This window comes from Cupriavidus sp. (genome assembly GCF_057315035.1).
Window position 1 is genome coordinate 11,186 of sequence record NZ_DBHKYV010000026.1, and the last position, 99,521, is coordinate 110,706.

Annotated in this window: 88 protein-coding genes and 3 pseudogenes; 37 read left to right on the top strand and 54 right to left on the bottom strand. The window is 62.3% G+C overall.

All coding sequences use genetic code 11. The features are described 5' to 3' along the window. The 5 genes from ACO550_RS25680 to ACO550_RS25700 form a co-directional block, all read left to right on the top strand. The coding region (locus ACO550_RS25680) for a 2Fe-2S iron-sulfur cluster-binding protein (RefSeq protein ID WP_485995003.1) at nucleotides 1-949 on the top strand (949 nt) is incomplete at its 5' end. 96 nt (nucleotides 950-1,045) lie between these two features. Next, on the top strand, nucleotides 1,046-2,716 hold the full coding sequence (paaN, locus tag ACO550_RS25685; protein ID WP_315597183.1) for a phenylacetic acid degradation protein PaaN: 1,671 nt from the start codon (nucleotides 1,046-1,048) through the stop codon (nucleotides 2,714-2,716). Between the two features lie 101 nt (nucleotides 2,717-2,817). Beyond that, entirely contained in the window at nucleotides 2,818-4,176 is a 1,359-nt protein-coding gene (gene paaK / locus ACO550_RS25690; protein ID WP_315597182.1) for a phenylacetate--CoA ligase PaaK, read from the top strand. A 24-nt stretch (nucleotides 4,177-4,200) separates the two neighbouring features. Next, a complete protein-coding gene (locus ACO550_RS25695; protein ID WP_315597181.1) occupies nucleotides 4,201-4,509 on the top strand; it encodes a DUF485 domain-containing protein in 309 nt (102 codons plus the stop codon). Beyond that, on the top strand, nucleotides 4,506-6,158 hold the full coding sequence (locus ACO550_RS25700) for a cation acetate symporter (RefSeq protein ID WP_485995004.1): 1,653 nt from the start codon (nucleotides 4,506-4,508) through the stop codon (nucleotides 6,156-6,158). The genes ACO550_RS25695 and ACO550_RS25700 overlap by 4 nt, the downstream gene beginning before the upstream one ends. Before the next feature lie 58 nt (nucleotides 6,159-6,216). Here the strand turns inward: ACO550_RS25700 and ACO550_RS25705 are convergent, their stop codons facing one another. From ACO550_RS25705 to ACO550_RS25715, 3 genes are all read right to left on the bottom strand, one after another. Further along, a complete protein-coding gene (locus ACO550_RS25705) occupies nucleotides 6,217-7,518 on the bottom strand; it encodes an MFS transporter (protein ID WP_315597179.1) in 1,302 nt (433 codons plus the stop codon). A 112-nt stretch (nucleotides 7,519-7,630) separates the two neighbouring features. Beyond that, complete coding sequence (gene kce / locus ACO550_RS25710) at nucleotides 7,631-8,563, bottom strand: 3,5-dioxohexanoate:acetyl-CoA acetone transferase (protein WP_315597178.1); 933 nt, start codon at nucleotides 8,561-8,563, stop codon at nucleotides 7,631-7,633. Between the two features lie 88 nt (nucleotides 8,564-8,651). After that, nucleotides 8,652-9,434: a 3-oxoacyl-ACP reductase FabG gene (locus tag ACO550_RS25715; protein ID WP_315597177.1), complete on the bottom strand. Its 783-nt coding sequence runs from the start codon at nucleotides 9,432-9,434 to the stop codon at nucleotides 8,652-8,654. A gap of 108 nt (nucleotides 9,435-9,542) precedes the next feature. Here ACO550_RS25715 and ACO550_RS25720 point away from each other — a divergent pair, with 108 nt between their 5' ends. After that, nucleotides 9,543-10,322 carry an FCD domain-containing protein gene (locus ACO550_RS25720; RefSeq protein WP_315597176.1) on the top strand — a complete coding sequence of 260 codons (780 nt, stop codon included), beginning with the start codon at nucleotides 9,543-9,545 and terminating at the stop codon, nucleotides 10,320-10,322. A gap of 423 nt (nucleotides 10,323-10,745) precedes the next feature. Here the strand turns inward: ACO550_RS25720 and ACO550_RS25725 are convergent, their stop codons facing one another. The 5 genes from ACO550_RS25725 to ACO550_RS25745 all read right to left on the bottom strand — a co-directional run bounded on the left by ACO550_RS25725 (nucleotide 10,746) and on the right by ACO550_RS25745 (nucleotide 16,722). Next, nucleotides 10,746-12,218, bottom strand: a complete 1,473-nt coding sequence (locus ACO550_RS25725) for an aldehyde dehydrogenase family protein (RefSeq protein WP_315597175.1) — start codon at nucleotides 12,216-12,218, stop codon at nucleotides 10,746-10,748. A 37-nt stretch (nucleotides 12,219-12,255) separates the two neighbouring features. Continuing rightward, a complete protein-coding gene (locus tag ACO550_RS25730; protein ID WP_485995005.1) occupies nucleotides 12,256-13,221 on the bottom strand; it encodes a Bug family tripartite tricarboxylate transporter substrate binding protein in 966 nt (321 codons plus the stop codon). Between the two features lie 79 nt (nucleotides 13,222-13,300). Then, complete coding sequence (locus ACO550_RS25735; RefSeq protein ID WP_315597173.1) at nucleotides 13,301-14,770, bottom strand: FAD-linked oxidase C-terminal domain-containing protein; 1,470 nt, start codon at nucleotides 14,768-14,770, stop codon at nucleotides 13,301-13,303. A gap of 17 nt (nucleotides 14,771-14,787) precedes the next feature. Beyond that, nucleotides 14,788-15,786 (bottom strand): tripartite tricarboxylate transporter substrate binding protein, encoded by a 999-nt coding sequence (locus ACO550_RS25740; protein ID WP_315597172.1) that lies wholly within the window; start codon nucleotides 15,784-15,786, stop codon nucleotides 14,788-14,790. A gap of 135 nt (nucleotides 15,787-15,921) precedes the next feature. Beyond that, nucleotides 15,922-16,722: an HpcH/HpaI aldolase family protein gene (locus ACO550_RS25745; RefSeq protein WP_315597171.1), complete on the bottom strand. Its 801-nt coding sequence runs from the start codon at nucleotides 16,720-16,722 to the stop codon at nucleotides 15,922-15,924. A 102-nt stretch (nucleotides 16,723-16,824) separates the two neighbouring features. On the opposite strand from ACO550_RS25745, the gene ACO550_RS25750 reads away from it, so the two are divergent. The 4 genes from ACO550_RS25750 to ACO550_RS25765 all read left to right on the top strand — a co-directional run bounded on the left by ACO550_RS25750 (nucleotide 16,825) and on the right by ACO550_RS25765 (nucleotide 20,550). After that, nucleotides 16,825-17,769 carry an NAD(P)-binding domain-containing protein gene (locus ACO550_RS25750; protein WP_315597170.1) on the top strand — a complete coding sequence of 315 codons (945 nt, stop codon included), beginning with the start codon at nucleotides 16,825-16,827 and terminating at the stop codon, nucleotides 17,767-17,769. After that, complete coding sequence (locus ACO550_RS25755) at nucleotides 17,766-18,488, top strand: FCD domain-containing protein (protein ID WP_315597169.1); 723 nt, start codon at nucleotides 17,766-17,768, stop codon at nucleotides 18,486-18,488. The genes ACO550_RS25750 and ACO550_RS25755 overlap by 4 nt, the downstream gene beginning before the upstream one ends. 48 nt (nucleotides 18,489-18,536) lie before the next feature. Beyond that, nucleotides 18,537-20,045, top strand: coding sequence for a DHA2 family efflux MFS transporter permease subunit (locus ACO550_RS25760; protein WP_315597168.1), 1,509 nt, complete (start codon nucleotides 18,537-18,539; stop codon nucleotides 20,043-20,045). 241 nt (nucleotides 20,046-20,286) lie between these two features. Then, the gene (locus ACO550_RS25765; RefSeq protein WP_315597167.1) at nucleotides 20,287-20,550 is read left to right on the top strand and encodes a hypothetical protein; all 264 of its coding nucleotides are present in this window, start codon (nucleotides 20,287-20,289) and stop codon (nucleotides 20,548-20,550) included. 42 nt (nucleotides 20,551-20,592) lie between these two features. Here ACO550_RS25765 and ACO550_RS25770 read toward each other — a convergent pair whose 3' ends face one another. Then, complete coding sequence (locus tag ACO550_RS25770; RefSeq protein WP_315597166.1) at nucleotides 20,593-21,387, bottom strand: SDR family oxidoreductase; 795 nt, start codon at nucleotides 21,385-21,387, stop codon at nucleotides 20,593-20,595. A gap of 164 nt (nucleotides 21,388-21,551) precedes the next feature. Here ACO550_RS25770 and fusA point away from each other — a divergent pair, with 164 nt between their 5' ends. After that, nucleotides 21,552-23,600 (top strand): elongation factor G, encoded by a 2,049-nt coding sequence (fusA, locus tag ACO550_RS25775; RefSeq protein WP_315597165.1) that lies wholly within the window; start codon nucleotides 21,552-21,554, stop codon nucleotides 23,598-23,600. A gap of 127 nt (nucleotides 23,601-23,727) precedes the next feature. On the opposite strand, the gene ACO550_RS25780 is transcribed toward fusA, so the two are convergent. Beyond that, entirely contained in the window at nucleotides 23,728-24,291 is a 564-nt protein-coding gene (locus tag ACO550_RS25780) for a hypothetical protein (protein WP_315597164.1), read from the bottom strand. Nucleotides 24,292-24,542: 251 nt separating this feature from the next. Here ACO550_RS25780 and ACO550_RS25785 point away from each other — a divergent pair, with 251 nt between their 5' ends. Further along, nucleotides 24,543-25,217, top strand: a complete 675-nt coding sequence (locus ACO550_RS25785) for a hypothetical protein (RefSeq protein WP_315597163.1) — start codon at nucleotides 24,543-24,545, stop codon at nucleotides 25,215-25,217. A gap of 131 nt (nucleotides 25,218-25,348) precedes the next feature. Here ACO550_RS25785 and ACO550_RS25790 read toward each other — a convergent pair whose 3' ends face one another. Further along, nucleotides 25,349-26,431 carry an oxidoreductase gene (locus tag ACO550_RS25790; protein WP_315597162.1) on the bottom strand — a complete coding sequence of 361 codons (1,083 nt, stop codon included), beginning with the start codon at nucleotides 26,429-26,431 and terminating at the stop codon, nucleotides 25,349-25,351. A gap of 226 nt (nucleotides 26,432-26,657) precedes the next feature. After that, entirely contained in the window at nucleotides 26,658-27,521 is an 864-nt protein-coding gene (locus tag ACO550_RS25795; RefSeq protein ID WP_315597161.1) for an alpha/beta fold hydrolase, read from the bottom strand. Nucleotides 27,522-27,633: 112 nt separating this feature from the next. Here ACO550_RS25795 and ACO550_RS25800 point away from each other — a divergent pair, with 112 nt between their 5' ends. Continuing rightward, nucleotides 27,634-28,497, top strand: coding sequence for a LysR substrate-binding domain-containing protein (locus ACO550_RS25800; RefSeq protein ID WP_315597160.1), 864 nt, complete (start codon nucleotides 27,634-27,636; stop codon nucleotides 28,495-28,497). A gap of 84 nt (nucleotides 28,498-28,581) precedes the next feature. On the opposite strand, the gene ACO550_RS25805 is transcribed toward ACO550_RS25800, so the two are convergent. The 8 genes from ACO550_RS25805 to ACO550_RS25840 all read right to left on the bottom strand — a co-directional run bounded on the left by ACO550_RS25805 (nucleotide 28,582) and on the right by ACO550_RS25840 (nucleotide 37,394). Further along, a complete protein-coding gene (locus tag ACO550_RS25805; protein ID WP_315597159.1) occupies nucleotides 28,582-29,769 on the bottom strand; it encodes a xanthine dehydrogenase family Fe-S subunit in 1,188 nt (395 codons plus the stop codon). A 10-nt stretch (nucleotides 29,770-29,779) separates the two neighbouring features. Further along, entirely contained in the window at nucleotides 29,780-30,607 is an 828-nt protein-coding gene (locus ACO550_RS25810; protein WP_315597158.1) for an FAD binding domain-containing protein, read from the bottom strand. Nucleotides 30,608-30,610: 3 nt separating this feature from the next. Then, nucleotides 30,611-32,992 carry a molybdopterin cofactor-binding domain-containing protein gene (locus ACO550_RS25815; RefSeq protein ID WP_315597157.1) on the bottom strand — a complete coding sequence of 794 codons (2,382 nt, stop codon included), beginning with the start codon at nucleotides 32,990-32,992 and terminating at the stop codon, nucleotides 30,611-30,613. A 124-nt stretch (nucleotides 32,993-33,116) separates the two neighbouring features. Beyond that, a complete protein-coding gene (locus tag ACO550_RS25820; protein ID WP_315597156.1) occupies nucleotides 33,117-33,743 on the bottom strand; it encodes an isochorismatase family protein in 627 nt (208 codons plus the stop codon). Then, nucleotides 33,736-34,803: a 2,5-dihydroxypyridine 5,6-dioxygenase NicX family protein gene (locus tag ACO550_RS25825; RefSeq protein WP_315597155.1), complete on the bottom strand. Its 1,068-nt coding sequence runs from the start codon at nucleotides 34,801-34,803 to the stop codon at nucleotides 33,736-33,738. The genes ACO550_RS25820 and ACO550_RS25825 overlap by 8 nt, the downstream gene beginning before the upstream one ends. Before the next feature lie 2 nt (nucleotides 34,804-34,805). After that, nucleotides 34,806-35,642, bottom strand: coding sequence for an alpha/beta fold hydrolase (locus tag ACO550_RS25830; protein WP_315597154.1), 837 nt, complete (start codon nucleotides 35,640-35,642; stop codon nucleotides 34,806-34,808). Between the two features lie 10 nt (nucleotides 35,643-35,652). Then, nucleotides 35,653-36,405: an aspartate racemase/maleate isomerase family protein gene (locus ACO550_RS25835; protein WP_315597153.1), complete on the bottom strand. Its 753-nt coding sequence runs from the start codon at nucleotides 36,403-36,405 to the stop codon at nucleotides 35,653-35,655. A 26-nt stretch (nucleotides 36,406-36,431) separates the two neighbouring features. Next, entirely contained in the window at nucleotides 36,432-37,394 is a 963-nt protein-coding gene (locus ACO550_RS25840) for an amidohydrolase family protein (RefSeq protein ID WP_315597152.1), read from the bottom strand. Between the two features lie 274 nt (nucleotides 37,395-37,668). Between ACO550_RS25840 and ACO550_RS25845 the strand changes: the two genes are divergently transcribed. The 4 genes from ACO550_RS25845 (at nucleotide 37,669) to ACO550_RS25860 (ending at nucleotide 42,206) form a co-directional block, all read left to right on the top strand. Continuing rightward, complete coding sequence (locus tag ACO550_RS25845; RefSeq protein ID WP_315597151.1) at nucleotides 37,669-38,886, top strand: ABC transporter substrate-binding protein; 1,218 nt, start codon at nucleotides 37,669-37,671, stop codon at nucleotides 38,884-38,886. A gap of 188 nt (nucleotides 38,887-39,074) precedes the next feature. Then, nucleotides 39,075-40,367: an NAD(P)/FAD-dependent oxidoreductase gene (locus ACO550_RS25850; RefSeq protein ID WP_315597150.1), complete on the top strand. Its 1,293-nt coding sequence runs from the start codon at nucleotides 39,075-39,077 to the stop codon at nucleotides 40,365-40,367. Between the two features lie 22 nt (nucleotides 40,368-40,389). Then, entirely contained in the window at nucleotides 40,390-41,679 is a 1,290-nt protein-coding gene (locus ACO550_RS25855) for a Rieske 2Fe-2S domain-containing protein (protein WP_485995006.1), read from the top strand. A gap of 11 nt (nucleotides 41,680-41,690) precedes the next feature. Beyond that, nucleotides 41,691-42,206 carry an aromatic-ring-hydroxylating dioxygenase subunit beta gene (locus ACO550_RS25860; RefSeq protein WP_485995011.1) on the top strand — a complete coding sequence of 172 codons (516 nt, stop codon included), beginning with the start codon at nucleotides 41,691-41,693 and terminating at the stop codon, nucleotides 42,204-42,206. A 46-nt stretch (nucleotides 42,207-42,252) separates the two neighbouring features. Here ACO550_RS25860 and ACO550_RS25865 read toward each other — a convergent pair whose 3' ends face one another. Next, on the bottom strand, nucleotides 42,253-42,777 hold the full coding sequence (locus ACO550_RS25865) for a MarR family winged helix-turn-helix transcriptional regulator (RefSeq protein ID WP_485995007.1): 525 nt from the start codon (nucleotides 42,775-42,777) through the stop codon (nucleotides 42,253-42,255). Nucleotides 42,778-42,983: 206 nt separating this feature from the next. Next, entirely contained in the window at nucleotides 42,984-44,333 is a 1,350-nt protein-coding gene (locus ACO550_RS25870) for an MFS transporter (protein ID WP_315598897.1), read from the bottom strand. A 537-nt stretch (nucleotides 44,334-44,870) separates the two neighbouring features. On the opposite strand from ACO550_RS25870, the gene ACO550_RS25875 reads away from it, so the two are divergent. The 4 genes from ACO550_RS25875 (at nucleotide 44,871) to ACO550_RS25890 (ending at nucleotide 48,882) form a co-directional block, all read left to right on the top strand. Further along, entirely contained in the window at nucleotides 44,871-46,475 is a 1,605-nt protein-coding gene (locus ACO550_RS25875; RefSeq protein WP_315598896.1) for an MFS transporter, read from the top strand. Between the two features lie 237 nt (nucleotides 46,476-46,712). Continuing rightward, nucleotides 46,713-47,018: a Rieske 2Fe-2S domain-containing protein gene (locus tag ACO550_RS25880; protein ID WP_315598895.1), complete on the top strand. Its 306-nt coding sequence runs from the start codon at nucleotides 46,713-46,715 to the stop codon at nucleotides 47,016-47,018. Nucleotides 47,019-47,065: 47 nt separating this feature from the next. Next, nucleotides 47,066-48,355 carry a Rieske 2Fe-2S domain-containing protein gene (locus ACO550_RS25885; protein ID WP_485995006.1) on the top strand — a complete coding sequence of 430 codons (1,290 nt, stop codon included), beginning with the start codon at nucleotides 47,066-47,068 and terminating at the stop codon, nucleotides 48,353-48,355. A gap of 11 nt (nucleotides 48,356-48,366) precedes the next feature. After that, complete coding sequence (locus tag ACO550_RS25890; protein ID WP_485995011.1) at nucleotides 48,367-48,882, top strand: aromatic-ring-hydroxylating dioxygenase subunit beta; 516 nt, start codon at nucleotides 48,367-48,369, stop codon at nucleotides 48,880-48,882. Nucleotides 48,883-48,928: 46 nt separating this feature from the next. On the opposite strand, the gene ACO550_RS25895 is transcribed toward ACO550_RS25890, so the two are convergent. Further along, nucleotides 48,929-49,414, bottom strand: coding sequence for a MarR family winged helix-turn-helix transcriptional regulator (locus ACO550_RS25895; protein WP_485995008.1), 486 nt, complete (start codon nucleotides 49,412-49,414; stop codon nucleotides 48,929-48,931). Nucleotides 49,415-49,789: 375 nt separating this feature from the next. Between ACO550_RS25895 and ACO550_RS25900 the strand changes: the two genes are divergently transcribed. Further along, nucleotides 49,790-51,142 (top strand): dicarboxylate/amino acid:cation symporter, encoded by a 1,353-nt coding sequence (locus ACO550_RS25900; protein WP_315597238.1) that lies wholly within the window; start codon nucleotides 49,790-49,792, stop codon nucleotides 51,140-51,142. 108 nt (nucleotides 51,143-51,250) lie between these two features. Then, nucleotides 51,251-52,297, top strand: coding sequence for a hypothetical protein (locus ACO550_RS25905; RefSeq protein WP_315597241.1), 1,047 nt, complete (start codon nucleotides 51,251-51,253; stop codon nucleotides 52,295-52,297). 65 nt (nucleotides 52,298-52,362) lie between these two features. On the opposite strand, the gene ACO550_RS25910 is transcribed toward ACO550_RS25905, so the two are convergent. Then, nucleotides 52,363-53,571, bottom strand: coding sequence for an LssY C-terminal domain-containing protein (locus ACO550_RS25910; protein WP_315597237.1), 1,209 nt, complete (start codon nucleotides 53,569-53,571; stop codon nucleotides 52,363-52,365). After that, a complete protein-coding gene (locus tag ACO550_RS25915; protein ID WP_315597236.1) occupies nucleotides 53,568-54,791 on the bottom strand; it encodes an LssY C-terminal domain-containing protein in 1,224 nt (407 codons plus the stop codon). Before ACO550_RS25915 ends, ACO550_RS25910 begins: the two co-directional genes overlap by 4 nt. A 327-nt stretch (nucleotides 54,792-55,118) precedes the next feature. On the opposite strand from ACO550_RS25915, the pseudogene ACO550_RS25920 reads away from it, so the two are divergent. Continuing rightward, nucleotides 55,119-55,226 (top strand): annotated as a pseudogene (locus ACO550_RS25920) (hypothetical protein); the annotation flags it as partial. 106 nt (nucleotides 55,227-55,332) lie between these two features. On the opposite strand, the gene ACO550_RS25925 reads toward ACO550_RS25920, so the two are convergent. The 5 genes from ACO550_RS25925 to ACO550_RS25945 form a co-directional block, all read right to left on the bottom strand. Beyond that, nucleotides 55,333-56,496, bottom strand: coding sequence for a porin (locus ACO550_RS25925; RefSeq protein ID WP_315597235.1), 1,164 nt, complete (start codon nucleotides 56,494-56,496; stop codon nucleotides 55,333-55,335). Between the two features lie 95 nt (nucleotides 56,497-56,591). Next, nucleotides 56,592-57,899, bottom strand: a complete 1,308-nt coding sequence (locus ACO550_RS25930; protein WP_315597234.1) for an MFS transporter — start codon at nucleotides 57,897-57,899, stop codon at nucleotides 56,592-56,594. A gap of 96 nt (nucleotides 57,900-57,995) precedes the next feature. Continuing rightward, complete coding sequence (locus ACO550_RS25935; protein WP_315597233.1) at nucleotides 57,996-59,627, bottom strand: GMC family oxidoreductase; 1,632 nt, start codon at nucleotides 59,625-59,627, stop codon at nucleotides 57,996-57,998. 12 nt (nucleotides 59,628-59,639) lie between these two features. Next, nucleotides 59,640-60,236, bottom strand: a complete 597-nt coding sequence (locus tag ACO550_RS25940) for a thiamine pyrophosphate-dependent enzyme (protein WP_315597232.1) — start codon at nucleotides 60,234-60,236, stop codon at nucleotides 59,640-59,642. An 11-nt stretch (nucleotides 60,237-60,247) separates the two neighbouring features. Then, nucleotides 60,248-60,775 (bottom strand): thiamine pyrophosphate-binding protein, encoded by a 528-nt coding sequence (locus ACO550_RS25945; RefSeq protein WP_315597231.1) that lies wholly within the window; start codon nucleotides 60,773-60,775, stop codon nucleotides 60,248-60,250. Between the two features lie 69 nt (nucleotides 60,776-60,844). Here ACO550_RS25945 and ACO550_RS25950 point away from each other — a divergent pair, with 69 nt between their 5' ends. The 5 genes from ACO550_RS25950 (at nucleotide 60,845) to ACO550_RS25970 (ending at nucleotide 65,992) form a co-directional block, all read left to right on the top strand. Then, nucleotides 60,845-61,561, top strand: a complete 717-nt coding sequence (locus tag ACO550_RS25950) for a Crp/Fnr family transcriptional regulator (protein WP_315597230.1) — start codon at nucleotides 60,845-60,847, stop codon at nucleotides 61,559-61,561. Nucleotides 61,562-61,984: 423 nt separating this feature from the next. After that, nucleotides 61,985-62,926 carry a ferritin-like domain-containing protein gene (locus tag ACO550_RS25955; RefSeq protein WP_485995012.1) on the top strand — a complete coding sequence of 314 codons (942 nt, stop codon included), beginning with the start codon at nucleotides 61,985-61,987 and terminating at the stop codon, nucleotides 62,924-62,926. 190 nt (nucleotides 62,927-63,116) lie between these two features. Next, nucleotides 63,117-64,421, top strand: coding sequence for an Nramp family divalent metal transporter (locus ACO550_RS25960; RefSeq protein ID WP_485995009.1), 1,305 nt, complete (start codon nucleotides 63,117-63,119; stop codon nucleotides 64,419-64,421). A gap of 303 nt (nucleotides 64,422-64,724) precedes the next feature. After that, entirely contained in the window at nucleotides 64,725-65,240 is a 516-nt protein-coding gene (locus ACO550_RS25965) for a sigma-70 family RNA polymerase sigma factor (RefSeq protein ID WP_315597239.1), read from the top strand. Continuing rightward, nucleotides 65,237-65,992, top strand: a complete 756-nt coding sequence (locus ACO550_RS25970; RefSeq protein ID WP_315597228.1) for an anti-sigma factor — start codon at nucleotides 65,237-65,239, stop codon at nucleotides 65,990-65,992. The genes ACO550_RS25965 and ACO550_RS25970 overlap by 4 nt, the downstream gene beginning before the upstream one ends. Before the next feature lie 287 nt (nucleotides 65,993-66,279). Here ACO550_RS25970 and guaA read toward each other — a convergent pair whose 3' ends face one another. The 3 genes from guaA to guaB form a co-directional block, all read right to left on the bottom strand. Beyond that, nucleotides 66,280-67,899 (bottom strand): glutamine-hydrolyzing GMP synthase, encoded by a 1,620-nt coding sequence (guaA, locus tag ACO550_RS25975; RefSeq protein WP_315597227.1) that lies wholly within the window; start codon nucleotides 67,897-67,899, stop codon nucleotides 66,280-66,282. Further along, nucleotides 67,874-68,602 (bottom strand): hypothetical protein, encoded by a 729-nt coding sequence (locus ACO550_RS25980; protein ID WP_315597226.1) that lies wholly within the window; start codon nucleotides 68,600-68,602, stop codon nucleotides 67,874-67,876. The genes guaA and ACO550_RS25980 overlap by 26 nt, the downstream gene beginning before the upstream one ends. Nucleotides 68,603-68,695: 93 nt before the next feature. After that, nucleotides 68,696-70,159 carry an IMP dehydrogenase gene (gene guaB, locus ACO550_RS25985; protein WP_315597225.1) on the bottom strand — a complete coding sequence of 488 codons (1,464 nt, stop codon included), beginning with the start codon at nucleotides 70,157-70,159 and terminating at the stop codon, nucleotides 68,696-68,698. Between the two features lie 114 nt (nucleotides 70,160-70,273). Here guaB and ACO550_RS25990 point away from each other — a divergent pair, with 114 nt between their 5' ends. Continuing rightward, nucleotides 70,274-71,242, top strand: coding sequence for an EamA family transporter (locus ACO550_RS25990; protein WP_315597224.1), 969 nt, complete (start codon nucleotides 70,274-70,276; stop codon nucleotides 71,240-71,242). A 91-nt stretch (nucleotides 71,243-71,333) separates the two neighbouring features. After that, nucleotides 71,334-71,861, top strand: coding sequence for a DUF4124 domain-containing protein (locus ACO550_RS25995; RefSeq protein ID WP_315597223.1), 528 nt, complete (start codon nucleotides 71,334-71,336; stop codon nucleotides 71,859-71,861). 66 nt (nucleotides 71,862-71,927) lie between these two features. Here the strand turns inward: ACO550_RS25995 and ACO550_RS26000 are convergent, their stop codons facing one another. Next, nucleotides 71,928-72,290, bottom strand: coding sequence for an RnfH family protein (locus tag ACO550_RS26000; protein WP_315597222.1), 363 nt, complete (start codon nucleotides 72,288-72,290; stop codon nucleotides 71,928-71,930). Then, complete coding sequence (locus tag ACO550_RS26005) at nucleotides 72,274-72,714, bottom strand: type II toxin-antitoxin system RatA family toxin (RefSeq protein WP_315597221.1); 441 nt, start codon at nucleotides 72,712-72,714, stop codon at nucleotides 72,274-72,276. Before ACO550_RS26005 ends, ACO550_RS26000 begins: the two co-directional genes overlap by 17 nt. Before the next feature lie 216 nt (nucleotides 72,715-72,930). Here ACO550_RS26005 and smpB point away from each other — a divergent pair, with 216 nt between their 5' ends. Continuing rightward, on the top strand, nucleotides 72,931-73,383 hold the full coding sequence (gene smpB / locus ACO550_RS26010; RefSeq protein WP_315597220.1) for an SsrA-binding protein SmpB: 453 nt from the start codon (nucleotides 72,931-72,933) through the stop codon (nucleotides 73,381-73,383). Between the two features lie 100 nt (nucleotides 73,384-73,483). On the opposite strand, the gene ACO550_RS26015 is transcribed toward smpB, so the two are convergent. The 3 genes from ACO550_RS26015 to ppsA form a co-directional block, all read right to left on the bottom strand. Beyond that, the gene (locus tag ACO550_RS26015; protein WP_315597219.1) at nucleotides 73,484-74,422 is read right to left on the bottom strand and encodes an SPFH domain-containing protein; all 939 of its coding nucleotides are present in this window, start codon (nucleotides 74,420-74,422) and stop codon (nucleotides 73,484-73,486) included. A 53-nt stretch (nucleotides 74,423-74,475) separates the two neighbouring features. Then, on the bottom strand, nucleotides 74,476-74,901 hold the full coding sequence (locus ACO550_RS26020) for an NfeD family protein (protein ID WP_315597218.1): 426 nt from the start codon (nucleotides 74,899-74,901) through the stop codon (nucleotides 74,476-74,478). A 175-nt stretch (nucleotides 74,902-75,076) separates the two neighbouring features. Then, the gene (ppsA, locus tag ACO550_RS26025; RefSeq protein ID WP_315597217.1) at nucleotides 75,077-77,461 is read right to left on the bottom strand and encodes a phosphoenolpyruvate synthase; all 2,385 of its coding nucleotides are present in this window, start codon (nucleotides 77,459-77,461) and stop codon (nucleotides 75,077-75,079) included. A gap of 387 nt (nucleotides 77,462-77,848) precedes the next feature. Here ppsA and ppsR point away from each other — a divergent pair, with 387 nt between their 5' ends. Together ppsR and ACO550_RS26035 are read left to right on the top strand one after the other, a co-directional pair. After that, the gene (gene ppsR, locus ACO550_RS26030; RefSeq protein WP_485995013.1) at nucleotides 77,849-78,661 is read left to right on the top strand and encodes a posphoenolpyruvate synthetase regulatory kinase/phosphorylase PpsR; all 813 of its coding nucleotides are present in this window, start codon (nucleotides 77,849-77,851) and stop codon (nucleotides 78,659-78,661) included. A gap of 103 nt (nucleotides 78,662-78,764) precedes the next feature. Then, nucleotides 78,765-79,412 (top strand): hypothetical protein, encoded by a 648-nt coding sequence (locus ACO550_RS26035; protein ID WP_315597215.1) that lies wholly within the window; start codon nucleotides 78,765-78,767, stop codon nucleotides 79,410-79,412. A gap of 6 nt (nucleotides 79,413-79,418) precedes the next feature. Here the strand turns inward: ACO550_RS26035 and ACO550_RS26040 are convergent, their stop codons facing one another. The 16 genes and pseudogenes from ACO550_RS26040 to rpsB all read right to left on the bottom strand — a co-directional run bounded on the left by ACO550_RS26040 (nucleotide 79,419) and on the right by rpsB (nucleotide 95,425). Beyond that, the gene (locus tag ACO550_RS26040; protein WP_315597214.1) at nucleotides 79,419-80,204 is read right to left on the bottom strand and encodes a TrmH family RNA methyltransferase; all 786 of its coding nucleotides are present in this window, start codon (nucleotides 80,202-80,204) and stop codon (nucleotides 79,419-79,421) included. Between the two features lie 126 nt (nucleotides 80,205-80,330). Then, nucleotides 80,331-80,906, bottom strand: a pseudogene (locus ACO550_RS26045) (ribonuclease HII); the annotation flags it as partial. Continuing rightward, nucleotides 80,906-82,039, bottom strand: a complete 1,134-nt coding sequence (gene lpxB / locus ACO550_RS26050; protein WP_485995014.1) for a lipid-A-disaccharide synthase — start codon at nucleotides 82,037-82,039, stop codon at nucleotides 80,906-80,908. The gene lpxB and the pseudogene ACO550_RS26045, both read right to left, overlap by 1 nt. Before the next feature lie 87 nt (nucleotides 82,040-82,126). After that, nucleotides 82,127-82,930, bottom strand: a complete 804-nt coding sequence (gene lpxA, locus ACO550_RS26055; RefSeq protein WP_315597211.1) for an acyl-ACP--UDP-N-acetylglucosamine O-acyltransferase — start codon at nucleotides 82,928-82,930, stop codon at nucleotides 82,127-82,129. Nucleotides 82,931-82,973: 43 nt separating this feature from the next. Further along, nucleotides 82,974-83,426 carry a 3-hydroxyacyl-ACP dehydratase FabZ gene (fabZ, locus tag ACO550_RS26060; RefSeq protein ID WP_061958372.1) on the bottom strand — a complete coding sequence of 151 codons (453 nt, stop codon included), beginning with the start codon at nucleotides 83,424-83,426 and terminating at the stop codon, nucleotides 82,974-82,976. Continuing rightward, nucleotides 83,423-84,529 (bottom strand): UDP-3-O-(3-hydroxymyristoyl)glucosamine N-acyltransferase, encoded by a 1,107-nt coding sequence (lpxD, locus tag ACO550_RS26065; RefSeq protein ID WP_315597210.1) that lies wholly within the window; start codon nucleotides 84,527-84,529, stop codon nucleotides 83,423-83,425. The genes fabZ and lpxD overlap by 4 nt, the downstream gene beginning before the upstream one ends. Before the next feature lie 47 nt (nucleotides 84,530-84,576). Then, entirely contained in the window at nucleotides 84,577-85,107 is a 531-nt protein-coding gene (locus tag ACO550_RS26070) for an OmpH family outer membrane protein (protein ID WP_315597209.1), read from the bottom strand. Between the two features lie 20 nt (nucleotides 85,108-85,127). Next, on the bottom strand, nucleotides 85,128-87,437 hold the full coding sequence (gene bamA / locus ACO550_RS26075) for an outer membrane protein assembly factor BamA (protein ID WP_485995010.1): 2,310 nt from the start codon (nucleotides 87,435-87,437) through the stop codon (nucleotides 85,128-85,130). Nucleotides 87,438-87,605: 168 nt separating this feature from the next. Continuing rightward, on the bottom strand, nucleotides 87,606-89,003 hold the full coding sequence (gene rseP / locus ACO550_RS26080; protein ID WP_315597207.1) for an RIP metalloprotease RseP: 1,398 nt from the start codon (nucleotides 89,001-89,003) through the stop codon (nucleotides 87,606-87,608). A gap of 41 nt (nucleotides 89,004-89,044) precedes the next feature. Then, nucleotides 89,045-90,223, bottom strand: coding sequence for a 1-deoxy-D-xylulose-5-phosphate reductoisomerase (gene ispC, locus ACO550_RS26085; RefSeq protein ID WP_315597206.1), 1,179 nt, complete (start codon nucleotides 90,221-90,223; stop codon nucleotides 89,045-89,047). Nucleotides 90,224-90,247: 24 nt separating this feature from the next. Beyond that, entirely contained in the window at nucleotides 90,248-91,069 is an 822-nt protein-coding gene (locus tag ACO550_RS26090; protein ID WP_315597205.1) for a phosphatidate cytidylyltransferase, read from the bottom strand. 49 nt (nucleotides 91,070-91,118) lie between these two features. Then, nucleotides 91,119-91,889: an undecaprenyl pyrophosphate synthase gene (uppS, locus tag ACO550_RS26095; RefSeq protein WP_315597204.1), complete on the bottom strand. Its 771-nt coding sequence runs from the start codon at nucleotides 91,887-91,889 to the stop codon at nucleotides 91,119-91,121. A gap of 52 nt (nucleotides 91,890-91,941) precedes the next feature. After that, nucleotides 91,942-92,502 carry a ribosome recycling factor gene (gene frr, locus ACO550_RS26100; RefSeq protein WP_315597203.1) on the bottom strand — a complete coding sequence of 187 codons (561 nt, stop codon included), beginning with the start codon at nucleotides 92,500-92,502 and terminating at the stop codon, nucleotides 91,942-91,944. A 108-nt stretch (nucleotides 92,503-92,610) separates the two neighbouring features. After that, nucleotides 92,611-93,321, bottom strand: a complete 711-nt coding sequence (gene pyrH, locus ACO550_RS26105) for a UMP kinase (protein WP_315597202.1) — start codon at nucleotides 93,319-93,321, stop codon at nucleotides 92,611-92,613. 315 nt (nucleotides 93,322-93,636) lie between these two features. Next, the gene (gene tsf / locus ACO550_RS26110) at nucleotides 93,637-94,515 is read right to left on the bottom strand and encodes a translation elongation factor Ts (RefSeq protein ID WP_315597201.1); all 879 of its coding nucleotides are present in this window, start codon (nucleotides 94,513-94,515) and stop codon (nucleotides 93,637-93,639) included. 166 nt (nucleotides 94,516-94,681) lie between these two features. Beyond that, nucleotides 94,682-95,425 (bottom strand): 30S ribosomal protein S2, encoded by a 744-nt coding sequence (gene rpsB, locus ACO550_RS26115; protein ID WP_315597200.1) that lies wholly within the window; start codon nucleotides 95,423-95,425, stop codon nucleotides 94,682-94,684. A 347-nt stretch (nucleotides 95,426-95,772) separates the two neighbouring features. Between rpsB and map the strand changes: the two genes are divergently transcribed. The 3 genes and pseudogenes from map to ACO550_RS26130 all read left to right on the top strand — a co-directional run. Next, nucleotides 95,773-96,591: a type I methionyl aminopeptidase gene (map, locus tag ACO550_RS26120; RefSeq protein ID WP_315597199.1), complete on the top strand. Its 819-nt coding sequence runs from the start codon at nucleotides 95,773-95,775 to the stop codon at nucleotides 96,589-96,591. A gap of 77 nt (nucleotides 96,592-96,668) precedes the next feature. Next, a complete protein-coding gene (locus tag ACO550_RS26125; protein ID WP_315597198.1) occupies nucleotides 96,669-99,242 on the top strand; it encodes a [protein-PII] uridylyltransferase in 2,574 nt (857 codons plus the stop codon). 37 nt (nucleotides 99,243-99,279) lie between these two features. Continuing rightward, nucleotides 99,280-99,521: pseudogene (locus ACO550_RS26130) on the top strand (pseudouridine synthase); the annotation flags it as partial.

Below are 99,521 nucleotides of genomic sequence, written 5' to 3' on the forward strand. Positions count from 1 at the left end.
GCTGCGCACGACCATCGACGGCAACGAAGTGCGCCGCTCGTACTCGATCTGCGCTGCCGCCCAGGACCAGCGTCTGCGTATTGCCATCAAGCGGGTGGATGGCGGTGTGTTCTCGTCATGGGCCAATCAAAACCTGGGCGCAGGACACACGCTCGACGTGATGCCGCCATCGGGCCATTTCAACGTGCCGCTCGATGCCAGCCATCGCAAGCACTACGTGGGCTTTGCCGCCGGCAGTGGCATCACCCCGCTGCTGTCGATCATCGAGACCACGCTGCGCGCCGAGCCGGAAAGCCGCTTTACGCTGTTCTATGGCAACCGCGCCTCGTCGACAGTCATTTTCAAGGAAGCGCTCGAAGACCTGAAGGACACGTATCTGCACCGGCTGAACCTCGTGTTCATCCTGAGCCGCGAAACGCTCGACATCGACTTGTTCAATGGCCGGCTCGACGGCGCCAAGGCCGATGCACTGCTCAAGCGCTGGGTGGATCCGTCGAGCATCGACGTGGCATTTATCTGCGGGCCGCAATCGATGATGGAGGAAGTGTCGGACGCGCTGCGCCAGAACGGCGTGGATGCCTCACGCATCAAGCGCGAGCTGTTCGGCACCAGTGTGCCGGCAAACGCTGCGCCGCGTCCGCAGCATCGCGTGGTCGGCAAGCAGGATTGCGAAGTGACCGTGATTCAGGACGGCCGCTCGCGCAGCTTTACCGTCGCCAAGAACCAGCAGACCGTGCTCGACGCAGCGCTGGAACAGGGTATCGAGTTGCCCTACGCGTGCAAGGGCGGCGTGTGCTCGACCTGCCGCTGCAAGCGCGTATCGGGCGACGTCGACATGGATGTGAATTTCGCGCTCGAAGACTATGAAGTCGCACGCGGCTTCATCCTGAGCTGCCAGAGCTATGCGGTCAGCGACACGCTGTTGCTCGATTTCGACCAGGAAACCTGAGCGGCCATCCCTCCTTTCCGCACCTTCCGCACCTTCCGCACCTTCCACATAACTACGCCCCCCCAACGCCTCGGCGTCAAAGATATGGAGACACCTGTGACCCACGCATTGTTTACCCGCCATCAGGCCCTGCTCGACCAGGCGCTCGACGCCATCGACCAACGCGGCTACTGGAGCCCCTTCTCCGAGATGCCGAGCCCGAAGGTCTATGGCGAAACGGCCGCGGACGAAGGCAAGGCAGCGTTCGATGCACGCCTTGGCAAACCGTTTCCGATCCAGCAGCCCGGTACGACCGGCCAGGCCGGACAGGAAGTGTCACCGTATGGCCAGACGATTGGCGTCACGTACCCGCGTCCTGACCTCGACGCGCTGTTTGGCGCCATCGAAGCCGCGGCACCGGCGTGGCGTGCGGCCGGCCCTACGGCATGGGTTGGCGTGGCACTGGAGATCCTGACGCGCCTGAACCGCAGCAGTTTCGAAATGGCCCATGCGGTCATGCATACCACCGGGCAGCCGTTCATGATGGCGTTCCAGGCCGGTGGCCCGCATGCCCAGGATCGCGGCCTGGAAGCCGTAGCCTATGCATGGCAAGCCATGCGCGGCGTTCCCGCACAAGCCGTATGGGAAAAGCCGCAGGGCAAGAATCCTCCGCTGCGGATGGAAAAAACCTTTACGGTGGTGCCGCGCGGCATCGGGCTGGTGATTGGCTGCTGCACCTTCCCTACCTGGAACGGCTATCCCGGTCTGTTCGCGAGTCTGGCAACCGGCAATCCGGTGGTAGTCAAGCCGCATCCGGGCGCCATCCTGCCGCTGGCCATCACCGTGCAAATCGCACGTGAAGTACTGGCCGAAGCTGGATTCAGCCCAGACATCGTGACGCTGGTCGCCAACAACCCCGATGAGCGCATGGCCTCCACGCTGGCGTTGCGCCCCGAAGTCAAGCTGATCGACTTCACCGGCAGCACGGCCAATGGCGACTGGCTGGAGCGCAACGCCCACCAGGCGCTGGTCTATACCGAGAAGGCCGGCGTCAATCAGGTGGTGATCGACTCGACCGACGACTTCAAGGGCATGGTCCGCAATCTGGCGCTCTCGCTCGCGCTGTATTCCGGGCAAATGTGCACGGCCCCGCAGAACCTCTATATTCCGCGCGATGGCATCGATACACCCGAAGGCCATGTCACGTTCGATGGCGTGATCACCGCGCTGGCCGAGGCCATCGGCAAGCTGACAGCCGACCCTGCCAAAGCCGCGGAAATCCTTGGTGCGATTCAGAACGAAGGCGTTGCGCAGCGTATCGACGCCTCGCGCAACCTCGGCAAGATCGTGCTCGACAGCCAGACCATCAGTCATCCCCAGTTCCCCGAGGCGCGGGTCCGCACGCCGCTGTTGCTCAAGGTGGATGTGCGTGACGAAGACAAGTTCACGCAGGAACTGTTCGGCCCAATCGCCTTTGTCATCGCCACCGATGGCACCGAACAGGCGATTGCCGTCGCGCGGCGCATCGCAAGGCAACACGGCGCGCTCACGCTTTCCGGTTATACGACCGAGGTAAAGATTGAAGGCCTGCTCGAAGACGCCGCACTGGATGCCGGCGTAGCGCTGTCCCTGAACCTGACCGGACCGGTTCTGGTGAACCAGTCCGCGGCATTCAGCGACTTCCACGGCACCGGCGCCAATCCGGCGGCCAACGCCGCATTGACCGACGCGGCTTTCGTCGCCAACCGCTTCCGGGTGGTGCAGTCGCGCCGCCACATCAAGGACTGAGTTCCGCGTTTTGCAATACCGCCCGACACCCGGCACATCGATGTGCCGGGGTGGGCAACCCATACCTATAGCTTCGAACTTCCTACCCTGGAGGAGACACCATGGTCCAGCGCGCCCCCCAAACTGACCAGCTCGATCCCATCGAGCATGCCAGCCGCGACGAACTGCAGGCGTTGCAGCTACAGCGACTGAAATGGACACTGCGACACGCTTACGACAACGTGCCGCATTACCGCCAGGCATTCGATGCGGCGGGCGTCCACCCCGACGATCTGCGCCAGCTTTCCGACCTGTCGAAGTTTCCGTTCACGACCAAGAAGGAACTGCGCGACAACTATCCGTTCGGCATGTTTGCGGTACCGCGCGAGGAAGTGGTGCGCGTGCATGCCTCCAGCGGTACGACCGGCCAGCCTACCGTGGTCGGCTACACCGCCAACGATATCGATACCTGGGCCACGCTGGTAGCGCGTTCGATCCGCGCCGCGGGCGGGCGCCGCGGCGACCTGGTGCAGGTCTGCTATGGGTACGGGCTGTTCACCGGGGGTCTGGGCGCCCACTATGGCGCGGAAAAGCTCGGCTGCACGGTGATCCCGATGTCGGGCGGCCAGACCGAGAAGCAGGTGCAGATGATCCGCGACTTCAAGCCGCGCATCATCATGGTCACGCCCTCCTACATGCTGAACGTGATCGACGAGATGGCGCGCCAGGGCATGACGCCTGCCGACAGCTCGCTGGAAATCGGCATCTTCGGTGCCGAGCCATGGACCGATGCGATGCGCGGGGAAATCGAAACCCGCGCCGGCATCGATGCGGTGGACATCTACGGCCTGTCCGAAGTCATGGGCCCCGGCGTGGCCTGCGAATGCATCGAAAGCAAGGACGGTCCCGTGATCTGGGAAGACCACTTCCTGGCCGAGATCATCGATCCGGTGACCGGCGAAGTCCTGCCCGATGGTTCGGAAGGCGAGCTTGTCTTTACGTCGCTGACCAAGGAGGCGCTGCCTGTGATCCGGTATCGCACGCGCGACCTGACGCGCCTGCTGGCCCCGACCTCGCGATCGATGCGGCGGATTGGCAAGATCACCGGCCGATCGGACGATATGCTGATCATCCGCGGCGTCAATGTGTTCCCGTCGCAGATCGAGGAGCTGATCCTGCGCCAGCCGGAACTGGCCCCGCACTACCAGCTCACCGTCACGCGCGATGGGCATCTGGACAAGCTCGCCGTTGCCGTCGAAGTCCGTCCCGAGGTATCGCACCGCTTGTCCGAAACCGAACGCGAAGCGTTGGGCGCCAGGCTGCGCGACGCCATCAAGACCAACGTCGGCATTACCACGCGCGTGGATGCCGTGCCGGCTGACCGGCTGGAGCGCACGTCCACCGGCAAGGCCAGGCGCGTGCTGGACCTGCGCGCGGCAGGAGTAACCGCAGCAGCCGAGCCCGTCCGCGCCGCGGCCTGACACGCTTCGTCCCTGGAGACAACCATGACCGAACGGCAATTCGCCTCCATCGCCCAACATCCCGATTTCCATGCGCTGACGCGGCGCCGCGCGCGCCTGGGATGGACGCTGACAGCAGCCATGCTCGTCGTCTACTTTGGCTTTATCGTCCTGCTGGCGTTCTTTCCGGCGTTGCTGGTGGCACCAGTCAGCGGCGGCACGCTGACCACGGGCATCGTGGCCGGGGTTGGCGTCATCGTCGTGGCGTTCACGCTGACGGCGGTGTACGTCAGCAAAGCCAATCGCGAGTTCGACAGCCTGAACGCCCGCATCCTGCAGGAGTGCGCAGCATGAAACGCCATCTGTTCCTGAGCGCCGTGCTGTGCGCTGCAAATGCCCATGCCGGCCCTGCCATGGACGGCAATGTGTCCGCCCAGCCGATGAACTGGCATGCCATCGGGATGTTCGTGCTGTTCGTATTGTTCACGCTCGGCATTACGCGCTGGGCGGCGCGGCGCACCCGCACGGCATCTGACTTCTATGCGGCCGGCGGTGGCCTGACCGGCTTCCAGAACGGCTTGGCAATCGCCGGCGATATGGTATCCGCTGCGTCATTCCTCGGCATCTCGGCGATGATGTTCGACAAGGGCTTTGATGGGCTGATCTACGCGCTGGGCGTGGTGGCAGGCTGGCCCATCATCCTGTTCATCGTGGCGGAACGGTTGCGCAACCTCGGCAAATATACGTTTGCCGATGTCGTGGCCTATCGGCTGCAACAGCGGCCAGTACGCATCACCGCCGCGTTTGGCACGCTCACCGTTTCGATCATGTATCTGGTGGCCCAGATGGTTGGCGCCGGCAAACTGATCCAGTTGCTGTTTGGCACAAGCTATCTGTCCGCGGTATTGGTGGTGGGCGTACTGATGGTGCTATACGTGATGTTCGGCGGCATGCTGGCCACCACGTGGGTGCAGATCATCAAGGCCATCCTGCTGCTGGGCGGCACGACATTCATGGCCTACGAGGTGCTGGCGCATTTCGGCTTCAGCCTCGATGCCCTGTTCGCCGAAGCCGTGCGCGCGCATCCGAAAGGCCAGTCGATCATGGCGCCGGGCGGGCTGGTTGCGAATCCAATCGAGGCGATATCGTTGGGCGTCGGCATGATCTTCGGCACTGCCGGCCTGCCCCATATCCTGATGCGTTTCTTCACGGTCGCGGATGCGCGTGAAGCCCGCAAGTCCGTGTGCTATGCCACCGGTTTTATCGGCTACTTCTACCTGCTGATCCTGATCGTCGGCTTTGGCGCCATCGTGCTGGTTGGCGGCAATGCGGCGTTCCGTGACGGTTCGGGCCAACTGATCGGCGGCAGCAATATGGTGGCCGTGCATCTGGCGCAGGCGGTAGGCGGCAGCATGTTCCTGGGCTTTATCTCCGCCGTGGCCTTTGCCACCATCCTGGCGGTGGTGGCTGGGCTCGCGCTGTCCGGCGCATCGGCCGTGTCACACGATCTCTATGCAACGGTGCTGCGCAAGGGCCGCGCAACCGAAGCCGAGGAGATCCGCGTGTCGCGCTATGCCACGCTGGGCATTGGCGTGGTGGCCATCCTGCTGGGGCTGCTGTTCGAGAAGCAGAACATTGCCTTTCTCTCCGGGTTGGTGCTGGCCATCGCCGCGTCAGTCAACTTCCCGGTGCTGTTCCTGTCGATGTTCTGGAAGGGCCTGACCACCCGTGGTGCGGTCGGTGGCAGCGTGATGGGACTGGTATCAGCCATCGTACTGCTGGTGTTGGGGCCGACTGTGTGGGTCGGCATCCTCAAGCACGAGCAAGCGATCTTCCCCTACGCCAACCCTGCCCTGTTCTCGATGTCGTTGGCATTTGCCGCGGCGTGGCTGCTCTCTGTGCTCGATCGTTCAGAGGCAGGCAACAAGGAGCGCCAGGCCTACCTGCCCCAGTTCGTTCGATCGATGACGGGCCTCGGTGCCGCCTCGGCAAGCCGTCACTGACGCAACGGCTGCACTCTGCTCCTCGGGGCTCCGGCCCCGGGAGCAGCCGGAAACACCATCAGTGTTCTTGCCCCTGGCGCAGGAATGGCGCGACAGCACAAGCCACCAGCAGCAGTCCGGCCATGATGATGAGCCCGTTGCGGGTGCTCCCGGTCGCCTGCTCGATGATGCCCATGACCGACGGCCCGATAAAGCCGCCGACCAGTCCACAAGTATTGATAAGCGCCAGCCCGCCTGCCAGTGCAACACCAGTGAGTCGCGACGACGGGAACAGGAAGACGATCGACTGGACCACAAAGAACATCAACGCGGTCAGAGAGAAGCCGGCCAGCGCCACCACCGGGCCTGCGAAGGCGGCGATCAGCAGGCCAACGGCCATCACGACCAGTCCCAGGCAGAGCAGGCGACGGCCGCGCTGCGGGGTGTTGGCGTGACGGGGCAGCCAGGCAGCGCCGATGGCGGCAGCGATCCACGGCAGCGAGTTGAGCATGCCGATCTCAAGCGGCGAAAGTTTGCCGTACGTGCCGATAATGCTCGGCAAGAAGAAGATCACCGTGTAGATCGAGATCTGGTGGCAGAAGTAGATAAAGATCGCCAGCCAGACCTGCGGATCGCGCATTGCGCCCAGGAATGAATGACCGCCCTTGCCTGGCATGGCGCCTTCGGCGGCTAGCTTGCGCTGGATTTCCTGTGCCTGGGCTGGCGTCAACCACGACGCGCTCTGCGGCCCGTCGGGGAGCTTTTTCCAGACCACCGCGGCAAGTGCCACGGCCGGCAGGCCCTCCAGTACGAACATCCATTGCCAGCCCTTGAAGCCCCATACGCCATCCATGCCCAATAGCAGGCCGCCCAGCGGGCCGCTTGCGATATTGGCGATGCAGACGCCAAGCAGGAAGTAACCCACTGCCCGGGCACGCTCCTCGCGGCCGAACCAGTACGTCAGGTACAACATCACGCCTGGGAACAGGCCTGCCTCGGCGGCGCCGAGCAGCACACGCATGATGTAGAACGATGTCTCGCCCTGCACAAAGGCCATGGCCGCCGAGAGCAGCCCCCATGTCACCATGATTCGCGTGATCCAGAAGCGCGCGCCCACACGGTGCATGATCAGGTTGCTTGGCACTTCCAGCAGCGCATAGCTCAGGAAGAACAGGCCCGCTCCAAGTCCGTAAGCGGCCGCCGAGATGTGCAGGTCGACGGCGATATGGGACTTGGCGAGCGCGATGTTTGTGCGATCGAGGAAGCTGATGACGTATGACAGCACCAGCAAGGGCATCAGCTTCCGGAAAAGCAGTCCGGTCAACGAACTGTCGGTCGCCGCGGCGATCGATGGCGCATCGGTGGCATGTACGGTCTGCATGCGAGGTCTCCATTGGGCGGATACGGCGCCGCGCCACTGGTGGGCGCTCGGCAGCCGTTCCGCTTGAATCGTATGTGTTTGGCAGTGGACGGGGCTGCGGTGGCCCCATCGATTAGAAAGCCGTGCCTGCCGCGCCCTTCAGGTCGAGGATGTCGCGCGCTTCGTCAGGCGTAGCCACTTCGATATTCAGCGCTTCGAGGATGGTCCGGATGCGCGTGACCTGCTCGGCGCTCGATGCCGCCAGTTGGCCCGGACCAATCCAGAGCGAGTCCTCCAGGCCCACGCGCACATTGGCACCCATGGCAGCGCCGATGGTTGCCAGCGGAAGCTGATTCTTGCCAGCGCCGAGGATCGACCAGCGGAACTGATCGCCAAAGAGGCGCTGTGCGGTACGGTGCATATGCATCAGGTCCTCGGGGTCGCCGCCGATGCCACCCAGGATACCGAACACGGACTGGATGAATACCGGCCCCTTCACCAGCCCGCGGTCAAGGAAGTGCCGCAGATTATAGAGATGGCTGATGTCATAGCACTCGAACTCGAATCGCGTGCCGTTGGCGTTACCGATGCGCAGGATATTCTCGATGTCCTGGTAGGTGTTCTTGAAGATCAGGTTGCGGCTGTTCTCCAGATGCTCGCGCTCCCACTCGTGCTGGAACTCCTTGAAGCGGTCAAGCATCGGGAACAGGCCGAAGTTCATCGAGCCCATATTGAGCGACGCCAGCTCCGGCTTGAACGTTGTCGCCGGCAGCATGCGTTCATCCACCGTCATGTGCGGGCTGCCACCTGTGGTGATGTTGATGACCGCATTGGTCTCGGCGGCGATTTGCGACAGGAACGGCCGGAACAGCTGTGGATCCTGCGATGGCCGGCCGTCCTTCGGGTCACGCGCGTGCAGGTGCAGGATGGCCGCGCCCGCGCGGGCGGCGTCGATGGCAGCCCGGGCAATTTCGTCGGCGGTCACCGGCAGGTGTGGCGACATGCTGGGCGTGTGGATGGCGCCGGTCGGGGCGCAGGTGATGATGGCTTTGGCTCGCTTGGCCATGGTGAATCCTTGATTGGTGTCTTGATCGGTGTCTTGAGATGGCGGCGGGTAGCCGCCAGCTTTGGCGAGTGGGAAGCGCCCTGGCTGACTAGCTCAGCGCCTGGGTCAGGCCGTCCACCACCATCTCCTGGCCGTGAACGTTGGCCGCCTGGTCACTGCACAGGAAGCGGACCATATTGGCAATGTCACGCATCGTCACCATGCGGCCCAGTGCCGCCTGCGACGTGTAGTTGAGCGTGACTTCCTCCAGCGGCTTGCCCAATGACTCGGCCTTGGCGGCGATCACGGCGCGAATGCGCGGCCCGTCCACTGCGCCCGGCAGCACCGTGTTGACGCGGATGCCATCCCGCCCGAGTTCCAGTGCCAGCGACTTGGTAAAGCCGACCACGGCCCATTTCGACGCCGAGTAAGCTGACCGGCCCGGCATGCCGAGGTGACCGGCTGCCGAGGACAGATTGACGATGGCTGGCGAGTGGCCCTGGCGCAGGCGCGGCACCGCGGCGCGGGCGCACAGGAACTGCCCGGTGATGTTCACGCCAAGCGTGCGCTCCCAGTCGGCCAGTGACAGCGTTTCGACGCCGCCCGTCGGGCCCGCCACGCCGGCATTGTTGACCAGCACATCGAGCCCGCCCAACGCCGTGTCGATCGCTTCGAACATGGCTGCGACGTCGTCTTCCTTTGATACGTCGGCACGCAGCGCCACCACGCCGGGCAGCTCGGTCGTGACGCGCTCGAGGCTCGTGCCCGATACGTCGCACACCGCCACGCGTGCGCCCGCCTCAACAAAAGCCCGCGAAATCTCCAGGCCAATGCCATCCGCTCCGGCGGTCACCAGCACGCGCTTACCAATGAGCGATTCGTCCTTCCACATGATTGATGTCTCCAAGGCACAGGCCGATCGCCTGTCTTCGGGACGAAGTTTAAACTGTGATCACAGATCTCATATAGCGGATAACCCTATGTGCTATGCTTCCCCGACATGACCCTGAATGAACTTGTGACGCCTCTGACGCGGCAGACCCTGAGCCGCGACGTCTACTCGCAACTGCGGGAGCTTCTGATTACCGGTCAGATGGTGCCGGGCGAGCAGATATCGCTGCGCAATATCGCCGCCGCGCTGGGGGTGAGCGTGATGCCCGTGCGGGAAGCGGTTCACCGCCTGGTTGCCGAGCAGGCGCTGGAACTCACGCCTAACCGCGCGCTGCGTGTCCCGCGCATGAGCGTTGGGCAGTTCGAGGAAATCACGAAGATCCGCATCCAGCTGGAGGGGCTGGCCACCGCCACTGCCGCCGAGCGCATCACTGATGAAGAGCTGCGACAGGTGCGGGCACTGCACGCCAGGTTCGCCAAGGAGATGGCCAAGACGAAGCCGGACGGCGCCGATGTCATCGCCGCGAACCAGGCCTTTCACTTTACGGTCTATGCGGCCGCGCGGATGCCAATCCTGCTGCAGCTGATTGAATCGCAATGGCTGCGCATCGGTCCGATTCTGAACCACGACCTGCGCTCGGGCTCCCGACGCGTGGAAGAGCGCGTGGCGGTCAGTCACCACGAACGCCTGGTCGAAGCCCTTGCCAGCCATGACAGCCAGGCGGCATGCGCCGCATTGCGCGGCGATATCGAAAGCGCGGCGGCATACATCGTCTCCGCGGGAGTCCTGGTGAAAGCGGAGAAGACCGACAGTGCAATGGATGCACCGATCCCCGTGAAGCAGGCCAACCTTGGCGGCAAGCGCCTGCCGGGCGGCACGGAGCGATAGGCACTCAGAGGCCGCCCCGCAGCAACAACTACAGTTGCAAGCTGCGGGCGCGGTCTCCTGCTTTGGAACGGCGATACCTTATCGCCCAGACAATGCCACAAAGCGCTGGTTGATTCGACTTCATCACCACAGCCGAACACTGCTCCAACACCGGTGTTGGAGGAAAGCAGGACATCTCCGCAGCGCAGCCCAGTATCACGGCGACATCCACGGAGGAGCCTGCTGACAGGGCGAATTTCAACCGATCGCTCAGAGCCCGGGAGACTATTTCGCGCCGATCATTACCGATGACGGACTCGCATACACGAAACTCCCTGGCGAGGGCTCGTATGGAGTGCAAAAGGTCGGTAGTGGTCACGGGACGATGGCTCCCTTCTCTATCCTTGCACGATCGATCATCCGTCCGGAACGCGTTCACCAAAACTATTCCAGGCCGCCCTGGCAGACGTACTTGATCGTCAGGAAATCATCAAGTCCATACTTGGAACCCTCGCGGCCATAGCCCGATTCCTTGACGCCGCCGAATGGAGCCGCCTCGCTTGCCAGGGCCCCTTCATTGACGCCAACAATCCCGACTTCCAGGCGACGCGTCACGCGGTCGATCCGGCGCACATCCTGGCTGTAGAAATAGGCTGCCAGCCCGTAGGGCGTGTCGTTTGCGGCCTTGATGGCCTCGGCCTCGTCGTCGAATCGGAACAGTGGCACTACCGGACCGAACGTCTCCTCGCAATTGAGTTCCATCGCGCTGCTGGCATTGCCAAGGACGGTCGGCGCATAGTAGTTCGGCCCCAGTTCCTCGAGGCGCTTGCCTCCCGTGAGGATGTTTGCCCCGTGGGACACCGCATCGTCGACGTGCCGCGCAATCTTGTCGATGGCACGCGCATTGATCATTGGGCCGATTTGCGCGGACGCGTCGGTAGCGGGAGCCACCTTGAGGGCAGCCACGCGCCTGGCGAGCAGGTCCCCGAACTTTTCGTAGACACCGCCCTGGACATAGACGCGATTCGGACATACGCAGGTCTGGCCACCGTTACGGAACTTGGAAACCATCATCCCTTCGACCGCGGCCTCCAGATCGGCGTCGTCAAACACGATGAACGGTGCATTGCCGCCCAGTTCGAGGGACAACTTCTTGAGCGTGTCCGAGGATTCGCGCGCCAGGTACTTCCCCACTGCTGTCGACCCCGTGAACGTGAGCTTGCGCACGCGCCCATCGTGCAGCCAATCCGCGACGGCGGGCACCGCATGCTCACGCGAAGCGACGATGATGTTGAGGACGCCAGCAGGAATACCGGCGTCATGCGCCAGCTTGACCATGGCGAGCGCGGTGAGTGGCGTATCTTCGGCCGGCTTTGCCACCACGGTGCACCCAGCCGCCAGTGCAGCCGCACATTTGCGGGCAATCATGGCCAGCGGGAAGTTCCACGGTGTGATGGCAGCCACCACTCCCACCGGCTCCTTGATTGCCGTCATGCGCTTGCCACGCTGGAACTGCGGGATGATGTCGCCATAGACGCGCGTGGCTTCGTCCGCGAACCAGGTCACATACGACGCGCCATACAACACTTCACCGCGACCTTCGGCGAACGGCTTGCCCTGCTCCAGCGAGATAAGCCGGCCGAGACGATCCGCATTCTGGACAATCAGTGCGTGCCATCGATGGAGCAGTTCGGCACGTTCCTTGGGCAGCGCATCGCGCCATGCCGGAAAGGCTTTGGCCGCCGCATCCGTGGCAAGCCTGGCGTCGGCGGCATGGCTATCCGCGACATTCGCGATGACTTCACCGGTAGCGGGATTTGTCACGGCAAATCGCTTGCCATTCACCGCTGGCGCCCATTCCCCATTGATGCAGTTGTTGGTTTGAAGCAGGTCCCCGATTTCGGTCAGGTATGACATGAATATGGACTCCGTATGGAAGCAATGTAGAAGAGAGTCAGTCCGGAGTGATGCCGGCCTGCTTGATGACCTTGGCCCACTTGGCGGACTCTTTCGTCAGGAAGTCGGCGAATACCTGCGGCGTTCCACCGTTGGGCGCGACGTTCTGCGCGGCAAACACAGTCTTGACGTCGGGTTGCGCAAGGATCTTGCCAATCTCGGCATTGAGTTTCTGCACAATGGCGTCTGGGGTTCCGGACGGCGCCACCACGCCGTACCACGCCGTCATCTCGTAGCCGGGAACACCGGACTCCGCGATCGTTGGCACGTTATGCGCGAGCTCGGTGCGTTGTGCGCTGGTGACGCCTAGCGCGCGCATCTTGCCGGATTTCACATAGGGCATGAGGTTCGGCGTGTTGTCGAACATGATGTCGACCTGGCCGCCCATCAGGTCAGTGGCCATCGGTGCGCCGCCCTTGTAAGGCACATGCGTCAGGTCCACCCCTGCCATCGACTTGAACAGTTCCATCGACAGATGTGGCGACGAACCCGGCCCGGACGATGCATAGGTCAGCTTCCCGGGACTTGCCTTGGCAGCGCGAATGACGTCCGGCACGCTCTTGTACGGTGACGCGGGATTGACGACCAGCAGGTTCGGCGTCTGACCCAGCAGGATCACGGGGCGGAATGCTTTCGCCGTATCGTAGGGAAGGCTCTTGCGCAGGCTCGGATTCGTGCAGAACGCGAACGACACCACCAGCAGCGTATAGCCATCCGTCGGCGCGCGAGCGGCGGCAGCGGTGCCGACTTGCGAGCCCGCGCCCGGTAAGTTCTCGACCACGATGGGTTGGCCCCATGCTTCGCCGAGCTTGCGCGAAAGCACGCGCGCCACGGTATCGTTAAAACCTCCGGCCGGCTGAGGAACGATCAGGCGAATGGGCTTTTCCGGGTAGGCGGCAAGCGCGCTACCCATCGCGGCGAAAGAAAGCAGGCTGGCGACCGCGGTCGCTTTTGCGAGTTGCATGAGTTTCATGGGTTTCATGAGTTTCATGAAGGCAATCCGATAAGAATTGATACAGGCGGCGTGGTTCGCGGCCGGACAGTCAGACGACCTTTCCGGGATTCATCAGCCCTTGCGTATCCCAGGCCGATCGCACCTTCTGCATCAGTTCCACTTCCAGTGGAGAGCGCAGGCGCTTGAGTTCATCGGTCAATACATAGCCCACGCCATGCTCGGCACTGAAGGTGCCATCGAGTTCGGCGGCCACGTCATGCACAATCGCGCGCACTTCGTCTGCCACCTGTTCCTGCTCGGTGAATTGCGACCAGTCCGCGAATGAGAAGCGCGGAATGAAGTGCACATTGCCGTCACCCAAATGCGACACCAGCACGATCTCAAGCTGCGGATAGCGGGCCTGCACCGCTTGCGACGCGCGTTCGATAAACACGCCCACGGATTTGACTGGCACGGCCACATCGGTAGACAAACCCATGCCAGCCTTGCGGTTCGCTTCCGAGATGCCATGCCGAATCGCCCAGAACGCCTCGTGCTGCGCGCCTGACGCGGCAATGGCGACATCGCGCAGGCAACCCGCTTCCAGCAACTGGCCCATCGCGCCTTCCAGCAGTGCGTTCAGATCGGCATGGGCGTAGGTGTCGCTCATTTCCAGCAGTACGGCGTACGGTGCCTCGGGGTCGGTGGGCAGGCGCATCTCCGGGAAGTGCGCCATGACCGTTTGCAGTTGCTCGCGGTTCAGCAACTCAAACGCGCAGATACGATCGCCAGCTATCGCTTGCAGCGTACTCAGGCATCGCAACGCGTCGTCGACCGCGTCCACCGTCAGCCATGCTGCGGCCCAGACCGAAGGACGCGGATGCAGACGCAAGGCCACGGCGGTCACAATGCCGAGCGTGCCTTCCCCACCCACGAACAGGTGCTTGAGCGCGTAGCCCGCATTGTCCTTGCGCAGCGTGCGCAGGCCGTTCCAGATGCGGCCATCCGGCAGCACGACTTCCAGACCCAGCACCTGGTCGCGCGTGGAACCGTACTTCAGCACGCCCGTGCCGCCGGCATTGGTGGAGACATTGCCGCCGATCTGGCAAGAGCCCTGCGCGCCAAAGGTGACGCCATAGAGTCGTCCATGCTCTTCCGCAGCGGCCTGGATATTGGCCAGGATGCAGCCCGCTTCGGCAACCATGGTGTTGCCGACCGTATCGACATCGCGGATCCTGTTCATGCGGCGCAGGCTCACGATCACGGGCGCGGTACCCGCTTCGCGCTTCGCCTTGACCGGTGTTGCGCCGCCAACCAGGCCCGTGTTTCCGCCTTGCGGCAGCACCTTGACGCCAGCGGCCGCACAGGCCTTGACCACCTCGCTCACCTGCTGCGTCGTGAGCGGGCTGACCACACAGACCGACTCGCCGCGATAGCGGCCACGCCAGTCTTCCACATACGCTGCCACGTCCTCAGCCGCGGTCAGCACGTGATCGTCGCCCACGATCGCGCGCAGGGTGTGCACCAGGGCCTGGTGCTGGGGGTCTTGTTGGGGGTCTTGTTGGGGGTCTTGTTGCATGTCTCGCTCAACCATGGTCACTTCAGGAGTTCACGCAGATTCAGCCGGGCAATCAGCGCGGTTTCCTCACGATACGACTGTTCAATGAATGCGCGGTAGTCCTTGGCATCCTGGTACATGACGATCATGTCGTACTTGTCGAGCGCGGCCTGGAACGCGGGGTTGAGCGCCGCCTTGCGGAACGCTTCGCGCAGCCGCGTCTCGACAGCGACGGGCAGGCCAGCCGGCGCGCCGATGCCGCCCGGTGCGTTCATGACCAGGTTGAACCCCTGCTCTTTCAGGGTCGGAACATTGGGGAAGCGTTTCAGTCGCTGTTCGCCCCATGTGGAAAGCAGGCGCAACTGGCCGCTCTCGACAAACGGCGCCCAGGTGCTGGAATCGGCCACCAGATCGACGTGCCCGCCCAGCAGTGCCTGAGTCGCTTCATTGCCACCCTTGAAGGGGACATGGGTCATGCTGACGCCGCTGCTCTTCAGCAGCGACTCCATGCCGATATGCGTCTGGTTGCCGACGCCAGGCGATCCATAGGTGAGCTTCCCCGGATTGGCCTTGGCGTAGGCCATCAACGACTTCATGTCCTTGAATGGCGAGTCCGCGCGCACCACGATCCCGAAAGCGAGACCCGCGACTCTGGCGATATAGGTGATGTCCTTGAGCGCATCGATCTTCACCGTGCCAAGTTGCGAGAATCGCGTCACCGACAGTGGTATCTGCCCAATGGTGTAGCCGTCCGGTTTCGCATTGGTCATCGACTTGACGCCCAGCATGCCCGAGGCGCCAGCGCGATTCTCCACGACGATCGGTTGGCCCAGTTCATCGGAAGCAAGCTTCGTCAACACGCGCATGGTCGTGTCCGAAATGCTTCCCGCCGGCCAGGGGCAAATGAAGTTGATGGGACGATTCGGATAAGCCGCCTCAGCGCGCGCCAGACCGCTCAACGGCAGCGCAGGCGCCACAAGCGCGCCGGCCAGGCCTTTGAGCACGGTACGGCGTGCGGGCTTCTCGAGTCCTTTCATTGTGTGTCTCCATATTGGATGGCGGCGTGCGTGTGCGATGCACATCGTCGCGCCGCTCTTGTTCTGGTGCTGGAATTGCCGTGGTGCATCCACGGCGTGAAGGCTGGTGAACCGCGTGGCGGCCCCCGCCAAGGCTCAGTAGGAACCGGAAGACTTCGCCGAAGCGTTCGCTGGCTCTGGTTCCTTGAACATGCCGAACAGTTGCTGCTGGGCATGGGCCAGCAAGCGCGCGTCGTTCGACACGGTCAACATTGAAAAGCCTTGTCCATGCATATGGCGCGCATAGTCGAACGCCGAGCAATGCATGATCGTGAATTTGCCCGCCCGCTGTGCGCCGCTGCGGATGCGTTCAATCACCGAGAGCACTTCCGGGTGAGCCTGGTCGTCCACCGGGTCATAACCCAGTGACAGGCTCAGGTCCGCCGGGCCGATGTAGACGCCATTCAGGCCGGGAACTGACAGGATGGCATCGAGGTTTTCCACCGCCTGGCGCGTCTCGATCATGGCGAAGGTAAGCACGTTCTCGTTAGCCCCCTTCCAGTAATCACTGCCTCCGTATAGCGGGGCTCGCGTCGGGCCGAAACTGCGTCCACCTTGCGGCGCGTAGCGGCATGCAGAAACAAACGCTTCGCAGTCCGCCTGGGTATTGATCATCGGGCAAATGATGCCGTAGGCGCCTGCATCAAGGATGCGCATGATGATGCCGGACTCCAGCCAAGGCACCCGCACCATTGGCGTGACAGCCGTCGTGGAGATGGCCCGCAGCATGTGGACGGTCGTCTCGAAATCACTCAGGCCGTGCTGCATGTCGATGGTCAGCGCGTCCCAAGGCTGGTGCGCCATGTTCTCGGCAATCGACGGACTTCCGAGTACCAACCAGCCATTCAAGGCCGGCGTTCCGGATTGCAGGCGGTCGATGAGCGGATTCTTTCGCATTGGGCGTCTCCTCATAGTTGTTGTTGAACGGGTGCTTCGGAACGACTCCACAGCCCGTTGCCAAAGTCTTATGATAACCATATCATGTGCAAACAACAATAGATGAAGACTTTGATGAAAGAGACTACCAAGCGACACGTAGGCTTCATTGGTCTGGGCGCCATGGGCCATGGAATTGCGAAGAATGTCCTTGCGCATGGGTATGAAACGACCGTGCTGCTGCGTCGGCCCGAGGATCGTGCGCGGCATGCCGACTTGCTTGCGCAAGGCGCGAATGCGGTGTCATCGGTATCCGACGTGGCGCGGGTGTCCGACGTCGTCATCATCTGCGTGACCGATTCAGCCCAAGTCGAGCAAGTTATCCTGTCACCGGACGGCCTGGCCGCCTCGCTTCGGTGGGGAACTGTTGTGATCGATTGTTCGACGGCGTTGCCGGAGTCCACCCGGCGCGTAGCAGCGGCTATCGAGGCGAATGGCGGACTGTTCCTTGACGCAGCACTGACGGGCACGCCAAAGGAAGCGGAGGCCGGCAGGTTGAATCTGCTTGTGGGTGGCAGGCCGGAAGTGATTTCCGAGGTCGAGCCATTGCTTTCAACGTTTTCCCTGGCGCGGTACCACTGCGGGCCGGTAAGCGCGGGACATGCAATGAAGCTGCTGCATCAGTTCGTGGTGCTCAGCAACACCGCAGTGCTGGCGGAAGCCTTCGCATGCGCACAGAAAGCCGGTGTCGATCAGGCAGTGCTATGTGACGTGATTGCTTCTGGCGGCGCGAACAGCACCGCCTTTCAGCGAATTCGTCCTTTCGTGGAAGCAGGCAACGACGAGTCGTTCCGGTTCTCGCTCGCCAATGCGGCCAAGGACATGCGTTACCACGAGCAAATGGCGGCCAATTCCGGAAGTGCGTCGTTCATCGGCGCCTCGGTACTGGGCATGTATACTGTCGCCACCAACCAGGGCTTGGTGCGCCAATCCGTGCCGCACCTCATCCATTGCTATAACAAGATCAACGGCATCAGCCCGGGTGCGCAAGAAACGTCTACCGAATGAACTCGACCACGCAAAACTCTTTCGGCGATGAGCTGGCCAAAAGCTCTCTCTCGGACCGGCTCACCAAGGTGCTCGTCGACGAGATCCTCGCTGGCGAAATGCAGCCTGGTCAGAAACTGCCAACAGGACAGGAGCTGGCGCGCCGTTTCGGCGTCAGCCTCACTGTCGTCAGGGAATCGATTTCGTCATTGAAGGCCGATGGGCTGATCGAGACGCGGCAAGGCGCCGGGGCTTTCGTAAGCAAGTCCGCGCACCAGCGCCCGTTCAGGATTGCGTCGGCGCCCACTGCACCTGGACATGTCACACCTGAGCAGATCTTCGAACTGCGCACCGGTGTGGAAATGCAAGGGGCAGCGCTGGCAGCGGAACGCGGCACCGACGCACAGTTGCAGGCCATCCGCGATGCATACGACGAGATGGCGAAAGACGTTGCTGCGGGTGGCGACGGGGTCAATGCCGACATCGAATTCCACAGCCGCATTGCCGATGCAACCGGCAACCCGCTGTTCGGTAGCTTCCTCGAGTTCCTGGGCGAGCATATTCGCGACAGTATCAAGGAATCCCGCTCGGAGGATGCCTGGGCAACGCATCAGGCCGAGGTCATGGCGGAGCATGCGGCAATCGTTGATGCCATCACCCGCCGGGATCCCGCTTCCGCGGAGCGGGCGGCATATCAGCACATGCTGAATTGTCGCTCACGCTGTATACCGCGACGCTAGCATTGTTCACTGCACGCTCGGCAGATTTCGATCTGCACGGGAGTAAGCTTGGCCAACCCGGATCTGCTCGATAGAGACCTCAAATCCGCCAGTACCGCGCACGTCGTAGCTGCGCAAGCAAGCCCATGCGATGAGCTTGTCATCCGCACGCAGCCCACTGCGATTGACCGCCCTTGCCAGCGCAAGCGCCTGGCGCTTGCCGCCACCATCCTCGGCTCGAGCATGGCATTTATCGACGGCTCCGTGGTCAATGTCGCCTTGCCCACCATTCAGGGCGAACTCGGAGCCAGCGTCGCCGAAATGCAGTGGATCGTTAACGCCTATCTGCTCTTTCTCGGGTCCCTGGTGCTGGTGGGTGGATCGATGGGCGACAAACTCGGGCGCCGCACGGTCTTCATCGCGGGCATTACAGTCTTCACTCTCGCGTCGGTCGCTTGCGGGCTCGCGCCGAACGCGAGTTTGCTGATCGCAGCACGTGTGTGGCAAGGAATCGGCGCGGCGTTCTTCGTACCCAGTAGTCTCGCAATCATTGGCGCCATCTACGAAGGCGAAGCGCGCGGACGGGCAATCGGCATCTGGTCAGCCGTCGGGGCGATCACCTCGGCGGTGGGCCCGGTGGCGGGCGGCTGGCTAGTCGATGCGTTATCGTGGCGCGCGATATTTTTCCTCAACGTTCCCCTTGCAGCGGCGACGATAGCGCTGGCGATTTCGTCCGTGCCGAACAGCCACAAGTTTGACGCACCGCCACGACTGGACTGGCCCGGGGCACTGAGCGCGACGGCTGGGCTTGGCGCCCTGGCCTATGGCCTGACAGAGGCGTCAACGCGCGGCTTCACGGATCCGCTGGTACTGTGCATGATCGGCGCCGGCGTGCTCGTGCTGGCCGTATTCGTGAAGATCGAGGCGACCAGCCCTCACCCCATGATGCCGCTCGAGGTCTTTCGCTCGCGCGATTTCACCGGCGCAAACCTCGTCACCCTGCTGCTCTACTTCGGTCTGACCGGTGCACTGTTCTTCCTGCCGTTCACCCTGATACGCGCGCATGCCTATACCGCAACCGAAGCGGGCGCGGCGCTGCTGCCGGTGCCCATCATCATCGGCTTGTTCTCGCGCTTCACCGGAGGCCTGACAAGCCGTTTCGGTGCGCGGGCCCTGTTGAGCGCTGGCCCGTGCGTGGCCGGCATCGGGTTCGCGATGCTCGCGTATCCGCTTGTGCGCGAAAGCTACTGGATCGGATTCTTCCCGGCACTCACCGTGCTCGGCGTCGGCATGACAATCACCGTCGCGCCACTCACCACCACCGTGATGGGATCGGTGCCAAGCGAGCACGTAGGCGTCGCATCCGGCATCAACAACGCTGTAGCACGCGTGGCAGGCCTGCTGGCAATTGCGGTACTCGGCATCGTATTCGTGTGGTCGCATCAGGCGGCCCTGTCAGCGCGACTGGCGGAAACTGCAGCCATCGATGACGCACTGCGCGCCGTTGCACTGGCTTGCGCCGTGTGCGCGTTCGTTGGAGGGGGTCTTGCGTTAGCGACAATCCAGCCGCGCAAGTGATGTGCTTCCCACCCCCTTCCCTGTATCGCGCCACCCCGGACAAGACCTGTTTAGTGTCCAGGCATTAAATTGACGGACAATGGACAGTATGAGTCACTTTTAACCCAGACGCAGACCTGATCGCGCCACTTTTGTGGCGCAGTTTGAAAAATCGCGCCACAATCGCGCCACAATCGCGCCACCTCATACGCAAACTGCGCCACTGCCGTCATGCCAATTTCCCTCGCCCTTCTGGAAAGCGATGGCGGACAAGCTACGCCTTGCCTGGCGCGATGTGATCAGGCAAACGATCCGGGAAGTCGTGTTGCAACCCAATCTGGATGCGCTCTCAGCAATTCGGCAGGTCGTCACGGCAAAAGTGCCCGAGGCCGATCGAGACAGCGTGCAAGCACTGATTGTTGAAGAACTCCGGCGACTGCACGAGGGCGTCCTGGCCAGATACGGCTTGCGCCCCTCGGAACTCGCAGCATGGAAGGCATCCCAGGTGACGGGGCTGCCAGATTGATGGCATTGCCACAGCGATAGCAAGCAATGTGGCAACGTTCTATCAGACCACCATCGGTGTCGTAGCCCCATCGATGGAGAGGATCGCACCGGAGATGTAGGCGGCACGCGCCGACGCGAGAAACAGCACCGCATCTGCGATTTCTTCGGGCTTCGCAAGCCGCCCAAGCCCGGTCCGGTCATTGGCCTTGTGCAAGGCCTCTTCGATCGTCGTGCCGGCAAGCTTCGCTTCTGCCTCCAGCCCCTGATTCAGCCTTTCCGTACTCGTGGCCGAAGGGTTGACCGCGTTGACTCGCACCCCCAACCGTCCATAGGCATTTGCCAAACCCGCGGTCGCCAGCATCAAGGCGGCATTGGCGGCCCCGCCCGGCAAATGGGTCGGGCTGGCCACCTTGCCGCCCATGCCGACGATATTGACGATAGCGCCGCCGCCTGCTTGCCCCATCTGCTTGATGACTGGATCGATGACGTTGATGTAGCTGAAGTACTTCGCATCCATCGCATCGCGCCACGCTTGCGGCGTCAGATCCGCGGGCGGGGTGCGGCGTGCGCCGCCTGCCGAGGTGACCAGGATGTCAATGCCCCCGAGCGAGGCCAGAACCGTATCCACCGCGCGCGTAGCGCTGTTCGCGTCCGTCAGGTCGGCTGCGGCACTGATGGCAACCGCAGCAGGGAATTCACCAGCAAGTGCGGTCAGCGCCGCGGCGAGGTTGGCCTCGCTGCGCCCGACAATAGCCACCTTGGCGCCCTCGCGCAGGAAGGCTCTGGCGCAAGCCAGTCCGATGCCACGGCTTCCGCCCGTAATCAACACACGCTTACCGCCGAGTTCCAGGTCCATCTTCGCCACCCCGTTCAGAAGTTGTCTAACCCCAGCATGGTAACGAAAGGTTCACTAAAGCTGCTGAGCCGTCTTCGGCCAGACGGCCGGGTGTCGCCACATATGGTGTTTGCGGCCTATATCGCCAATAATGATCAGACTGCCATGGCCGGACGAGGACGATCATGCTCTATAGTCCCGACGCAATTCGTACGATTGCCCTATTGGGGCACTCGGGGTGCGGCAAGACCTCATTGGTCGAAGCGCTGCTGCATAAGGGAGGCGCGCTGCACAGTCCCGGCAGCGTCGAGCGCGGCACCACGGTCTGCGATTTCGATCCGCTCGAGCGCAAGTACCGCCATTCGCTTACCAGCGCGCTCGCCCACCTCCACTATCGCGACACCCGCATCTACCTGCTCGACACGCCGGGCTATCCTGACTTCTCCGGCCTGTCGATGAGCGGCATGGCGGCGGTCGAGACCGCCGCCATCGTCATCAATGCCCAGACGGGTATCGATATGACGACTCGTCGCATGATGGCTTGGGCGCAGGCGCGCAAGTTGTGCCGGATGATCATTGTCAACGGCATCGACAAGGAAAAGGTGGATCTGCCCGCGCTGCTGGCCGACATTCAGGAGGCGTTCGGCAAGGAGTGCCTGCCGATCAATCTCCCGGCGGGGCGCGGCACCAAGGTCGTCGATTGCTTCTTCAACCCGGCGGGCGAGGCCGATTTCCTGTCAGTGGCGTCGGCTCACGAGGCGCTTGTCGATCAAGTCGTCGAGATGGATCCCGAACTGATGGAGCTGTATCTCGAACAAGGTCAGCAAGTCGCCCCCGAACAGTTGCACGCGCCGTTCGAGCGGGCGCTCCGCGAAGGCCACCTGGTGCCGATCTGCTTTACCTCGGCAGCCAATGGCACCGGCATCGAGGAACTGCTCGAGGTGTTTGTGCGGATGCTGCCCAACCCGACCGAGGGTAATCCACCCCTGTTCTACCGCGACGCAGGCGAGCGCCAGGAAGCCGTCCGTGCCGAGCCAGTACCCGACAAACATGTGCTTGCGCATGTCTTCAAAATCACGATAGACCCGTACCTCGGCAAAATGGCGGTGTTTCGCATCCACCAGGGCACGGTCACGCGTGACAGCCAGCTCTATATCGGCGACGGGCGCCAGCCGTTCAAGGTTTCGCATCTGTTGATGCTGCAGGGCAAGGAGCGCGTCGAAGTACCGCAGGCGGGACCCGGCGACATCTGCGCCGTGGCGAAGATCGACGAGATCGCCTTCGATGCCGTGCTGCATGATGCGAGTGAGGACGGCAACATCCACCTGGCCCCTCTCGACTTTTCCAAGCCGATCTATGGCCTGGCGATCGAGCCGGCGCGCCGCGGCAACGAGCAGCGCCTGTCGGAGCTCCTGCAGAAACTCACAGCAGGAGACCCATGCTTGCGGGTCGAGCATCCGGCCGGCACCAATGAGACCGTCCTGCTTGGCTTGGGCGAGTTCCAACTGCGCTGCGCGCTGGAGCGCCTGACCGATCATTACAAGCTCGAGGTCGTGACGCGCCCCCCAAGGATCGCCTATCGCGAAACCATCGACGGCAAGGCCGAGGGGCATCACCGCCACAAAAAGCAGACTGGAGGCGCCGGTCAGTTCGGCGAGGTGTTCCTCCGCGTCGAACCGCTGCCGCGTGGCACGGGCTTCGAATTCGTCGACGCGGTCAAGGGAGGCGCGATTCCGGGCCAGTTCATTCCCGCCGTCGAAAAGGGCATCCGCCAGGTCCTTGACAGCGGTCCGCTGGCCGGCTTTCCAATGCTGGACGTGCGCGTGATCGTGTTCGATGGCAAGAGCCATTCGGTCGATTCAAAGGAAGTCGCGTTCGCGGTGGCCGGGCGCAAGGCCTTTGTCGACGCCGTGCTCAAGGCACGGCCGAGCGTGCTCGAGCCGATCGTGGATATCGAGGTGACCATGCCCGAAGCGTCGATGGGCGACATCATCAGCGACCTCTCTGTCAAGCGCGGCCAGATCCGGGGCACACGAACCGCGGCCGGCAACAACGTCATCGTCGTGGGACAGGTACCGCTGTCCGAACTCAACGAGTACCAGTCGCGCCTGAACAGCATCACGGGCGGGCACGGCAACTACGCGATCCAGTTCAGTCACTACGAGCCCGTGCCGCCCGCCCGGCAGGAGCAGATGGCATCGCAGCACAAGTCGGCCGCGGCCGATCACGACTAGGGCGGATCCTCCCGGGGCAGATGCTTTAGCACCCGGCATCTTGACGGCATCGTCTCGGGCACGGTCTCCATGCCCGAGACCAACGTGCTACGCGGCAGTCGTATTCGCTTGCTTCAATGCCCGTTGACTACCGCACCTTGGCCCAGCCAACCACCTGCCATCGGAACATGGCGGCGTCGCCAACCTCGGCGTCGTACGTCATTTGCATCTTGCCGTCGGCCGCATAGATATCCAGCCGAGGCACCGTTGGCAGGTCCAGCCACAATGAATCATCGTGGAATGACCAGTTCCCGCACCACGCGCAAGCGTCGCCCGGCTTCTCGCCTGGCTGATGGAAGTTGAAACGGCCATCAGCACGAATTTCCAGGTAGTCGAAGGCGCGATAGAAGGTCAGCAGTGTCCGCTGCCTTGCAGTAGCTTCGGCGGTCTGGGCGGGCGTGGCCGGAGCCGGCAAGTCTGCCGGCGCACGAACGGCAGCGCCGTAGAGCTTCCACTTGCCGATGAAGTCGGCCGCGACGGGCAAATAAGCAGCAGGCGCGTTTGCGGCAGGCACTGGCTCTCTGGTCGACGCAGTCGATGTAGTGGACGTGTGCGCGTGGACGGGCGCAGTGGCGGCCAGCGCGAGCAGCACGGCAAGGGTTGAGGTGGTTGTGGCGGATTTGGCGAAGTGAATCGCCTTGAAGCGGAACATCGGTAGAAACATCCAGTGTGAAAGCGGAGAGAGCCTAGCAGCCATCGGCCCGAACCAAAGCCAGAATAGGCACGACAAATGTAGCATATTAGGCATTTTAAGGCATATACATCACATATAAAGCGCCTTAAAATCCATATTCGGTTGTCGCAAAACCCTTTCCGCGCATGGCCTGGAGCAAGGTTGAAGCGATAGCCGATCCGTAGCTACACGCCCCTACCGGGGTGACAAACACCGAAGGAAAGCAGTAAATGAAAGCGATCACCCTCCGAATCCTGACGGTTGCCGCACTGGCCGCAACGGGCACCGCCACCGCCGCCACGCAATCGCCGGAAGCCGTCACGGACTTGTTCCTGCGCACGCTGGTGCACGCAGACCCGGCTGCCATGAAGTCGCTGAACGACTACACGCGCCCGGCGCGAGTCGCCAACAAGGCCCCAGGTGATTTCATCAATATTCCGGAGACGCTGGAGGCAGACAAGGATTACGCCAAGGAACTGGCGCCTGTCTTCCTGGAGCAACTGAAGCTGTCCGACGCGGACAAGACCGCGCTGACGCCAACCGTCGTCAAGTTCATGCAGAGCATCCACGATGCCCAGAAACGCACGGTCTGCACGACTGGCAAGGCCGAGCCGATCACCGAGGGCGTGCCCAGGAAGATGCTGGCCGTCAGCGTGCCGTTCGAATGCAAGGTGGCGAACCCTCCGGAAAAGCTGAAAGCCTTCCTGCAACGCGCATCGGGCAGCAACTGGAAGACCGTGGCGCAGTATCGCGAGGCCATCGACAAGCTGCGCGAGGGATATGAAACCGCCCCGCTGACCCAGGACTGGCGCGGCGCCTTGCCGCTGACCGCCGAGAAGAAGCAGGTTCTTTGGCAGAACATCTTTCCGCGTGAGAGCGTCGATATCACCGAAGCACTGTTCTGATTGGCGCCGCAGCCAGACCTGGCGGTTCGCTGCGTTCTGAAGCGACGACGGCGCGCATGCGAATGCGCGCCGTCTGCTTACCACTGCTCTACCGCCATCCAGCCTGACGACGCCGCTGACGCAACGCCCGCTTAGCCGCGCTCCAGTTGGGTGTAGCCCTCGGCACCGCCGCCGAAAAACGTGGCCACCGGTGCGTCGAACAACGGCGCATTCGACTGCAGGCGCTCGACAAGATCCGGATTCCCAATAAAGGCCTTGCCGAAAGCGATCATGTCCGCGTGACCCGAAGCCGTGGCGCCTAGTGCGCGGTGACGGTCGTAGCCATTGTTGGCGATATAGGCACCCCCAAACGCCGCGCGAAGGCCCTGGACGTCGAAGGCTGCGGCGCCGTTGCCGCCGTGGAGCTGTCCTTCGACGACATGCAGGTAGGCCAACCCGATCTCGCCGAGACGGCGAACCAGGTAGCTGTGCGTTTCCATCGGCGTGCTGTCCAGCGGTGTATCCCCGACTGCGGTCGATAGCGGCGACAGGCGCAGGCCAACGCGATCGGCACCCCAAACCTCGGCGACGGCCTCCACCACCTCCAGCGTGAGGCGCGCACGATTCTCGATCGAGCCGCCGTAGCGGTCGTCGCGGCGATTCGTGCTATCGCGCAGGAATTGCTCGAGGAGGTAGCCGTTGGCCGCGTGTACTTCCACGCCATCGAACCCGGCCTCCTTTGCCCGACGCGCGGCATTTCGGTAGTCATCCACGATGCCTGCAATCTCCTCGGTAGCTAGCTCACGCGGCATCGACGGTGGCAGGTGCCCTGCTTCCGTGAAGACGTTGCCGCCCGCCTGGATAGCGGTCGGCGCCACCGGTGCAGCACCGTCCTCCTGAAGACTGACGTGCGACATGCGTCCCACATGCCACAACTGCATCACGATGCGGCCGCCCGCTGCGTGAACGGCATCCGTCACGCGTGCCCAGGCGGCCACATGCGCATCGGTGTAGATGCCGGGCGTGTAAGCGTAGCCACGGCCCTGGCGCGAGATGTTCGTGGCTTCGGTGATGATCAGGCCGGCCGAGGTTCTCTGTGCGTAGTAGTCGACGGCTAGCGGTGTCTGCACGCCGTCCATGCCGGCACGCGACCTGGTCAGCGGCGCCATGGCAACACGGTTGCGGACGTCGATGGCGCCCAGGCGGAAAGCGGAAAAAAGAGATTCGGAAGACATGATGGCGACTCCATTTACTGTGTGCTGTGCAATAAGGAAGCGGTGCTCGCTTCCTTTCCTGGGAGGGATATCAACCCCTTGGTGCATTGCAGTATGTGAGTCGCGCTCTCATTCATCCAATTTACTTGCTGGATTGCAGATATATCGTTACCAATATATTTTGATGCGCTATGACCTTTGCCATCGGCGTCGCCCGCGGGCTTGCCTGGCAGGGAGATCGGCGCGCCTAGTTGACGAACTCGGCAATCGCGCGATTAAAGGCATCTGGATCGGCGATATTCATGCCATGCGAGGCGCCGACAATTGTGTGACGCTCCGCGCAGCCGATCCATTCTTTCAGCTTCTCGACTGTGCTACGAAACATCCGAGGACTCTTTTGTCCATCGATCAGCAACGTTCGACACTGGATTTCGCTGGCGGCTTCGAATGTGTACGCGGGCAACGGGTCTCGCATTTGCTTCGGCAGCGTGAGCGCATTATCCAGCGCCATGCCGCGAAAGCCTCGCGAGCTCTTGCTCCAGAAGCCAGGCCTCGTGACCGAATCCACGAACAGGTTCAGACCGGCATCGAAGTCGCCCTGCTCGATCAGTTCCGCGGCTGCCGACCGCAACGCCTGGGTGGCAGGCGGCAGTTTGCCGGCCTCTGGCTGTCCGTTTGTCTGCAGTGGGCCGCCGGGGTCAGCAAGCGTGAGGGTCTTTACCAACCGAGGCGATCGACGCGCCAGTTGAAAGGCAATGCAGCCGCCACGCGAGTGACCGACAAGATGGACCGGCCCCAGATCCAGCGCCTCAATGAACTCCGCCATCTCGTCGACATGCGTCTCCCAACTGAAATCGCCGCGCCCGAACGCGCCGGTCTCTGGCCAATAGTGGCTCAGGCTCGGAGCGAAGCAGTGAAAGGTCTGCGACAGTGAAGAAATCTGCGGGGCCCAATAGCGGTAGTCGCATAGCGAGCCGTGTACGAAGACCATTGGCTCACCGCTTCCCGTTTCGACGTACGGAACCGAAGTGCCGGAAGCGATAGACAAGAATGATGGCTGTGGCGAAGTGCCGGCAAGAGCCAGCGTAGTCAGGGGCGCTCGTGCATTCATCGTTGTAACTCCTTTCACCGAACTTTGCTGCAGCGCATCCAAAAAGAAAATCGCATAATATTGATGGAATGCTTCAGTTTTTCTGATACATCAAGACAGCGGCGCCAAGCAAATGAACACTGAAAGAAAAGCCCTCGATGTCGACGTCCTCAACATGATCATCGCCGTGGCGGACAGCGGCACAATCAGCAGGGCGGCTGATCTCGTCCATCGGTCGCAGTCGGCGGTGAGCATGCAGATCAAAGCGCTGGAATCGGCCCTGGGCAAGGCGCTTTTCGTGCGCAAGCCGCGCAGTGTGATTCCGACACAGGACGGTGAGGTCCTCCTCGCTTATGCGCGTCGCATCATTGCACTGCGGGACGAGGCATGGGCAGCAGTGGTTCGGCCGGACGTCACCGGCCGCGTCGTGATCGGCGTACCCGACGATTATGCGACGTCGCTATTTCCGCCAATATTGAAGAAGTTCTCGGCTACTTACCCGAAAGTCGAGATTCAGGTCATTGGGCTGCCCAGCGTCGCATTGGCCCCGATGTTGCGGGACGGCACGGTGGATCTGGTCTGCGCAACGCGTGTCAAAGGGCTGACCGGTGAGTTTTTGCGGCATGAGCCGATGGTCTGGGCGACCGCCCCGGGATCCGCGGAGATCTGCCATGAGCGGCCGCTACCCATTGCCGTCTTTCTGCCAGGAAGTGTCGCGCGTGAGAAAGCCATTCGAAGCCTTGAGCGCGCAAAAATCACGTATCGAACCTCATACGAGAGTCCGAGCCTGCTGGGCCTGCTAACGATGGCCCGCGCCGGCCTCGCCGTCACCCCGCTGGCGCGGTGTGCCGTCCCGCCTGACTTCATGCTGTTGGGGCCCGCTCACGGCTTGCCAGAAATCGGCCATCTCGAAATCGTCCTCGCCCGTAGCGTCACGTCGAATCGACCGCCCTGCGATTTTCTTGCGGAACGCATCGTCGCAGAGCTTCACGCGTGAACGCCATGCACAACGGCAATGGGTGCAGGCCGACCTGAATATCGGGCCGGCCATTTTTCCTGGCCGTTACGTCGCCAGGAATGACTATCCCTTGCTTCGGCTGAACAGCCCCTTGCAACGCTCCCACATCACGCTAAAGAACAGGGCGACAGGGTTGATCTGGACGACCTTCATACGCTCTGTCTCACTCAGCGTCGGGTCGAGTCGACGCGCCACCGATTTGCCAAAATCGGCAATCATGCGTCGCACGAAATCCTTCACCAGACCAGACCGCGAGAATTGCGCCAATGGGCCCTGAAGGGAGTACTGGAGGTCGACGACAACCTCCGTCTCCACATCGGAACGGGAAACCAGCTGGTAGGCGATATCGCCAGCGGCCTTCGAGTTGCTGAGGGAGTCTTGTCCGGCGCCACGCAGCACGCCGCGCTTGGCGTCGTTATCCTGCTGCAAGCGTGCCGCGCCCTCGAACTTGGCAGACATTGGTCCAAATTTGATAGCAATATGTCCTTTCACCTTCTCGCCGTCCAGTTCAGTCAGGACGGCACCCGGGAGGCAGCCAGCCACGGCTTGCAGATCGGCCATGAACGCCCAGACTGCGTCAATTCCGTATGGAACGGTAAAGCCGCCTTCGATCCGAGACCACCCTTTCTTATCCGCCGAACGTTCGACTTCCGCACCCTGCGCCTGGGCCGCGGCAGGCTGACGCGCGGCGCCGAGAGCCCCCTCGTCAACTGTAAACCCTTCGAATACCGGCCGCCCCGACGAACTGGGCGTGGTGCTCGCGACGGCAACCATGCTCGCCGAATCCGCACGTCGCGCTGCCAGCACGGACCGGATCGCTGCCACAATGCCCATGTAGCCGGTGCAGCGGCACAAGTTGCCAGACAGTTCGTGACGAATCACCGCCTCGTCGGCGTCCGGCAGGCGGGTCACGATGTCGTACGCGGTCGCCAGCATGCCCGGTGTGCAATACCCGCATTGCAAGGCGTGGTGCTTGTTAAACGCCTGACGCAACTGCGCCATCACCGGATCGTCCTGATAGCCTTCGACGGTGATGATGTCTGCGCCGCTGCAACTGGCGGCAAACGTGATGCAAGAGCGCACTGGCTTGCCGTCCATCATGACGGTGCAGGCACCGCAGACACCGTGCTCGCACCCCAGGTGCGTACCAGTCAGGCGATGGGTATCCCGAAGAAAATCCCCCAGGTGTGTGCGGTCCGCACAGGCGCCGGAAACCTGACGCCCATTGACCTTGAACTCGATCGTTTGCACGGGATGATCCTCAGCTCAACATTTGTGAAACACAGCGGACGACCACGGTACGGCATAGCTTGCGGTCAATGGCGTCCTTCTCTGGGGCGGCAAGCGCTACTGCCGCGTCAATGGCCTGATCGGTCAGGGCCTCAAGACCTTTGGCCGCGACGCTTCTGGTCAGATCACGAAGAACGACCGGCGGGCCGTCCAATGCGCCAAGTACGATGCGCGCAAACCGGCGGCTGCCATCGAAATACGCCGCGCAGCTTGCCTCGGCGAACTCGCCCGTCTTTCGGCACAACTTGTGGTATCCCCAACGACTGCTTGCAGAGAATGGGGCGATGCGCACCGCACGGATGACCTCTCCCTCTTCCAGCACCGTGGTGTAGGCGCCGAGCATGAAATCATCGATCGCTGCCACGCGAGTCCCTTTAGATGATGCGAGCTCAAGCTGTGCGCCGAGCGCTGTCATCGTGACCACCCAATCGGCAGCGGGGTCGGCGTGCGCAAGACTTCCGCCAACGGTCCCGCGGTTGCGGATTGCCCGGTAGGCAATGCCGGCGGCGACCTCCTGCAGCATCGAATCACGCAGCGGCGCAAATGCGCCGTCTTCGATCTGTGCGTGGGTGACACCGGCGCCGATGCGAATGTAGCCATCCTGCTCGACGACATCCCGCATCTCCGCCAGCTGTGAGAGGTCAACAACGGTATTCGGGCGTACGAGGCGCATATTGAGCATCGGACCGAAGGACTGGCCGCCCCCCATTGGCTTGACGATGTCTGTCCCTGCGGCCAAGCGTGTCAGCGCATCCTTGAGGGTCGCCGGGGAAAAATAGGAAAAGGCAACGGCTTTCATGAATTAGGCGGCCCTCCGCTTCTCGACCTGGATCTGCGCGTCTTGCAACGCTTCCAGGACCTTGCGTGGCGTGAGTGGGGTTTCCTTCAGTTCAACCCCGAAGGATGACAAGGCATCGTTGACAGCATTGAAGATCGCGGCCGGCGGAGCAATCGCCCCACCCTCCCCCATCCCCTTCGCACCAAACTCTGTATGCGGCGAGGGTGTCTCGAAATGATGGATGCGAATAGACGGAATCTCCGTGGGGCCCGGCAGCATGTAGTCAGCCAAGGTTGAGGCCAGTGGCTGACCATTGCCGTCGTAACGCATTTCTTCGTACATGGCCGTGCCGATGCCCTGCGCCACGCCCCCATAGGTCTGACCTTCCACGACCATTGGGTTCACCATCGTTCCGCAGTCTTCGACAACGACATAGTCGAGAATCTCGACATGCCCCGAATCCGTATCCACTTCAAGGGCCACCGCATGTGTGGCGTAGGTAAAGCTTCCAGTGTCCACCGCGGGCTTGAAACCCATGGTGGTCTCGAGACCCTGAGGGTCCACGTCGGCAGGCAGAAGGTGCGGGTTGATATACCAGGCATTGGCAATGCGCTGGACATCGATGCGAGCCGTCCCGGCCAGCACCTGCCCCGCCTCGAACCGGGCATCCTGCTCGGCAACGCCGATCATGTGTGCACCGATCTTCAACAGACGGGGCAGCAAGGCCTTGCAAGCCCGGGAAACCGCACCACCCGACATGACGAGCGAGCGGGAGGCATAGGTGCCAGACGAATACGGCGTAAGCCCGGTATCTCCATGTACGACCTTGATGCGGGAGATATCGATCCCCAGGATCTCGTTGGCGATCTGGGCAAACGTCGTCTCCATCCCCTGACCGTGGGAATGCACCCCAACGCGAACCTCGAGGCCACCATCCGGGGTCACGCGCACGGTGGCAGAGTCAAAGCCCGGAATCACCGGGGTACCCCATGCAGCAAAGACCGAGGTGCCGTGGGCCGATTGCTCCGTGTAGGTTGCAAATCCCACGCCAACATAGCGGCTGCCGCGCGGGCCGGCCTCCTGCATGGCGCGGATGCCCTGCAGGTTGATCATCTCGGCTGCCTTGCGCACGCTTGCCGGGTAATCGCCGCCATCGAAATGCTTGTTGGTCACGTTCACATACGGCATCGCCTCGGGAGGCACCAGGTTTTCGCACCGTACTTCCCATGGTTCGCGATTGACCTCCCGCGCTATCGCGTCGATGAGCAACTCCATGGCGAAGCACACGCCGGTGCGGGCCACTCCCCGATAGGGAACGAAACCTGGCTTGTTGGTCGCCACGCAAATGGTTTCGCAGCGGTAGCCGTCGAACGCATACGGTCCCGGCAGATTGCCAATGGCCTGACCGGGTTCCAGCCCGATGGTGAACGGCCACACCGAATACGCCCCCCCGTCGATCGCTATCTTCGCGTCGAGCGCCAACAGTCGGCCCCGAGAGTCTGCATGCGCAACCAGTTCATAGTGGTGCTCGCGTGAATTGGCCCCTGCCGTCAAATGTTCTCGCCGGTCTTCAATGAATCGGAATGGGCGTCGATAGGTCTTGGCAAGCCAGGCAATGCACAACTCCTCCTGCTGCAGCACACATTTATATCCAAACGCGCCACCGACATCTGGCGAAATGACCCGCACACGCTCCTGATCGAGTCCCAGGCAATGGCTGAGGACCGTGCGGATCAGATGCGGCACCTGCGTGGCGCTGTAGACCACCAACTGATCAAACTGATGGTCCCAATAGGCGAGCACTGCCTTACCTTCCATGGGAACCATGCATTGGCGCGCAAGATCGATCTTGCGGCTGACCGTAACGGTGGCCTCGCTGCGGCGTTGCTCGAAATTCTTGTCGGCTGTCAGGGTCAGGAAGGTATTGTCGTTCCAGTGCTCATGCACGCGCACCTCGCTGGAAAGCTCGAGCGCCTGGGACACCTCCGTGATCGCCGTGAGCTCCTCGAACTCCACCACAACGCCTTCGACGATGTCTTCCGCTTCTGCACGCGTCGGCGCAAACGCCATGGCGATTGGCTCGCCGACAAACCGGACCTTCCCGCTCGCCAACGGTGCCTGGGAGGATTGCTTGTAGGTGGGAAGGGCCGAATCAGCTTCGATATCCAACACGCCTTCCATGTCGTCGCGCACCACAACCGCACTTGCACCGTTCTGCGGTTTCGCGATCGATACGATCCGGGCATGCGCCACCGGGCTGCGCAGGAAGGCGACCTCCTGCAGCTCCGGCATGGCGATATCCGCCACGAAGCGACCTTTGCCATGCAGATGCCGGGCATCCTCTTTGCGGGGTACGCGCGCGCCGACCCCTTGGCCGGGGGCGCTATCCGAGTGACTTGAATCCATCGGTATTTTTGTCCATTCCGTAGGGCGGCATTTCCACTTCCAACACCGCCCAATTACTCAGCACACTGACCGAAATGCTAGAAAGCGGCCAGTGGCTTGTCAATTGCGGTTTCCCGCAGGCGCCCTATGGGTGCACCCCAAGGGCTGCCAACGCCGCGTCGCGGGGCATCACCGTGGCGTATTTCTGCTCCATATCGAACAGATTGGCGGCGTGGGGTTCCAACGCCCTGTCGCCGACGCAATCCGACAGGACGAGCGGCCGGAAACCGTACTGCATCGCATCCACAACGCTGGCGCGGACACACCCGCTCGTCACGGCCCCAGCTACCAGGAGCGTGCGAACGCCATGCTGGGTCAGCCATGCGGAAAGCGCGGTACCAAAAAATGCGGAAGGCACTGTCTTGCGCACCACCAGTTCTCCCGACCGTGGATGCAACGCCTCGACAATGGCACTGTTCTTCTCTCGCTCTTTCAGCGACAGCATGTTCGGCACCTTCATCGAGAAGATGTTGTGGTCCGCGCCGTCGTCGGCGAACACGATGCGTGAGTGCGCCACCGGCCAGCCTTCGCGACGGGCGGCATTGAGTAGCGGTACCGTGTTGGCAATCGCCTCGCGGATGTTCCCACCGCCAAACACCGCCGGATCGGCGAATCCATTGACAAAATCAACGATCAGCAGCCCGAACGGCGCAGCCAGCTCCAGCTGGTTTCCAAAGCCCTGGCGCTCGTATGCGCCAATTTCCTTATGCATGTGCAGACGCTCCTTCGGGATACCTGAATCCGTCCGTTACTTTTCCGTTGGTAACAACGTCCTCGCCATCGAGCCGCACCGTACAGTGACGCAGCGGGATGTCGATATGACAGGCCGTAGTGCGCTGGCCACCGGCCTCGTTGTTCGGCCCGAGCGAGAAAAGGAAGTTGCCCTCGAAAGCTCTCGCATCCATGCCGATCGTCGCCTCGCGGTCATAGAGACCAAGCGTTGTCCAGTGTGCGCGAGGTTGGAGGCCCCAGCCGATATGCGAGATCGCATAGGCTTCCGGGTCATTGAAGGACGCCACGTACTCACTCAGCAACTCGGCATGCAAGCCGCCTTCGATGCCTGAGGCAAAGCCATTGCGCACGGTGATGGTGATCGGCTCCGTCACGTAGGTTTTCTGCGGCAGCAGGATGTCGCCACGGTCCAGCACGATCGTGCCGTTCGCGCCCTTCTCATTCGGCCAGGTCAAGGCAAAGCCGCTAGGCCAGTGATCCCAGCGCCCCGGCTCGTCCACGAAACCGTACTCGCTAATTGCCGGAAACTCTCCCAGAGGACAACGCAGATCGGTCCCCGCCTGGGATATGACATGCATTTCCTTTGCGGCAGTGATCCGCCGGGCGGCTGCCTGGACACGTTCACGATCCGATTCGGTCGGGACCAGCCGCGCCAGGACCTCCGGCGGCTCGACCGCCAGCAGGATCCTGGTTCCGCCTGCCAGAATTTCGTGCTGCTCCGGCGAGAACAGCAGGGTCATGAGATCAAGCACCAAATCGCTGGCCTTGAGCGCTGCGATCGCGGCGCGATTGCCCGTCAGCGGCGTCGTGCCGAGATAAGCCAGCGAATCCCGGCTGAGCGCCTTCTCGCCGTTGACCGGCGGAAGGTCCAGCCGGTTGACCACTGCGCCCATGGCCTGCGTGGCGATCAGCGCGGTAGCGAGCGTCTGCGGGTGCGTAGCGGCGCTCGTGAGAATGGTGACCGTCTGACCGGGCTCAAGCTTCGACAGACGCAGCACTTGCGTCCAGGCCTGCACCATCTGTGAATCGCTCACTGGCATGGCTACTCCTTACTTGATTGCAGGGACACACCGAGGAAATCGCCAAAGGCAGCGTAAAAGCCCGCCTCGTTGTCCCAAGGGATCATGTGGCCAGCGTCTTCCACGTGGCTCGTCTGCACACCGGGCAACAGGCTGCGAATCTCGGCGACATCCTCGGCTCGCACGACGTCTCCCCGCCCCGCAGTCATTAACAGCGTAGGAACCGTGACGCGTGGCATGTCGGCGTGGACATCGTCACGGTGGAAGTCTTCGAAGCTTTGGACGATGGCCTGTTCGTTGCACGTGTGAAGCCATTCCGCACGCAGCCGAAGCTGTTCCTCGGTCCACGTTGGACAGAAGTGCCGCATGCCCTCGACATCGATACCGTTGCGCGCCAAGCGAATGGAATCCACATACCAAGGCAACTGGGCCGGATATGGGCGGCGCCCCGGACCGGATACCGGGGGGTCTACCATGACGAGCCGCGCGAGCCCGCGTGGGCGACGAGCCGCAGCGCGCACGCCAATGCGACCGCCCATCGAGTGACCGACAATGCTGTAGCGAGGCAGCGCTAGCGCCTCGGCAAAATCAATCACATCGCTGGCCTGTGCGTCCAACCCATAGTCCAGGCCTGCTTCCGCCGACGACAGGCCGCGGCCGCGCACGTCAAGGATGTAGGTATCGAAGAATTGGCCAAAGCGCTCGCCCACGAACCCCCACGTGATGGCGGGGCTCGTAATGCCGGGGATCACGATAACGGCGTCCCGCGCGGCTCGCGCGCCATCCTGGCCGCCGTAACGCAAGTAGTGCTGCCGGATACCGTTGGCGTGTGCATGGCCGCCATATTTGAACGTGCTCATACCCCGGCCCTCAGTATGCGCCCGACAACAGCGCACCGGCCCCTGGCACCACGGCCTCGAGATCCAGCGACTTGAGCATGGCATAGGTTGTCGCCACGGCCGCGGTGATCACCGGCTTGCCGGTGATCGCCTCCACCTTCGCAATTGCCGGCAGCGACGGCATCTGCACGCATGCGGACAGCACGATCGCATCGGCATCGGCGTAGTTCATCCCGGACACAATCGCCGGAAGTCGCGACGGATCATGGCGGGCAACATCAAGGTTATCGGGAATCTCGAGCGCCCGATAATCGATCACCTCATATCCTTCGTTGCGAATGTAGTCCACCACGAGTTCTGTCAGAGGCTTCATGTAAGGCGCGACGACAACGATACGTTTCGCGCCGATCACCTTCAGGCCATCGATCAGTGCCCCGGCGCTCGTGATGACCGGAGCATTCGCGCCGTTCGCCGCCGTGTGGGCGGTCAGACGCGCTTCGGACTTCCGGTGGTAGCCGTGTCCCATGGCCATGATCGCCACGAGGCAAGCGTATCCCAGCACGTCAACGCTAGCATCACTCAATTCCACCGCACAGCGATCCGACTCCGCATCCATGGCGGCCAGTTCTTCCTTGACGACCTTCTTCATGCGCATGCGGCTCGAATGGAACGTGAACCGCTCCGGGCGAATATGCTGCCTTGCGGTCAGCATGGCCGGAATTTCCGTCTCCATGGTGATGTTGGAGCTTGGGACGATCTGGCCGATGCGATATACCTTCTGCATGATGTTCCTTGTGTGCCTGGGGGCGATTAGAGTTTCAAGATACGTTGCGCATTGCCATGGCAGACCAGCGCGCGTGTGGTCTCGTCCAGCGGTGCGGTTTCGATGAACCTGGCCGCGACTTCGGTCGATTCGTAGGGATAGTCGACCGAGAACATCACCGCTTCCGCGCCCATTTCGGCGATCGCACCTGCCAACGCGCCGTGCGAGCAGACGCCCGACGTCGTGATCACGATGTTGCTGCCGATGTATTCCGACGGCGCGCGATCGAGACGGATGCCTTGCGAGTACACGGGGAAACGGCTGTCAAAGCGCCACCGCAGGTAGGGAAGCCCTTCACCCATGTGTCCGAGGATCAGCTTCAGTCGCGGGAAACGATCGAAAACCCCGCCGAACAGCAAACGCAGCGCATGCGAGGCCGTCTCCACGCCCCAGCCCCACACGGCGCCGGTCAGTTCCGGATGGCCAGCGAACACGGTGGGCTGGACCGCAGCATCCGTCGGGTGCAGATACAGCGGAACATCGAGCGCCTGCATACGTTCCCAGAACACGTCATAGGCCAGGTCGTCGTAGTAGCGCCCGAGGGTATGGCCGTTTACCAGCGCTCCCTTGAAACCAAGATCGAGGACAGTGCGCTCGAGTTCCTTTGCTGCCTGTACCGGGTCTTGCATCGGCAGCGCGGCAAAGCCGGCGTAACGAGTCGGGTGGCGGGAAACCTGCTCAGCCAGGAAGTCGTTACTTGTGCGGGACCGGGTGATGGCCAGTTCGGTATCGCTCTCCCCTTGTACGCCAGGTCCGGTCTGCGACAGCACCACCATGTCAATACCGGCGCGGTCCATCTCGCCCAGACGAAGTTCGTCGAAGTCCGCGAGCCGTCGGCCAATGTCGGCAAAGACCTCAGGGTCGATGAGCTGGGTGAATCCTTTCGAATACGCCTGGAAGCCAGGCGTCATGAAATGTTCTTCGAGGGCGATCTTTTTAACTCTTGCCATGTTGCGACGACTCCTGAGGGGAACTCGGGTGCATGGACCACGTCGTGTCACGCACCAATTGATCAGTACACTGAGTATTTGCGGATTCTAGTCACCGGGATTTGAAAAGTCTAGGCGCCGGTGCGGAGGGTTAACACTGATAACGACGCATACTGACGATCAGTACACTGTTTTTCATAGTCAGTATGCTGACAATATGAGGCGATACACCGGCTGTCAGCGCCCGCACAACAACAATTCGTCCACCACCGACGACCTTTTGGGGAGCCCCACCATGCCACGTCATCGCATTCCTTGCCTCCGCGCAGCCGCTTCCGCAGTGCTTGCCCTGCTGGCGACACCACCCGCCCTGGCTGACGCCAGCGGCGTCAAGATCGGCGTCATCACCGATATGAGCGGTTCGTACGCGGACCTTTCCGGACGCGGCTCCGTCGTCGCCGCACAAATGGCGGTGGAAGAGTACGGTGGAAAGGCCCTCGGGAAGTCTGTAATAGTTGTTTCGGCAGACCATCAGAACAAGGCAGACATTGCGTCCTCGCTGGCGCGCCGATGGTTTGACACCGAGGGCGTGGACATGGTGATCGACTTTCCAAACTCGTCCACAGCCCTCGCTGTACAGGAAGTGGCGCGTCAGAAGCAAAAGATCAATATCGTCTCGACGGGCGGTGCCATGGCGTTGACCAATCAGGCATGCTCGCCAACGGGATTCCACTGGGCATGGGACACCTATTCCGTGTCCTACCCTCTGGTCAAGCGCATGGTTGAACAGGGCAGGAATAGCTGGTACTACATCACCGTGGACTATGCGTTTGGCCATTCGCTGGAAGCTGACTTCCGCAAGGCGGTGGACGCCGTGGGCGGCAAGAACGTCGGCAGCACGAAGCATCCGCTGAACGCCAGCGACTTCAGCAGCCAGGTGGTGGCAGCATCCACTTCCAAGGCCAAGGTCGTCGTGCTTGCCAATGCCGGCAATGACATGATCAACGGGGTCAAGGCCGCAAAGGAGTTCGGCCTGCAGCGCGCCGGCCAGATCGTCATCACCCCGTCGACCTTCATTACCGACATCAAGAGTCTCGGCCTTCCCACGGCTCAGGGTCTGATCTACGTCGATCCATTCAAGCTGGATCTCGACGCCAAGTCCAAAGCGTTCGTCGAGAACTACTACAAGCGGCAGAAGGCCTACCCTACCCACGGCCAGATCGGCGTGTATTCCGGCGTCCTTCACTACCTGAAGGCCGTTGACGCGGCAAAGACGATTGACGGACCTGCTGTCGCGGAAAAGATGCGCGTAATCCCCGTCAATGATGCGTTTGTGCATAACGGCAAGGTGCGTGTGGATGGTCGCATGGTCCACGACATGTACCTCGCCGAAGCCAAGGCGCCGAGTGAGTCGAAAGGTCCATGGGATCTGGTCAAGTACATCGCCACGATTCCCGGCGATGATGCTTTCCGGCCGCTTTCGGCCAGCGAATGCAGCTTGGCCAGGAATTGATTGCACGGGCCGTCTTGTAGCCGCGCACGGTTGTTTGCGTGCGCGGTGGGCGCCGGCCCACAACAGGGTTAACGAGGACGCGAGCGGCATTTTAATCAGTACACTGATCTTATATACTCAGTACACTGATTACTTTGTAGTGAGAGGCTTTCATGACCGCTTTGGGTAGGACTTTGAAGGAGCTTCAGATGTCACAGTCGGCGCCAATTCTCATTGTTGGATGCGGACAGGCAGGAGCCATGGCGGCCGCGGAGCTCCGCAAGCTTGGCTTTTGTGGTCGTATCGTGATGGTCGGAAGCGAGACCCACGCGCCTTATGAACGCCCACCGCTATCCAAGGCGGTCCTTGCGTCGGGAGCCGAAGGCGTCCAGGTCGCCTTGCATCCGGAAGGCTTCTATGCCGAGCAGTCGATCGAACTGCGTCTGGGCGTCGAGGTCAATGCCATTGACACGGCAAACAGCGTCGCATACTGCAGTGACGGCGAGGTGCTGCCGTATGCATCGTGCCTCATCGCCACCGGCGGGGACGCTCGTGTACTAACCTCACTGCCCGCTGGTACGCCCTCCGTGCACTACTTGCGCACAATGGATGATGCGAACGGCTTGCGCGACGCGATGCGGACGGCCAAGGACGTCCTGGTCATCGGCGGAGGGTTCCTCGGCCTCGAAGCAGCTTCGACGGCGCTTGACCAAGGTCTGCGCGTGACCCTGGCCGAGTCGAACCATCGATTGCTCGGCCGTGCCGTGCCGGCTGAACTTGCAGACTGGCTCGAGCAGCGAGTACGGTCGCGCGGCGTCGATCTGCGACTCGGCCTGGATATCGCCAGTATCGATATCCGCGAGGACGGTCTGCGCTTCCGCTTCGCCGATGGCACGACACTGCAGCCGTCCCTCGTGGTGGTCGCTGTCGGGCTGACGCCTCGTGTCAATCTGGCCACCGAAGCCGGCCTGGCGCTTCATCCGGCTAACGGCGGGATCGAGGTGAACGAACATTGCCAGACCAGCCAAAGCGGTGTGTATGCCGCGGGCGATTGCACCAGCCAGTTTCAGCCTGCCTTTGGTGTCCATATGCGGCTGGAGTCCTGGCAGAACGCCAACGAGCAAGCGCGGATTGCCGCTGCCGCCATGCTCGGTGTACAGACACAGCCAGCGGCCTTGCCCTGGTTCTGGACTGATCAGTTCGGCTGCAACGTCCAGATGCTCGGCGCGGGCCATCCCGATTGCACCTACGTCTGGCGCGATGCATCGCCTGCCGACGCCGATGCTCCAAAATTTCTGCTGCTTGGGACACGCCACGGGCGCTTGTGTCAGGCCATCGCTGTAAACGCGGGTGGAGACTTGCGACAGCTCCGCCCCCTCGTGGGCCAAGTGGTAGAGCAGCACCTGCAAAGGCTTGGCGACCACACCATCGCACTGCGCGCCCTCGTGCGTGACATTCAGGCAGACCTGATCACGTCCCCGACTCCTGTTGTACAGCCCTAGCCCATACCAAGAGGAACGATTCATGTATCAATCGCAAGCCGTCATCCACCACACGCTGGGGCGCAAGGACGCGGAGCTGGTCGACCATCAGTGGCCCGCCGATGCACTGCACTACATCCCCGACTGGGTCTATACCAGCCAGCAGGTCCACGACCTCGAACTCGACAAGATCTTCCGCGGCCGCTCATGGAACTACGTCGCCCTCGAGGCCGAGATCCCCAACCCCGGCGACTACAAACGCTCCTATGTCGGATCCACCCCCGTCGTCGTCTCCCGCGCCGAGGACCGCAGCATCAACGTCTTCGAGAACCGCTGCGCACACCGCGGTGCCGAGTTCTGCCGTCACAGCCAGGGCAACACCAAGGAATTCGTCTGCCCCTACCACCAGTGGTCCTACGATCTCAAGGGCAATCTCCAGGGCGTGCCCTTCAAGCGCGGCGTCAACCGCGCCGGCGGCATGCCCAAGGACTTCCGCAACGAAGACCACGGCCTGCTCAAGCTCAACGTCACCACCCGCAACGGTGTGATCTTCGCCTCCTACTCCGACGATGTGGAGGACCTCGAAACCTACCTGACTCCCGATATCCTCAAGGACTTCGACATCGTCTTCAACGGCAAGCCCCTCAAGGTGCTCGGCTACTACAAGAACGAGCTGCCGTGTAACTGGAAGATGTACCACGAGAACCTGAAGGACCCCTACCACGCCACCCTGCTGCACTCGTTCCTCGTCGTCTTCGGCCTGCTGGTCGCCGGCAACGAGTCCGCCATGATCGCCGACCCCGTGCACGGCCGCCATGGCACCATGGCCTCGGCCAAGAAGGAAGACAAGTACGCCGCCGTCAGCGACGAGAACAAGAAGGAAATGCGCTCCTACCACGAGGGCATGCGCCTGGAGGATGATCGGTTCCTCGAATACATCCGGGAATTCGACTCGCCATGGTCGGTCACCATGCAGACCGTCTGGCCCAACCTCATCGTGCAGCGCGAGATGAACACCCTCGGCGTGCGCCAGATCGTCCCCAACGGCCCCAACAGCATGATCATGCTCTGGACCATGTTCGGCTACGAGGACGACTCCGAGGAGATGACACAGCACCGTCTGCGCCAGGGCAACCTCATGGGCCCCGCAGGATTCCTCGGCCTCGAAGACAACGAAGCAATGAAGTTCGTCCAGGAAGGCGTGCGCCGCTCCAGCACCGATCTCAACGTCATCAAGCTCGACGCCAACCACATCGGCACCGCCAACTCACTCATCTCCGAGTCCGCCATCCGCGCCATGTACCAGTACTACCGCGGCGTGATGGGATTCTGAACATGAAACCGATGAACTACGCCATCTATCGCCCCAGCACCCTGCGCCCCGCACGGGCCCTCGAGCTGCGCCTGGAGATCGAGTCCTTCCATGCCGAGTACTGCGCCGTCCTCGACGCCGGCGCCGTCGAGCAATGGCCCAGCTTCTTTACCGAGGACGCGATCTATCGCATCACCGCCCGCGAGAACGCCGAGCTCAACCTGCCCGTCGGCCTCGTCTATGCCCAGGGCATCGGCATGATGCGCGACCGCGCCGCCGCCATCGCCAACACGCAGATGTTCGCCCCGCGCTACAACCTGCATCTGGTGACCAACACCCGTGTCATCGACGAGACGGCCGAAGGCGAGATCCTCGCCCAGGCCAACTTCCTGCTGCTGCAGACCCTCGTCGAAGCTCCCACCACCATCCACATGGCCGGTACCTACCACGACCGCTATCGCCGCGTGCGCGACACCCTGCTGCTCGCCGAGCGCCAGGCCGTCTACGACACCACCATCATCGCCAACGACCTCGTCTATCCCGTCTGAGGCCAAACGGCCAGAACCGGATGCGCGCCTGCGGCCCGCTCCCGGTTCACACCCCGCGCAGTATCGTGCGGCTGTACTGGTTGTTCGCCTCCACCAGGGTCGACAGCAGCGTCATGAACGTCTCGCGCTGCGCCGGCTTGAGCGGCGCAAGCATCCGCTCCTGCGCTCGCGCCATGTCCGCACGCAGCGACACCACAACGCTCTTGCCTTCCTTGGTGAGAAAGACATGCCGCGTACGGCGGTCCGCAGGGTTCTCACGCCGCTCGAGCAGCCCGCGTTCCTCCAGACGGCGTACGACATCCGCCGTGGTCGTGCGATCGAGGCCGACTTCCTGCCCCAGTGAGGTCTGATCCAGTCCAGGCATAACCGAGAGCACGGTCAGGATTGCGTACTGGACCGGCGTGATGTTAAGGGCCTTGCACTCTTCAAAGAACATCGCGACGTGGATCTGGTGCAGGCGTCGGACCAGGAAGCCCGGTCGCGCCCAGAGCAACTCCTTGGCCGGATCGGCTTCCGCCGCGGTCTCCACGCGATCATTCGGCTGCGTACTGCGTTTGCCTCTTGGTGGCATATCGGTTCTTCACGTTTGTTTGCACACTTACAAGTATAGAGGAGAGTGCCAACAGCGCCTTCTTCGAGGGCTCTAACCTGGATCCGAGGTAATGAAGCGGTTCCGCATGGAGAAGGCCGAGAGCCGGTAGACGACTCTCGGCAGCGGGACCGCTACCCGCACGCTAGGTGTGCGAGGCGCGGCGATGCCAATATTCAGAGCGGTAGTCAGCTACCTTTCGGGACAGCACCAAGACCTTGCGACGCTCCGACTGCAACGTCTTCAGGCGCACGCCACCCGAATCCGACAAGGATGCCCAGTACACACAATGCGGCAAGGTAATAGGCCGGCGCCGCAACCAGGCCCTGCTTGCCTACCAGGTACGCCGCAACTGCGGGCGCCGTTCCGCCAAAGATTGCGTATGCAGTGTTGTAGCTGAGCGCAAAGCCGGTAAACCGCACTTCCGCAGGAAAACTCCGCACGATGATGTACGGGGCCAACGTAATCGTTCCGATGAGGAACCCACCCACGATGTATAGCGGCCAGGATACGCCTGCACCGGTGATGAGCTTGAAGTAGAACGTGCCAGCCACCGCCAGCATCGCGGCGCTGCCGACAGCGAACGATCGACCACCACCAAAAATGTCCGCAGCCCACCCGACGAAAATGCTCCCGAGAATCAGCATCAGGATCGACCACGAGTTCATCGTGAACACGGTCTTTGCATCGACGCCGAATTGCGCCTGCAAGTATGTCGGGGTGTAGAGGAAATACAGTACGAAGACGCCGGAGAAAACCCAGGTCGCAAGCATGGAGACAAGCACAGCGCCGCGGTGCTGCGAAAGCACGATGGAGAGTGGCAGTTTGGCTGTCGCCACACGTTTCTCACGCAGCGACTCGAACACCGGCGTTTCGTGAAGGAAGCGGCGCAGATAGACAGAGATCAGTCCGAATACGCCGCCTGCAATGAACGGCAGACGCCAGCCCCACGATCGAAGATCGTCCGCCGGCAGGTTCGCGGTGAGGAACTTGGCACTCAGCGCACCGAGCAGGATGCCGGTGCACAAGCCACCCATCAACAACCCGCAAGCGAGGCCAATGCGATTGCGGCGCACGTGCTCGGCGCAGAAGATCCAGGCGCCCGGCACTTCGCCGCCGACCGACAGTCCTTGCAGAACGCGACACACCAGGAACAGCAACGGCGCGGCGACGCCAAGCATTTCGTAGCTTGGGAGCATGCCGATTACCAGGGTTGGCACTGCCATGAGGAAGAGGCTCAGGGCAAACATCTTCTTGCGGCCAATGCGATCGCCAAAATGGGCGAAGAAAATGCCACCGATCGGGCGTACGAGATACCCCGCCGCGAAGATGCAAAACACCTCCAGTTGCGCGAGCCATTCAGGTGTGTTGGGCGGAAAGAACACCGTGGCAAGTAGTTTCGTAAAGAACACCGCCACGATGAAATCGTAGTACTCCAGCGCTCCGCCTAGTGAGGCAAGCGAAAGCGTTTTGATGTCGTTGCGTGACAGCGATTTGCTGTCCGATGGGCTGCCGGCTTTGTACGTCGGTGAGTTCATAGTGTTTCGAAGCGTAAGCGGTGTTGCCGGCTTATCAGGCGGCTCCACCAGGACAACGGTGAATGCGGCACACGAGGATGCGCACAAGGACCCAAAACGCCGGCGTGAGCCGGCCACGAGAGAAAGTCATCTCGGGCGGGAATCAAGATGACGGTCTACGAATCAGCGCGTTAGCACTGGGCGTGATGCTGCTGCCTGGTCGCAGGCGCAGCGGCAAAGCTTCTCCATCCGCCCGACTTCAGTGGCCGGGCGTTGCCTGCGAAACGAGGCGGTGGGTACTTGCCATGGACGGGGGCTCCGGTTATCGCTAAGGCGGCCTGCGTCGCGGACTTCGGTCATCCGTCTACTCGCAGTAACTAATCAGTACACTGAATAGTTCGCAAAATTCTAGTCAGTGCGGCGCCGGGAACGCAAGGTGATTTGCAGAGGGGTTAACACCAATAACCGCTTAAGAAATCGCTCAGTACACTGACTTGTATGTTCAGTATGCTGATGATTTAACTGGACGCTTAAAAAGACTTGCCAAGGGCCCCCAACATGACAATCGGTCTGACTCGCGATAAAGCGCGTACATCGACATCCAGCATGACTGCCGAAGAGCGCAAGGTCATCTTGGCCTCCTCGTTTGGTGCATTGATGGAGTGGTACGACTTTTACATCTATGCCGCGTTGGCAGGCTATTTCGGGGTACTGTTCTTCCCGAAAGGAAACGAGACGGCGGCATTTCTCGCGAGCCTGGCGACCTTCGGCGCAGGCTTTCTGATACGTCCGGTTGGCGCCCTGCTCTTCGGGCGACTTGGCGACATGATCGGGCGCAAGTACACGTTCCTGGTCACGATCTTGCTGATGGGTGTTGCCACCGTAGGTGTCGGCGTATTGCCCACGTACGAGCAGATCGGTATCGCTGCCACGATCTTGCTTGTGCTCCTGCGACTCCTGCAGGGCCTTGCCCTGGGCGGTGAGGTCGGCGGCGCTGTGACCTACGTCGCCGAGCATTCACCGACGGACAAGCGAGGGCTCTACACGAGCTCTCTCCAGACCACGGCAACGCTTGGGTTATTGTCGTCGCTTTTCGTGGTCTATCTGCTGAAAACATGCCTGACGGAAGTGGAGTTCCGCGCGTGGGGGTGGCGGATACCGTTCATCGTGTCATTGGTGATGCTTGTAATCTCCGTCTACATCCGAGGCAAGCTCCATGAATCACCGGTGTTTGTTCGCATGAAGGCGAGCAACACGACCGCCAAATCCCCAATCCGCGAGAGCTTCCTGCGCTGGGACAATGCAAAGTACGTGCTGCTTCTCTTCGTTGTCGCTGCGGGACTCGGCGCGATCTTCGGCACCGGACACTTCTACACGATGTTCTTCGTGAACAAGACGCTCCAGGTCCCGATCGAAACGGTGCACAAGCTCATTGCGATCGCGTTGGTTGTCGCCACGCCGTGCTACCTCTTCTTCGGCTGGCTCTCGGACCGGATTGGGCGCAAGTACATCATGATGGCCGCCTGCCTGCTGGCTGCCTTGTCGTTCCAGCCCATTTTCAAGGGCTTGACCCACTATGCCAATCCGGCGCTCGAGCAATTCCAGCAGCAGGACGCCGTCCAGGTAAAGGCCGGCGACTGCAAGGCACGCCTCTTTGGCGATCCGGTCTCCGATTGCGACAAGATCCGCGGCTACCTTACCGATCTTGGCGTCGGTTACAACTTTGTGGCCACGGACGGCACCGCACCTGCGCAAGTCCGGATTGGTCAGCGCACGCTGCAAGGATTTGATCGCGAAGCCATCCGGCAGGCTCTCAAGGACGCCGGATGGCCAGAGCATGCGGATCCCGGCCGGATCAACCACTTCATGCTGTTCGTACTACTGCTGCTACCTATCCTTCTGCTCGCCATGGTGTATGGTCCGATGGCAGCATTCATGGTGGAACTGTTCCCTGCGCGGGTCCGATATACCTCGCTTTCGCTACCCTTTCACCTCGGCGCCGGCTGGGTCGGTGGAATGCTTTCCTTCGTCGTCACAGCCATGAACGTGTCAAGCGGGAACGTCTATTACGGCCTGTGGTATCCGGTGATCATCGCCGGTGCGGCCTTCATCATCGGCATGCTGTTCGTTCCCGAGACGCGGGGACGCGACCTCTCGATCTAGCACTCCCGACCAGGGAGCGGATCTATCTGCTCCCTGCTCCCTCTCCTGCACGCCTCCGGTCGAACTGCGGAAGCTTGCGACGCCTCGGTTCGCGACGTTCCCGCAGCTTTCCGCAACTTCCTGCAGCTTTGCGCCAAGTTTTGACATCTTTCGGGTTAACGAGAATGCCTCGACCCCAACAGTGCAGTACACTAACAATTATCATCAGTGTACTGACGAATAACAAAGGAGTGCCCCATGGCCTGGATTGAACTTGAGACGGCGAGCGGTCTTCAGAACGACGACGTCATACCCGTCACGCTCGGCGAGCACCAACTCGCTGTATTTCGATCGGAAGACCAGTTCTTCGTGACCGACAATGTTTGCACGCACCAGTATGCGCTTTTGTCTGACGGTTACCTGGAAGACGGGTGCATCGAGTGTCCGCTTCATCAAGCGAAATTCGACATCCGCACCGGCAAAGCCATGTGCGCCCCGGCAACGCAGGACATCCGCATCTATCCGGTAAAGATCGAGAACGATCGCGTCTGGGTCGAAATCTAGGCGTAATGGATCGACATACGCGTCACCACATACCTCAGGAACGATTCATGTATCAATCGCAAGCCGTCATCCACCACACGCTGGGGCGCAAGGACGCGGAGCTGGTCGACCATCAGTGGCCCGCCGATGCACTGCACTACATCCCCGACTGGGTCTATACCAGCCAGCAGGTCCACGACCTCGAACTCGACAAGATCTTCCGCGGCCGCTCATGGAACTACGTCGCCCTCGAGGCCGAGATCCCCAACCCCGGCGACTACAAACGCTCCTATGTCGGATCCACCCCCGTCGTCGTCTCCCGCGCCGAGGACCGCAGCATCAACGTCTTCGAGAACCGCTGCGCACACCGCGGTGCCGAGTTCTGCCGTCACAGCCAGGGCAACACCAAGGAATTCGTCTGCCCCTACCACCAGTGGTCCTACGATCTCAAGGGCAATCTCCAGGGCGTGCCCTTCAAGCGCGGCGTCAACCGCGCCGGCGGCATGCCCAAGGACTTCCGCAACGAAGACCACGGCCTGCTCAAGCTCAACGTCACCACCCGCAACGGTGTGATCTTCGCCTCCTACTCCGACGATGTGGAGGACCTCGAAACCTACCTGACTCCCGATATCCTCAAGGACTTCGACATCGTCTTCAACGGCAAGCCCCTCAAGGTGCTCGGCTACTACAAGAACGAGCTGCCGTGTAACTGGAAGATGTACCACGAGAACCTGAAGGACCCCTACCACGCCACCCTGCTGCACTCGTTCCTCGTCGTCTTCGGCCTGCTGGTCGCCGGCAACGAGTCCGCCATGATCGCCGACCCCGTGCACGGCCGCCATGGCACCATGGCCTCGGCCAAGAAGGAAGACAAGTACGCCGCCGTCAGCGACGAGAACAAGAAGGAAATGCGCTCCTACCACGAGGGCATGCGCCTGGAGGATGATCGGTTCCTCGAATACATCCGGGAATTCGACTCGCCATGGTCGGTCACCATGCAGACCGTCTGGCCCAACCTCATCGTGCAGCGCGAGATGAACACCCTCGGCGTGCGCCAGATCGTCCCCAACGGCCCCAACAGCATGATCATGCTCTGGACCATGTTCGGCTACGAGGACGACTCCGAGGAGATGACACAGCACCGTCTGCGCCAGGGCAACCTCATGGGCCCCGCAGGATTCCTCGGCCTCGAAGACAACGAAGCAATGAAGTTCGTCCAGGAAGGCGTGCGCCGCTCCAGCACCGATCTCAACGTCATCAAGCTCGACGCCAACCACATCGGCACCGCCAACTCACTCATCTCCGAGTCCGCCATCCGCGCCATGTACCAGTACTACCGCGGCGTGATGGGATTCTGAACATGAAACCGATGAACTACGCCATCTATCGCCCCAGCACCCTGCGCCCCGCACGGGCCCTCGAGCTGCGCCTGGAGATCGAGTCCTTCCATGCCGAGTACTGCGCCGTCCTCGACGCCGGCGCCGTCGAGCAATGGCCCAGCTTCTTTACCGAGGACGCGATCTATCGCATCACCGCCCGCGAGAACGCCGAGCTCAACCTGCCCGTCGGCCTCGTCTATGCCCAGGGCATCGGCATGATGCGCGACCGCGCCGCCGCCATCGCCAACACGCAGATGTTCGCCCCGCGCTACAACCTGCATCTGGTGACCAACACCCGTGTCATCGACGAGACGGCCGAAGGCGAGATCCTCGCCCAGGCCAACTTCCTGCTGCTGCAGACCCTCGTCGAAGCTCCCACCACCATCCACATGGCCGGTACCTACCACGACCGCTATCGCCGCGTGCGCGACACCCTGCTGCTCGCCGAGCGCCAGGCCGTCTACGACACCACCATCATCGCCAACGACCTCGTCTATCCCGTCTGAGGCCAAACGGCCAGAACCGGATGCGCGCCTGCGGCCCGCTCCCGGTTCACACCCCGCGCAGTATCGTGCGGCTGTACTGGTTGTTCGCCTCCACCAGGGTCGACAGCAGCGTCATGAACGTCTCGCGCTGCGCCGGCTTGAGCGGCGCAAGCATCCGCTCCTGCGCTCGCGCCATGTCCGCACGCAGCGACACCACAACGCTCTTGCCTTCCTTGGTGAGAAAGACATGCCGCGTACGGCGGTCCGCAGGGTTCTCACGCCGCTCGAGCAGCCCGCGTTCCTCCAGACGGCGTACGACATCCGCCGTGGTCGTGCGATCGAGGCCGACTTCCTGCCCCAGTGAGGTCTGATCCAGTCCAGGCATAACCGAGAGCACGGTCAGGATTGCGTACTGGACCGGCGTGATGTTAAGGGCCTTGCACTCTTCAAAGAACATCGCGACGTGGATCTGGTGCAGGCGTCGGACCAGGAAGCCCGGTCGCGCCCAGAGCAATTCCTTGGCAGGATCGTCCTCAATCCCGCGTTCATCCATTGCGGAAACAACTTTAGACGTTTCGTTCGACTGTCTCCTAACTGGCATGACATTTATAGTTTGTTAGCACACTGACAGTATATATGGACGGAAGCACTCAACCCAGCAAAATACCAACTTGCTCTCAACAGCACTGCCTCGCAATTCACAGTCCGCCGTTCTAGCATTGGTATAGCGCAATCCCCGTAACAGCAAGAACTTTTTTGTTGGTTGCGGTTTGGAAGATAAAGGCGCGCTGACATACGCTATATCAGACTGCGCGAAGACTGTTGCCTGCAGTGTCCGGCTCCTCGAAGCGCGTTCAGGCATGTACGCGCCAATAATATTGGACAGCGCGTCCGCTCATCCGACAGTGAACCAGCAATGGAGACGATGATGGGAAACGACGAACACGCGAAGCCGCTCTACAAGTCCCTCTACTTCCAGGTCATCACCGCCATTATCCTCGGTGTCATTCTTGGCCATTTCTACCCCCAAGCCGGCGAGGCGATGAAACCGTTGGGCGACGGCTTCATCAAGCTGATCAAGATGATCATCGCCCCGATTATCTTCTGCACGGTCGTGGTTGGCATCGCCGGCATGGAAGACATGAAGAAGGTCGGCAAGACAGGCGGGCTGGCGCTGCTGTACTTCGAAGTGGTGAGCAGCATTGCGCTACTGGTTGGCCTGCTGATCATCAATATCGTCAAGCCTGGCGCGGGCATGAACGTCGACCCCTCCACGCTCGACACGAAGGGAATCGCCGCCTACACCGAGCCTGGCAAGATGCAAGGCACGGTCGATTTTCTGCTGCACGTGATTCCAAACACCGTGGTCGATGCGTTTGCCAAGGGTGAAATCCTGCAGGTGCTGCTGTTCGCGGTGATGTTCGGATTCGCGCTGCACAGGTTCGGTGGCCGCGGCACACTGGTGTTCGACTTCATAGAGAAGTTCTCGCACGTGCTGTTTACCATCGTCGGCTACATCATGAAGGTGGCACCGATTGGCGCCTTCGGCGCGATGGCTTTCACCATCGGCAAATATGGCGTGAGCTCGCTGCTGCAGCTTGGCCAGTTAATGGCGACCTTCTATGCCACCTGCCTGCTCTTTATCTTCGTAGTGCTGGGCACCATCGCGAAACTACACGGTTTCTCGATCTGGAAGTTCATCAAGTACATCAAGGAAGAACTGCTGATCGTGCTGGGCACGTCGTCCTCCGAATCCGTGCTGCCGCGCATGATGGCCAAACTGGAGAACCTGGGCGCCCGCAAATCCGTTGTCGGACTCGTGATTCCCACCGGTTATTCCTTCAATCTGGATGGCACGTCCATCTACCTGACCATGGCGGCAGTGTTCATCGCCCAGGCCACCAACACCGACATGACCCTGTTGCAGCAACTGACCCTGCTCGCGGTGCTGCTGCTAACCTCAAAGGGCGCGGCCGGCGTCACCGGCAGTGGCTTCATCGTGCTGGCGGCCACGCTGTCGGCGGTGGGACATGTTCCCGTGGCAGGCTTGGCCCTGATTCTGGGCATTGACCGCTTCATGTCGGAGGCACGCGCCCTGACCAACCTGATTGGCAACGGCGTGGCCACGGTCGTAGTGGCGAAATGGACGGGTGATCTCGATGTCGAGCAAATGAATCGCAGGCTGAACAACGAATCGGGTATCGAGGCTGATGAACCCGAAGTGGTGCTGGACCAGGTTGCGGCTCATATGCCGGCTGATGACAGGCCGATGGCGCGGTGAGCCGTCGCAAACTGGCGAAAATTGGAAATGTTGCAGATGCGCAACCTGGAAGAAGGCCGGCCATTGAATCTCGTCCATCGCCTGGCCCGTGCCTTCGTCGTTCTACTGATGCTAGGGGCTTGCTCCACGAAGCCGCTCGTCCCGTACTCTGTCGATACGCCGCCACTCGCACTCATGCCGGTATCGCAGATAGGTGTTGAAGACAAGCGGGCGCGCTTCCGTGAAATCTATTGCGCCGTGCTGGAGGCTCGCGGCACCACGCTTCCAGATTACCGGCCCTGCCACGATGCACTAGCCCGCGTCGGCACCGAACCTGCCGGCATTGGCAAGCCGGTCTACCTGGGGGAATCCAGGCGCCATCTCGTCGCCATGTTGGTACCAGGCATCGGATATGAGTGCATAAAGGCATGGCTGAGCCCACCGGAAACCGTCGCGCGGCACTTACAGCGGTTCGGCTATGACGTGCAACTGCTAAAGGTCGATGCATTGTCGAGTTCCGCGACAAACGCACGCCAGATCCGTGATGCGATCATGGCAACACCGTCGGCCCCGATGGAGGCCCGCATCGTGCTGATTGGATATTCAAAAGGGGCGCCCGACATCCTCGAAGCGGTAACCGCGTATCCGGAAATTCGCGGCCGCATCGCGGCCGTGGTCAGCGCGGCGGGAGCAATTGGTGGATCGCCACTCGCCAACGACGCAGAGCAATACCAAGCTGACCTACTACGTCACTTCCCGGGAGCGACATGCGAGTCGGGGGATCGGGGCGCCGTGCAGAGCCTGAGGCCTGCGGTACGCAAGGAGTGGTTGGCGCACAATCCACTACCACCCAGCCTGCACTACTACTCGCTTGTCACCTTTCCCCAGCCAGAGCGTATTTCCTCGATTCTCGTGTCCAGCTACAACAAATTGGCGAGCGTTGATGCACGCAACGACAGTCAGGTCATCTTTTATGACCAAGTCATACCCGGAAGCACTCTGGTGGGCTACGTCAATGCGGACCACTGGGCGCTCGCCGTGCCCATTGCGCGCTCGCACGAGACAATCGGTGCGCTAGTTGTGACCCAAAATGCTTATCCCCGCGAGGCACTTACCGAATCACTGCTGCGTTTCATCGAGGAAGACCTTGCTGAAAATGAGAGAGAGCCGGGATAGTCATTTTCCGCCGCGCCATTCCTCCAGATATTCGAGAGAATCTGGCTAGCGTGACCGTCCAGGCGCTACGGCGCGGCACGCTCGCGTTGCTCCAGGTACGGCACCCAGTCCAGGATCTGCACGTCAGACAAACTCAGCGGGCGTGTGGCAAAGAACAGCACGGCTCGCAAGCCGTCGGTGGCGTAACGCGATTCGCCGAGCGACTGCCGCGGTTGCGCGACAGTCGCCACGCCCACGCCAGCGGCAAAGCCAACCTTGTCGAGTCCTCCGGAATAAATTATGTCCTGGATGAACAGGTTGCGGGCTTCGTCCACGTCGGACTGCAGCATTGGATTGGGATCGTTGCGAGAAATGAAGCGTCCACCAACTGGACGGCCGACCTGCGCGACATATACGTCCCGACCTTGAAAACGTAGCGGCGTCACCCACGCTCGCAGCCACGTGGCAGGCGCTCCCATCTGCGCCTGCTTGCGCACCACCACGTCCGGCGGGCGCCCGAATAAATGCTGCTTGAAGTCGATTGGGCGCGCGTTGCGGCGATAGCTGCGGCGCACCATCGCCGCCGCGATGTCCTCCAGGTTACCCACGACCACCACGTTCAGCGGATCGGCAGGCGTCGTGCCTGCGGCGTCCGTGGCACAGCAAGGCAATTTCTCGATTGCCGCGCGGAGCGCCGCCAGGTCGGCAACGTCGGTCATCTGCGACGGCGCGTACTGGAACGAACGCTGCGCGAAGCGTACGTCGGCAACGTCGCCGGGCACCGGCACGAACAGCGTGAACGGAATCATCTCCCGCGTACCGACCAGATCGACATTGACGAGCTTGGTAATGTGGTCGGGATTGGTGAACAGTACCCCGGAATGTGTGGCACCCGGTGGAACAGGGTTTTGAAAGGCGCGTGCGTTGAAATAGTTGTCTATCTGCTGATTGCTGGCGCCTCCCAGCGCGGAATGAAACGACCACGCGACTTCGAGCGGCGAGAAATAGTCGGGGTCGGTACCCGATCGCAGCAGCCACAATGGCTTGTCCGTGCGATTGGTGACTTCGAACCAGACGGGTTGCACACGGGCGGCAACGATGTTTGCGCCGTACATCCGCTGCCCATCTTCGGCGCTCAACACCGAGGCACTGATAGTGACACCCCGGTTCGTCGCGCTGACCGCACGGGCGCGTACCGGCGCGACATCGAAGGTCTCCGGTTGTTGCCAGGTCGTACACGCCGATAGCGCCATCAACAGGACGCAAGTTGCAGCGCGGCGCATTCGCAGGGTCATCGCCGCGCATCCTTCGCAGGCGCCAAGGTGGGCTGCGATGCCGCGGACGCAGGGGGCAACTTCTCCGGTCCAGAACCAGCGCCCCAAAGAAACTCGACTTCGGAAAGCGACGTCGGCGTGCGATCGAAGATCAGCACTTGCCGGTAGCCGTCGGTGTAGTACGGGTCAGTTGTCAGGTTGGCGCGAGGTGCGGCTTGTGGGGCGGCGCCGACCCCGCCCACACGCCCTACCCTGGCCAGGTTTTGCGAATAGGCCAAGTCCTCGGTCAGCGCCGTGCGCGCCTCGTCTACGTCCGGATCGATCTTGTGGGTGGTCAGTGTCGGCGAATGGATCGTCATGCGACTGCCGATATCGCGACTGATTTGTCCGATCCATACCGGTTTGCCGTGGTAGCGCATCGGGCTGAGCCAGAGTCGCAGGTGGTTGCGCTGGTGAATGGTGTCGCGCGCTTTCTGCAGCGCCAGGTCCTGTGCACGGCCGAACAGATACAGATCGCTCACAGGCGCATTGACGTAGCGCTCGCCCGACAATGCCGAGGTCACCATCTTGAAGATCGCACCCGACCATTTCTGCTCTGTCGGCCGCCAGCCGCGCCGCACCAGCGCCGGAAACGCATCGTCCAAGCCGCCCACCACCACCAGGTTGAGCGGATCGCCCTTGCGGTCGCCGTCGCGATTTGTCACACAGCATGGCAACGCTTCAAGCGCCGCGCGAAAGGCATCATCATCGGTGTAGTCGACGATGGATTCCGGAGGATAGATATCGCGCCGGAAGACCTCAGTGGCGCGGTAGTCGGAGCGGAAGCCCGGCACGGTGGTCAGGATGGAAAACGTATGAGCGTGGCCGCTGGCCACAAGGTCAATCTGCACCAGCTTGACGCCTTCGGCGACAGGCGTGAGCACGAAGCCAGAAACGGTCTTGCCGGGCGCGATCGGGTTGCGAAATGCCAGGCTTGCAAACCGTTCGGTGATCGCGGCACGCTCGGCGGCGCTCCCCGTCGCAAAGGCTTCGGCCGCCTCAGATGCGGGAAAAAACGCTGGGTCCAGGCCTGGCGACATCAGGTAGTACGCGCGCGCATCGTCATTGCGAACTTCAATCCAGACTGGCTGGATGCCCTTTTCACCAAGCGGCACCCCATAGACCTGCCGGCTTTCGGCATCGGACAGAACAACCGTGGCGACGCGCAGCGGTCCTTCGGCCCGCGCTTCCACTCGCTGCATGTAATCCCCACTGTCCGGCGCTGCCGGTGCGTTTGCACATGCTGCAAGGCAGCAGACGACGAGCAAGACTACCGGGGGGGTGAAGTGGTACATCGCGGCTAACGTCAGTAAGTAAGGCGCACGAGACGGGCACAGGCAAATCGGATGCGCAGATTGCTCCATCAAGCATAGAAGATGGCGAGCACATTTGGTGCCGCTATGCGATGGCCTGAGAGAGGCGCGTGAAATCAAAGTTCGTGGTCATCCGTTCTCGCGAAGGCATCGACCTGCTTCACGATGTCGCGGACATGTACCGCGGTCGCGGGCGCGCCGCGTGCTTCCGCCTTGTTGCAAAGCGCACGCTCCTTCATCTACAGTGATTCAAACCGAACCACCCTGTCCTCGTACGATCTGGAGAAGATGAAGCGGAATCCGGATGGCGGTGTGTCGATCCATGTTGGACCCAAGGCGCCAGCGGGGCTTGAGTCCAACGGGATTCCGACTGAGGGCAAGCGGCCCATTCCGACCCGCCGCAGAGCGGGCTGCCTCGGCAACAACGGCGTCAGAACTTGTGGCGTACCCCTACTGCAACGCCGAGCATCGAGCTCTGACCATTGGCCAGCGCATAGCTGGTGCCCAGCGACAATGACGTGGCGTAGACGTTCGCCACCGAATCGAATGTCAGGCCGGCATTCTTCGCGTAGGCAGCGCTAAAGTAGACGTCGGTGCGCTTTGAAAACGCATAGTCCGAGATCACCGCGACCTGCCAGGGATTTGCGAGTTGGGTGTTGCCATACAGGCTCTTGAGGTTGTCGTAGTTGTATTCCATCGACAACGAGAGTGCCGGGGTTGCCTGCCACGTTGCGCCCACCCAATAGTAGTCGTCACGCTGGATCAGGTTGCCCGCCTGGCCCTTGTTCTGGCCCCATCGGTACCCTCCCATCAGTTTGAGAGTCTGGTTGAGGGCGTAGCTCCCACCGAAGACGGCTTTCTTCACGGTGCCGCTGCCTGTACCAATGGTGGGATCGAACTGGTCATAGCCCGCCGTGAAGGCAAGCGGGCCCTGCGTGAAGACCAGCGCCGCACCATAGGCGGAGTCGCGCCGTGCTTGCCCGGGGACTTCGCCGTTGCCACCAATCGGCGTGGCCACGCCGACCGTGGCAGGTAGCGCCAGTCCCGTGCCGAACGACCAGTGCGCCAGCGCCGTGACGGGGCCGAACTGGCCCGAGTATTTCACGGTGTTGTCCTCGCGGAAATTGGCACCGGCCATGAACGCAACGGGCTCGTACTGGGTGGCGTAAGCCATCGGCACGAAGTTGGCCAGTGCTTCAAATATCGACGTGTACTGGCGGCCAAGCATGACCTGGCCATACGGTGACGCCATGCCAACATAGGCTTGACGTCCAAACAGCCGGCCGCTTTGTTGCATGGTGCCGGTATCGAGGTTGAACCCGCTTTCCAGCACGAACATCGCCGACAAGCCACTGCCAAGATTCTCGGTGCCGCGGATCCCCCACCGGGAACCCGCATACCCACCAGTGTCCATCCGAACAACGCCGTGTGACGGCCCGGAATTGAAACCGTTGGCAGCCGTGGGCACCACGCCCACATGGCTCGCGTACTCGATGTTCGCATCGGCCACGCCATACAGCGTCACACTCGACTGCGCGTGCACCGTGCCAAGACAGCCCATTGCCGCCGCCAGTCCAAGGACTGATCGCTTCATCGTTAGTCTCCCCATCTTTCTAGTTTTGCGATTTGAAGCCCCGACGAAATTGCCGGGGCGATGCTTCATTTGCCCATCCTTGTCCGCATACGACGTCAGCCGGCGACGGGATGCTGGTCGCGCTGTGGCATCGGGCGAGGCCTCAAGGTGTTGTGCAGGCGACGAGCCGATCGCTCTGGATTGATGGCCAACGCGCCAAGCAAGCCACCGCCGACCATGATGACGCCGCAGAACGCGAAGCCGGCCTGGTAGCCCGCCGCCCCGCCGATGCCTTCGATGAAGAATGCCGATACCAGCGGCGCCAGCACGCCAGCGACCGAGGCAATGGAATTGTCGATGGCCAGGATTGCGCCACGTTGCGCGCCCGGCGTGACCTCAGCCAGCATGGCCGGCCCCAGCGAGTAAATGGTCGGCGCGATGCCCACTGCCACGCCGATCAGCACCACGCGCCAGATCGGGGCCAGTTCGGCCCGCCAGACCAGCAGGAACGCGGCACCAGCGAGCACGAGCGTAGCGGCCGAGAAGTAGCCCCTGGCCGCTCGCGACGAGACGCCGCTGTTGAGCATTCGCTGTGTCAGCCACGAGTTGCCAATCACGATGGGCATGCTGATCCCGACCGTCGCCGCAAACAGTCGCCCCGCCTCGATGCCGGTATAGCCGAGCCCGCGCTGCAAGTACGCCGGCAACCATGTCAGCGTCAGCGCCAGGGCCCAATACGCGACGAAATGCAGTAGAAAGCACGACAGCACCGTCCTGTCCGTCAGCAGTTTGCGATAGGGCACCGTCGCCGTTTCCGCCTGCCGCGCCGCTGGCATCTCGCTAGCTTCGATCCGCCCTTCCCGCCCGAGCGCCATCCACAGGATGGCCCAGACCAGCCCCACACCGGAGAGCACGTAGAAGTTGGCCCGCCAGCCCCAGTGCGCGGAGATCAACGGAATGACAATGCCGGCGATCAACAGACCGATGCTGCCGCCTTGCGAGAAGAACGCCACGGGCACATTGCGCTTGTCGTCCGGAAACCACTTGTAGCAGGCATGCACGGCCACCGGGAACGCCGGCCCCTCGGCAATCCCGAGCAGCACGCGTGCGCCGATCAGTACGGCCAGGCTTGACGACAGCGCCAGCGGAATCTGGAACACCGACCATGCCAGGGCCATCACCAGCAGGATCCTGGCGGTGCTGACGCGATTGGCCAGGAAGCCACCGGCCACGCCAGCAATCGCGAAGAGCCAGAAGAAGCTGCCGGCAACCATGCCGAACTTCGCGGGCGTCAGTTGCAACTCTTCCATCATCGGCACGGCGAGCAGCCCGATAACGATCTTGTCCAGGAAGTTTACGACCATGAACAGGAACAGCAGGATCGCAATGCGCCAGGCTTTGAACAGCTCGAATGTTGCCCTCATATTGTCTCCGGATGGTTGCCTCGAACGTGACGCTTGACGCCGTCTTGTCGCGGCTTCGCGTCTGTACGCTGGTACTGCCATGCCATTCCCGGCCGCTCAGCGATGCGCCGCGGCAAGGATCATGTCTGCAGCCTTCTCGCCGATCATGATCGACGCGGCGTTGGTGTTGGACGAGCACATCGTCGGCATGATCGAGGAATCGACAACTCGCAATTGCTCGATGCCATGCACCCGGAGTTCGCTGTCGACCACGGCCATCGGATCGCTACCCATCTTGCAGGTCCCGATCGGATGCCAGGACGTCTGACCGGAGGCCTTGATGTAATGCAGCAGGCCGTCGTCGTCATCGACGTCGGGGCCCGGACGGGTCTCGCGCTCGACGTAGTCGGCCAACCCCTGCTGCGCGGCCACCTTGCGCGACAGGCGCAGCGCTTCCAGCATGACTTGCCTGTCGACTTCCTTGTCCAGGTAGCGGGGCTCGATGACCGGCGAGGCGTGCGGATCCGTGCTTGCGATATGCAGGTGGCCGCGCGACTCTGGCCGCAACTGGAAGAAGCCCACGGCAAAGCCCGGAAACGGGTCCAGTCCGAAGCCCTTGCCCGCATAGCGGTCGGCGCCGGTCAGGTGGTGCAACTGGATCTTCACCGCTGGCCGGTCCGACTGGCCCGGCGTGCGCGCCAGCGCGTGAGCCGATGCCGACGGCGTGGCCATGATCCCTCGTCGCGTCATCAGGTAGCGAAGCCCCATCACGCCCTGCCGAACCGGGCTGCGCACGATCTCGTTCAGCGTGATTGGCTTGGTGCACGCAAACGTGATGCGCGACTGCAAATGATCGATCAGATTTTCGCCAACGCCCGGCAGATGGTGCCGAACCGAAATGCCGAGAGCCTGCAGCCGCCCACCATCGCCAACGCCGGACAGCTCAAGCAGTTGCGGAGACTTGATCGGTCCGGCACTCAGGATGACCTCGCGCATGGCCATGGCCCGGCGAGTGACACCATCCTGTTCGTATTCAACGCCAACCGCACGCCTGCCATCGAACAGCACCCGGGTGGCGACGGCCCGCGTGGCCAGCGTCAGCCGGTGCTGGGGGCGGCCACGCAAGTATCCAACCGCTGTGCTGCAGCGGCGGCCGCCGCCAGTCGAGAGTTGCAGGTAGCTGACCCCTTCATAGCTGCCGTCGTTGTAGTCGGGCACCGCCGGTATGCCGGCCTGCTGGCACGACGTCACGAACGCGTCGCTCAACGGATTGGGATTTACCGTCGACACCGAGCTGACCGAGATCGGACCGCTTCGTCCACGCATCGTATCGTCGCCGACTGCAGCGCTCTCCAATCGCTTGAAATATGGCATCAGCGAAGCATAGTTCCAGCCGGGGTTGCCGAGCGCCGCCCAGTGATCGAACTCTGCAGGCTCGCCGCGCACAAAGATCATGCCGTTGACCGAGCTTGAGCCGCCCGGCAGACGGCCGCGCGGCCAGTAGATCTTCTGCCCTGCCAATTGCGGCTGGGCCTCCGTCGTGAAGGGCCATACGTAGTCGGGATTCATCAACAGCTTGGCCACGCCAAGCGGCACGGTGACCCAGAAGTCCTTGTCACGCGGCGCTCCGGCCTCGAGCAGCAGCACCTTGCCGCGACCCCTTTCAGCCAGTCGGGTTGCCAGCGTGGCGCCGGACGACCCCGCGCCCACCACCACATAATCGAATGTTTCGGAGTGGATTGTTTGCACGTCGCGGCTCCGTCAATGCGAGGAGGCATACCAGACGCCGAGTTGCTCGGCCTCCAGGCCCATGCGCTGGAATTGACGGTCCGGCATCTCCGGCTGCGGCATGTCGACGCCGAAGCGCGATGGCTCCGGATCCACCTTCAGTGCGACAAAGACCGGACCGGGCAAGGCCAGCAGCGACGGCAACGCTTCCGCCAGCGCGTCCGCATGGTCGAAGCGATGCGCACTGGCGTAGCCCGCGGCCATCGCCATCGCGCAGAAGTCCACGTCCTTGCCGCCGGGTACGGACAAGTTGGCCCCCCCGGTGAATTGCGCCCCGTTTTGCACTACGAAATGCACAAGGTTGGTGGGCCGCGCATCGGCCACGGTTACCAGGCCGCCCAACTGCATCAGCAGGCTGGCATCGCCGTCGACGACGATCACGGCCGCGTCGGGTTGCCCGAGCGCAAGGCCCAATCCCAGGCTGGCCGCGCCACCCATCAGTGGAACGGAACTCAGACGTCTCTCGGTAACGCCAAGGACGTCGAAGGCAAACATCGCGCCCATCGTCGCCACGATCACACGCTCGCCGCGTGCCTTTGCAATCTGTTCACAGGCTTCTTGTATTCGCATGTCGATCTCCTTCAGGACCAGGCCACGGGACGGCCAACAATCAGCGCGGCGGGAATGCGGCGACTGTGCGCTGCATGGAACGCGGCGGAGACGGCGTCAAGGTCCGAGGGCTGCTCCAGTTGCCAGAATGGAATGCCCAGTGTGTCGAGCACCGGCTCCAGCAGGTTGACGACACGGCGCCCGGATTCGATGGTGGGCCGCCCGAAGTTGTCGTACTCACGCCCGAACTGGCCGATCATGAATACACTCGGGATCTGCGCATCCAGCGCCACCGCACGAATCGTGTTGATGCAGGCGTAAAGGCCCTGGTTCTGGATAACGATGAGGGGACGCTCGCCGGTGATGGTGAGACCGGCGGCCACGCAGACGGCCTGGTCCTCGTTGCTGGTGCGCACCAGCTTCAGGCCGGTTTCGCCTTGCTCGACGGCCTGATGCAGCGCCAGTTGCACGAAGTCCGGCACCGTGACAAAGTGACTAACTTCCGCCCGCTGTAGCGCGTCGATGTATGCGCGAGCGCCGATGCCTTGATTGTCGGCCATGGTGTCTCCTGCCATTCATTGATGTGCTGGCGATTCTAGGGATGCACCACCCGCAAATCTGTAAAGAAAATGACAGAATCCGTCCGGGCCTCCCAACAAGCCCTGGCTTTCGCCGTATTGCGGCGCACAAGCTGGTTCAGCAAATGCAAGCCTGAAACGCTCGATGGCTTCCTGAAAGAGGGTCAGGTACGGCAGCTCAAGCGCGGAGAGGTGCTGGCACGGCGTGGTGAACCCGTGGAACACTTATGTCTGATCCTGGAGGGTGTGCTCGAAGTTAGCGCCAGCGGCGCAGCAGGCAAGCGCCACGTCGTACGCTACCTTGAGCCCGGACAGCTCATGAATCTTGTCCCCGTGCTCGACGAGCAGGGTGCGATCCACGACTCGATCGCCCACGTGGACACGCTGGTCCTGTTGCTCGGCAAGGAACTGGTCCAGCGGACGCTGGCGGCGGAGCCCAATCTCGCCTTGGCGCTGATGCGCCTGCTGTGCCTGCGTTCGCGGATGACATATTCGAATCTTGCCGAGACGTCACTGATGTCCATCCGCGAGCGATGCGCGCGCACGCTGCTGCATCTGGCAGACCCCTATGGCTTGCCCCGCCCCGAGGGTCTTGCGATCTCGCTGAAGCTATCCCAGGACGAATTCGCGGACATGGTGGGTCGGTCTCGCCCGATCGTGAATCGGGAACTCAAGCAATTGGAGAAGGACGGCATTATCCGGACGACCTACTCCCATTTTTTGATTCTTGATGTGAAAGGGCTCGAAGATATTGTTGGCGGCATGTAGCACCTACAGCAAGCAGCATGACCACTGCACTACCAGCCCCGGACGGTGTAACTTTGACAATCGAGGCACCTTGACTTCCTGAGTCGCTGACCGGGCTCGGAATGCCTCCCCCCGCATTGTCGAGCGTAGATTCAGGCACGTACCAAGTCCGCCCGCGTCCAACATAATTTTTTCGCTCCGGCATGCATCCAGAGCGACGTCTGGTCCGTATATGCCAGGAAGAGGACTGCATCCCGCCGGCCGCCTCGGGTCGGCGCGACAGGATGAATGGTCTTCGTGCCCGCGACCCGTCGGGGCGCATGCGGCGGCCACGTCGCCGATGCTCTTGGCCCGACCACCTCGCGGCTTCCCGCAAGTCGTTGGAGGAGCACGATCATGCCTGACCCGAAACACGATTCACCCGATGCTGCCGCGTTCATTGACATGTTCGATCGCCGCGCCGCACGGCGACTTCAGCGCAGGCAGTTCTTCCGCAACGCAGGAGGACTAGGGCTTGGACTGGTGGGCGGCACCATTATCAGCGCCTGCGGTGGCGGCGATGGAGGCAATGCCAGTGCCAGCCCGACGGCGCCGACCGACACCGAGATCCTCAACTTTGCGCTGAACCTCGAATACCTCGAAGCCCAGTTCTACACCTATGCCACGACTGGCAGTGGCTTGCCCGCCGGAATGCTGACTGGCGTGGGTACGCAAGGTGCCGTCACTGCCGGGCAACAGGTGCCGTTCCAGGATGCCGTGGTCAAGGCCTACGCCAACGAGATCGCCAACGACGAACGCGAACATGTGGCCTTTCTGCGTACTGCGCTAGGCTCGGCCGCGGTGGCGCAACCAGCCATCGACATCAGCGGCACCAATCCAAACGGCGCCTTCTCTGCCGCCGCGCGCGCGGCCGGACTGGTCGGTGCGGGCGTGGCATTCAACCCGTATGAGAGCGACAATAACTTTTTGCTCGGTGCCTTCATTTTCGAGGACGTCGGCGTCACGGCCTATAAAGGCGCCTCTCCGCTTCTCGTCAACAAGACGTTCCTGGAAGCCGCCGCTGGCATCCTGGCCGCCGAAGCCTATCACGCGGGCCTGGTTCGCACGTCCCTTTATGCCAAGGGCATCAATATGGCGAGCCTCATCACGGCAGCCAATGCGATTTCCGATGCGCGCGATGCACTCGACAACTCGGTGGACGACGATCAGGGCATTACCGGCAGTACGCCGGGGAGTTCCAACATCGTGCCACTGGACGCAAACGGTCTGGCGTTCAGCCGGACCTATGCCGATGTGCTCAATATCGTGTACTTGACCAGCACTACCGCCACCAAAGGTGGATTCTTTCCTAACGGCGTGAACGGCACGCTCAATATGAGTTCGTAAAAAATGCATCTGGTGCAGGACGGGGAAAGCAGGGGGGATCGACGTTGATGGGTCGAGGGCCCGGGAGCAGGCGGTAGCCGATTGCGACGTGCCAATGCCGCGACGGCTACTGACCTGATACCGGCCGCTGGATACATCATGATCGCGCGGGCGCGCTCACAAGGCATGGTGGCACGCCACGGAGATACACGTGAATGAACTAGTGGACCTGGCGACGACGCGAAATACGCTGACAGAGCGCGTGAGCGTTGCCGCCTATGGCGTGCTTGCCGGCGAACGCCACGGACCCCGCGCGCTGCTTTCGCTTGGCGGCCCGGCAGTGGTAGCGTCGATTGCGTACATGGACCCGGGCAACTTCGCCACCAATATTCAGGCTGGCGCTCGATACGGATACTCGCTACTCTGGGTAGTCGTCTTTGCCAATGGGATAGCCATGCTGTTCCAGATGCTCTCGGCCAAACTGGGCATCGTGACCGGACGCAACCTGGCTGAACTGTGCCGTGACACGCTGCCCCGGCCTTTGGTCATAGTGGTCTGGTTGCTTAGCGAAGTGGCCGCCATGGCCACCGATCTAGCGGAGTTCGTGGGCGCGTCCATTGGCCTGTCGCTGCTGATGCATCTGCCCCTGATGGCCGGCATGCTTGTGACAGCCGTGGCGACATGTGTGCTGCTGCAATGCGTGCGCGCGGGATTTCGGCCATTGGAGCTGATGATCGCCGGGCTGGTGGGTGTAATTGGGGCCTCATATTTGACGGAACTTCTGATTGCACCGATAGCATGGTCCGACGTTTTCCGACAGGCACTGGTGCCCCATGTACCTGACCAGGGCGCGCTTGTGATTTCGGTAGGCATCGTCGGCGCGACAGTAATGCCGCACGCATTGTTCCTGCATTCCGGCCTGACGCAAAATCGCATTCCGCCACGTAATGAATTCGAGCGCGCCAGGCTTCTCAGATTCTCCAACATCGAAGTGGTTGTCGCGCTCGGCATTGCCGGGCTGATCAACATGGCGATGGTGATCATGGCCTCGGGCGCCTTCCACGACGGTCACCCGGGAGTCGCCCAGATAGAAACGGCGTACCAGACACTGTCTCCGTTGCTTGGCAGCACGGCGGCGCTCCTCTTCCTGTCCGCACTGATTGCCTCTGGCATCTCCAGTTCCGTGGTCGGCACCGTCGCGGGCCAGATGATCATGCAGGGTTTCGTTCGATTCCGAATTCCCGTATGGCTGCGCCGGCTGGTCACAATCATCCCGGCGTTCTTCGTGATCGGTAGCGGTGTCGATCCTACCGAGGCACTGGTGCTAAGTCAGGTTGTGTTGAGCATCGCGCTACCGGTGCCAATGGGCATGCTGGTGTGGTACACGTCGCGTCGGGCGTTGATGGGACCGCACCAGAACAGCCTGCTCACCATCGCGGCGTCTGGCGTGGGGGCACTGGTGGTACTGACGCTCAACATGGTCTTGGTGGTGCAAGCGTTCTCGTCGGGTTCATGACGATGGCCGGCGAATCTGGAAGACGGCAGGAGCAACGATATGCGATGGCGGGAACGGGCACACGATCCTCATTCTTCCGCGACGCGGGCACAACGTGCCTTCGTTCCACGGCTAACTGCCCTACGTGGGCCGCGAGCATTCCGATGCGGGACGCCTGTGGAATCGAAAACCAGTTTCAAATCGGCAAGTAGCGCCGGAGTGAGCACTGGAGTCGAAGTGGAAAACACGCGCAATACATTCGGGCAGTTGAGCGAAGCGGAAGCTGACAGAACTGACGAGGCATTCCGCGACGAATTGGCAGCGATGCTCGTCAATGTTGCGCAAGGCGACCAGCAGGCTTTTGCAAGCTTGTACCGACACACCTCTTCCAAACTCTTCGGTGTCTGCCGCACCATGCTACGCAACCAGGGCGATGCGGAGGACGTGTTGCAGGAAGTGTACGCCATCGTCTGGCGTCAGGCATGTACCTTCGAGCCGGCACGCGCCAGCGCAATGACCTGGCTGATTGCCGTAGCACGCAACCGATCAATTGACCGCTTGCGCTTGCATCGGGAAGATCAACTTGACGAGCCACAAGAGCTTGGCATCGAGGACGATCGCCCAACGCCGGCTCTTGCCGCCGAACAAAGCCAGGAGCGGGTGAGGCTGGAGCGATGCCTTGATGAGCTGCCGTCGCAACAGAAGCACGCCGTTCGCGAGGCATTCTTCTCCGGCGCGACGTATGCAGAGTTGGCCGAACGCCTCGGCGTGCCGCTTGGCACCATGAAGAGCTGGATTCGCCGTAGCCTCACGCAACTCAAGGCTTGCCTCGAACGATGAACACCAGCGCGGCTTCTCCCGACGACGATCTGCGTTGCGCCGAATACGTGCTGGGCGTCCTCGACTCTGCCGAGCGCCGTCAGGTCTCAAACGAACTGCTGCGCAATCCGGGTATGGCTCAGAGCGTGATGCGCTGGCAGCAACTGGTCAATCCGTTGAGCGAGGATGTTCACGCGACAGTGCCGCCCGCTCATGTCTGGACGCGCATCCAGTCCGAACTAGGATTGAAGCCCATGCACGCGCGCGCGCGTGCGGCCTCGACTGACAGGACTGGCGGGATCTGGGGCAGTCTCGAACTGTGGCGCTGGTTGGGGGTGGGCGCATCGAGCGTGGCGCTGGCACTCGGCACGGTGTCGGTGCTATTGCTACATCAGCTTCGATCGCCAGCCCCACGCCCGTTGGTGGCCAGTGCGAGCTATCGCGTGGCCAATCTCGCGCGCCCCAACGGCGTGGTCGACTGGACCGCCACGATCGACCTGCAACGTGCCAACATCGTGATCGTACCGGCAAACGCCTCTCGACCGACTGGCAACCAGGCCACCGAACTATGGCTTATCCCGCCGGGAGAGAAACCATTGTCATTGGGTGTAATTGCGGCGGACAAACCTGCCACGCTTTCGCTCACCCAGACTGCAATGGCGCGCCTGGTATCCGGCTCGGCTCTGGCTGTGTCGCTCGAACCCACTGGCGGTTCGCCCACCGGACAGCCCACGGGGCCGGTGATCGCGACTGGGTCCGTCAGGGAAACCTGAGCGCCTTAAGTGACGCTGCGCCGATCCCCGTGCGCCGAAGGCCGACCATGTTCGCCCACTCTTGCAGCATGTGGCGCCGCTGTCGGGCGTACTCTGCCTTGTTGTAGATCTAGTGCGAGGAACGTCCATCCTCGTGCACCAGGCACTTCTTAATCCAATCGCGAAAGTCTTGGACCCAGGCTTGAGGTTGCGCAGCTACCGATAACTGCCATGACGCATTTTCTTTCTAATTCACCACGTCAAGGCAGCGTTTCGATAGCTGGCGATAGTCCCCGGAGGAACTCAAATCATTCCCACTCGATCGTTGCCGGCGGCTTGCCCGACACGTCGTAGACCACACGGTTCAGGCCACGGACTTCGTTGATGATGCGGTTCGAGCAGCGGCCCAGCAGCGCATACGGCAGGTGTGCCCAATGCGCGGTCATGAAGTCGGTGGTCTGCACGGCGCGCAACGCCACCACGTAGTCGTAGGTACGGCCATCGCCCATCACGCCGACCGACTTGACCGGCAGGAACACGGCGAATGCCTGGCTGGTCAGGTCGTACCAGCTCTTGCCTACCTGATTTGCCTCGCACATGCCGGCTGCGGCATCCTGCTCGGTGGCGACCGTCTTGCGCAGTTCCTCGATGAAGATCGCGTCGGCGCGGCGCAGCAGTTCGGCGTAGTCGCGCTTGACCTCGCCCAGGATCCGCACGCCCAGGCCCGGGCCCGGGAACGGATGGCGATAGACCATCTCCGGCGGCAGACCCAGTGCCACGCCCAGTTCGCGCACTTCGTCCTTGAACAGGTCGCGCAGCGGCTCGAGCAGCTTCAGGCCCAGCGTCTCCGGCAGGCCGCCCACGTTGTGGTGGCTCTTGATGGTGGTGGCCTTCTTGGTCTTGGTACCACCGGACTCCACCACGTCGGGGTAGATCGTGCCCTGCGCCAGCCACTTGGCATTCGACAGCTTCTTGGCTTCGGCCTGGAACACTTCCACGAATTCGCGGCCGATGATCTTGCGCTTCTGCTCGGGGTCGGTCACACCGGCCAGATGGCCCAGGAACTGTTCCGATGCATCGACGTGGACTACCTTGGCATGCAGGCGGCCCGCGAACATGTCCATGACCATCTTGCCTTCGTCCAGGCGCAGCAGGCCGTGGTCAACGAACACGCAGGTCAGCTGGTCTCCGATCGCACGGTGAATCAGCGCGGCGGCCACCGACGAATCGACGCCGCCGGACAGGCCCAGGATCACCTCTTCATCACCAACCTGCTCGCGGATCTTCGCGACGGCTTCGGCAATGTGGTCGCCCATGACCCAGTCGGCCTTCGCGCCGCTGATCTCCAGCACGAAACGCTCGAGCATTTCGCGGCCCTTCGAGGTGTGCGTGACTTCCGGATGGAATTGCACCGCATAGTAGCCACGCGCCTCGTCGGCCATGCCGGCGATCGGGCAGCTCGGTGTCGATGCCATCAGCTTGAAGCCGTCCGGCAGCGCCGTGACCTTGTCGCCGTGGCTCATCCAGACCTTCAGCATGCCGTGGCCTTCCGGCGTAGCGAAGTCCTCGATGCCCTTGAGCAGGTTGGTATGACCATGGGCGCGCACTTCGGCGTAACCGAATTCGCGCGAATCGCTCCACTCCACCTTGCCGCCGAGCTGGACCGCCATGGTCTGCATGCCGTAGCAGATGCCCAGCACCGGCACGCCCAGGTCCCACACGGCCTGCGGTGCGCGCAGTTGATGGTCTTCGTACGTGCTGGCGTGACTGCCGGAAAGAATGACGCCCTTTGGCGCGAACTCGCGTACGAATTCGTCGGAGACATCGTTCGGATGGATTTCGCAATAGACGTGCGCTTCGCGAACGCGGCGCGCGATCAGCTGCGTGACTTGCGATCCGAAATCAAGAATGAGGATTTTGTCGTGCATGATGGGCAGTTGGCAGTGCGTCCGGATCGGGTTCGGGCATCACCTCGGTGCCCGGACCATAGCCGGGCGGCGGCGTGATGACCGGCTCGCGCCGGTATTCGGGGGATGTGGGAGATGCGTTGGACGTGGCCGGGCGCCCCGGTCGGGCTGCGCCTCTGCTGCTCACGTCTCTCACGTCGCCCACGTTACTTGCGTTTCTTACGTCGCTGTCGCTGACGTCGCTGACATCCGCGACGTCATTGTTCGGATAGTAGACATCGGCCGTGGCCGCCGCGCGGTCAGCCTTTGCCTGATCAGCCAGTGCCCGCTCGCGCAGCCTTACCTTCTTGGCCGAAGGGATTTGCACGATCGCGAAGAACAGCAGCATGGCGGCCAGCGTCAGCAACCAGATCTTGCCGGCGCCTTGCACCGGCATGTCCAGGAACAGCGTCCAGGCCGCAATCAGTATCGCGCTGGCCAGGTTGACATAACCGGCGGTGCGCGCCACGGTGACAGTGAGCTGGCCGTTGATGGTGGCCATGAACAGCAACCAGGACATGCCGATGGTCGCCACGCCCAGCAACTGCCCGAACAGGGCCGGCTGTGGCACTGGCAATTGCAGTGCGGCGTACAGCGTGGTGAACGGCGACATCAGCAGCAGCATGCCGAGCAGCAGGTCGAGCAACGCATCGAAAAACAATACGGCTCGCAGCAATACCTTCATGGGCGCTCCTTGTTGCAGCGCGGCCGCGCGGCACCGTCAACCTCGACGACACCAGCGCGGCCGTGATGCCCTTCCGGGCGGGCCAGATCGATCTCAATCGATATGGTAGTTCGGCGCTTCCTTGGTGATCTGCACATCGTGGACATGCGACTCGCGCATGCCGGCGGCGGTGATCTGCACGAACTCGGCGGTCTCGTGCCATTGCGGAATCGAGCTCGCACCGCAGTAGCCCATCGAGGCACGGATACCACCGGTCAGCTGGTGGATGATGGCCTGCACCGGGCCCTTGTACGCGACGCGGCCTTCGATACCTTCCGGCACCAGCTTGTCGACGTTGGCCGTGTTGTCTTCCTGGAAGTAACGGTCCGCGGCGCCATCCTTCATCGCGCCCACCGAACCCATGCCGCGGTAGCTCTTGAACGAACGGCCCTGGAACAGGAACACCTCGCCCGGCGCTTCCTCGGTACCCGAGAACATGCCGCCCATCATCACGGTATGGGCGCCAGCTGCCAGCGCCTTGGCCACGTCGCCCGAATAACGGACACCGCCGTCGGCGATCAGCGGCACACCGGTGCCCTTCAGTGCTTCAGCCACGTTGGACACGGCGGTAATCTGGGGCACGCCCACGCCAGCCACGATACGCGTGGTGCAGATCGAACCCGGGCCGATACCGACCTTGACGCCATCTGCGCCATGTTCGACGAGTGCCAGTGCGGCGGCGCCGGTAGCAATGTTGCCACCCACCACCTGCACTTGCGGGAAGTTCTGCTTGACCCAGCGCACGCGGTCCAGCACGCCCTGGCTGTGGCCATGCGCGGTGTCGACGACGATCACGTCCACGCCGGCCTTGACCAGCAGTTCCACGCGTTCGTCATTGTCCGGGCCCACGCCCACTGCCGCGCCTACGCGCAGTTGGCCATGCGCATCCTTGCTGGCCAGCGGGTTGTCCACGGCCTTCTGGATATCCTTGACGGTGATCAGGCCGCGCAGTTCGAACGCGCCATTGACCACCAGCACACGCTCCAGGCGGTGGCGGTTCATCAGGCGCTTGGCTTCGTCCAGCGGCGCGCCTTCGGCCACGGTCACGAGCTTCTCGCGCGGGGTCATCTTGGCACGCACCGGTGCGTCGAGTTCTTCTTCGAAACGCAGGTCGCGGTTGGTAATGATGCCGACTACGGTCTTGCCCTCAAGCACCGGGAAACCCGAAATGCCATGTTGCTGCGACAGCGCGATCACATCGCGAACCTTCATGTCCGGCGAAATGGTGATCGGATCACGCAGCACACCCGATTCGTAGCGCTTCACGCGCGCCACTTCGCGCGCCTGGTCGGCGGGCTTCAGGTTCTTGTGGACGATACCGATACCGCCGGCCTGTGCCATCGCAATAGCCAGGCGTGCTTCCGTTACCGTATCCATGGCAGCGGACAGCAGCGGAATATTGAGTTCGATCGAACGGGTCAGTCGGGTGCGGAGGGAAACATCCCGGGGCAGGACGGCCGAATAGGCCGGGACGAGCAGCACGTCATCGAATGTGAGTGCTTTCTGGACAAGACGCATAGCGAATCCTCTAGGCGCAAAAGCAGATTATACAGGAATGCAGGATTTGCTGATGCGTTCTTGCAACCCGTTTGCTATTCTCGGCCTCCCTTTTCCACAACGACTCTGGAGACCATGGGAATCGGCGTTCTGTGCGGCCTGCTTGCGGGCGCATTCTGGGGAATGGTGTTTATCGCACCCAAGCTGCTGCCAGTGTTTTCGCCATGGGAACTGGCGATTGGCCGCTACCTCGCATATGGGGTGGTAGCCCTGGTTGCGACACTGCCGCTGATGCGCCGCATCGCGCGCAAGCTGACCCGCGCCGACTGTATTGCGCTGCTACGGCAGGCCTTCACGGGCAACCTGCTCTACTACGTGCTGCTGGCATTTGGCGTACAGCTTGCCGGCGTTGGCCCTACCTCGCTCATCATCGGCATCCTGCCGATCTCCGTCACGCTGATGGGCCGGCGCGATCACGGCGCCGTGCCATTGCGCCGCCTGGTGCTGCCGCTGCTGGTGGTAGCCACGGGCATCGCCTGCATCAACATCGACCTGTTCAGTGGCTTTGGTGGCGACGGCGGCGCGCATGGGGCGGCGGTGGATGCGGTAGCGCGCCCGGTCTGGCAAAAAATCGCCGGCGTGCTGTGCGCGGCCGGCGCGCTGGTCTGCTGGACGCTCTATGCGGTGGATAACGCGCGCTACCTGCAGCGCAATCCGCATTTCAGCGGCAATGAATGGTCGGCGCTGTATGGCCTGTCGACGGGGCTGGTCTCACTGGTGCTCGCGGCCATCGGCTGGCTCGCGTTCGGCGACCACCTGACCGCACCCGGCAGCGGCCGGGACTGGCAGTGGTTCTGGACCGTCAACGCCGCCGTGGCGCTTGGAGCGTCGCTTATTGGCAACAACCTCTGGAACATCTCGAGCCGCCGGCTGCCGCTCACACTTTCCGGCCAGATGATCGTGTTTGAGACGCTGTTCGCGCTGGCATACGGGTTTGCATTCGATCACCGCTGGCCCCGGCCACTGGAAATCGCCGCCATCGTGCTGCTGATGGTTGGGGTGGCATGGTCTGTCCGCTTGCACGCGACCGACAAGTCTCAGTAGACTAGCGTGCAATGCCGCAGGGGTCACATAGTTGTCAACCCCACGGGCGTCTGATGCCACGCAACCCGCTCGACCTGTCCACGACTTCGCCATGAAACGATCGTCCGCGCTGTACCTGCTGCTTGCCGCCAGCCTGGCCGTTCCGGGCACTGCCTTCTCGCAATGGCAGTGGAAAGACGCCAACGGCCGCACCGTCTACAGCGACGTACCACCGCCGCCCTCGGTGCCCGATCGCGCGATCCTGAGCGCACCGGGCCGCGTGGCGGGCGCCTACCGGCCGCTCGAGACCGAAACCAAGGGTGAGGCAAACAGTCCGGCAGGTGCGCCACGCATGCAGGCCACCAGCGCAAAAACCGCGCAGGCCGATGCGGACAAGGCATTCCGCGAGCGCCGCGACGCGCGTATCAAGGCCGATCTGGAGGCTGCCACCAAGGAACGCGCACAACTGGCACGCCAGGAAAAATGCCAGGAAATGCGCAACTACGCCACCGGCCTGAGCGGCGGCACGCGCGTGGCAAAGATCGGCGCCGATGGCGCATTGAACCGCCTTGGCGGTGAAGAGCGCGAGGCCGAACTGGCGCGCGTCAACGAGCAACTGGCACAGAACTGCGCCAGTTGACCCAGTTGACCCAGTTGACCAGGCTGATCGAGCCAATCCTTCCGTAAAGCCGCCTTGCGGGATGCCTCAGGTGTCCTGCCCGCCTCCGCTGCCGCGCCGCCACTTCTGGCCCTCGCGCACGCCCGTTGCGCGCTTTGTCTCGACACGCCTGCGCCGCGCGGTCTTTGGGTCCGCCGTCAGGATGCGATAGACCTCGACCCGGTCGCCATCGCGCACCTCGGTATCGAGCGCCTTGAGCTTGCCGAAGATGCCGACGCGCAAGGTCGTAGGGTCCACCTCGGGATGCACCTGGGTCAGCCCGCTGGACTGGATCGCCCCGATAATCGTGGTACCAGCGGGCACCACGACCTCCTTGAGGAAAACCGTATCGGGCAGCGCGTAGCAGATCGACAGCCGCACCGTGCGACCGCCCTCAGCCTTTGTTGGCATAGACCACTTCGGCGCGTTTGACAAAAGCATCGACAAACGTGTTGGCGATCACGCTGAACGCGGGGCCGATGATCTTCTCGATGATCACGCTCGAAAACTCGTAATGCAGGTGGAATTCGATCTTGCAGGCATCTGCGCGCAGTGGCGTGAAGCGCCAGGAGCCGTTAAAGGCCTTGAAAGGACCGTCGGCGAACGTCATATCGATACGGGTAGGACGCTCCTGCTGGTTACGCGTGTGGAAGTACTGCTTGATGCCGCTGAAATGGATGTGGATCTTGGCATCGAGCAGCGTCTCGGTCTGCTCGAAAACTTCCACGCCGCCACACCACGGCAGGAACTTGGGATAGTCCTCCACGCGGGTGACCAGGTCGTACATCTGCTCGGCCGAGTGGCCAAGCAGGACGGATTTATGGACGTCTGCCATGTATTCGTATTGCGAAGGCCACGGGACTGGGCCGGGGCCGGGGCGGTTTGCTAAAATCCCGATTCTAGCCGACCGCCGCTCATACGGCACGTCTGGCGGCAAGCAAGCCCCAGACACCGTGGCCCGCCCGCGATCGCTATGGATTGCAAATGGATTGCAAACTGTTTTGCCGCACCGCCCAACGGCGGCAACCACGCTTAGGAAATCACCTCCCGCATGACGATCGCTGACAACAAGAAGGCCTTTTTCGACTACTTCATCGAAGAGCGCTATGAAGCCGGGATCGTGCTGGAAGGCTGGGAAGTCAAGGCAATCCGCGCCAATCGCGTCCAGATCAAGGAAGGCTACGTGGTGATTCGCAACGCCGAGATGTACCTGATCGGCGCGCATATCAGCCCGTTGCAAAGCGCCTCCACGCACGTCAACCCGGATCCGGTACGGACCCGCAAACTGCTTCTCAAGGCCGACGAAATCAAAAAGCTGATTGGCAAGGTGGAGCAGCGCGGCTACACGCTGGTACCGCTTAACCTGCACTACACGCGCGGCCGCGTCAAATGCGAGATCGGCCTGGGCAAGGGCAAGAAGCAGTTCGACAAGCGCGAAACCGAGAAAAACCGCGACTGGCAGCGTGAAAAGGCCCGGGTCATGAAGGGCGACAACAAGGAATAATTGCCGCCAGCACGGCGCTGCAGCCCAAACGAAAAACGGAGGCCGATGCCTCCGTTTTTTGTTGCCAGGATCTGACCTGACCCTGGCCCCGGCTGCCCGGTCAGACTGTCTTCTCGGCCTTCTGCCCTTTCACAATCTGTAGTGCGGACGCGATCATCGAGCTCATTTCGCCCAGGTTGCCGGGCACGATCAACGTATTGCCCTGCTTCGCCAGATTGCCGAACGCGGCGACATACTCCTCCGCCACCTTCAGGTTGACCGCCTCGGTACCGCCCTCGCCGCGTATCGCGTGGCCGATCTTCTCGATTGCCTGCGCATTGGCTTCGGCCACCGCCAGGATGGCCGAAGCCTCGCCCTGTGCCTTGTTGATGGCAGCCTGTCGTTCGCCCTCCGACTTCTGGATGGCGGCTTCACGCGCGCCGGAAGCGAGGTTGATCTGCTCCTGACGCTTGCCTTCGGACGCCGCGATCAACGCACGTTTCTCGCGCTCCGCCGTGATCTGCGCCTGCATCGCATGCAGGATTTCCTTGGGTGGCGTCAGGTCCTTGATCTCGTAGCGCAATACCTTCACGCCCCAGTTCGCTGCCGCCTCGTCCAGCGCATTGACCACGCTGTGGTTGATGAACTCGCGCTCCTCGAACGTCTTGTCGAGCTCCAGCTTGCCGATCACCGAACGCAGCGTGGTCTGCGACAACTGCGTAATGGCCACCACGAAGTTGCTCGATCCGTACGACGCCTTCATCGGGTCGGTGACCTGGAAGTACAACACGCCGTCCACCTGCAACTGCGTATTGTCCTTGGTGATACACACCTGGCTCGGCACATCGAGCGGGATTTCCTTGAGGATATGCTTGTAGGCCACGCGATCGACGAACGGCACCACGATCGACAGGCCCGGCGTCAGCGTCGCATGGTAGCGGCCCAGGCGTTCCAGCACCCAGGCATGCTGTTGCGGCACGATCTTGATGGCCTTCGCGATCAGCACGATCGCGGCAATGAGCAGGATCAGCGGAAACAGACCAAGCTGATAGGCAAGCATGTACGACTCCCGTCAAGAAGAAAGGACTGCAAGGTGAAGGTGAACGTGGCAGGCTAGCGTGGCGACACGATCAGCGTGGCCCCGCGGACTTCGACGATCCGGTAGCGTCCGGGCGCAGGCTCGGGGCCCGGCGCCAGTTCCACGGTCCAGTCGGCGCCCCGGTAAGGTACTCGGGCGCGCCGAAACGCATCCCAGGCAGAGACTTCGAGTTCCTGCCCGATATCGAGGTTCACATCGGGGTCGGTGGCCGCGTCCCTGCGGCGCAGCCGGCCAAAGCGCGTGCGCCGCAACACGGCAATGGCGACGATGGCAACCACTGCCGCTGCAACGGTCTGCATCGGTACGTCCGCCCCCAGCCAGGCCGCAATGCCGCCCGCGGTAACGCCGCAAGCAATCATCAACAGGTAGAACGTGCCGGAGGCCATCTCCGCGATGACCAGCACGACTGCGGCCGCAAACCATACGTAATACGACGTCATCCCGCCCCTTTCCATCCGGAAACAAGCCAGCCCGAAAAACAAAACCCCCGCTCAACGCCAGCGGCGCCGCGGGGGCAGTTGGAACACCTGCCGCAGGGCCGGTGCCACGCGGCGCGCCGACCATCAGGCCGGGCGCCGTTCTCTATGGTACGTGGTTATTGTGACGCGAAATGCCTCACGATGCCAGCTGTTGCCAGGTTTCGACCACGGAATCAGGATTCAGCGAGATCGACTTGATGCCTTCCTTGGCCAGCCAGGCTGCGAAGTCCGGATGATCCGAAGGGCCCTGGCCGCAGATACCAACGTACTTGTCCAGGCGCAGCGCCGTGGAGATGGCGCGCTGCAGCATGAAGCGGACCGCCGGATCGCGTTCGTCGAAATCCCGCGCCAGCAGTTCCATGCCCGAGTCACGGTCCAGGCCCAGCGTCAGCTGCGTCAGGTCGTTCGAGCCGATCGAGAATCCGTCGAAGAATTGCAGGAATTCCTCGGCCAGGATCGCGTTCGACGGCACTTCGCACATCATGATGATGCGCAGGCCGTTTTCGCCGCGCTTCAGGCCATGCTTGGCCAGCAGTTCGATCACGCGCTCGGCCTGGCCCAGCGTACGTACGAACGGCACCATGATCTCGACGTTGGTCAGGCCCATTTCATCGCGTACGCGCTTCATGGCCTTGCATTCCATCTCGAACGCCTCGGCAAAGTCATCGGAGATATAGCGCGATGCACCGCGGAAACCCAGCATCGGGTTTTCCTCGTCCGGCTCGTAGCGCGAACCGCCGATCAGCTTCTTGTACTCGTTCGACTTGAAGTCCGACAGGCGCACGATCACGGGCTTCGGATAGAACGCGGCGCCGATCGTGGCGATGCCCTCGGCCAGCTTGTCGACGTAGAACGCGCGCGGGCTGGCGTGGCCACGAGCCACCGACTCCACGGCCTTCTTCAGGTCGGCATCGACTTGCGGGTAGTCGAGAATCGCCTTCGGGTGAACGCCGATGTTGTTGTTGATGATGAATTCCAGGCGGGCCAGGCCAACGCCGTGGTTCGGGATCTGCGCAAAGTCGAATGCCAGTTGCGGATTGCCCACGTTCATCATGATCTTGGTCTCGATCTCGGGCATCTCGCCACGCTGGACCTCGGTCACTTCGGTTTCGAGCAGGCCATCGTAGATCCGGCCTTCGTCGCCCTCGGCGCACGACACGGTCACCAGCGTGCCGTCCTTGAGCAGATCGGTCGCGTCGCCGCAGCCAACCACTGCCGGCACACCCAGTTCACGCGCGATGATGGCGGCGTGGCAGGTACGGCCGCCACGGTTCGTGACGATGGCCGCGGCGCGCTTCATCACCGGCTCCCAGTTCGGGTCGGTCATGTCGGCCACCAGCACGTCGCCGGGCTGCACACGTTCCATCTCGGACGGATCGTTGATCACGCGCACCGGGCCCGTGCCGATCTTCTGGCCAATCGCACGGCCGCTGGTCAGCACCGCCGAAGTACCCTTGAGCTTGAAGCGCTGTTCGGCCTTGCCGGCGGACTGGCTCTTCACGGTTTCCGGACGCGCCTGCAGGATGTAGATCTTGCCGTCCTTGCCGTCCTTGCCCCATTCGATGTCCATCGGGCGGCCATAATGCTTCTCGATGATCATCGCGTAGCGGGACAGTTCGCTCACGTCCTCGTCGCTGATCGAATAGCGGTTGCGCAGCTCAGGCGGTACGTCCACGGTCTTCACGCGACCGGCTTCGCCGGGCTTCGTGAACTCCATCTTGATCAGCTTCGAGCCGATCGAACGGCGGATGATCGGGTACTTGCCGGCTTGCAGCGTCGGCTTGAACACGTAGAACTCGTCCGGGTTCACGGCGCCCTGCACCACCGTCTCGCCCAGGCCATAGCTCGACGTGATGAAGACCACGTCCGGGAAGCCCGACTCGGTGTCGATCGTGAACATCACGCCCGAGGCAGCCAGGTCCGAACGGACCATGCGCTGCACGCCGGCCGACAATGCCACCACGTCGTGCTCGAAGCCCTTGTGCACGCGGTACGAAATGGCACGGTCGTTATAGAGCGACGCAAACACGTGCTTGATCTTGTCCAGCACGTCATCGATACCGCTGACGTTGAGGTACGACTCCTGCTGGCCGGCAAACGATGCATCGGGCAGGTCCTCGGCCGTGGCCGACGAGCGCACCGCGAACGATGCCTCGGCACCTTCGCGTGCCGAAACACGTGCGTAATGCTCGCGGACTTCCGCATCGAGACGCGGCTGGAACGGGGCCGCAGCCACCCAGCCACGGATCTCGGCGCCAGCCTCGGCCAGCGCCTTCACGTCGTCGACGTTCAGCGCCTTCAGGCGTTCGGAGATGCGGGTGGTGAGGTTGTTGTGGGCGAGGAAGTCGCGGAATGCCAGCGCGGTGGTTGCGAAGCCGCCGGGAACCCGCACACCAGCACCGGCCAGCTGGGAGATCATTTCTCCCAGCGACGAGTTCTTGCCGCCGACGGTCTCCACGTCCTGCATGCGCAGTTCTTCGAACGGCTGCACGTAGGCGCCGTTATCTACCTGGTTGGTCATAAAAGCCTCAAAACAAAGTAAGAAATCTTTTGCACCGACCGGTATGTTGTTGATGTTCTGTCCCCGGCGGATCGCTTGGCTGAACAATTCCGAAGGAATCCGGAAGCATTCGTGTTGCACTGCACATTGTCGACAATCCGGTCGTGAATCGTTGCCCGACCGGCATTGGCGGAATTGCTTAGCCAAAAGATCGCCGCTATTCTACCGTGCCGCACCGCACTTTCGCTTGGCGGCTGCCCCAAAATAAATTGTTCAGACATGTCCTTGCCAGAAGCGCCTGACGCATCGCAACCCGCGTCCGCCCCGACTTCCCAGCCTGCGCCTGCCCTGGCCGCGAATCAGCCCGGCGCCGCCGCCCCGACTGCCGCCGTGGCCGATCGCCCTCCCGTGCGTACGGTCTTTATCGTCTCGGATGGCACCGGCATCACCGCGGAAACGTTCAGCCACTCGATCCTGGCACAGTTCGAGATGCGCTTCCGCAAGGTTCGCATGCCGTTTGTCGACACGCCTGAAAAGGCACATGTGGCGGTGGGCAAGATCAATGAGGCGTTCTACAACGAGGGCGTACCGCCAATCGTCTTCACCACGCTGGTCAACGCCGAGTCGAACAAGGCACTGCGCCGCGCCAAGGCAATGATCCTGGACATGTTCCAGACCTTCATCGAGCCGCTCGAGAAGGAACTGGGCCTGAAATCGACCCACGCGATCGGCCGCTTCCACCAGAACGCCGACACCGAAGCCTACAAGAACCGCATCGAGGCCATCAATTTCTCGCTGGCGCACGATGACGGCCAGTCGCACAAGAACCTGCAGGAAGCCGATGTGATCCTGGTAGGCGTCTCGCGTAGTGGCAAGACACCGACCAGCCTGTACCTGGCCATGCAATATGGGCTCAAGGCGGCCAACTATCCACTGATTCCCGACGACTTCGAGCGCGGCCGCCTGCCCTCGGCGCTCTATGCCTACAAGCCCAAGATCTTCGGGTTGTCGATTGACCCGCAGCGGCTGACCGAGATCCGTAACGAACGGCGTCCGGGCAGCAAGTACGCGGCAGTGGAGAACTGCCGCTATGAGGTCAACGAGGCGGAAAGCATGATGCGGCGCGAAGGCATCAAGTGGCTTTCGTCCACGCACAAGTCGATCGAGGAGATCGCCACCACGATCCTCCAGGAGATCAAGGTCGATCGCGACAACTACTGAAGCGCTGCAGCAACTAGCATTTTGAGAATCGTCTTCTAGGCCAATGGTGGCTGGGGGAGCAGGATGAAGTCTTTGACCGATTCCTCAACCAGCCCTGACCACCATGACCACGATGACCGCAGACCAGTTTCGCGATTTTCCCGAACCCGATCACTCCCACGCCAGAACACGGCAAACCGGCCGGGCCCGTACCGGTACCGAGCGCCTTCAGGACGCAGGCATCATCTTCGGCGGTATCGCCGTAGCGTTGGCGGGCATCTTCGGCATACTCGAACTGTCCGCCCGCAACGCCAGCCAGGGGACCAATGCCATCATCAGCCGGCTCGATACCCTGCAGTACTCGCAGGTCGAGTTAAACGATCGCGTTGCCAGGCTCGAAGCCAGCGTCGACCAGCGACTCGGCAAAGGGGATGACCGGTCCGAAGCGCGTTTTGACAAGATCGATGAACGCTTCGTGAGGCTCGAAACCAAATTCGATGAACGCTTCCAGAAGGTCGATGAACGCTTCGTCAAGCTCGAAACCAAATTCGATGAACGCTTCGTCAGGCTCGAAACCAAATTCGATGAACGCTTCCAGAAGGTCGATGAACGCTTCGCCAGGCTCGAAACGAAGTTCGATAAACAATTCGAGCGTATGGACGAGAAGTTCGAAAGGATGACCGACGTCCTGCTCCAACTTATCGGACAGAAGGTGGTTCCAGGCAACACCGCAGTGAAGACTGGCAGCCCCGGCAAGCCGCCATCCCGATAGCTGTGGTTATGCCAGTGCGCGTCGCTGCCGCACGGTCTCGAACAGGCATACCGCCGTTGCAGCCGCCACGTTCAGTGACTCCAGGCCACCGGGCTGCGGAATACCGACGGTGCGCGATACGCGCGCCATCCATTCCGCACTGACCCCCGCTCCTTCATTGCCGACCACCCAGCCCACTGGCTGGCGCAGATCGGTATCGAATACGGCAGCATCGGCATGCGAGGACGTGGCCAGCAACGGCACGGCCAGGCGGCTCTCGAGCATCTCCAGTGTGCAGTGCTCGACGATATTGAGATGGAAATTGGCACCCATGCCGGCACGCAAAGTCTTCACCGACCAGGCAAAGGCACAGCCCGTCGTGAGGAATGCATGCGGAATGCCGGCCGCGGCCGCACTGCGCAGGATGGAGCCGACATTGCCGGCGTCCTGAACCCCATCGAGGATGATGCAGTCGGTATCGATCGTGGCAGGCAGGTGACCCGCCGGCGTATCGATAACCAGCAACACGTCAACCCCGTTAGCCACATTGCTGATCTGCGAAAACAGAGCGTCACCGAGCACGACGATACGCTCGGGCTCGATCTGGTCGAGCAACGGCCGTACTTCGGCATGGTCATAGTGACGCTCGCCGATGACGCAGCTCGATGGTTGCCCGCGCGCGGCAATATAGGCCTGGGCCAGATGCACACCGTCGAGCACGGATTGACCGGCCTTGCGGCGTTGGTGGGTCGACCCTATCAGGGCTTTCAGGTGCTTGAACAGCGCGTTGTCGCGCGAGGTGACGTGCTTCAAGGGCTTGCCTTAGAACGAAACTCAGAAAGGCGGCGTATCTTGCGGGACGCGCTGCAGGCGTTCCCTCTCAAGCGCCATGCGCACCGGCGCAAACGAACGCCGGTGATGAGGCGTGGCGCCATGGCGTTCGAGCGCTGCAAAGTGCTGCGGGGTTGGATAGCCGAAGTGGGAATCGAAGCCGTACTCCGGATACTGCGCGTGCAGTTCCAGCAGATTGCGGTCGCGCGCAACCTTGGCCAGGATCGACGCGGCCGAGATGGCACGCACCTTGGCATCGCCCTTGACGATCGCCTCGACCGGGAACGCCACCTGCGGACAACGATTGCCGTCGACCTGGACCAGGTCGGGAATTACTCCGCTCGCGGCAAGCCCTTGCACCGCACGCTGCATGGCCAGCATCGATGCATGGAGAATATTGATCGAATCGATCTCCTCGACGGTCGCGAATGCGATATGCCAGCCCAGCGCACGCTCGCAGATCCGGTCGAACAAGGCCTCACGCTTTGTCGCGCTCAGAATCTTCGAATCAGCAAGACCGCGCACCTGGCGCTCCGGATTCAGCACGACCGCAGCCGCATAGACCGGGCCGGCCAACGGCCCTCGCCCGGCTTCGTCCACGCCACACAGGCGCTGGACTACCGCTACCGTCTGCGACAGTTCGAGCCCAAGCTGGGCCGAAGCGGCGCCCTTGATACGCGCCATCAGCACACTCCCCGGTCATGCATGAGATCCACCACCACGCCGGCGGCCAGATTGGCCGTATCGCGCTTCAGCGTCTGGTGCATGGTCGTGAAATGCTCACGCAGGAACGCGATATTGCCCTCATCATTGAGCTGCAGCAGGGTTTCACGCGCCAGTGCTTCCGGCGTGGCATCGTCCTGCAACAACTCGGGCACCACAAAGCGCCCTGACAGAATATTAGGCAGTCCCACGTAAGGCAGGTAGCCTTGCCGCTTCATGATCTGCGCGGTCAGCCAGGGCACCTTGTACGAGATCACCATTGGCTTCTTGTACAACGCAGCCTCGAGCGTGGCAGTCCCGCTGGCCAGCAACACCACATCGGAAGATTCCATGGCCAGATGCGACTGACCATCCACGACCGTCAGGTCGATCTCGGGATGGCGTGCATGGAGTTCTTCCACAATCTCGCGCAGCCCTTCGCTGGCAACTGGCAGAACGAATGCCAGGTTGCCGTCCATGCGATGCATGCGCGCCATGGCCTCGAAGAACGTGGCGCCAAGGTTGCGCACTTCCGACTGCCGGCTGCCAGGCAGCACCGCGACGATGCGCTTGCCATCCGGCAAGCCCAGCTTGGCGCGGGCACCGGCAACGTCGGGCACCATCGGAATCACGTCGGCCAGCGGATGGCCCACGTAGGTGGCTGGAATGCCGGCCTTTGCGTAGATCTCGGGTTCGAACGGGAACAGGCAGAGAATGTGGTCGACCGCGCGTGCAATGGTACGAATACGTCCACCGCGCCATGCCCAGATCGACGGACTGACAAAGTGCACGACGGGAATACCGGCACGCCGCAGCGGCACCTCAAGCCCGAAGTTGAAATCGGGCGCATCCACACCGATAAAGCACAGCGGTGGCTGCGCCAGCAGCCGCTCGCGAATGGCCCGGCGCGTGGCCAGGATCTCGCGCAACGAGCCAATGACTTCCACATAGCCGTTGACGGAAAGCGTTTCCATCGGCCAGTGCGACACAAAGCCTTGCGCCATCATGCGACGGCCGCCAATCCCGGCATAGTCCACCGACTCGCCGAGACGCGCATTCATTCCTTCCAGTAACAGCGAAGCGAGCAGATCGCCGGACGCCTCACCGGCAACCATGGCGATCGTGCCACGCTTGTTCACATGGGCCTGCGCTTCAGCGGGAAGCGCAGCCTGCACGGCAGCCTCGACCATGTCAGGTTTGAATCAGCGAACGATGCCGCGCTGGGTCGCGGCCAGGAAGTCCACGAACGCCTGCAATGGTACGGCGGTAGTGGCGTCCGTCTGGCCGAGCACTGCCGCAATCTCGTTGCGGGCGTCGTCAAAACTCAGGTCGGACTTGTACAGCAGCTTGTAGGCCTGGCGCAGCGCGGCAATCTGCCCTGCATCAAAACCGCGGCGCCGCAAGCCCTCCACATTGATGCCGTGCGGCGTAGCCTTGTTGCCATTCTTGTCGCTCGCGGCGATCACGAACGGAGGCACGTCCTGCACCAGCGCCGAAGCGCCGCCGAGCATCGCATGGGCACCGATGCGCACGAACTGGTGCACACCGCTCATGCCGCCGAGGATGGCCCAGTCGCCCACTTCCACATGGCCGGCAATCTGGGCGTTGCTTGAGAACACGGTATGGTTGCCCACGCGGCAGTCGTGCGCGATATGGACGTAAGCCATGATCCAGTTGTCGTTGCCGAGACTGGTTACGCCACGATCCTGCACCGTGCCGGTGTGAATCGTCGTGAATTCGCGAATCGTGTTGCGATCGCCAATCTCGAGCCGGGTCGGCTCGTTGGCATACTTCATGTCCTGCGGCACGCCGCCCACCGAAGCGTACGGCCCGATGCGGTTGCCTTCCCCGATCGTGGTATGGCCTTCGATCGTGGTGTGCGATCCGATCCGTGTGCCGCTGCCAATCCGCACATTGGGTCCGACGATCGAAAACGGGCCAACTTCCACGTCGGCAGCGATTTCAGCCTTCGGGTCGATCAGTGCGGTGGGATGGATTTGCGTCATACGTCCTGTCCTGTGCTCTCAGTTCTGCTGGGTTCGGGTTCAATCAGGCTTCGGCCTGCTTGACCGTGCACATCAGCTCGGCTTCGCAAGCCACTTCACCGTCAACGGTGGCGCTGGCCTTGAACTTCCAGATACCGCGGATGTAGCGTTCCACGGTCACGTTCAGGTGCAACTGGTCGCCCGGGTACACCACGCGCTTGAAGCGCGCTCCATCGATGCCGACGAAGTAGTACAGGGCCCCTTCCTTGCGCTCCATGTCCGCGCCGAAGGTAAGCAGGCCGGCCGACTGTGCCAGCGCCTCCAGAATCATGACACCTGGCATCACCGGTTGTTCCGGGAAGTGACCCATGAAGTACGGCTCGTTGATCGTCACGTTCTTCAGCGTCTTGATCCGCTTTTGCGGTTCGAACTCGAGCACGCGGTCGACCAGCAGGATCGGATACCGATGCGGCAGCAGCTTCAGGATCTTGCGGATATCGATATCGGATGCTGTCATGATGATTTCTCTTCGTCTTGTTTGCTGTTGGACCCGGCCGGGGCACCGCGCAGCCGGCGCTCCAGCTGCACCACGCGTTCGCGCAGCTTCGACAGCCCGCGCACGATGGCCGCATTGCGCTCCCACTCGCCATGCGACGTGAACGGGAACACGCTGGTGTAATGCCCACCGGGTTTTGTAATCGACTTGGTAATCGACGTTCCGCCAGACACTGTGGTCCGGTCGGCGATATTCAAATGGCCGGAAAAATTGGCTGCGCCACCGATCACGCAGAACTTTCCGATCCTGGTACTGCCGGAAACAGCAGCGGTGCCGGCAATCACGGTATGGGCGCCCACGTGTACGTTGTGGGCAATCTGTACCTGATTGTCGATCTTGCAGCCATCCTCGATCACGGTGTCGGCCATCGCACCGCGGTCCACGCACGTGTTGGCACCAATTTCCACATCGTTGCCCAGCACCGCCCGGCCCACCTGCGGGATCTTGACGTACTCGACCCCGGCCGGACCGATATCGGGCGCGAAACCGAAGCCATCGGCGCCAATCACCGCCCCGCTATGCAGGATATTGCGCGCACCCACCACGCAACGATGATAGACAGAAACATTGGCGTAGATGAGCGTATCTTCGCCAACTTGCGCTCCTGCGCCGATAAAGGCATTTGCAAGGATCCGCACCCGCTCGCCCAGCCGCGCTCCCGCCTCGATCACCACGTTGGGTCCGATGAAGCAGGAAGCCGGCACCACCGCATCGGGGGCTACCGTTGCGCGCGCGTCAATGCCGACGCGCGGATCGGCATTGGCAACCCGGTCGAAACGCTGCGCCACGCGCGCAAAGCATACATACGGGTTGCGCGCCACGAGCCAGTTGCGACCATCGGCCTGGCCATCGGCGCGAATACGCTCCAGGTCCGCTGGCGAAACGATGATGGCGCCGGCTTGCGAAGCCAGCGCCTGTGCCAGGTACAGCGGATTGGAGAGGAACGACAGGTCGCCGGCGCTGGCCTGGTCGAGCGGGGCCAGGCCACGCACGGCCAGGTCGGGATCACCCACAACCTGCGCGCCGTTCTCGGTGGCGAGCTGACCCAGTGTGGGTGTCTGCATGGCGGTACTTCCTTGAGAAACGAAAGCGGGGGGACTTGCGTCGCCGCTTACTTGCCCGAGCCGCTGTTGAGCGCCTTCATCACGTCATCGGTGATATCGATGCGTGGATTGACATAAACCGCTTCCTGCACGATCAGGTCGTACTTGCGCTGCTCGGCCAGCGAACGGATCACGCGGTTGGCGCGTTCCAGAACCTGTGCCAGTTCCTCGTTGCGGCGCTGGTTCAGGTCTTCGCGGAATTCGCGCTGCTTGCGCTGGAATTCGCGATCAAGGTCGGCCACTTCACGCTGGCGGCGTTGGCGGTCGGCATCGGCCAGCACCGCGGTGTCCTTGTCCAGCTTGTCAGCCATGCCCTTGATCTTCTGGGCCATATCCTGCAGTTCGCGATCACGCTTGGAGAATTCCTGCTCAAGCTTGACCTGCGCGGCCTTGGCCGGCTGCGAGTCACGCAGGATACGCTCCGAGTTCACCGCGGCAATGCGCGCCTCCTGAGCCATCGCCGGGGCCGCCGCGCAAAAGGCCGCAGCGGCCAGCGCGGCCGCGCTCAGGGATTTCATCAGTGGAGTGTGGAGTTTCATCAAACAAATCCTTTACGGGATCAGAATGCGGTACCAATCTGGAACTGGAACCGCTGGACCTTGTCGGTCTCGTCCTTCTTCAGCGGGAAGCCCATGCTGACCTTGAGCGGACCAATCGGCGACAGCCACGACATACCGAAACCGGTCGAGTACTTGAGGGCGCTGAACGTGATCGGTGCACCTTCCTGGTAGACGTTACCGAAGTCGAAGAACGTGAACAGGCGCAGCGTGCGGTCAACACCGGAGCCCGGCAGCGGGAACACGAATTCCACGTTACCGATCATCTTCGATGCACCACCCACCGGGTTGCCGTTCTGGTCCTTCGGGCCCAGCGTGCTGGTCTGGTAGCCACGCACCGAACCGATACCGCCGGCGTAGAAGTACTTGAACACCGGGAACGGCGTGTTGCCGTAGCCATGGCCGTAGGCGACTTCACCGTTGAACGCCAGCGTGAACGACTTCGAGACCGGGTAGAAATACTGCTGCTGCAGGCTGGCGCGATAGTACTGCGTATCGCCGCCCGGCACGCCGATTTCCAGGTTGGCCTGGGTGTAGGGGCCCTTGGTCGGGATCAGCGCACTGTCACGACGGTCACGCGCCCAGCCGATCGTGAACGGGAAGTTGTTGATCGGGTCGCCACTGGCCTTGCCGATCTTCTGCAGCCACGCCGTGTACTGGCTCGGCGTGTTGGTCGACGTATAGACCTGGGTACGTTCGTAGCCGATGCCGAAGAACACCGTGTCGTTCTCGGAGAACGGCACGCCGAACTTGAAGCCGCCGCCGGCCGACACGATCTTGTAGTCCTGGTCACCGGTGTAGTACAGCGGACGCGACGTACGGTAGTAGATGTCGGTCGAACGGCTGATGCCGTCCACCGTGAAATACGGGTCGTATTGCGTCAGCGCGATCGTACGGAACGACTTGGCCGTGTTGACGTCCAGGCCAAGGCTGGTACCCGAGCCGAACACGTTGTCCTGGCGCAGGCCGGCCTGCAGCACGAGCTTGTCGGTCGACGAGAAACCAAGACCCAGGCTGATCTGGCCGGTCGGCTTCTCGGTCACGTTCACGTTCACATCGACCTGGTCAGGCGCGCCGGGCACGTCTTCGGTCGTGATGTTCGTGTCGGTGAAGTAGCCGGTCCGGTTGATACGTGCCTGCGACTGCGTGAGCTTCTCGCTGTCGAACCACGAGCTTTCCATCTGGCGCATTTCGCGGCGCACCACTTCGTCGCGCGTCTTGCTGTTTCCCACCACGTTCACGCGGCGGACATAAACGCGGCGGCCCGGATCGACCATCAGGGTCAGCGCCACTTCGCGCTTTTCCTTGTCGATCTGCGGCTGCGGATTGATCGTGGTGAACGCGTAGCCGTAGGTACCCAGCAGGTCCGTGATGGCCTTGGTACTGCCGGTCAGCTTCTCGGACGAGAAAATGTCGCCCTTCTTGAGCCGCAGCAGTTTCTCCATCTCGTCCTGCTTGCCGAGCAACTCGCCGGCCAGGCGGATGTCGGACACCTTGAACTGCTCGCCTTCGCTGATATTCAGCGTCAGGTAGATGTCCTTCTTGTCCGGCGTGATCGACACCTGGGTCGACTCGATCTGGAATTCCAGATAGCCGCGGTTCAGGTAGAACGAGCGCAGGGCTTCCAGGTCAGCCGTCAGCTTCTGCTTGGAATAGAGATCGTTCTTGGTGTACCAGGACAGCCAGTTCGGCGTCGACAACTGCATTTCGTCGCGCAGCGTGCCTTCCTTGAACGCCTTGTTGCCGACGATATTGATCTGTCGGATCTTGGCGACCGGGCCCTCTTCCACGTTGAACACCACGGACACGCGGTTGCGGTCCACCGGCGTCACGGTGGTCTGGACCTCGGCGGCATAGTAGCCGCGCGCCACGTACTGGCGCTTGAGTTCCTGCTCCGCCTTGTCGATCAGGGCCTTGTCGTAGTAACGCGCTTCGGCCACGCCCACGGCACGCAGCGAACGGCGCAGCGTGTCCTTGTCGAATTCCTTGATGCCAACGAATTCGAGCTGCGAGATGGCCGGACGTTCCTCGACCTGCACGACCAGCACGCCGTCTTCGGCGCGGATCTGCACGTCCTTGAAGAAACCGGTATTGTAGAGCGCACGGATGGCGTCGGCGCCCTTGTCGTCGGTGAAGGTCTCGCCGACACGAACCGGGAGATAGCCGAACACGGTACCCGGCTCCACGCGCTGCAGTCCCTCAACGCGGATATCCTTGACCACAAACGGATCTGCGGCCCAGCCCGCCGGGCTCCAGGCTGCAATAATGGCACTCGTCAGCAATCCTAGCGAGATGCGCTTATTTCTGATCAAAGTCGATCCCCTCTTCCTCATCGATTTCATGCAGGGTATTGGCTATTGGCCCCAGAGCCATTTACGGCTACGCCCGACAATGCCGGCACGACCGATCCTGCCCGGGCGGGAATATAACCCCCGGGATACGACTGCCCACGGCCGACAAGCGTTTCCGGCTGCGCGAATCTAGCCGCGCGCAAGAAACAGTCGGCTGACGTCATTGAATAAAGCGAGTGAGGTCAGGAGCAAGATGCACGCGATGCCGACCTTCTGCAGCATCGCTTGCCAGTGGTCTGGTACAGGCCTGCCAGTCAAAAATTCCACGCAATAATACAGCAAATGCCCCCCATCCAGCACCGGAATAGGTAACAAATTCAGTACACCGAGGCTGACACTGACCAACGCCAGGAAGCTTACGAACGGCTGCCAGCCCATGTTTGCGGCGCGGCCGGCGTAGTCCGCCACGGTCAGCGGGCCGCTCAGGTTCTGTAGCGAGGCCTGCCCCACTAGCATTTTTCCGAGCAATTTCAGCGACAGCGCACTGGTGGTCCAGACCTGGTCCGCCGCACGCGCCAATGCCTGCGCGAACGGGTAACGCACCACTTCGGTCTGCACCGCCTGGTTCAGCGCCGCACCGAGCTTGCCCACCATGGGCGCCTGTGCACCTTCGGCATCGGGCTTGCCGCCAGGTGCCGCATCAAGTTTTACCGGGATATCCAGACGCTGGCCGGCCCGCTCGATGCCAAGCGTGACGTCCTGCCCTGGCCGGGCACGCACCCCCCGGATCAATTCACCGGCCTGCGTCAACGGCTGGCCCTGCCAGGCCACGATCCGGTCACCGGGCTTCAGGCCGGCGCGCTGCGCGGCAGAATCCGGCACGATCTCGGTAATTGTCACCGGCCCGCCCTTCAGCGCGAGGCCAAGCGTGGCCAGCGGGTCCTGATCGGGGTTGCCGCCCGTGTCGGGCAACTTGCCCAGCGCGATATCGCGCTCGGCACCGTCGCCGCCGCGCACATGCAACACAGCACGCGCATCGCCGAATCCTTGGGAAAACACCGCCATACGCAGGTCATTCCAGGACTGTACGGCTTCAGTCTTGTCATTCGCGGTCAGCGACAGCACACGGTCGCCCTCGCGGACACCGGCCTGCGCCGCCGCGGTACCAGCCGCCGGTGCAGCCAGCACGGGCACCGGCTCACGCATGCCGCCGGCAAACAGGACCAGATAGAGCGCAATGGCCAGCGCGAAGTTCGCCAGCGGACCGGCCGCCACGATGACGAACCGCTTGCCCACTGGCTGGCGATTGAACGCACGCGGCAATTCGGCGGCATCGATTGGCGGATCGGTTGCGGGATCACGCTCGCGCTCGTCGAGCATCTTGACGTAGCCACCGAGCGGGATGGCTGCCAGCGTCCATTCCGTGCGGTCACGCCCCTTGCTGACCCAGCGAGCCAGCGGGCGGCCAAATCCGATCGAGAAACGCAGCACCTTGACCCCGCACGCACGGGCGGCAAGGTAGTGCCCCATCTCGTGCACGAAGATCAGGATGCAGAGGGCGACAACGAATGCGATTACGGTTTGCATGGCAATTCACCCTTTCCAGATCCGTCCGGGCCGTGATCGACTCAACGGCGAGGCAGTTGTTTGAGCAGCGCCAGCGCGGCGCGCCGCGCTTCAGCATCGGCCGCCAGCACGCCTTCGAGCGAATCGGCGGCACCTTGCGCCGGTTGCTCCAGCACGCCCTCGACCACGCGCGCGATGTCGGTGAAGCGGATATCGCCGGCAAGGAATGCTTCTACCGTGATCTCATTGGCGGCATTGAGCACAGCCGGGGCCACGCCGCCGGCACGCAGTGCATCGAACGCCAGGCCCAGGCACGGGAAGCGCTCGAGGTCCGGGGTTTCAAAATGCAGGCCGCCACTTATGGTCAGGTCCAGCGGCGTCACGCCCGAGTCGATCCGCTCGGGATAGGCCATGCCGTAGGCGATCGGCGTGCGCATGTCGGGATTGCCCAGCTGCGCCAGCACCGAGCCGTCGTTGTACGCCACCATCGAATGCACGATGCTTTGCGGATGGATCAGTACCTCGATGCGGTCGGCCGGGGCGCCAAACAGCCAGTGTGCCTCGATGACTTCGAGACCCTTGTTCATCATGGTGGCCGAATCGACCGAGATCTTGCGCCCCATCACCCATTTCGGGTGCGCGCAGGCCTGGTCTGGCGTGATGTCGTGCAGCGTGGACGGGTCGCGCGTACGGAACGGACCGCCCGAAGCCGTCAGCAGTACCTTCGACACGCCCGTGCCATAGCGCGGGTCACTGGTCGGCAGGCACTGGAAGATTGCGTTGTGTTCACTGTCGATCGGCAGCAGCGTGGCACCGTGCTCGCGCACTGAGTCCATGAAGATGCCGCCCGACATCACCAGCGATTCCTTGTTGGCCAGCAACACACGTTTGCCGGCGCGCGCCGCTGCCAGCGACGAACGCAGACCAGCCGCGCCGACGATGGCCGCCATCACGGCATCGGTTTGCGCATCCGAGGCAATCGACTCCAGCGCGTCCGGCCCGTGGCTGACTTCCGTCTTCAGACCCGCCGCACGGAGCCTGGCTTCGAGGTCGCGCGCCGCGTCGGCCGAACCCACGACTGCACGCGCGGGACGGAATTCGACGCAGGCCGCAGCCAGCTTTTCCACCTGCCGGTGCGCGCTAAGCGCATGCACGGTGTAGCGGTCCGGATGGCGGCGCACGACGTCCAGCGTGCTTTCGCCAATGGATCCCGTGGCGCCCAGAATCGTAATGCGTTGCATAGAACCAGAAAAATTCAGTTGTGATCAGACCCAGGCCAGCAGCAGCGCCGCCAGCGGAAATACCGGAATCAGCGCATCGATCCGGTCCAGGATACCGCCATGGCCTGGCAGCAGGCGACTGCTGTCCTTCATGCCCACCTGCCGCTTGAGCAGCGACTCGAACAGGTCGCCGATGATGCTCGCCGCCACCAGCAGCGTGGCCAGCACGGCCAGCAGGCCAAGCCCACCCTTGTCGGCGATCAAGGTGTACCACGTAGGCGCGAAAGCATGGCTGGCAGCCAGCCCCAGCGCCAGGATCATTACCAGCAGCCAGCCACCGATGGCACCTTCCCAGGACTTGCCCGGGCTGATGCGCGGCGCCAGCTTGCGGCGACCAATGGCCTTGCCAACGAAATATGCGCCGATATCGGCGGCCCACACCAGCACGGCGGCCGTCAGCAGCACGCCAATGCCGGCTGCGCGCAGCACCATCACGGCATGACCGAACGCCGGCAGCATGATCAGCCCCAGCACCACGCCCAGCGCCGTAAATCCCGGCGTGGCCCTGCGCACACCGCGGGCCAGCAGCACCAGCGCCACGCCCCAGGCCACCACCGATGCCTCAAGCAACCAGTCGATCGCCTGGCCCATCGGAGCCAGGTGCCAGGCAATCATCACCAGCAGGCAGACCACGCCGTAGACATAGGGCCACGGGCGCGGCAAGCCGATCAGGCGACCAAACTCCCAGCCGCCCAGCAGCACGATCACCGCCACCAGCACCGCCAGCGCCGTCGGGGGCGCCAGGAACAGGATCGGCAGGATCAACAGCAACAGGCATACGGCGGTGATGACGCGGGTAAGAAGCATGCGGCTGCGGTTTCCCGTGGTGTGATGTGGATTCGGGCCAGACTCGGGCTCAGGCCGTGCCGGACAGGCCCGGCGCCACCAGTTGGGCACTGGTCCGGCCAAAACGGCGCTCGCGCTGGCGGTACGAGGCAAAGGCCTTGTCGAGCTCGGCGGCATCGAAGTCGGGCCAGAATGTCTCGGTGAAATACAGCTCGGAATATGCGAGCTGCCAGAGCAGGAAATTGCTGATGCGCTGCTCGCCGCCGGTGCGGATGAACAGGTCCGGCTCGGGCGCATAGGCCATTGCCAGGTGCGGGGCCAGCACGGACTCGTCGATCGCCTCGGTATCGAGCATCGGCGATCGGGCCAGCATCTTGCGCATGGCCTGCAGCAGGTCCCAGCGTCCGCCGTAGTTGGCTGCGATGGTTACCGTCAGGCCGCTATTGCCGGCCGTGCGGGCCTCGGCATCCTTGATCAGTTGCTGGATGCGCGGGCTGAAGCGCGCCAGGTCGCCCACCACGCGCAGGCGGATGTTGTTGGCGTGCATCTTGACCACCTCGCGGCGCAAGGCGGTCATGAACAGGCGCATCAGGAAAGAGACCTCGTCGGCCGGACGGCGCCAGTTCTCGGAACTGAACGCAAACAACGTCAGGTACTGGACCCCGCGTGCGGCACACGCCTGCACGACGTCGCGCACCGTGTCGAGGCCACGGGTGTGGCCAGCCACACGGGGCAGATGACGCTGCGTCGCCCAGCGGCCGTTGCCATCCATGATGATGGCAACGTGGCGAGGCACATAGGTGGTGTCGGGAACGCCGAGCGTCGAACTGATGTGCTGCATGGATTCGTGGACGATGTCGGGCAACTCCGGCGGAATGACCGCCGGAACGGCCTTACACCGTCATGATCTCCTTTTCTTTCTCGGCGACGAGCTTGTCGATTTCGGCAACGTAGCGGTCGGTCAGCTTCTGGACGTCGTCCGCGCCGCGGCGCTCGTCGTCTTCAGAAATGTCCTTGTCCTTGACGAGCTTCTTGAACTGCTCGTTGGCATCGCGGCGCAGGTTGCGCACGGCAACCTTGGCACCCTCGGCCTCGCTCTTGACCACCTTGATCAGCTCCTTGCGGCGCTCTTCGGTCAGCGCGGGCATCGGCACGCGGATCACATCGCCCATGGTGGCGGGGTTCAGGCCCAGGTCGGCGTCACGGATCGCCTTTTCCACGGCCTGTACCAGCTTCTTTTCCCACGGCTGCACGGTGATGGTGCGTGCATCGCCCAGGCCAACGTTGGCCACCTGGCTGATCGGCACCATCGAGCCGTAGTAGTCGACCTGAACATGGTCAAGCAGGCCGGTATGCGCACGGCCCGTACGGATTTTCGCCAGATCGGCCCTGAAGGCTTCGATCGACTTCAGCATCTTCTGCTCGGCGCTCTTCTTTGTGTCGGCGACGCTCATGTTTACCTCCGGAAAACAGCCAGACAGGATCCCGCCGGGCGGGATCGAAAATGAATCATTCTACTCTGAGGCCGGACCGAATCCGCATTGTGACGCGGTCCGAACCACTTATACGTGCACCAGCGTACCTTCGTCCTCGCCCAGGATCACACGCTTGAGCGCTCCCGGCTTCACGATCGAGAACACCTTGATCGGCAGCTTCTGGTCGCGGCACAACGCAAAGGCGGTCGCGTCCATGACCTGCAGGTTGCGCGAAATGGCCTCGTCGAACGAGATCGTGGTGTAGCGCGTGGCGCTCGGATCCTTCTTGGGATCGGCGGTATAGACGCCGTCCACCTTGGTGGCCTTGAGGACGATTTCCGCACCGATTTCCGCGCCACGCAGCGCGGCGGCGGTATCGGTCGTGAAGAACGGGTTGCCGGTGCCGGCGGCAAAGATCACCACCTTGCCCTCTTCGAGCTGGCGGATCGCCCGTGGACGGATATACGGCTCGACCACCTGGTCCATGCGCAGCGCGGACTGCACCCGGCCTTCGAGGTCGGCGTGGCGCATGGCATCCTGCAGCGCCAGCGCGTTCATCATCGTGGCCAGCATGCCCATGTAGTCGGCCGTGGCACGGTCCATGCCGGCCGCGCCACCCGCGACACCGCGGAAAATGTTGCCGCCGCCGATGACGACCGCAACCTGGACGCCCAGCTTCACGATTTCGGCAATGTCATTGACCATGCCTTCGATGGTGGCCCGGTTGATACCAAAGGCATCGTCGCCCATGAGGGCTTCACCGGACAGTTTCAGAAGGACGCGCTTGTAGGCTGGCATGTTCACCCTCGGGCTGGTTCTTGATCGCTCGTTTGAACGGATGGATGGGCGCGGGCGGCACGAAGCATCTGCGCACCGGCCGCGCATGAATAGGGAATGCTTGACAGCTGGATAGCCGGTTTTCGCCGTCATCTGCAGGCAACACCCCTTCAAAGGCGCGCTAAACGCAGGTGACTGCGAAAACTGACTGGCCCGGCACGCCTTGCGGCCGTACTTGCATCGCACTTGTGCAGAGGGGCACCTTGCGGCGCCCCTCGGCATTATACGGTGACCGCCGGGTAACCCCTTAAGGAAACCCGTCCGGCCACCCGGACATCAGGCCTTCTGGGCGGCAGCCACCTGGGCGGCCACTTCAGCGGCGAAGTCGTCCTGCTTCTTCTCGATACCTTCACCGACCACATACAGCGTGAAACCCTTCACGCTGGTGTTGACGGCCTTCAGCATCTGTTCGACGGTCTGCTTGTCGTTCTTAACGAACGGCTGGTTCAGCAGCGACACTTCCTTCAGGTACTTCTGGACCGAACCTTCCACCATCTTGGCGGCGATCTCGGCCGGCTTGCCCGATTCGGCAGCCTTTTGCTCGGCGATGCTGCGCTCCTTGGCGATCAGCTCGGCCGGCACCTGCTCGGACGACAGCGACACCGGCTTCATGGCAGCCACGTGCATGGCCACGTCCTTGGCGGCCACTTCGTCGCCGTCGAACTCGACCATCACGCCGATGCGCGTACCGTGCAGGTACGAAGCCAGCTTGCCGCCATTGGCGTAGCGCACGAAGCGACGGATCGTCAGGTTCTCACCGATCTTGCCGATCAGTGCCGAACGCACGGCGTCAACCGTCGAACCGTCCATTTCCAGGGCCGACAGGGCTGCCACGTCGGCCGGAGCCTGCTTGGCCACCAGCTCGGCAACCTTGGCGCCGAAGCCCAGGAAGTCGTCGTTCTTCGACACGAAGTCGGTTTCGCAGTTCAGTTCGACCAGCACGCCGGTGGTGCCGTCGATGAACGTTGCCACGATGCCTTCGGCGGTCACGCGCGAGGCAGCCTTGCTGGCCTTGTTGCCCAGCTTGACGCGCAGCAGCTCTTCAGCCTTGTCCAGGTCGCCAGCGGCTTCCGTCAGGGCCTTCTTGCATTCCATCATCGGCGCGTCGGTCTTTGCGCGCAGTTCTGCAACCATGCTTGCGGTAATTGCCGCCATTTGTCACTCCTTGATTGGTTGGCTTCACCCGCGGCGAATGGTATCCGCGGCGGATGACAACTGAATCTGTTTGCAAAAAAGGGGGCGCCAGAGTGCCCCCTTTTCTTGGTTGCCGTTCGGCAGTGCCGGCGGCCGGTGTATCCCGGCCTCAGGCACGCACGGGCAATCAGCCTTCCTGGACTTCGACGAATTCGTCGTCGCCGCGCACGGCTTCCACCACTTCCTGCACCGCGTTGGCACGGCCTTCCAGGATCGCGTCAGCCACGCCGCGCACGTACAGGGCAACTGCCTTGCTCGAGTCGTCGTTACCCGGGATCACGTAGTCGATGCCTTCCGGCGAGTGGTTCGTGTCGACCACGCCGATCACGGGGATGCCCAGCTTGGCGGCTTCGGTCACGGCAATCTTGTGGTAGCCAACGTCCACCACGAAGATGGCGTCAGGAACGCCGCCCATGTCCTTGATGCCGCCGATGGACTTTTGCAGCTTTTCCATCTCGCGCTCGAACATCAGCGCTTCCTTCTTGCTCATGGTTTCCAGCGCGCCGGCTTCCTTGGCGGCTTCCATGTCCTTCAGGCGCTTGATCGAGATCTTGACGGTCTTGAAGTTCGTCAGCATGCCGCCGAGCCAGCGGGCGTCGACGTAAGGCATGCCAGCGCGGCCGGCTTCCTCAGCCAGGATCTCGCGCGATTGACGCTTGGTACCCACGAAAAGCACGGTGCCGCGGTTTGCTGCCAGTTGACGCACGTACTTCATCGCGTCCTGGAACATCGGCAGGGTCTTTTCGAGGTTGATAATGTGGATCTTGTTGCGATGACCGAAGATGAAGGGGGCCATCTTCGGGTTCCAGAAGCGGGTCTGGTGGCCAAAGTGGCAACCGGCTTCCAGCATTTCGCGCATGGTCACGGACATGTGAGTTACTCCAATAGGGTTGGGTCTGAAGTCCGCCCCGACATTCCTGAAAAGGAACACCCCGGATGGGCGGACCAGCGATTTACAAAAAGTAGATTTCCGAACCTGCCACGCCTCACACGGAGGTCAGCAGCAAGCCAGCCCGCGATTGTAGCAACAAAGGGACCTCCCGCTCAAGCCCCTTATGCATGCCCCAAGAGGAACTGGCCGGCCGCGTCAATCGGACAATGCCCTGTATTTCCCCGCCCCGCCCCCTGCTTTCTCGTCACGAAGGTGAGATAATCCCGCTTTGCGAACAGATTCTGGCGCAGCCTGTGGCTGAGTCATCACATTTCAGGCGAAGCAGCATGAGCATCCATATCAACACCCCCGAAGACGTCGCCCAGATGCGTGTGGCTTGCCGCCTGGCTTCCGAAGTCCTCGACTACATCACGCCGCACGTAAAGCCTGGCGTGACCACCGGCGAACTCGACAAGCTGTGCCACGCCTATATGCGTGACGTGCAGGGCACCGTGCCGGCGCCGCTCAATTATGCGCCGCCGGGCTACCCGCCCTTCCCCGGTGCCATCTGCACTTCGGTCAACGATGTGATCTGCCATGGCATTCCCGGCGACCGCGTGCTCAAGAGCGGCGACGCCGTGAACCTGGACATCACGGTCATCACCAAGGAAGGCTACTACGGCGACACGAGCCGCATGTTCATCGTTGGCGAGGCATCGATCCTGGCCAAGCGCCTGGCGCAGATCACCTACGAATGCATGTGGAAAGGCATCCAGCAGGTACGCAATGGCGCACGCCTGGGCGATATCGGCCATGCCATCCAGGTGCACGCCGAAGGTGCGGGCTACAGCGTGGTACGCGAATACTGCGGCCACGGCATCGGCAAGGTATTCCACTCGGACCCGCAGATCCTGCACTATGGCCGCCCGAACACCGGCATGGAAATCAAGACCGGCATGATCTTCACGGTGGAACCGATGATCAACGCCGGCCGTCGCGATATCCGCACGATGCCCGACCACTGGACCGTCAAGACGCGCGACCGCAGCCTGTCGGCGCAGTGGGAACATACGGTTCTGGTGACCGAGACCGGATACGAAGTGCTGACGCTTTCGGAAGGCTCGCCCGTTCCGCCCGCGTTCATCACCGACGCCGTCGCGGCCTGATCCACATCGAACGTCAGGGCGCCCTCCAAGGCGCCCTTCTTCTTCCAGCCGTGCCCACGCCCTCCCTCGCCCAACCCATGGACACCACGCCGGAACTGCTGCTCTGCCAGCGCATTCGCGACAAGCTCAAGTCCGACAAGCAGGCGCTGTTTGCCGAATTCGATGCAAACAACCTGGTTACCCCGCTGGTCACGAAGCTGCGTCGCGCCGTCGACGCCGCATTGATCGATGCATGGACTGGCCTGGGACTGCCCGATGACGCGGCGCTGGTGGCCGTGGGTGGCTACGGCCGCGGCGAGCTGTTCCCGTATTCGGATGTCGACGTACTGGTATTGCTGCGCAGCGAGCCCGATACCGACACCACCACCCGGCTCGAACGCTTCATCGGCCTGTGCTGGGACCTGGGCCTGGAGATCGGCTCGTCGGTGCGCACGGTTGATGATTGCATCCGCGAGGCAGCGGCCGACATCACGATTCGCACCTCGCTGCTCGAAGCCCGCCTGCTGACCGGCAGCAAGCCGCTGTTCGATTCGATGCAGGCACGCTACCTGGCGGACATGGATGCGTCCGATTTCTTCCAGGCCAAGCTGCTGGAACTGCGCCAGCGTCACGCCAAGTACCAGGACACGCCCTACGCGCTGGAGCCGAACTGCAAGGAAAGCCCCGGCGGCCTGCGCGACCTGCAGGTGATCCTGTGGATGACCAAGGCCGCGGGCCTTGGCGACAGCTGGAAGGAACTGTTCGAACGCGGGCTGCTGACCGAGCGGGAAGCCCAGGAGCTGACGCGCAACGAACGCCTGCTGCGCACCATCCGCGCGCGCCTGCACCTGCTGGCGGGGCGTCGCCAGGACGTACTCGTATTCGACCTGCAGACCGCGCTGGCCGAATCGTTCGGCTATCGCCAGACCACGCACAAGCGCGCCAGCGAACAGCTGATGCGCCGCTACTACTGGGCAGCCAAGGCGGTCACGCAGCTCAACATGGTGCTGCTGCTGAACATCGAGGCCATGCTGTTCCCGAGCGAGTCCATGGTCACGCGCGTGATCAACGAGCGTTTCGTGGAGCGCCAGGGCATGCTCGAGATCACCAGCGACGACCTGTACGAGCAGAGTCCGCATGCCATTCTGGAGACGTTCCTGCTGTATGAGCGCACGCCCGGCGTCAAGGGCCTGTCGCCGCGTACGCTGCGTGGGCTGTACAACGCGCGCACGGTGATGGATGCAAGCTGGCGCAACGATCCGGAAAACCGGCGCCTGTTCCTGGCCATCGTGCAGGAACCGCAGGGCATCACGCATGCACTGCGTCTGATGAACCAGACCAGCGTGCTGGGCCGCTACCTGATCAACTTCCGCCGCATCGTCGGACAGATGCAGCACGACCTGTTCCACGTCTACACCGTGGACCAGCACATCCTGATGGTCGTGCGCAACATGCGCCGGTTCGCGATCGTCGAGCATACGCACGAATTTCCGTTCTGCAGCCAGTTGATGGCCGGCTTCGACCGGCCGTGGGTGCTGTGGGTGGCGGCGCTGTTCCACGATATCGCCAAGGGCCGCGGCGGCGATCATTCGAAGCTTGGCACGGTCGATGCGCGCCGCTTCTGCAAGCAGCACGGCATTGCGCGCGAGGACGCGGACCTGATCTCCTGGCTGGTCGAGAATCACCTGACCATGAGCCATGTGGCACAGAAGCAGGACCTGACCGACCCGGACGTCGTCAAGTCGTTCGCGCAGGTGGTGGGCAACGAACGCTACCTGACCGCGCTGTACCTGCTGACCGTGGCCGATATCCGCGGCACCAGCCCGAAGGTCTGGAATGCGTGGAAGGGCAAGCTGCTCGAAGACCTGTACCGCATCACGCTGCGTGTGCTGGGTGGCGCCAAGCTCGACCAGCATTCGTTGTGGGCCCAGAAACGCGAGGACACCATCGCGCAACTGCGCCTGAACGCGTTCGATCCCGAACTGGCCAGGCCGTTGTGGGACAAGCTCGACATGTCGTTCTTCATGCGGCACGATGCGCGCGACATTGCCTGGCTGACGCGGCACCTGTTCAACAAGGTGAACAGCGTGGACCCGGTGGTCAAGGCGCGCGTATCGCCGGCCGGCGAAGGCTTGCAGGTAGTGGTCTACATCAAGGACCAGGTCGACCTGTTCGCGCGGATCTGCGGCTACTTCGAGCGCAAGGCGTTCTCGATCCAGGACGCCAAGATCGAGACCACGCGTGACGGCTATGCACTGGACACGTTCCAGATCACCGACCCCGGCCTCGATGGCGACTATCGCGACATCCTGACGCTGGTCGAACACGAACTGACCGAGCGCGTGCGCCTGGAATGCCCGCTGCCCGACCCGACGCAGGGCCGGCTGTCGCGCCAGTCGCGCAGTTTTCCGATCAAGCCGCGCGTGGACCTGCGCCCTGACGAGCGCGGCCAGTACTACCTGTTGTCGGTGTCCGCCAACGACCGCACCGGCCTGCTGTACGCGATTGCCCGCGTGCTGGCCAAACATCGCGTGTCCGTGCATTCGGCACGCATCAACACGCTCGGCGAACGCGTGGAAGACGTGTTCCTGGTCGATGGCTCGCGCCTGACCGCCGACAACCGATTGCAAATTCAGCTTGAGCAGGATTTGCTCGACGCGCTGGCCATCTGAATCCACCGATGACCGGCGCGCGAGCGCTTGGAACGATATGACCGATAGCAATTCCCCCGGCCGCAAGACGCTGGGCATCAAGACCTCCGCCACGGGCACGCCGCGCAAGCAGAGCCGCCCGGTACGCGTATCAGACCTGAACCGCAAACGTGTGCAGGAGGTGGTCACCGGCATCAAGCAGGCCAAGGAGCGTTCGTCCGACAAGGACAAGCGCCGCCCCGCGCCAGCCGAGGGCGCTCCGCGCCAGGATCGGCAGGCCCGCCCTGCCCGCCCGCGTCC

Coding starts and splice junctions, on each gene's coding strand:
- paaK (WP_315597182.1), top strand. CDS start 2,818: ATGGTCCAGCGCGCCCCCCAAACTGACCAGCTCGATCCCATCGAGCAT.
- ACO550_RS25695 (WP_315597181.1), top strand. CDS start 4,201: ATGACCGAACGGCAATTCGCCTCCATCGCCCAACATCCCGATTTCCAT.
- ACO550_RS25700 (WP_485995004.1), top strand. CDS start 4,506: ATGAAACGCCATCTGTTCCTGAGCGCCGTGCTGTGCGCTGCAAATGCC.
- ACO550_RS25705 (WP_315597179.1), bottom strand. CDS start 7,518: ATGCAGACCGTACATGCCACCGATGCGCCATCGATCGCCGCGGCGACC.
- kce (WP_315597178.1), bottom strand. CDS start 8,563: ATGGCCAAGCGAGCCAAAGCCATCATCACCTGCGCCCCGACCGGCGCC.
- ACO550_RS25715 (WP_315597177.1), bottom strand. CDS start 9,434: ATGTGGAAGGACGAATCGCTCATTGGTAAGCGCGTGCTGGTGACCGCC.
- ACO550_RS25720 (WP_315597176.1), top strand. CDS start 9,543: ATGACCCTGAATGAACTTGTGACGCCTCTGACGCGGCAGACCCTGAGC.
- ACO550_RS25725 (WP_315597175.1), bottom strand. CDS start 12,218: ATGTCATACCTGACCGAAATCGGGGACCTGCTTCAAACCAACAACTGC.
- ACO550_RS25730 (WP_485995005.1), bottom strand. CDS start 13,221: ATGCAACTCGCAAAAGCGACCGCGGTCGCCAGCCTGCTTTCTTTCGCC.
- ACO550_RS25735 (WP_315597173.1), bottom strand. CDS start 14,770: ATGCAACAAGACCCCCAACAAGACCCCCAACAAGACCCCCAGCACCAG.
- ACO550_RS25740 (WP_315597172.1), bottom strand. CDS start 15,786: ATGAAAGGACTCGAGAAGCCCGCACGCCGTACCGTGCTCAAAGGCCTG.
- ACO550_RS25745 (WP_315597171.1), bottom strand. CDS start 16,722: ATGCGAAAGAATCCGCTCATCGACCGCCTGCAATCCGGAACGCCGGCC.
- ACO550_RS25750 (WP_315597170.1), top strand. CDS start 16,825: ATGAAGACTTTGATGAAAGAGACTACCAAGCGACACGTAGGCTTCATT.
- ACO550_RS25755 (WP_315597169.1), top strand. CDS start 17,766: ATGAACTCGACCACGCAAAACTCTTTCGGCGATGAGCTGGCCAAAAGC.
- ACO550_RS25765 (WP_315597167.1), top strand. CDS start 20,287: ATGGCGGACAAGCTACGCCTTGCCTGGCGCGATGTGATCAGGCAAACG.
- ACO550_RS25770 (WP_315597166.1), bottom strand. CDS start 21,387: ATGGACCTGGAACTCGGCGGTAAGCGTGTGTTGATTACGGGCGGAAGC.
- fusA (WP_315597165.1), top strand. CDS start 21,552: ATGCTCTATAGTCCCGACGCAATTCGTACGATTGCCCTATTGGGGCAC.
- ACO550_RS25780 (WP_315597164.1), bottom strand. CDS start 24,291: ATGTTCCGCTTCAAGGCGATTCACTTCGCCAAATCCGCCACAACCACC.
- ACO550_RS25785 (WP_315597163.1), top strand. CDS start 24,543: ATGAAAGCGATCACCCTCCGAATCCTGACGGTTGCCGCACTGGCCGCA.
- ACO550_RS25790 (WP_315597162.1), bottom strand. CDS start 26,431: ATGTCTTCCGAATCTCTTTTTTCCGCTTTCCGCCTGGGCGCCATCGAC.
- ACO550_RS25795 (WP_315597161.1), bottom strand. CDS start 27,521: ATGAATGCACGAGCGCCCCTGACTACGCTGGCTCTTGCCGGCACTTCG.
- ACO550_RS25800 (WP_315597160.1), top strand. CDS start 27,634: ATGAACACTGAAAGAAAAGCCCTCGATGTCGACGTCCTCAACATGATC.
- ACO550_RS25810 (WP_315597158.1), bottom strand. CDS start 30,607: ATGAAAGCCGTTGCCTTTTCCTATTTTTCCCCGGCGACCCTCAAGGAT.
- ACO550_RS25815 (WP_315597157.1), bottom strand. CDS start 32,992: ATGGATTCAAGTCACTCGGATAGCGCCCCCGGCCAAGGGGTCGGCGCG.
- ACO550_RS25820 (WP_315597156.1), bottom strand. CDS start 33,743: ATGCATAAGGAAATTGGCGCATACGAGCGCCAGGGCTTTGGAAACCAG.
- ACO550_RS25825 (WP_315597155.1), bottom strand. CDS start 34,803: ATGCCAGTGAGCGATTCACAGATGGTGCAGGCCTGGACGCAAGTGCTG.
- ACO550_RS25830 (WP_315597154.1), bottom strand. CDS start 35,642: ATGAGCACGTTCAAATATGGCGGCCATGCACACGCCAACGGTATCCGG.
- ACO550_RS25835 (WP_315597153.1), bottom strand. CDS start 36,405: ATGCAGAAGGTATATCGCATCGGCCAGATCGTCCCAAGCTCCAACATC.
- ACO550_RS25840 (WP_315597152.1), bottom strand. CDS start 37,394: ATGGCAAGAGTTAAAAAGATCGCCCTCGAAGAACATTTCATGACGCCT.
- ACO550_RS25845 (WP_315597151.1), top strand. CDS start 37,669: ATGCCACGTCATCGCATTCCTTGCCTCCGCGCAGCCGCTTCCGCAGTG.
- ACO550_RS25850 (WP_315597150.1), top strand. CDS start 39,075: ATGTCACAGTCGGCGCCAATTCTCATTGTTGGATGCGGACAGGCAGGA.
- ACO550_RS25855 (WP_485995006.1), top strand. CDS start 40,390: ATGTATCAATCGCAAGCCGTCATCCACCACACGCTGGGGCGCAAGGAC.
- ACO550_RS25860 (WP_485995011.1), top strand. CDS start 41,691: ATGAACTACGCCATCTATCGCCCCAGCACCCTGCGCCCCGCACGGGCC.
- ACO550_RS25865 (WP_485995007.1), bottom strand. CDS start 42,777: ATGCCACCAAGAGGCAAACGCAGTACGCAGCCGAATGATCGCGTGGAG.
- ACO550_RS25870 (WP_315598897.1), bottom strand. CDS start 44,333: ATGAACTCACCGACGTACAAAGCCGGCAGCCCATCGGACAGCAAATCG.
- ACO550_RS25875 (WP_315598896.1), top strand. CDS start 44,871: ATGACAATCGGTCTGACTCGCGATAAAGCGCGTACATCGACATCCAGC.
- ACO550_RS25880 (WP_315598895.1), top strand. CDS start 46,713: ATGGCCTGGATTGAACTTGAGACGGCGAGCGGTCTTCAGAACGACGAC.
- ACO550_RS25885 (WP_485995006.1), top strand. CDS start 47,066: ATGTATCAATCGCAAGCCGTCATCCACCACACGCTGGGGCGCAAGGAC.
- ACO550_RS25890 (WP_485995011.1), top strand. CDS start 48,367: ATGAACTACGCCATCTATCGCCCCAGCACCCTGCGCCCCGCACGGGCC.
- ACO550_RS25895 (WP_485995008.1), bottom strand. CDS start 49,414: ATGGATGAACGCGGGATTGAGGACGATCCTGCCAAGGAATTGCTCTGG.
- ACO550_RS25900 (WP_315597238.1), top strand. CDS start 49,790: ATGGGAAACGACGAACACGCGAAGCCGCTCTACAAGTCCCTCTACTTC.
- ACO550_RS25905 (WP_315597241.1), top strand. CDS start 51,251: ATGCTAGGGGCTTGCTCCACGAAGCCGCTCGTCCCGTACTCTGTCGAT.
- ACO550_RS25910 (WP_315597237.1), bottom strand. CDS start 53,571: ATGACCCTGCGAATGCGCCGCGCTGCAACTTGCGTCCTGTTGATGGCG.
- ACO550_RS25915 (WP_315597236.1), bottom strand. CDS start 54,791: ATGCAGCGAGTGGAAGCGCGGGCCGAAGGACCGCTGCGCGTCGCCACG.
- ACO550_RS25925 (WP_315597235.1), bottom strand. CDS start 56,496: ATGAAGCGATCAGTCCTTGGACTGGCGGCGGCAATGGGCTGTCTTGGC.
- ACO550_RS25930 (WP_315597234.1), bottom strand. CDS start 57,899: ATGAGGGCAACATTCGAGCTGTTCAAAGCCTGGCGCATTGCGATCCTG.
- ACO550_RS25940 (WP_315597232.1), bottom strand. CDS start 60,236: ATGCGAATACAAGAAGCCTGTGAACAGATTGCAAAGGCACGCGGCGAG.
- ACO550_RS25945 (WP_315597231.1), bottom strand. CDS start 60,775: ATGGCCGACAATCAAGGCATCGGCGCTCGCGCATACATCGACGCGCTA.
- ACO550_RS25950 (WP_315597230.1), top strand. CDS start 60,845: ATGACAGAATCCGTCCGGGCCTCCCAACAAGCCCTGGCTTTCGCCGTA.
- ACO550_RS25955 (WP_485995012.1), top strand. CDS start 61,985: ATGTTCGATCGCCGCGCCGCACGGCGACTTCAGCGCAGGCAGTTCTTC.
- ACO550_RS25965 (WP_315597239.1), top strand. CDS start 64,725: ATGCTCGTCAATGTTGCGCAAGGCGACCAGCAGGCTTTTGCAAGCTTG.
- ACO550_RS25970 (WP_315597228.1), top strand. CDS start 65,237: ATGAACACCAGCGCGGCTTCTCCCGACGACGATCTGCGTTGCGCCGAA.
- guaA (WP_315597227.1), bottom strand. CDS start 67,899: ATGCACGACAAAATCCTCATTCTTGATTTCGGATCGCAAGTCACGCAG.
- ACO550_RS25980 (WP_315597226.1), bottom strand. CDS start 68,602: ATGAAGGTATTGCTGCGAGCCGTATTGTTTTTCGATGCGTTGCTCGAC.
- guaB (WP_315597225.1), bottom strand. CDS start 70,159: ATGCGTCTTGTCCAGAAAGCACTCACATTCGATGACGTGCTGCTCGTC.
- ACO550_RS25990 (WP_315597224.1), top strand. CDS start 70,274: ATGGGAATCGGCGTTCTGTGCGGCCTGCTTGCGGGCGCATTCTGGGGA.
- ACO550_RS25995 (WP_315597223.1), top strand. CDS start 71,334: ATGAAACGATCGTCCGCGCTGTACCTGCTGCTTGCCGCCAGCCTGGCC.
- ACO550_RS26000 (WP_315597222.1), bottom strand. CDS start 72,290: ATGCCAACAAAGGCTGAGGGCGGTCGCACGGTGCGGCTGTCGATCTGC.
- ACO550_RS26005 (WP_315597221.1), bottom strand. CDS start 72,714: ATGGCAGACGTCCATAAATCCGTCCTGCTTGGCCACTCGGCCGAGCAG.
- smpB (WP_315597220.1), top strand. CDS start 72,931: ATGACGATCGCTGACAACAAGAAGGCCTTTTTCGACTACTTCATCGAA.
- ACO550_RS26015 (WP_315597219.1), bottom strand. CDS start 74,422: ATGCTTGCCTATCAGCTTGGTCTGTTTCCGCTGATCCTGCTCATTGCC.
- ACO550_RS26020 (WP_315597218.1), bottom strand. CDS start 74,901: ATGACGTCGTATTACGTATGGTTTGCGGCCGCAGTCGTGCTGGTCATC.
- ppsA (WP_315597217.1), bottom strand. CDS start 77,461: ATGACCAACCAGGTAGATAACGGCGCCTACGTGCAGCCGTTCGAAGAA.
- ACO550_RS26035 (WP_315597215.1), top strand. CDS start 78,765: ATGACCACGATGACCGCAGACCAGTTTCGCGATTTTCCCGAACCCGAT.
- lpxB (WP_485995014.1), bottom strand. CDS start 82,039: ATGGTTGCCGGTGAGGCGTCCGGCGATCTGCTCGCTTCGCTGTTACTG.
- lpxA (WP_315597211.1), bottom strand. CDS start 82,930: ATGACGCAAATCCATCCCACCGCACTGATCGACCCGAAGGCTGAAATC.
- fabZ (WP_061958372.1), bottom strand. CDS start 83,426: ATGACAGCATCCGATATCGATATCCGCAAGATCCTGAAGCTGCTGCCG.
- lpxD (WP_315597210.1), bottom strand. CDS start 84,529: ATGCAGACACCCACACTGGGTCAGCTCGCCACCGAGAACGGCGCGCAG.
- ACO550_RS26070 (WP_315597209.1), bottom strand. CDS start 85,107: ATGAAACTCCACACTCCACTGATGAAATCCCTGAGCGCGGCCGCGCTG.
- rseP (WP_315597207.1), bottom strand. CDS start 89,003: ATGCAAACCGTAATCGCATTCGTTGTCGCCCTCTGCATCCTGATCTTC.
- ispC (WP_315597206.1), bottom strand. CDS start 90,223: ATGCAACGCATTACGATTCTGGGCGCCACGGGATCCATTGGCGAAAGC.
- ACO550_RS26090 (WP_315597205.1), bottom strand. CDS start 91,069: ATGCTTCTTACCCGCGTCATCACCGCCGTATGCCTGTTGCTGTTGATC.
- uppS (WP_315597204.1), bottom strand. CDS start 91,889: ATGCAGCACATCAGTTCGACGCTCGGCGTTCCCGACACCACCTATGTG.
- frr (WP_315597203.1), bottom strand. CDS start 92,502: ATGAGCGTCGCCGACACAAAGAAGAGCGCCGAGCAGAAGATGCTGAAG.
- pyrH (WP_315597202.1), bottom strand. CDS start 93,321: ATGCCAGCCTACAAGCGCGTCCTTCTGAAACTGTCCGGTGAAGCCCTC.
- tsf (WP_315597201.1), bottom strand. CDS start 94,515: ATGGCGGCAATTACCGCAAGCATGGTTGCAGAACTGCGCGCAAAGACC.
- rpsB (WP_315597200.1), bottom strand. CDS start 95,425: ATGTCCGTGACCATGCGCGAAATGCTGGAAGCCGGTTGCCACTTTGGC.
- map (WP_315597199.1), top strand. CDS start 95,773: ATGAGCATCCATATCAACACCCCCGAAGACGTCGCCCAGATGCGTGTG.
- ACO550_RS26125 (WP_315597198.1), top strand. CDS start 96,669: ATGGACACCACGCCGGAACTGCTGCTCTGCCAGCGCATTCGCGACAAG.